The sequence below is a fragment of the Phaeobacter sp. HS011 genome (genome assembly GCF_018101215.1).
Taxonomy (GTDB): domain Bacteria; phylum Pseudomonadota; class Alphaproteobacteria; order Rhodobacterales; family Rhodobacteraceae; genus Phaeobacter; species Phaeobacter inhibens.
The window spans coordinates 227,740-343,082 of record NZ_JAGEUF010000002.1 but is presented as its reverse complement, the minus strand read 5'-3'; the positions used below and the strand labels follow the sequence as shown (position 1 = coordinate 343,082).

General features: G+C 60.5%; 106 protein-coding genes (2 of these 106 only partly in view). 56 read left to right on the top strand and 50 right to left on the bottom strand.

Annotation, left to right across the window (positions count from 1 at the left end; genetic code table 11):
• From J4721_RS05125 to J4721_RS05115, 3 genes are all read left to right on the top strand, one after another.
• Positions 1-838, top strand: partial view of a PfkB family carbohydrate kinase gene (locus J4721_RS05125; RefSeq protein WP_014879962.1) — the 3' portion only. Its footprint begins 122 nt before the window's first position; the window shows 838 of its 960 coding nt (coding positions 123-960); the start codon falls outside the window, past its left edge; its stop codon occupies positions 836-838.
• Positions 835-1,749: a pseudouridine-5'-phosphate glycosidase gene (locus J4721_RS05120; RefSeq protein WP_102854589.1), complete on the top strand. Its 915-nt coding sequence runs from the start codon at positions 835-837 to the stop codon at positions 1,747-1,749. The genes J4721_RS05125 and J4721_RS05120 overlap by 4 nt, the downstream gene beginning before the upstream one ends.
• A gap of 83 nt (positions 1,750-1,832) precedes the next feature.
• Complete coding sequence (locus J4721_RS05115; RefSeq protein WP_014874617.1) at positions 1,833-2,525, top strand: DUF502 domain-containing protein; 693 nt, start codon at positions 1,833-1,835, stop codon at positions 2,523-2,525.
• 49 nt (positions 2,526-2,574) lie between these two features.
• On the opposite strand, the gene J4721_RS05110 is transcribed toward J4721_RS05115, so the two are convergent.
• Entirely contained in the window at positions 2,575-3,603 is a 1,029-nt protein-coding gene (locus J4721_RS05110; protein ID WP_211002219.1) for a patatin-like phospholipase family protein, read from the bottom strand.
• A gap of 133 nt (positions 3,604-3,736) precedes the next feature.
• The gene (locus J4721_RS05105) at positions 3,737-4,510 is read right to left on the bottom strand and encodes a 3-hydroxybutyrate dehydrogenase (RefSeq protein ID WP_044040917.1); all 774 of its coding nucleotides are present in this window, start codon (positions 4,508-4,510) and stop codon (positions 3,737-3,739) included.
• Positions 4,511-4,903: 393 nt separating this feature from the next.
• On the opposite strand from J4721_RS05105, the gene J4721_RS05100 reads away from it, so the two are divergent.
• From J4721_RS05100 to J4721_RS05080, 5 genes are all read left to right on the top strand, one after another.
• Complete coding sequence (locus J4721_RS05100; RefSeq protein ID WP_211002218.1) at positions 4,904-6,730, top strand: extracellular solute-binding protein; 1,827 nt, start codon at positions 4,904-4,906, stop codon at positions 6,728-6,730.
• Between the two features lie 111 nt (positions 6,731-6,841).
• On the top strand, positions 6,842-7,675 hold the full coding sequence (locus tag J4721_RS05095; protein WP_014879957.1) for a helix-turn-helix domain-containing protein: 834 nt from the start codon (positions 6,842-6,844) through the stop codon (positions 7,673-7,675).
• Between the two features lie 20 nt (positions 7,676-7,695).
• Positions 7,696-8,172, top strand: a complete 477-nt coding sequence (locus J4721_RS05090) for an arsenate reductase ArsC (protein WP_211002217.1) — start codon at positions 7,696-7,698, stop codon at positions 8,170-8,172.
• The gene (locus J4721_RS05085) at positions 8,169-8,825 is read left to right on the top strand and encodes an MIP/aquaporin family protein (RefSeq protein ID WP_014874611.1); all 657 of its coding nucleotides are present in this window, start codon (positions 8,169-8,171) and stop codon (positions 8,823-8,825) included. Before J4721_RS05090 ends, J4721_RS05085 begins: the two co-directional genes overlap by 4 nt.
• 135 nt (positions 8,826-8,960) lie before the next feature.
• A complete protein-coding gene (locus tag J4721_RS05080; protein ID WP_014874610.1) occupies positions 8,961-9,191 on the top strand; it encodes a hypothetical protein in 231 nt (76 codons plus the stop codon).
• Positions 9,192-9,343: 152 nt separating this feature from the next.
• Here J4721_RS05080 and J4721_RS05075 read toward each other — a convergent pair whose 3' ends face one another.
• Positions 9,344-9,967: a helix-turn-helix domain-containing protein gene (locus J4721_RS05075; protein ID WP_014874609.1), complete on the bottom strand. Its 624-nt coding sequence runs from the start codon at positions 9,965-9,967 to the stop codon at positions 9,344-9,346.
• 65 nt (positions 9,968-10,032) lie between these two features.
• Between J4721_RS05075 and J4721_RS05070 the strand changes: the two genes are divergently transcribed.
• The 3 genes from J4721_RS05070 (at position 10,033) to J4721_RS05060 (ending at position 13,746) form a co-directional block, all read left to right on the top strand.
• Positions 10,033-11,640, top strand: coding sequence for a class I adenylate-forming enzyme family protein (locus J4721_RS05070; RefSeq protein ID WP_211002216.1), 1,608 nt, complete (start codon positions 10,033-10,035; stop codon positions 11,638-11,640).
• Positions 11,637-12,308 carry a DsbA family oxidoreductase gene (locus J4721_RS05065; protein WP_211002215.1) on the top strand — a complete coding sequence of 224 codons (672 nt, stop codon included), beginning with the start codon at positions 11,637-11,639 and terminating at the stop codon, positions 12,306-12,308. The genes J4721_RS05070 and J4721_RS05065 overlap by 4 nt, the downstream gene beginning before the upstream one ends.
• A 214-nt stretch (positions 12,309-12,522) precedes the next feature.
• Positions 12,523-13,746 carry an MFS transporter gene (locus tag J4721_RS05060; RefSeq protein WP_211002214.1) on the top strand — a complete coding sequence of 408 codons (1,224 nt, stop codon included), beginning with the start codon at positions 12,523-12,525 and terminating at the stop codon, positions 13,744-13,746.
• A 79-nt stretch (positions 13,747-13,825) separates the two neighbouring features.
• Here J4721_RS05060 and mfd read toward each other — a convergent pair whose 3' ends face one another.
• Positions 13,826-17,293: a transcription-repair coupling factor gene (gene mfd / locus J4721_RS05055; RefSeq protein WP_102883420.1), complete on the bottom strand. Its 3,468-nt coding sequence runs from the start codon at positions 17,291-17,293 to the stop codon at positions 13,826-13,828.
• A 34-nt stretch (positions 17,294-17,327) separates the two neighbouring features.
• On the bottom strand, positions 17,328-17,852 hold the full coding sequence (locus tag J4721_RS05050) for a component of SufBCD complex (RefSeq protein WP_211002213.1): 525 nt from the start codon (positions 17,850-17,852) through the stop codon (positions 17,328-17,330).
• A 201-nt stretch (positions 17,853-18,053) separates the two neighbouring features.
• On the opposite strand from J4721_RS05050, the gene hemB reads away from it, so the two are divergent.
• Complete coding sequence (hemB, locus tag J4721_RS05045; protein ID WP_211002296.1) at positions 18,054-19,052, top strand: porphobilinogen synthase; 999 nt, start codon at positions 18,054-18,056, stop codon at positions 19,050-19,052.
• A gap of 210 nt (positions 19,053-19,262) precedes the next feature.
• Entirely contained in the window at positions 19,263-19,838 is a 576-nt protein-coding gene (locus tag J4721_RS05040) for a YSC84-related protein (RefSeq protein ID WP_014874602.1), read from the top strand.
• 102 nt (positions 19,839-19,940) lie between these two features.
• Here J4721_RS05040 and J4721_RS05035 read toward each other — a convergent pair whose 3' ends face one another.
• The gene (locus tag J4721_RS05035) at positions 19,941-20,813 is read right to left on the bottom strand and encodes an NAD(P)-dependent oxidoreductase (protein WP_211002212.1); all 873 of its coding nucleotides are present in this window, start codon (positions 20,811-20,813) and stop codon (positions 19,941-19,943) included.
• 136 nt (positions 20,814-20,949) lie between these two features.
• Between J4721_RS05035 and J4721_RS05030 the strand changes: the two genes are divergently transcribed.
• Entirely contained in the window at positions 20,950-23,439 is a 2,490-nt protein-coding gene (locus J4721_RS05030) for a penicillin acylase family protein (protein ID WP_211002211.1), read from the top strand.
• A 98-nt stretch (positions 23,440-23,537) separates the two neighbouring features.
• Here J4721_RS05030 and hflX read toward each other — a convergent pair whose 3' ends face one another.
• From hflX to trkA, 4 genes are all read right to left on the bottom strand, one after another.
• Positions 23,538-24,809 carry a GTPase HflX gene (gene hflX, locus J4721_RS05025; RefSeq protein ID WP_102874339.1) on the bottom strand — a complete coding sequence of 424 codons (1,272 nt, stop codon included), beginning with the start codon at positions 24,807-24,809 and terminating at the stop codon, positions 23,538-23,540.
• Positions 24,809-25,048 carry an RNA chaperone Hfq gene (gene hfq, locus J4721_RS05020; protein WP_008204623.1) on the bottom strand — a complete coding sequence of 80 codons (240 nt, stop codon included), beginning with the start codon at positions 25,046-25,048 and terminating at the stop codon, positions 24,809-24,811. Before hfq ends, hflX begins: the two co-directional genes overlap by 1 nt.
• Positions 25,049-25,176: 128 nt before the next feature.
• Positions 25,177-26,724 (bottom strand): TrkH family potassium uptake protein, encoded by a 1,548-nt coding sequence (locus J4721_RS05015; protein ID WP_014879945.1) that lies wholly within the window; start codon positions 26,722-26,724, stop codon positions 25,177-25,179.
• Between the two features lies 1 nt (position 26,725).
• Positions 26,726-28,102 (bottom strand): Trk system potassium transporter TrkA, encoded by a 1,377-nt coding sequence (gene trkA / locus J4721_RS05010; protein WP_014879944.1) that lies wholly within the window; start codon positions 28,100-28,102, stop codon positions 26,726-26,728.
• A 111-nt stretch (positions 28,103-28,213) separates the two neighbouring features.
• On the opposite strand from trkA, the gene J4721_RS05005 reads away from it, so the two are divergent.
• Positions 28,214-28,693 (top strand): hypothetical protein, encoded by a 480-nt coding sequence (locus tag J4721_RS05005; RefSeq protein ID WP_247655868.1) that lies wholly within the window; start codon positions 28,214-28,216, stop codon positions 28,691-28,693.
• A 69-nt stretch (positions 28,694-28,762) separates the two neighbouring features.
• Here the strand turns inward: J4721_RS05005 and J4721_RS05000 are convergent, their stop codons facing one another.
• From J4721_RS05000 to dusB, 5 genes are all read right to left on the bottom strand, one after another.
• Positions 28,763-30,178 (bottom strand): sigma-54 dependent transcriptional regulator, encoded by a 1,416-nt coding sequence (locus J4721_RS05000; protein WP_014874595.1) that lies wholly within the window; start codon positions 30,176-30,178, stop codon positions 28,763-28,765.
• Entirely contained in the window at positions 30,175-32,454 is a 2,280-nt protein-coding gene (locus J4721_RS04995; RefSeq protein ID WP_014874594.1) for a PAS domain-containing sensor histidine kinase, read from the bottom strand. Before J4721_RS04995 ends, J4721_RS05000 begins: the two co-directional genes overlap by 4 nt.
• A gap of 99 nt (positions 32,455-32,553) precedes the next feature.
• Positions 32,554-33,966, bottom strand: coding sequence for a response regulator (locus J4721_RS04990; RefSeq protein WP_014879941.1), 1,413 nt, complete (start codon positions 33,964-33,966; stop codon positions 32,554-32,556).
• A gap of 6 nt (positions 33,967-33,972) precedes the next feature.
• On the bottom strand, positions 33,973-35,115 hold the full coding sequence (locus tag J4721_RS04985) for a nitrogen regulation protein NR(II) (protein ID WP_247655866.1): 1,143 nt from the start codon (positions 35,113-35,115) through the stop codon (positions 33,973-33,975).
• Positions 35,112-36,125, bottom strand: coding sequence for a tRNA dihydrouridine synthase DusB (dusB, locus tag J4721_RS04980; RefSeq protein WP_211002209.1), 1,014 nt, complete (start codon positions 36,123-36,125; stop codon positions 35,112-35,114). Before dusB ends, J4721_RS04985 begins: the two co-directional genes overlap by 4 nt.
• Positions 36,126-36,316: 191 nt before the next feature.
• Between dusB and J4721_RS04975 the strand changes: the two genes are divergently transcribed.
• The 4 genes from J4721_RS04975 to J4721_RS04960 all read left to right on the top strand — a co-directional run bounded on the left by J4721_RS04975 (position 36,317) and on the right by J4721_RS04960 (position 39,912).
• Complete coding sequence (locus J4721_RS04975) at positions 36,317-37,537, top strand: bifunctional 2-C-methyl-D-erythritol 4-phosphate cytidylyltransferase/2-C-methyl-D-erythritol 2,4-cyclodiphosphate synthase (protein ID WP_211002208.1); 1,221 nt, start codon at positions 36,317-36,319, stop codon at positions 37,535-37,537.
• Complete coding sequence (locus tag J4721_RS04970; protein WP_014879937.1) at positions 37,534-38,040, top strand: phosphatidylglycerophosphatase A; 507 nt, start codon at positions 37,534-37,536, stop codon at positions 38,038-38,040. Before J4721_RS04975 ends, J4721_RS04970 begins: the two co-directional genes overlap by 4 nt.
• 2 nt (positions 38,041-38,042) lie before the next feature.
• Positions 38,043-38,525 (top strand): CinA family protein, encoded by a 483-nt coding sequence (locus J4721_RS04965; RefSeq protein ID WP_102869941.1) that lies wholly within the window; start codon positions 38,043-38,045, stop codon positions 38,523-38,525.
• Between the two features lie 205 nt (positions 38,526-38,730).
• Positions 38,731-39,912 carry an ammonium transporter gene (locus J4721_RS04960; RefSeq protein ID WP_211002207.1) on the top strand — a complete coding sequence of 394 codons (1,182 nt, stop codon included), beginning with the start codon at positions 38,731-38,733 and terminating at the stop codon, positions 39,910-39,912.
• Positions 39,913-39,994: 82 nt separating this feature from the next.
• Here J4721_RS04960 and J4721_RS04955 read toward each other — a convergent pair whose 3' ends face one another.
• On the bottom strand, positions 39,995-40,441 hold the full coding sequence (locus J4721_RS04955; RefSeq protein ID WP_014874586.1) for a type II toxin-antitoxin system RatA family toxin: 447 nt from the start codon (positions 40,439-40,441) through the stop codon (positions 39,995-39,997).
• 73 nt (positions 40,442-40,514) lie between these two features.
• Here J4721_RS04955 and hpt point away from each other — a divergent pair, with 73 nt between their 5' ends.
• Complete coding sequence (gene hpt / locus J4721_RS04950; protein ID WP_014874585.1) at positions 40,515-41,060, top strand: hypoxanthine phosphoribosyltransferase; 546 nt, start codon at positions 40,515-40,517, stop codon at positions 41,058-41,060.
• Positions 41,061-41,276: 216 nt separating this feature from the next.
• A complete protein-coding gene (locus J4721_RS04945; RefSeq protein WP_027247367.1) occupies positions 41,277-41,603 on the top strand; it encodes a hypothetical protein in 327 nt (108 codons plus the stop codon).
• Between the two features lie 51 nt (positions 41,604-41,654).
• Here the strand turns inward: J4721_RS04945 and J4721_RS04940 are convergent, their stop codons facing one another.
• Both J4721_RS04940 and lipA read right to left on the bottom strand, forming a co-directional pair.
• Positions 41,655-42,797 carry an amidohydrolase gene (locus tag J4721_RS04940; RefSeq protein WP_211002206.1) on the bottom strand — a complete coding sequence of 381 codons (1,143 nt, stop codon included), beginning with the start codon at positions 42,795-42,797 and terminating at the stop codon, positions 41,655-41,657.
• The gene (lipA, locus tag J4721_RS04935) at positions 42,794-43,747 is read right to left on the bottom strand and encodes a lipoyl synthase (protein ID WP_014874582.1); all 954 of its coding nucleotides are present in this window, start codon (positions 43,745-43,747) and stop codon (positions 42,794-42,796) included. Before lipA ends, J4721_RS04940 begins: the two co-directional genes overlap by 4 nt.
• Positions 43,748-44,141: 394 nt before the next feature.
• Between lipA and J4721_RS04930 the strand changes: the two genes are divergently transcribed.
• Positions 44,142-44,690, top strand: coding sequence for a peroxiredoxin (locus J4721_RS04930; RefSeq protein ID WP_014874581.1), 549 nt, complete (start codon positions 44,142-44,144; stop codon positions 44,688-44,690).
• Positions 44,691-44,805: 115 nt separating this feature from the next.
• Here the strand turns inward: J4721_RS04930 and J4721_RS04925 are convergent, their stop codons facing one another.
• The gene (locus tag J4721_RS04925; RefSeq protein ID WP_014874580.1) at positions 44,806-45,879 is read right to left on the bottom strand and encodes a DUF6456 domain-containing protein; all 1,074 of its coding nucleotides are present in this window, start codon (positions 45,877-45,879) and stop codon (positions 44,806-44,808) included.
• Positions 45,880-46,118: 239 nt separating this feature from the next.
• On the opposite strand from J4721_RS04925, the gene J4721_RS04920 reads away from it, so the two are divergent.
• Positions 46,119-46,415, top strand: a complete 297-nt coding sequence (locus tag J4721_RS04920; RefSeq protein WP_014879929.1) for a DUF6477 family protein — start codon at positions 46,119-46,121, stop codon at positions 46,413-46,415.
• Between the two features lie 100 nt (positions 46,416-46,515).
• On the opposite strand, the gene J4721_RS04915 is transcribed toward J4721_RS04920, so the two are convergent.
• Complete coding sequence (locus J4721_RS04915; RefSeq protein WP_014874579.1) at positions 46,516-48,069, bottom strand: trimethylamine methyltransferase family protein; 1,554 nt, start codon at positions 48,067-48,069, stop codon at positions 46,516-46,518.
• A 239-nt stretch (positions 48,070-48,308) separates the two neighbouring features.
• Here J4721_RS04915 and guaA point away from each other — a divergent pair, with 239 nt between their 5' ends.
• The 9 genes from guaA to J4721_RS04870 all read left to right on the top strand — a co-directional run bounded on the left by guaA (position 48,309) and on the right by J4721_RS04870 (position 58,477).
• Positions 48,309-49,877 carry a glutamine-hydrolyzing GMP synthase gene (guaA, locus tag J4721_RS04910; RefSeq protein ID WP_102883410.1) on the top strand — a complete coding sequence of 523 codons (1,569 nt, stop codon included), beginning with the start codon at positions 48,309-48,311 and terminating at the stop codon, positions 49,875-49,877.
• A gap of 143 nt (positions 49,878-50,020) precedes the next feature.
• Positions 50,021-51,601: a hypothetical protein gene (locus J4721_RS04905; protein WP_211002205.1), complete on the top strand. Its 1,581-nt coding sequence runs from the start codon at positions 50,021-50,023 to the stop codon at positions 51,599-51,601.
• Between the two features lie 108 nt (positions 51,602-51,709).
• A complete protein-coding gene (locus tag J4721_RS04900) occupies positions 51,710-52,612 on the top strand; it encodes a DMT family transporter (protein ID WP_027247372.1) in 903 nt (300 codons plus the stop codon).
• Positions 52,613-52,719: 107 nt separating this feature from the next.
• Positions 52,720-53,865, top strand: coding sequence for an OmpP1/FadL family transporter (locus J4721_RS04895; RefSeq protein WP_211002204.1), 1,146 nt, complete (start codon positions 52,720-52,722; stop codon positions 53,863-53,865).
• A gap of 200 nt (positions 53,866-54,065) precedes the next feature.
• Complete coding sequence (locus tag J4721_RS04890) at positions 54,066-54,929, top strand: ATPase (RefSeq protein ID WP_102849068.1); 864 nt, start codon at positions 54,066-54,068, stop codon at positions 54,927-54,929.
• A gap of 107 nt (positions 54,930-55,036) precedes the next feature.
• Positions 55,037-55,954, top strand: coding sequence for a homoserine O-succinyltransferase (gene metA / locus J4721_RS04885; protein WP_211002203.1), 918 nt, complete (start codon positions 55,037-55,039; stop codon positions 55,952-55,954).
• Complete coding sequence (locus J4721_RS04880; RefSeq protein WP_027247375.1) at positions 55,944-56,936, top strand: alpha/beta fold hydrolase; 993 nt, start codon at positions 55,944-55,946, stop codon at positions 56,934-56,936. The genes metA and J4721_RS04880 overlap by 11 nt, the downstream gene beginning before the upstream one ends.
• Before the next feature lie 61 nt (positions 56,937-56,997).
• Positions 56,998-57,867: a polyphosphate kinase 2 gene (gene ppk2 / locus J4721_RS04875; RefSeq protein WP_076615104.1), complete on the top strand. Its 870-nt coding sequence runs from the start codon at positions 56,998-57,000 to the stop codon at positions 57,865-57,867.
• Positions 57,860-58,477, top strand: a complete 618-nt coding sequence (locus J4721_RS04870) for a TetR/AcrR family transcriptional regulator (RefSeq protein WP_014879920.1) — start codon at positions 57,860-57,862, stop codon at positions 58,475-58,477. The genes ppk2 and J4721_RS04870 overlap by 8 nt, the downstream gene beginning before the upstream one ends.
• 111 nt (positions 58,478-58,588) lie before the next feature.
• Here J4721_RS04870 and rpsI read toward each other — a convergent pair whose 3' ends face one another.
• On the bottom strand, positions 58,589-59,074 hold the full coding sequence (rpsI, locus tag J4721_RS04865; RefSeq protein ID WP_014874570.1) for a 30S ribosomal protein S9: 486 nt from the start codon (positions 59,072-59,074) through the stop codon (positions 58,589-58,591).
• Between the two features lie 5 nt (positions 59,075-59,079).
• Complete coding sequence (gene rplM, locus J4721_RS04860; RefSeq protein ID WP_014874569.1) at positions 59,080-59,538, bottom strand: 50S ribosomal protein L13; 459 nt, start codon at positions 59,536-59,538, stop codon at positions 59,080-59,082.
• 296 nt (positions 59,539-59,834) lie between these two features.
• Between rplM and J4721_RS04855 the strand changes: the two genes are divergently transcribed.
• Together J4721_RS04855 and J4721_RS04850 are read left to right on the top strand one after the other, a co-directional pair.
• Entirely contained in the window at positions 59,835-60,359 is a 525-nt protein-coding gene (locus tag J4721_RS04855; RefSeq protein WP_211002202.1) for a hypothetical protein, read from the top strand.
• An 88-nt stretch (positions 60,360-60,447) separates the two neighbouring features.
• On the top strand, positions 60,448-60,927 hold the full coding sequence (locus J4721_RS04850) for a hypothetical protein (protein WP_211003472.1): 480 nt from the start codon (positions 60,448-60,450) through the stop codon (positions 60,925-60,927).
• A gap of 1,009 nt (positions 60,928-61,936) precedes the next feature.
• Here J4721_RS04850 and J4721_RS04845 read toward each other — a convergent pair.
• The 4 genes from J4721_RS04845 to J4721_RS04830 form a co-directional block, all read right to left on the bottom strand.
• Complete coding sequence (locus J4721_RS04845; RefSeq protein ID WP_211003471.1) at positions 61,937-62,464, bottom strand: hypothetical protein; 528 nt, start codon at positions 62,462-62,464, stop codon at positions 61,937-61,939.
• Between the two features lie 847 nt (positions 62,465-63,311).
• Positions 63,312-64,919 carry an SDR family oxidoreductase gene (locus J4721_RS04840; protein WP_211002199.1) on the bottom strand — a complete coding sequence of 536 codons (1,608 nt, stop codon included), beginning with the start codon at positions 64,917-64,919 and terminating at the stop codon, positions 63,312-63,314.
• Positions 64,916-65,365 (bottom strand): thiol-disulfide oxidoreductase DCC family protein, encoded by a 450-nt coding sequence (locus tag J4721_RS04835; RefSeq protein WP_044040651.1) that lies wholly within the window; start codon positions 65,363-65,365, stop codon positions 64,916-64,918. The genes J4721_RS04840 and J4721_RS04835 overlap by 4 nt, the downstream gene beginning before the upstream one ends.
• 461 nt (positions 65,366-65,826) lie before the next feature.
• A complete protein-coding gene (locus J4721_RS04830) occupies positions 65,827-67,242 on the bottom strand; it encodes a PLP-dependent aminotransferase family protein (protein ID WP_014879919.1) in 1,416 nt (471 codons plus the stop codon).
• Positions 67,243-67,333: 91 nt separating this feature from the next.
• Between J4721_RS04830 and J4721_RS04825 the strand changes: the two genes are divergently transcribed.
• The 4 genes from J4721_RS04825 (at position 67,334) to asd (ending at position 70,229) form a co-directional block, all read left to right on the top strand.
• Positions 67,334-67,567, top strand: coding sequence for a DUF1127 domain-containing protein (locus J4721_RS04825; protein WP_014874563.1), 234 nt, complete (start codon positions 67,334-67,336; stop codon positions 67,565-67,567).
• A gap of 212 nt (positions 67,568-67,779) precedes the next feature.
• Complete coding sequence (gene speD / locus J4721_RS04820; protein ID WP_014874562.1) at positions 67,780-68,301, top strand: adenosylmethionine decarboxylase; 522 nt, start codon at positions 67,780-67,782, stop codon at positions 68,299-68,301.
• Entirely contained in the window at positions 68,298-69,152 is an 855-nt protein-coding gene (gene speE / locus J4721_RS04815) for a polyamine aminopropyltransferase (RefSeq protein ID WP_076615082.1), read from the top strand. Before speD ends, speE begins: the two co-directional genes overlap by 4 nt.
• Before the next feature lie 186 nt (positions 69,153-69,338).
• Positions 69,339-70,229: an archaetidylserine decarboxylase gene (gene asd / locus J4721_RS04810; protein WP_211002198.1), complete on the top strand. Its 891-nt coding sequence runs from the start codon at positions 69,339-69,341 to the stop codon at positions 70,227-70,229.
• A 3-nt stretch (positions 70,230-70,232) separates the two neighbouring features.
• On the opposite strand, the gene J4721_RS04805 is transcribed toward asd, so the two are convergent.
• On the bottom strand, positions 70,233-70,655 hold the full coding sequence (locus J4721_RS04805; RefSeq protein ID WP_014874559.1) for a PaaI family thioesterase: 423 nt from the start codon (positions 70,653-70,655) through the stop codon (positions 70,233-70,235).
• A gap of 129 nt (positions 70,656-70,784) precedes the next feature.
• Between J4721_RS04805 and J4721_RS04800 the strand changes: the two genes are divergently transcribed.
• The 4 genes from J4721_RS04800 to gluQRS all read left to right on the top strand — a co-directional run bounded on the left by J4721_RS04800 (position 70,785) and on the right by gluQRS (position 74,803).
• Entirely contained in the window at positions 70,785-71,573 is a 789-nt protein-coding gene (locus tag J4721_RS04800; RefSeq protein WP_211002197.1) for an enoyl-CoA hydratase, read from the top strand.
• 366 nt (positions 71,574-71,939) lie between these two features.
• Positions 71,940-73,283: a methylenetetrahydrofolate--tRNA-(uracil(54)-C(5))-methyltransferase (FADH(2)-oxidizing) TrmFO gene (gene trmFO, locus J4721_RS04795; RefSeq protein WP_211002196.1), complete on the top strand. Its 1,344-nt coding sequence runs from the start codon at positions 71,940-71,942 to the stop codon at positions 73,281-73,283.
• Positions 73,284-73,316: 33 nt separating this feature from the next.
• Positions 73,317-73,931 (top strand): class I SAM-dependent methyltransferase, encoded by a 615-nt coding sequence (locus J4721_RS04790; RefSeq protein ID WP_102874362.1) that lies wholly within the window; start codon positions 73,317-73,319, stop codon positions 73,929-73,931.
• The gene (gene gluQRS / locus J4721_RS04785; protein WP_211002195.1) at positions 73,928-74,803 is read left to right on the top strand and encodes a tRNA glutamyl-Q(34) synthetase GluQRS; all 876 of its coding nucleotides are present in this window, start codon (positions 73,928-73,930) and stop codon (positions 74,801-74,803) included. Before J4721_RS04790 ends, gluQRS begins: the two co-directional genes overlap by 4 nt.
• Before the next feature lie 56 nt (positions 74,804-74,859).
• Here the strand turns inward: gluQRS and hisI are convergent, their stop codons facing one another.
• Positions 74,860-75,237 (bottom strand): phosphoribosyl-AMP cyclohydrolase, encoded by a 378-nt coding sequence (gene hisI, locus J4721_RS04780; protein WP_102854554.1) that lies wholly within the window; start codon positions 75,235-75,237, stop codon positions 74,860-74,862.
• A 59-nt stretch (positions 75,238-75,296) separates the two neighbouring features.
• Between hisI and J4721_RS04775 the strand changes: the two genes are divergently transcribed.
• Positions 75,297-75,749: an iron-sulfur cluster assembly scaffold protein gene (locus J4721_RS04775; RefSeq protein ID WP_027247390.1), complete on the top strand. Its 453-nt coding sequence runs from the start codon at positions 75,297-75,299 to the stop codon at positions 75,747-75,749.
• Positions 75,750-76,039: 290 nt separating this feature from the next.
• Here J4721_RS04775 and J4721_RS19835 read toward each other — a convergent pair whose 3' ends face one another.
• The 5 genes from J4721_RS19835 to J4721_RS04755 all read right to left on the bottom strand — a co-directional run bounded on the left by J4721_RS19835 (position 76,040) and on the right by J4721_RS04755 (position 81,961).
• Complete coding sequence (locus tag J4721_RS19835; protein ID WP_024097384.1) at positions 76,040-76,162, bottom strand: hypothetical protein; 123 nt, start codon at positions 76,160-76,162, stop codon at positions 76,040-76,042.
• 190 nt (positions 76,163-76,352) lie between these two features.
• On the bottom strand, positions 76,353-78,443 hold the full coding sequence (gene recG, locus J4721_RS04770) for an ATP-dependent DNA helicase RecG (protein WP_211002194.1): 2,091 nt from the start codon (positions 78,441-78,443) through the stop codon (positions 76,353-76,355).
• Positions 78,440-80,698, bottom strand: a complete 2,259-nt coding sequence (ligA, locus tag J4721_RS04765; RefSeq protein ID WP_371816057.1) for an NAD-dependent DNA ligase LigA — start codon at positions 80,696-80,698, stop codon at positions 78,440-78,442. The genes recG and ligA overlap by 4 nt, the downstream gene beginning before the upstream one ends.
• A gap of 139 nt (positions 80,699-80,837) precedes the next feature.
• Complete coding sequence (ctrA, locus tag J4721_RS04760; protein WP_102854551.1) at positions 80,838-81,557, bottom strand: response regulator transcription factor CtrA; 720 nt, start codon at positions 81,555-81,557, stop codon at positions 80,838-80,840.
• A 125-nt stretch (positions 81,558-81,682) separates the two neighbouring features.
• Positions 81,683-81,961, bottom strand: a complete 279-nt coding sequence (locus J4721_RS04755) for a DUF1153 domain-containing protein (RefSeq protein WP_014879908.1) — start codon at positions 81,959-81,961, stop codon at positions 81,683-81,685.
• A 148-nt stretch (positions 81,962-82,109) separates the two neighbouring features.
• Between J4721_RS04755 and mnmA the strand changes: the two genes are divergently transcribed.
• The gene (mnmA, locus tag J4721_RS04750) at positions 82,110-83,255 is read left to right on the top strand and encodes a tRNA 2-thiouridine(34) synthase MnmA (RefSeq protein ID WP_014874548.1); all 1,146 of its coding nucleotides are present in this window, start codon (positions 82,110-82,112) and stop codon (positions 83,253-83,255) included.
• 271 nt (positions 83,256-83,526) lie between these two features.
• Here mnmA and lpxB read toward each other — a convergent pair whose 3' ends face one another.
• The 13 genes from lpxB to pyrH all read right to left on the bottom strand — a co-directional run bounded on the left by lpxB (position 83,527) and on the right by pyrH (position 96,064).
• A complete protein-coding gene (gene lpxB, locus J4721_RS04745) occupies positions 83,527-84,708 on the bottom strand; it encodes a lipid-A-disaccharide synthase (protein WP_211002193.1) in 1,182 nt (393 codons plus the stop codon).
• Positions 84,705-85,493 carry an LpxI family protein gene (locus J4721_RS04740; RefSeq protein ID WP_014874546.1) on the bottom strand — a complete coding sequence of 263 codons (789 nt, stop codon included), beginning with the start codon at positions 85,491-85,493 and terminating at the stop codon, positions 84,705-84,707. Before J4721_RS04740 ends, lpxB begins: the two co-directional genes overlap by 4 nt.
• 4 nt (positions 85,494-85,497) lie before the next feature.
• Positions 85,498-86,283 (bottom strand): acyl-ACP--UDP-N-acetylglucosamine O-acyltransferase, encoded by a 786-nt coding sequence (gene lpxA, locus J4721_RS04735; protein ID WP_211002192.1) that lies wholly within the window; start codon positions 86,281-86,283, stop codon positions 85,498-85,500.
• A 5-nt stretch (positions 86,284-86,288) separates the two neighbouring features.
• A complete protein-coding gene (gene fabZ, locus J4721_RS04730) occupies positions 86,289-86,753 on the bottom strand; it encodes a 3-hydroxyacyl-ACP dehydratase FabZ (protein WP_014874544.1) in 465 nt (154 codons plus the stop codon).
• Positions 86,754-86,877: 124 nt separating this feature from the next.
• Complete coding sequence (locus J4721_RS04725) at positions 86,878-87,528, bottom strand: OmpH family outer membrane protein (protein ID WP_076615038.1); 651 nt, start codon at positions 87,526-87,528, stop codon at positions 86,878-86,880.
• Between the two features lie 5 nt (positions 87,529-87,533).
• Positions 87,534-89,930 carry an outer membrane protein assembly factor BamA gene (bamA, locus tag J4721_RS04720; protein WP_014874542.1) on the bottom strand — a complete coding sequence of 799 codons (2,397 nt, stop codon included), beginning with the start codon at positions 89,928-89,930 and terminating at the stop codon, positions 87,534-87,536.
• Between the two features lie 125 nt (positions 89,931-90,055).
• On the bottom strand, positions 90,056-90,181 hold the full coding sequence (locus J4721_RS19830; protein ID WP_024097395.1) for a hypothetical protein: 126 nt from the start codon (positions 90,179-90,181) through the stop codon (positions 90,056-90,058).
• Between the two features lie 195 nt (positions 90,182-90,376).
• Positions 90,377-91,726, bottom strand: a complete 1,350-nt coding sequence (gene rseP, locus J4721_RS04715) for an RIP metalloprotease RseP (RefSeq protein ID WP_102869925.1) — start codon at positions 91,724-91,726, stop codon at positions 90,377-90,379.
• Between the two features lie 4 nt (positions 91,727-91,730).
• Positions 91,731-92,903, bottom strand: a complete 1,173-nt coding sequence (gene dxr, locus J4721_RS04710) for a 1-deoxy-D-xylulose-5-phosphate reductoisomerase (protein ID WP_211002191.1) — start codon at positions 92,901-92,903, stop codon at positions 91,731-91,733.
• A complete protein-coding gene (locus J4721_RS04705) occupies positions 92,903-93,694 on the bottom strand; it encodes a phosphatidate cytidylyltransferase (protein ID WP_027247396.1) in 792 nt (263 codons plus the stop codon). The genes dxr and J4721_RS04705 overlap by 1 nt, the downstream gene beginning before the upstream one ends.
• The gene (locus J4721_RS04700) at positions 93,691-94,449 is read right to left on the bottom strand and encodes an isoprenyl transferase (RefSeq protein WP_014874538.1); all 759 of its coding nucleotides are present in this window, start codon (positions 94,447-94,449) and stop codon (positions 93,691-93,693) included. Before J4721_RS04700 ends, J4721_RS04705 begins: the two co-directional genes overlap by 4 nt.
• 9 nt (positions 94,450-94,458) lie before the next feature.
• Positions 94,459-95,022, bottom strand: coding sequence for a ribosome recycling factor (gene frr, locus J4721_RS04695; protein ID WP_014874537.1), 564 nt, complete (start codon positions 95,020-95,022; stop codon positions 94,459-94,461).
• A gap of 292 nt (positions 95,023-95,314) precedes the next feature.
• The gene (gene pyrH / locus J4721_RS04690) at positions 95,315-96,064 is read right to left on the bottom strand and encodes a UMP kinase (RefSeq protein ID WP_014874536.1); all 750 of its coding nucleotides are present in this window, start codon (positions 96,062-96,064) and stop codon (positions 95,315-95,317) included.
• 147 nt (positions 96,065-96,211) lie between these two features.
• On the opposite strand from pyrH, the gene miaA reads away from it, so the two are divergent.
• The 6 genes from miaA to J4721_RS04660 all read left to right on the top strand — a co-directional run bounded on the left by miaA (position 96,212) and on the right by J4721_RS04660 (position 105,049).
• Complete coding sequence (gene miaA, locus J4721_RS04685; protein WP_027247398.1) at positions 96,212-97,084, top strand: tRNA (adenosine(37)-N6)-dimethylallyltransferase MiaA; 873 nt, start codon at positions 96,212-96,214, stop codon at positions 97,082-97,084.
• Between the two features lie 227 nt (positions 97,085-97,311).
• Complete coding sequence (locus J4721_RS04680) at positions 97,312-98,136, top strand: helix-turn-helix domain-containing protein (RefSeq protein ID WP_102915123.1); 825 nt, start codon at positions 97,312-97,314, stop codon at positions 98,134-98,136.
• A 410-nt stretch (positions 98,137-98,546) separates the two neighbouring features.
• Entirely contained in the window at positions 98,547-100,217 is a 1,671-nt protein-coding gene (locus tag J4721_RS04675) for an ABC transporter substrate-binding protein (protein ID WP_211002190.1), read from the top strand.
• Between the two features lie 139 nt (positions 100,218-100,356).
• Complete coding sequence (locus tag J4721_RS04670) at positions 100,357-101,409, top strand: ABC transporter permease (protein WP_102854540.1); 1,053 nt, start codon at positions 100,357-100,359, stop codon at positions 101,407-101,409.
• Positions 101,410-101,423: 14 nt separating this feature from the next.
• On the top strand, positions 101,424-102,866 hold the full coding sequence (locus tag J4721_RS04665; RefSeq protein WP_102883389.1) for an ABC transporter permease: 1,443 nt from the start codon (positions 101,424-101,426) through the stop codon (positions 102,864-102,866).
• A 95-nt stretch (positions 102,867-102,961) separates the two neighbouring features.
• Positions 102,962-105,049: an ABC transporter ATP-binding protein gene (locus J4721_RS04660; RefSeq protein ID WP_211002189.1), complete on the top strand. Its 2,088-nt coding sequence runs from the start codon at positions 102,962-102,964 to the stop codon at positions 105,047-105,049.
• 47 nt (positions 105,050-105,096) lie between these two features.
• Here the strand turns inward: J4721_RS04660 and J4721_RS04655 are convergent, their stop codons facing one another.
• Both J4721_RS04655 and J4721_RS04650 read right to left on the bottom strand, forming a co-directional pair.
• The gene (locus J4721_RS04655) at positions 105,097-105,471 is read right to left on the bottom strand and encodes a hypothetical protein (protein WP_211002188.1); all 375 of its coding nucleotides are present in this window, start codon (positions 105,469-105,471) and stop codon (positions 105,097-105,099) included.
• A gap of 296 nt (positions 105,472-105,767) precedes the next feature.
• Positions 105,768-106,352 (bottom strand): lytic transglycosylase domain-containing protein, encoded by a 585-nt coding sequence (locus tag J4721_RS04650; RefSeq protein ID WP_027247403.1) that lies wholly within the window; start codon positions 106,350-106,352, stop codon positions 105,768-105,770.
• Between the two features lie 344 nt (positions 106,353-106,696).
• Here J4721_RS04650 and ssb point away from each other — a divergent pair, with 344 nt between their 5' ends.
• Together ssb and J4721_RS04640 are read left to right on the top strand one after the other, a co-directional pair.
• A complete protein-coding gene (gene ssb / locus J4721_RS04645; protein WP_102849048.1) occupies positions 106,697-107,230 on the top strand; it encodes a single-stranded DNA-binding protein in 534 nt (177 codons plus the stop codon).
• A gap of 271 nt (positions 107,231-107,501) precedes the next feature.
• Entirely contained in the window at positions 107,502-109,709 is a 2,208-nt protein-coding gene (locus tag J4721_RS04640) for a methyl-accepting chemotaxis protein (RefSeq protein WP_211002187.1), read from the top strand.
• A 462-nt stretch (positions 109,710-110,171) separates the two neighbouring features.
• Here J4721_RS04640 and aroB read toward each other — a convergent pair whose 3' ends face one another.
• Together aroB and J4721_RS04630 are read right to left on the bottom strand one after the other, a co-directional pair.
• On the bottom strand, positions 110,172-111,287 hold the full coding sequence (gene aroB, locus J4721_RS04635) for a 3-dehydroquinate synthase (protein WP_371816056.1): 1,116 nt from the start codon (positions 111,285-111,287) through the stop codon (positions 110,172-110,174).
• Positions 111,288-111,312: 25 nt separating this feature from the next.
• Positions 111,313-111,903, bottom strand: coding sequence for a shikimate kinase (locus tag J4721_RS04630; protein WP_014879889.1), 591 nt, complete (start codon positions 111,901-111,903; stop codon positions 111,313-111,315).
• An 81-nt stretch (positions 111,904-111,984) separates the two neighbouring features.
• Here J4721_RS04630 and J4721_RS04625 point away from each other — a divergent pair, with 81 nt between their 5' ends.
• From J4721_RS04625 to J4721_RS04610, 4 genes are all read left to right on the top strand, one after another.
• Complete coding sequence (locus tag J4721_RS04625) at positions 111,985-112,134, top strand: hypothetical protein (protein WP_211003470.1); 150 nt, start codon at positions 111,985-111,987, stop codon at positions 112,132-112,134.
• Positions 112,124-113,845 (top strand): hypothetical protein, encoded by a 1,722-nt coding sequence (locus J4721_RS04620; protein WP_211002186.1) that lies wholly within the window; start codon positions 112,124-112,126, stop codon positions 113,843-113,845. Before J4721_RS04625 ends, J4721_RS04620 begins: the two co-directional genes overlap by 11 nt.
• A gap of 28 nt (positions 113,846-113,873) precedes the next feature.
• Positions 113,874-114,887 carry a site-specific tyrosine recombinase XerD gene (locus tag J4721_RS04615; protein ID WP_211002185.1) on the top strand — a complete coding sequence of 338 codons (1,014 nt, stop codon included), beginning with the start codon at positions 113,874-113,876 and terminating at the stop codon, positions 114,885-114,887.
• A gap of 110 nt (positions 114,888-114,997) precedes the next feature.
• Positions 114,998-115,343: the 5' end (the start) of an HlyC/CorC family transporter gene (locus J4721_RS04610; RefSeq protein ID WP_014874520.1), read on the top strand. 965 nt of this gene lie beyond the right edge of the window; the window shows 346 of its 1,311 coding nt (coding positions 1-346); its start codon is at positions 114,998-115,000; the stop codon falls past the right edge of the window.

Here is a 115,343-nt window from a genome sequence, read left to right as displayed (position 1 = left end):
CCGCTGCACTGCGGAAATGCAGCGTGGATCGGATATGCCGGGGCGGATCACCCGCCTGCCCGGCGGTGTGGCGATGAACATTGCGATGACCTTGGCCCGTTTTGGCCTGCGCCCGGCCCTCCTGAGCGCCATCGGTCGTGATGCCGAAGGGGATGAGCTGGTCCATGCCTGCGCCCATCTTGGCCTGATCACCGATCACCTCTACCGCTCTGAGGATCTGCCCACCGACCGCTACATGGCGGTCGAGGGCGCCAATGGTCTGATAGCGGCCATTGCAGACGCCCATTCTCTTGAGGCCGCAGGTGCGAAAATCCTGCGTCCGCTGATCGATGGCGCTCTTGGCAGCAAGGATGCACCATATAGCGGCCCGGTGGCGCTGGACGGCAATCTGACCTTGTCTCTGCTGGATGACATCACCGCCAACCCCGCCTTTGCGAAGGCGGATCTGCGCGTCGCCCCCGCCTCACCCGGCAAGGCTGAGCGTCTGCGACCGTTCCTGCTGCGCAGCTGTGGCACACTTTATGTGAACCTTGAGGAAGCAGGCCTGCTCTGTCAGGACGAATTCACCGACAGCCCCACCGCCGCCCGCGCCATGCTGGATCGCGGCGCCGCACGGGTATTGGTCACCGATGGCGGCAGCACCGCTACCGAAGCGGACCATAACGGGCTGATCACCCAGGCCCCGCCACGCGTGACCGTCGCGCGCGTGACAGGCGCTGGCGATACCTTCATGGCTGCACATATCGCAGCCGAGGCCCGCGGCGAAGACCGCGAAACCTCTCTTGCATCGGCACTGAAGGCCGCTGCAACCTATGTTTCAGGAGAACCACCCCTTTGATTAACATGACATTTTCCGCCGAAGTCGCTGCAGCCCGTGCCTCCGGCCAGGCCATCGTCGCGCTTGAAAGCACCATCATCACCCACGGGATGCCCTATCCGCAGAACGTCGAAGTTGCCGCACAGGTTGAGGCCGATATTCGCGCCGCCGGCGCCGTACCCGCCACCATGGCCGTGATCGACGGCGTGCTGCACATCGGGCTTGAAGCGGAGCAACTGCAAGCGCTCGGCCAGGCCAAGGACGTCGCGAAGATTTCGCGCGCGGATATGCCCGCCTGTATCGCCACCGGCGGCACTGGTGCCACCACCGTTGCGGCGACCATGATCGCAGCACGGCTGGCCGGGATCAGCGTTTTTGCCACCGGCGGCATCGGCGGGGTCCATAAAGGCGCAGAAACCAGCTTTGATATTTCCGCCGACCTTATGGAGCTGGCGCAGACCCCGGTCACCGTGGTGGCTGCGGGCGCAAAGGCGATCCTCGACATCCCCAAAACGCTTGAGGTGCTGGAAACCCAGGGTGTGCCTGTGATCGCCTACGGGCAGGACAGCTTCCCCGCGTTCTGGTCGGCAACCTCTGACCTGACTGCCCCCCTGCGCATGGACAGCGCTGCAGAGATCGCCCGCGCCCATGCCACCCGTCAGGCCATGGATCTGCCCGGCGGCCAGCTGATCGCCAACCCGATCCCCGCAGACGATCAGATCGCAGCTGAGGATCTGGCTCCGGTTCTGGCACAGGCCCAGTCCGAAGCGGATGCGCAAGGCGTCGTCGGCAAGGCGGTAACCCCCTTCCTGCTGCAACGCATCTTCGAGCTGACCGAAGGCCGTTCGCTGACCGCCAATATTGCGCTTGTGCGCAACAATGCCCGTCTGGCCGCTGAAATCGCCAAGGAATTGGTCAACTTGAAGCAATAAAGGCCCTTTCTGCGCAGCTGCCCATTGCGGTTGCGCAGATCCCTGCCTAGCTTCCTTACGTTCCTCACCGGTGAAACGCACAGATGACCACACCCTTTGACGACGAAACCACGCCCCGCCGCCCTGGCCTTTTTGCCCGACTGCGGTCGTCCTTCTTTACCGGCATCGTGGTCATTGCCCCGGTCGGGCTGACCATCTGGCTATTGTGGACTGTGATGGGCTGGATCGACGGTGTGGTGTTGCCGCTTGTGCCGCATACCGTGCGGCCCGAGCAATATATCGGGATCAACCTGCGTGGCGTCGGCTTGATTATCTTCCTGCTGTTCACCATCGTTGTAGGCTGGATCGCTAAGGGCATCATCGGCCGTTCGCTCATCGGCTTTGCCGAAAGCCTCGTGGACCGTATGCCAGTGGTGCGCTCGATCTATTCCGGGATCAAACAGATCTCGGAAACCGTGTTTGCCCAGACGGAACGCAGCTTTGACACGGCCTGCCTGATCCAGTACCCGCGCCGCGGAATCTGGGCGATTGGTTTTGTTTCGACCACAGCGAAGGGAGAGGTGGCAGCACGGGCCGAGACCGGTGGAAACCTCCTGTCGATTTTTGTGCCGACCACGCCGAACCCGACATCCGGCTTTCTGCTGTTCTTTCCTGAGGAAGATGTGATCCCGCTGGATATGACTGTAGAAGAAGCCGCTAAACTGGTGATCTCTGCCGGGCTGGTTTACCCAAACGCCAAAGATCCGACGAAACCTGCCGAACTTGTTTCAGACTGAAAATCACTGTCCCCTTCAGGCCGTATCTCCGTAAGGCTGAGCGCCTCGCTCAGCCAAACATCTCCGCCAGATCCACCGTGGAGCGGATGCCGATGGCGCCGCTGTCCCGCTCCAGAAACTGCTCCGCTGCTGCCCGTCCGGCGGCTTTCAGCTTTGCCAGAATCTGCGGGATCGGGATCAGCTTGGTATTGACAGAGAGGTCCCGCATCAGATCGTCATCAGCGATCATATGCACCAGAACACGCTTCATCTCTCCTGCCGCCAGCTGTCCCTCCTCCAACAGCCGCTGAACAAAGGAAATGGCCCGCAGCTCGCGCAGAAGCGACGAGTTGAAGCTGATCTCATTCACCCGGTTCTGAATCTGCTGCGGCGTGCGCGGCAGCTCATCGCGTTCCAGCGGGTTAATGCTGACGATCACCACATCCGAGGGCAATTCAGACCGGTAAAGCGGGAACAACGCTGGATTGCCGGTATAGCCGCCATCCCAATAGGGCTCCAACCGGCCGGTCTTCGGGTCCTCAATTTCGATGGCCTGAAACAGGTTCGGCAGACAGGCCGAGGCCAGGATCGCGTCAGTCGTCACCTCCTCGCCGGAAAACACTCGCACCTTGCCACTGCGTACAGAAGTGGCGCAGATGAACAGCTGCGGACCCTGATTGGCGCAGACCTCGGCAAAGTTGAACCCCTCCACCACCGGTCTGAGAGGATTGCGATAGAACGGCCCATAGCTATAGGGCGACAGGATCTGGCCCATTGCCTCACGCGGTGAAAACGGCGCGATCCAATCCAATACGCCCAGCAACGGTGCCGCATCAAGCCCAGCCAGCCAATGGGCAAAACGCATGTCGCCCACAGCCCCCATCCGCTGCCAGAGATGATCAAGACAGGCCCGCGCGCCTGCGCGTCCCCCCCGAACCAGACCGGATTTCAACGCCGCCCCGTTCAACGCCCCGGCAGAGGTGCCGGTGATGGCGGCGATCTCCAGATCCTCACACTCCAATAGCCGGTCCAGAACACCCCAGGTAAACGCCCCATGCGCACCGCCGCCCTGCAGGGCCAGATTTATCCGCTTTGTCACACTTTATCTCCTGACCGGCGACGCAGGTCCGGACCTGCGCATTTCGCTTTTCACCTTTCCCAAAATACTCCGGGGGTGAATTGCCCCAGGTGGGCAAGAGGGGGCTGGCCCCCTCTCCACATCCGCGTCGCGACTACAGCGCGGTCCAGCCACCATCGACGCTCAGGGTGGTGCCTGTCATCTGTGCCGCCGCATCGGAACACAGAAACACCGCCGTGCCGCCCAGCTGTTCAACCGTTGCAAACTCGCGCGAGGGCTGGCGTTCCAGCATCACCTTCTTGATCACTTCTTCCCGGCCCATATTATATTTTTCCATCGTATCGGGGATCTGCGCCTCCACCAGCGGGGTCAGCACATAGCCCGGGCAGATCGCATTGGCGGTGATCGGCTCCTCTGCGGTTTCCAGGGCCAGCGTCTTGGTCAGACCGACAACGCCATGTTTGGCCGCAACATATGCCGATTTATAGGGAGAGGCTGTCAGCCCATGCGCCGAGGCGATATTGATCACCCGGCCCCAGCCTGCGCTGCGCATCATCGGCAGGGCCGCAGCGGCGGTGTGAAAGGCTGACGACAGGTTGATAGCAAGGATTGCGTTCCACTTGTCGACCGGAAACTCATCCACTGGCGCCACATGCTGGATCCCTGCATTATTGATCAGGATGTCGCAGCGACCGGATGTGGTGATCAGGGCGCGACAGGCCTCTGCATCGGACATATCTGCCTGAATATAACGCGCCTCAACGCCGAACTCGGCAGCGATCTCGGCGGCCAGCGCATGGTCCTCGTCACGGTCGGTAAAGGAGTTCAGAACCACATCCGCCCCGGCACGCGCCATCTCCCGCGCAACCCCAAGACCAATACCGGAATTCGACCCGGTAATCACCGCACATTTGCCGCTCAACGTCATCTTGCTCTTCCCTTCCTGTGCAAAACCTGATTGGTGCAACTGTGGCATGCTGCACCTGCAAAGGAAACGGCAATCACCGCGTGAAAGTTGCAAGAAACCGGTCAAAAAAGAGCCTGCCCGCAGACAGCTGACTCCGGTCAGGTGACATCCGGATTGAGGCTCTGCGGGTCAACACACCGTAGGAATTGGGAATCGCAAGGTCAAAAAAAACGCCCGCACGAAGCGGGCGTTAAGTTATTGAGGCAGGTTTCATACAGGCAAGAAACCTATCGAGCAGTGGGACCTTTATAAGCAATTTCCCCCGCTCATCCAAGCTAAAAGTTTGAATTGACCCGACAGCGCCATTAGCGTTGGTGTTCATGAAAATAAGGCCAGAGCGGGATTGTTGCAAAAGTGCGTCCAGATTTTTTCTTTAGAGTTCGACCGGCCTTGGCCGGAATCATCCTCAGCGCAAGCGTTAATTTTGCACAAGCAGAATCAGCGCATGGCATAGCTATGTATGGGGACCCGGCCCTACCACCGGATTTTGTGTCTTTACCCTATGCAAACGCCGAGGCGCCCAAGGGTGGCAAGGTGGTCTTCGGCAACACCGGTGGCTTTGATACGCTGAACCCTTTTGCCCCAAAAGGCACGCCGCCCTGGCAGATGCGCTTCTGGGGATATGAGAGTCTGATGGGGCGGTCTGCGGACGAGGCATTCACGCTCTATGGGCTGCTCGCCGAATCGATTGAGGTGCCGGATGATCGCGCATGGGTTGAATTTACGCTACGTCCGGAGGCCCGATTCTCCGATGGTTCACCAGTCACGGTCGCAGATGTCATCTGGTCCTATGAAACCCTCGGACAGGAGGGACATATCCGCTATCGGCGGTTCTCGAACCAGATCGACAGCATCGAACAAACGGGCGAGCGCAGCCTGCGCATAACCTTTAATGAGGACAACCGTGAACTGGCGCTCATCGCGGGCCTGCGTCCGATCCTGAAAAAGGGACAGTGGGACGGCAAGGATTTTGCCGCCTCCGGCCTGGATGAAGCCCCAATCGGCTCCGGACCTTATACCGTTGCTGCATTCGAACCCGGCCGCTTCATCCGCTTTTCCCGCAATCCCGACTACTGGGGGCGCGATCTACCCTTGCGACGCGGCACCAATAACTTTGATGAGATCCGGCTGGATTTTTATGGCGACCAAACCGTATTGCTGGAAGCCTTCAAAGCGGGCGAGATTTCTGCGATCCGGGAGTTCAACGCCGCAAAATGGGACAAGGCGTATGATTTTCCGGCGATCGCCAATGGCGACGTCGTCAAGACCGTCATCCCCAATGGCAAACCCTCCGGCATGACGGGCATCGCGATGAACACCCGCCGCGCGCCCTTCGACGACTGGCGCGTGCGCGAAGCGCTGATCCGGGCCTTCAACTTCGAATATATGAACGAGACGCTGACAGGCGGAACCCAGCCGCGAATTTCGTCTTATTTTTCCAATTCCTATCTGGCCCTGCAACCCGGCCCCGCCGAGGGCAAGGTGCGCGCGCTCCTGGCCCCATTTGAGGAAAGCCTGCTCCCCGGTGTGCTGGAAGGCTATAGCCTGCCTGTTAGCGATGGCACTGAGCGCAATCGCAAGAACCTGCGCGCGGCGACAAAGCTTCTCGCGGAGGCAGGTTGGACCGTTCAAGACGGCGTTATGCGCAATGCCGAGGGTGAGGCGCTGGAGTTGCGGGTCCTGCTGACCCCCGGCAATCTCGGCGAAGGCGAAATGCGCTCCGTTGTGGAAATCTACGCCCGCGCTTTGGAACGTCTTGGTATCTCTCTGTCATCTGACATTGTCGACAGCGCCCAGTTTGTTCAGCGCCAGCAGGCGTTTGACTATGACATGACCTTCTTCCGCCGGGCGATGTCACTGAGTCCCGGCAATGAACAATATCTCTATTGGGGCAGTGCTGCGGCGCAACAGCAAGGGTCGCGTAATCTGATCGGGATTGAGGACCCGGCAGTGGATGCCATGATAGACGCGATGCTGGTCTCAACCAGCAAGGAGGATTTCACCGCTGCCGCCCGCGCATTGGATCGCCTGTTGACGGCCGGCCGCTATGTGATCCCGGTCTGGCAATATGCCGAGGGGCGCATCGCTCATGTGAAGGAGCTGAAGTTCCCGGACCGGCGACCGGTCAGCGGCGATGGGATCACCTACATGCCCGAGGTCTGGTGGTATCAGGCCGACTGACCTCACCAACCATCCAGATGACCCTGGCCCGCTCCGATATCTCGGGGCGGGCCTTTTCGTGGTCCGAGCTGGCTCTTGACCCGAAACCATTAATTCTGTATTTCGTGAAATATGGAAATAGAAATCACATCGCAACTTTCTGCATTGGCGCACCCAAATCGGCTGGCACTGTTCCGCCTGCTGATGCGACGCTATCCCGATGCTGTTCCCGCTGGTGAGATCGCCGCCGCCCTGGCGCAGAAGGCCAACACCGTTTCCAGCTACCTCTCGACCCTCAGCGCCGTCGGCTTGATCCGTGCTGAGCGGCAAGGCACCTCGTTGCTCTACCGGGCACAATTGGATGGGTTGCGAAATCTGTTCGACGATCTGCTATCGGACTGCTGTCACAATCGTCCGGATATTTGCCCGCCTACCGTGGCGCAGACCCCCTTGCTGCCCGGCAGCGACCGACCCCTAAATGTTCTGTTCATCTGCACCGGAAACTCCGCCCGCTCCATCATGGCAGAGGCGATCCTGCAGCAGCATAGCGATGGACGGTTTCACGCCTATTCCGCAGGTAGCCGCCCATCCCCCGCGCCGCGCCCCGAGGTCCTGAGTCTGTTGCGCGCAAACGGACATGAGACCGGCGGGCTTCGCTCAAAAGATCTCAGCGAATTCTCTGGAGATGATGCCCCACCAATGGATTTCATCTTCACCGTCTGCGATCACGCCGCAAATGAAGACTGCCCGGCCTGGCCCGGCCAGCCCATGAGCGCCCATTGGGGTCTCCCTGATCCCGTCAAAGCCAAAGGGCGAGAGGCAGAAAGACGTCTGGCATATCAGCAAACCTATGACGCGCTGCGCAACCGCATCCGCAGCTTCGCCGCGCTCCCCTATGAAACACTTGACCGCATATCATTGCAGCACCGGCTGGATGACATCGGCCGTCATACACCCTCTGAATAACCATCAAACGAGTTCATCATATGAATATTCTCGTCCTCTGCACGGGCAACTCTGCACGCTCCATCCTGCTGGAAACCCTCTTGAACAGCCATGGAACAGGCCGGGTCAAAGCCTATTCCGCGGGCTCCAAGCCGGCTGGATCAATCCACCCACAGTCGCTGGCACTTCTGGCGGAGAAAGGCCACGACACCAGCGCTGCAAGGTCGAAGAGCTGGGATGAGTTTGCGTCTGAGGGGGCACCTCAGATGGATCTGGTGATCACCGTCTGTGCCTCCGCTGCGGGCGAGACCTGCCCGATCTGGCCCGGCACCCCGCTGCGCGCCCATTGGGGCGTCGAAGATCCCGCTGCGGCTGCCAGCCCCGATTGGGACGCCGCCTTTCGCATTGCCTATGACCGGCTGGAGCGACGCGCCCAGGCATTTCTAAACCTGCCACTGGAGCACATCAACACCGACGACCTGCGCCAAGACCTGATCCGGATCGGAGAGCTGCCATGACCACGCAAAAACTAATCGCCGAAGCGCTCGGTACCGGTTTTCTGCTGATCGGCGTTGTGGGGTCGGGCATCATGGCCGAAACCCTGTCGGGTGGAAACATCGGGTTGGCGCTGCTGGCCAATGCGGTGGCAACGGGCGCGATGCTCTATGTGATCATCACGACGCTGGGGCCGATTTCTGGCGCACATTTCAACCCGGCGGTCACGCTTGCCTTTGCGCTGCGCGGCGATCACAGCTGGGCTGCGGTGCCGCCGTATGTGGCTGCGCAGATCATTGGCGGCATCCTCGGCGTCTGGGCCAGCCATGTGATGTTTGATCTGACCATCCTGCAGACCTCCACCACCATGCACCGGACCGGGGGCGCTCAATGGTTTTCGGAAATTCTTGCGACATTTGGTCTGCTGTTCGTGATTTTTGGCGGGTTACGCTCCCGTCCAGAGGCTGTTCCTGCCCTTGTCGCCTTCTATATCACGGGTGCCTATTGGTTTACCGCCTCCACCAGTTTTGCCAATCCAGCGGTGACGATTGCGCGCGGGTTCAGTGATACATTTGCGGGCATCTACCCCGGCCATATTCTGATGTTCATCGTCATGCAGTTCATCGGTGTTGGTCTGGCGCATCTGATCCTGCCACGCCTGTTTCGACCCAGTTGACCGCCAGCCAACCCAGAGCAAATCTCAGGCGAAACCCGACACCGGGGGCACCCAGCATGACGCGGACTTTCTTTTTTTGCAAAAAATGCTAGCATCAATACCCACGCGCAATTTTGACCCGGAGGGAGCCCCCCCATGCCTGTTCAAACAGCCCGCGCCAGCTGGTTCGACAGGATGCCCCGTCTCAAGCAACGGTTTCCGCATCTGCAGACCCGCTCGGCCCCATCCCTGTTCGACGACAAGGATAAGTTTGTCGCCTATTTGGCCCGTACCCATCACCTGACGCTGACGGAGGCCCGGGAGGAAGTGGATGATTTCCTCTATACCGAGAGCCTGCATCGGGAATTGGAACATCAGCTGAACTGATCCGACCTGTCCGCACAGCGGCCATTCCCTCGCTCGGGGGGATCTACTGTGGGGACTTCAGAGAGGTGATCAATAGAAAACAGCCCCGCAGCGGGCTGTGATGTCTCGGCCGATTTTGGGCCATATGGGGCTGTCTCGCAGAGCGACAGCCCCTATGACAGGGACGTCACCCAGAGAATGGTCGCATCTTCATCGCTGAGAGAGATCACGTTATGCCCCATGGCAGCGTCATAATAGGCGCTGTCGCCACGCCGCATTTCAATCGGTTCGTAGAACTCAGTATAAAGCCGCACGACTCCTGTCAGCACGTATAGGAATTCCTCGCCGTCGTGGCGCACCCAGCCCTCAAATTCATCCATCGACCTGGCCCGAACGCGAGCGCGATAAGGCAACATCTGTTTGCGCGTCAGGCTATCGGCCAGCAGTTCATGCTCATATGTCGTGGTGGCATGGGCAGAGCCCTGACCGGTCTTGGTCACCGTCAGACGGCCATTGACCTGATCCCGTTGCGGCTGGGTAAACAGCTGTGGGACCGAGATCTGAAGCCCCACCGCCAGCTTCTTCAACGCCTCGTAAGTCGGTGACATCTGGCCATTTTCGATCTTCGACAGGGTCGAACGCGCAAGGCCTGCCTGATTGGCGGCATGTTCCAGCGTCCAGTCCCGCGCCTTGCGCAGCTCGCGCACCCGAGCCCCCAGATCCAGTGGCTCGGTTTCGGCGGCCTCACCCGATGCGCGGGCAATAGTGATGAGCGATTTGGGATCACGAGAGGTCATGCTTTTTCCTATAGGGCGGGGCGCGCCATCTTGCAACGCGTGGTTTGCCAAGTTAGCCAATCGACATGCAATCTGTGTTTGACAGCGGGCCCTTCGCGCCCTGCCCCGCGCCGTTCAATCTGGCCGACCACGTGCTCTACCAGCGCGCGGCGGCGCGTCCCGCAGCAGCGGATGCGGTGGCGCTGTGCGTGCTGGCGCCGCAGTCTCCATCCAGCGCTGCCACATCAGATCTGCCGCAAGAGCCGTCGCCACAGATCTACACCTACGGGGCCCTGCGCGCTGCGGTGCGTGGACTTGGCGCCGGACTGCTGGCCGAAGGGCTATCTCCCGGCGACCGGGTGCTGCTGCGACTGGGCAATACGCCGATCTTTCCGATTGCCTATCTGGCCGCGATTGCTGTTGGTCTGGTGCCGGTTCCCACCTCCACACAGCTGACCGAGCCTGAGGTGGCGCGCATCATCGATGACCTGTCGCCTGCTGCGATCCTGCGCGATCCGGGGATCGCCTCGGCACCGCACCCCTGCGAAATCGACCGCGACTCACTTGAGGCCATGCAGCGCGCCGCACCACCGGAAAACGAGTTTCACATGCAGCTCGGCGACCCTAATCGACCGGCCTATGTCGTCTATACCTCCGGGACCGGCGGAAATCCGCGCGCGGTTGTGCATGCCCACCGGGCGATCTGGGCGCGCCAAATGATGATCCGTCATTGGTATGATCTGCGCCCCACCGATCGCCTCCTTCATGCCGGTGCATTCAACTGGACCTTCACCTTGGGCACCGGGCTGATGGACCCGTGGAGCCTTGGCGCAACCGCACTGATCCCCGAAGATGGCACCTCGATCACCGCGCTGCCTGACCTCTTGCGCCAACATGATGCCAGCCTCTTTGCCGCTGCGCCCGGCGTTTATCGCAAACTACTGCAAAAAGACCGGACGCTACAGCTGCCCGCCCTGCGCCACGGTCTCTGCGCCGGTGAGAAACTCTCCAGCCAAGTCGCGCAGGATTGGCGGGCAGCCACCGGCACCGCGCTCTATGAGGCGTTTGGCATGTCGGAATGTTCGACCTTCATCTCGGCGGATCCGGCGCGCCACCGTGATCCTGAGCAAGCAGGCGACACGCTGGGCTGGCCGCAACCGGGACGCCGGATTGCCATTCTTGATCCAACCGGTCGGCCTTCTCCTCGCAACTCCCCCGGCGTCATCGCCATTGATCGCCGCGACCCAGGGTTGATGCTGGGCTACCACAACGCCCCAGACGCCACCCAGGACCGTTATCAGGGGGAGTGGTTCCTGACCGGCGATCTGGGCGAAATGACGGACACCGGGCAGATCCGCTATCTTGGGCGCAACGATGACATGATGAACGCAGGCGGCTATCGCGTCTCTCCCCTAGAGGTGGAAGCGGCGTTGACGAGCCATCCCGATCTTGAACAGGTGGCGGTCGCCTCTGTCGAGGTGAAACCCGACACCCGTATCATCGTTGCGTTCTATACCAGTGCCAAAGACGTGACCGCTGAGGCGCTTTCGGCTTTTGCCAAGGACCGGCTGGCGCGCTACAAACAGCCGCGCGCTTATCTGCGTCTCGACGCGCTGCCCAGCGGAGCCAATGGCAAACTGCTGCGCCGCGCCCTGCCCGATTGCTACATCCGATACCAAAGGACCCCGTCATGAGCCTTGTGAAGCTTGATATTCTGTCAGATCCGATCTGCCCCTGGTGCTATATCGGCAAGACCCATCTGGACAAGGCGCTGGCCGAGATTGGCGATCATCCGTTTGTCATTGAATGGCACCCGTTCCAGCTCAACCCCGACATGCCACGTGAAGGCATGGATCGGCGCAGCTATCTTGAGGCGAAATTCGGCGGCAAGGAGGGCGCGGTGAAAACCTATGCCCCGGTTGTGGAACACGCCAGTGCCGCCGGGCTTGAGATCAATTTCGAGGCGATGGAACGCACGCCGAACACACTGGACGCCCACCGCCTGATCCACTGGGCCGGGATCGAGGGAAAGCAGAGCGCCGTGGTCGATGCACTCTTTGATGCCTATTTCGTAAAGGCCAAGGATATTGGCGACGCTGAGATCCTCGCCGATATTGCCGAGGTCGCGGGAATGGACCGCGCAGTCACCCTGCGGCTCTTATCCGGGGACACCGACGCCGAGGAAATCCGCAACCGCGACGCCCATTCGCGAGAGATGGGGGTCACATCGGTGCCGACATTTGTTGTCGCGAACCAACACGCCGTGCCGGGCGCGCAGCAACCCGAACTGTGGAAACAGGTGATCGCCGACATTCAGAAACAGCTGCAAGAAGGTGATGCGGCTCAAACCGACAAAGCCTAACAGCGCGCTTTGATACGCCTGAATTGATATCAAGGGTCTGGGCCTGCGGGACAGAGCAGTCCAGCCCCTTGCCGCGCGATCAGATACAAAGATGCACAGGAAGCTGTGCGTCTTGGCTGCTGGCCCAATCCCGAGAGATATGTTAGCGCGGACAGAGCGCCGCCCAGACAGTGCCCGATTACCGGGGCTCCTGATGTGTCGCCCGAGGTTTCAAATGACAAAAGATATACAGATCAGCATGTCCAAAGCTGAGTTCATTGCCCTGATTGCGATGATGTTCGCAACTGTTGCATTTTCTATCGACGCCATGCTGCCTGCGCTGCCCGAAATCGGTCAGACGCTCAGCGCCGATAACCCCAACCGCGCGCAGCTGGTCATTGCGACCTTTGCGCTTGGCATGGGGATCGGAACCTTCTTTACTGGGCCTCTCTCCGATGCCTTTGGCCGCCGGAGCGTTATTTTTGCCGCCGCTGGCCTTTATATTGCAGCCGCTTTGCTGGCCTATGCCAGTTCTTCCATCGAAATGCTGCTGTTGAGCCGTGTGGTGATGGGGCTTGGTGCCGCCGGTCCGCGCGTCGTAGCGCTGGCAATTGTGCGCGACCTCTATTCTGGTCGTGAAATGGCCCGGATGATGTCCATCGCCATGCTGATCTTCACCCTCGTGCCAGCCGTTGCCCCGATGATGGGTGCAGGCATTATCCTGCTGACCAGCTGGCGGGCGATCTTTCTGGCGTTTGCGCTGTTTGCCGTCGTTATCGTTCTCTGGATGGGGCTGCGCTTGCCTGAACCCCTGCCGGTCGAGAACCGCCGCCCGTTCCGCCTGCCCAGCCTTCTTGCTGCTGTGGTTGAGATGTTTCGGCATCCCACCGTACGGCTGTCGATGATGGTGCAATGCCTGTGTCTGGCGATGCTGTTTTGCATGATCACGCTGGTGCAGCCGATTTATGATGTTGTGTTTGATCGCGCCGCCAGCTTTCCGTTCTGGTTCGGTTTCATCGCCATAATGTCCGGCACCGGCAGCCTGATCAACGCCTCCCTTGTGGTCCGTTTGGGTATGCGACGCATGGTGACCTGGGCGCTGGCCGGGCAGATCATCTTCTCCGTGCTGATGCTGGGCCTGGAGGTGCTGCCGCTGTCCGGTGATCTTATGTTTGCGCTGTTTGTAGCCTGGCAGACCAGTGTGTTTTTCATGGCCGGCCTCACACTTGGCAACCTCAACGCCATGGCGATGGAGCCGATGGGCCATATCGCAGGCATGGCCGCATCCATCGTGGGCGGTGTGTCCACCGTGTTTGCCGCCGCTGCCGCTGCGACGGTGGGGCTGCTGTTTGATGGCTCCATTGCGCCACTCACTGGTGCGATCCTGCTGATGGTGATCGCAGGCTACGCCATCATGTTGCATATGGCACGGGTGGAAAACCGGGTGGCGGCGGAATAGACGCCACATCATAACACGATACAAACAAAGCCCCTCCAGACAGCTGGAGGGGCTTTTTCATATCCGACCTTTGGGTCATTCAGCCGGATTTTGCCTTTGCCTTAGCCTTCTTCTTTTCGGCGACAACCTTCTCAGCCAGATCACGCGCGATGGCAAAGGCACCTTTGATCTTGTCGCTGTCCTTCTTCCAGTCCCGGCGCACGACAATCTTGTTGTCCTTCACCTTGGCAAGACCGTCTTGCGCCTGAATGAACTCCACCAGGCCCTGAGGCGAGGCGAATTTATCATTGTGGAACTGGATCGTTGCCCCCTTCGGCCCGCCGTCCAACTTGGCAATCCCGGCGCGTTTGCACATCGCCTTGATCCGCACAACCAGCATCAGCGTGTTGACCTCTTTTGGCAGTGCCCCGAAACGGTCGATCAGCTCTGCGGCAAAGCCTTCCAGCTCCACCTTGGTGCTCAGATCCGAGAGCCGTCGATAGAGGCCGAGACGCACATCCAGATCCGGCACGTAGTTTTCCGGGATCAATACTGGTACGCTGAGGTTGATCTGCGGCGCCCATTGGTCATCGCTGCCGGACAGACCTTCCAGCTCGCCGGATTTGATCTTGGCAATCGCCTCCTCCAGCATGGACTGATAAAGCTCATAGCCCACGTCACGCATCTGCCCTGACTGTTCTTCGCCCAGAAGATTGCCCGCCCCGCGAATATCCAGATCCTGTGATGCCAGCGAGAAACCAGCCCCCAGCGTATCCAGCGAGCCCAGCACGCGCAGGCGTTTTTCCGCCCCGGGCGTCAGCCGCACACGGGGTTTGGTGGTGAGATAGGCATAGGCACGTGTCTTGGACCGACCCACACGCCCCCGGATCTGATAGAGCTGCGCCAGACCGAACATATCCGCGCGATGGACCACCATTGTGTTCGCCGTGGGAATATCCAGCCCGGACTCCACGATGGTTGTGGCCAGCAGAACGTCGAATTTGCCATCGTAAAAGGCATTCATGCGATCATCCAGATCGCCGGCCGCCAATTGACCATGGGCCACGACATAAGACAGCTCCGGCAGCTGCTCCTGCAAGAAGGCTTCAACATCGGGGAGATCGGTGATGCGTGGCACCACATAGAAACTCTGCCCGCCGCGATAATGCTCCCGCAGCAGGGCCTCACGGATGGTGACCGCATCAAACTCGCTCACATAGGTGCGAATGGCCAGACGATCCACCGGCGGCGTGCCGATGATGGACAGATCGCGCACGCCAGTCAGGCTCAGTTGCAGGGTTCGCGGGATTGGCGTTGCGGTCAGCGTCAGAACGTGAATATCGCTGCGCATCTGCTTGAGCCGTTCCTTGTGCGCGACCCCGAAATGCTGTTCCTCGTCGATGATCAGCAGGCCGAGGTTCTGAAAGCGCACGGATTTTGCCAGCAAGGCATGGGTCCCGACGACAATATCAATCGTCCCTTTGGCCATACCTTCGCGGGTTTTGGCAGCTTCTTTTGCTGTAACAAAGCGCGACAACTGCCTGACTTCCAAAGGAAACCCGCGAAACCGCTGAGTAAAGGCCGCCGCATGCTGCCGCGCCAGCAACGTCGTGGGTGCAACAATCGCCACCTGCACACCTGACATGGCGGCGATAAAGGCCGCGCGCATCGCAACCTCTGTCTTGCCAAAGCCGACGTCGCCGCAAATCAGCCGGTCCATGGGCGACCCGGACTGCAGATCCTCCATCACCTCGCTGATCGCGCGCAACTGGTCGTCGGTTTCCTGATAGGGGAAGCGGGCTGAGAATTCTTCCCAGGCATGCGGCGGCGGGTCCATCATCGGCGCCTTGCGCAACGCCCGCTCGGCGGCCACCCGGATCAAGCGATCCGCCATCTCCCGGATACGCTCCTTCAGCTTGGCCTTTTTGGCCTGCCAGGCACCGCCGCCCAATCGATCCAGAAGGCCCTCGTCATGGCCGTATTTGGACAGCAGTTCGATGTTCTCAACCGGCAGGTACAGCTTTGAGTGTTCTGCATATTCCAGCAGGATACATTCATGCGCCGCACCTGCGGCTGTAACCACTTCCAGACCCTTGTAGCGGCCAATCCCGTGGTCCACATGCACCACCAGATCGCCAGGGCTGAGGGATTGTGTCTCGGTCAGGAAATTCTCGGCCTTACGCCGCTTCTTGGGCGCGCGGATCAACCGATCCCCCAGGACATCCTGTTCGGAAATCACCGTCAGATCATCGGTCTCGAACCCGTGTTCCAGCGCCCAGACCGCCAGATGCAGACCAGATTTTCCAATCCGCGTGCCATCGTTGATCGCGATGACCTCCGCCAGTCCCTCGTCCTCAATCAGACCGGTCAAACGCTCCCGCGCGCCCTCAGAATAGGAGGCGACCACAACCGGCCCTACCTGCATCCGCGCTTTAATGTGATCAGCCAGTGATTTGAAAAGGCTTACACTTTCCAACTGTCGCTCGGGAGAGAAATTGCGGCCGATTCTACCGCCCGCATCTATCACGCCCGGTCCGCTGGCCTGCGGTAGCGGATGGAACTGGATAACCCGGTGATCGCCAATCGCGGCCTCCCAGGCATCATCATCCAGATACAGCAGCCCCGGCGGCACCGGTTTGTAAACCGTGTCCATCCGCCCCTTCTGCGCCATAGCGATCTTCCGGGTCTCATACTGGTCCACGATGCTGTCCCAGCGCGCCAACCGAGCAGGTGTTACCTGATCGTCCAGCGTCACCGTGGCCTGCGGCAGGTAGTCAAACAGGGTCTCCAGCCGCTCATGGAAAAACGGCAACCAGTGTTCGATCCCCTGATATTTACGCCCTGCAGACACCGCCTCGTAAAGCGGATCATCGGTCCCGGCCGCGCCAAACTCAATCCGGTAGTTCTGCCGAAACCGGGTCACGGCGGCCTCATCCAGGATCACCTCGGAAACGGGCGCCAGTTCAACCACGCTCAGCTTCTCGGTGGTCCGCTGCGTCGCCGGATCAAACCGCCGCGCCCCATCCAACACATCGCCAAAAAGATCCAGCCGGACCGGGCCGCTCTGTCCCGGCGGATAGATGTCGATAATCCCGCCCCGCACCGCAAAATCCCCGGGCTCCATCACCGTCGGGCTCTTGGTGAATCCCATCCGCGTGAGATACCCGCGCAAGGCCTCCTCGTCGATGCGCCGGTCCACCTCCGCAACAAAGGCGGCATCTTTCAGAACCTGACGTGCCGGGACACGCTGCGTGGCCGCATTCAGCGTTGTCAGCAGCACAAACTGGCCCGGCATCTGATGCACCAGCGCTGCCAGTGTCGCCATCCGCGCGGCGGCGATATCGGCATTTGGTGACACCCGGTCATAGGGCAGGCAATCCCAGCCCGGAAAACTGATCACAGGCATATCCGGCGCAAAGAAAGCAAGTGCCGCCCGCGTCGCCTCCATCCGCTTGTCATCCCGCGCGACATGCACCACAGGCGCATCGCTGCTGGCGGCTTCCTTCAGGATCAGCCGCGCATCAAAGCCCTCTGGTGCGCCGCCTGCGGTGATTGCCCGTTGCGCCATCTCTGTCTCTCTTTCGTCATCTGCCCGCAGGCAATTAGCCGAGGAACCCGATCTGCAGGTTCTGATACATGCCCCAGAGCGCGGTCACAAAGATCGCGACCATGCCGACCAGCTGGATGAACAACCGGGTAATGATCAATTGCCGGGCCAGGGTTTCCCCCGCCAGTCCCTCGCGATTGATGCGGCGCGCCGAGCTCCAGTTAATTAGACCAACGATCGCCATGGGAAAGGCCAGAAGAAATACCGCCTGAGCAAATTCTACTCCGTAGTAAAACCCCAGCATCCCCAGCATCGCCAGCACAAAGCAGGTCATCCCCAGAACCCAATGGCCTGACACCTCGGTGATATACATCATCCGGTTCACATTGACGCGGGTGATGGCCTCCAGATCCAGTGCGGCCTGCCCGCCTTGCTTGCGGGCGCGGTAGACCATGTCAAACGGCACCCCCATCACCCAATGGCTGGCGGAAGACCAAACCACGGCCAGCGCGATCCAGTACCACAGGTTGGAAAAGGACCGCAGATCAATCAGCTCGGTCAAGGTATGAAACAGATCCACTGCGCGGCCCTTCTCTCGTCCAGTCTTTGCGCCCCTATATCCCCCGCGGCGCGCGCCGGCACAAGGGGTGGCCCCGTCCGGCCAGAGGATGGGGGGGCATGGCGCGGCGAATCTGTCACTTGTCGCCGCCGCCATTCCATGTCACGGAAAGAGGAAACCGCGACCGGTTCCCGGATCGCATCCCTGATCTGCGAGGACCCGATGAAGCCGACCGTCGCCCCTTTTCCAGCTGCCCGCCCCCGCCGTTTGCGCAGCGCCCCTGCCCTGCGCAATCTGGTGCGCGAGACCACGTTGACCAGCGACGATCTGATCTGGCCAGTGTTTGTGCGGGATGGCGAAGCGATTGAGGAGCCAATCCCCGCCATGCCCGGCGTCACCCGGCGCAGTATCGACAAAGTGGTGGAAGCCGCGATTGAGGCTCAGGCGCTTGGCATCCCGGCGATCTGTCTGTTTCCCTATACCGATCCCGCACTCAAAACCGAGGATTGCGCCGAGGCCTGGAGCCCAGACAATCTGATCAACCGCGCCATCCGCGCCATCAAATCCGCCGCACCTGATATAGCGGTGATGACCGATGTGGCGCTGGATCCCTATAACATCAACGGTCACGACGGCTATGTGGTGGACGGCGAGATCGTCAATGACGAGACGGTCGAGGCGCTGGTCAAAATGACCGTGGCCCAAGCCGATGCAGGTGCGGATATCATCGGTCCCTCCGATATGATGGATGGCCGGATCGGAGCCATGCGACGCGCGCTGGAGGCCGCAGGCCACCGCAATGTCACGATCCTGTCCTATGCCGCCAAATATGCCTCCGCTTACTATGGTCCGTTCCGCGACGCGGTTGGCGCCTCCGGCGCGCTGAAGGGCGACAAGAAAACCTATCAAATGGACCCCGGCAACACCGATGAGGCCCTGCGCATGATCGAACGCGATCTGAGCGAAGGCGCCGATATGGTGATGATCAAACCCGGTCTTGCCTATCTCGACATCTGCCAGCGGGTGAAATCCACTTTCGGCGCGCCGACCTTCGCCTATCAGGTCTCCGGCGAGTATGCGATGATCGAGGCCGCGGCCCAGAATGGCTGGATCGATGGCGAGCGTATCATGATGGAGAGCCTGATAGCCTTCAAACGCGCAGGCTGTGATGGGGTGTTGACCTATTATGCACCAGCAGCCGCACGACTGCTGAATGGCTAGGTAACATGGGCGCACCACCGAACCCGTGGCGCGACAGATCACGCGAAACTGCCGGCAGGAAGCCGCTGATTGCGCCTGTCTCAGTGATGACAGGCGGCAGCTTTCCGCGTATACCTTGCCGCAGAGCCAGAAAACTGGCCGCAATTGAACAGTGACAGGCCGAGACGACAGCCCCGCGCGGCCCCGGCCCCAGATAACAGGCAACTCAAGATGAGCAGTTCTTATTCTTCCCGTTTGACCCGGCGTGGCTTTGCGCTTGGCGCCTTGGCTGGCGCTGGTGTCACCGCCGCATGTGGCAATGGTATCGGAAACAGCAACGCCTCCACCATCGACGCCCGCGTCGATGCAACCCTTAGCCAGATGTACAGCCAGTACCCCGGCGCCGTCACTCTCGCAGAGAAATCAACCGGCATGCTGGTCATGCCGCTGGTGACAGAAGCCGGCTTCTTTGTTGGCGGTGCCTTTGGTCGTGGCGCCCTGCGCATTGATGGTGTGACGGTTGACTACTATTCCACGGTGAAGGGCAATGCGGGCCTGCAGATCGGCGCCCAGCAATATGCCCATGTGCTGTTCTTCATGACGCAGGATGCGCTCTCGAACTTCCGCCGTTCCTCCGGCTGGGCCGCAGGCGCCGATCTGGAGTATGTGATCCGCGACGAGGGCGACTCGCTGGCCGCCGACACCAATACGCTGAACAGCCCGGTTCTCGCCGCAGTCTTCGGTCAGGCAGGCCTGCGCTTGGGGGCCACGCTGGAAGGCACCAAGTACACCCGGATCATCCCCTGATCCGGCCTGGCTGCGTGCCGTAATATCCGACTTATCTTCTGGCTGAAAATATCCCCGCCGGAGGCATGGCCTTTCCTTCAGGAAAGGCCATTTTCATATCGCTCATTCAAACGCCTTCAGTCTTTTGAACAGGCTCGAGGTATCCCAGCGCCCGCCGCCCAGTTTCTGCACGTCTTTGTAGAACTGATCGACCAGGGCGGTCACCGGCAGGCTGGCCCCGGTCTCCTCCGCCGCATCAAGGCAGATACCCAGATCCTTGCGCATCCAGTCAACCGCGAAGCCGTGATCAAAATGGTCATCCAGCATGGTCTCATGCCGGTTGGCCATCTGCCAGCTGCCTGCGGCCCCTTGGCTGATCACCTCGACAACTGCGCGACCATCCAGCCCAGCCTTTTCAGCAAAATGCAGCGCTTCGCTCAACCCTTGCACCAGTCCCGCAATCGCGATTTGGTTGCACATCTTGGTCATCTGACCGGCGCCACTGTCGCCGATCCGGCGACATATCCGGGCGTAAGACCCAATAACAGGCTCGGCTTTGTCATAGGCCGCCTGATCGCCACCACACATAACTGAGAGCACACCGTTCTCTGCCCCGGCCTGACCGCCCGAAATCGGCGCATCAATAAAGGACAGCCCCAGATCCGCAGCCGCCGCATTTAGCTCGCGGGTCACTTTTGCCGAAACCGTTGTATGATCTACAAAAATCGCGCCCGCGCCCATACCACCAAATGCACCGGTATCGCCGAGGCACACGCTGCGCAAATCATCGTCATTGCCGACGCAGGCCATCACGAACTCCGCACCCGCTGCCGCCTCGCGCGGTATCGCAGCCGCCGTGCTGCCATGCTCTTTTGCCCAGGCTTCCGCCTTCGCTGCGGTGCGGTTGTAGACTGTCACCTCGTGACCGGCGGCCGCCAGATGGCCCGCCATCGGATAGCCCATCACTCCCAAACCCAAGAATGCAACCTTCGCCATCTGCTTTCCCCCTGATGCGTCTTGTCCTATGTTGGCGCCACCCTAGCAGCCGCGCCGCCCGGTGCAATCTGCGAGGGCGAGAAACTGCGCCGTAACCGGGCCAATAACGTCAAAAACCTGAGGAAACGCACCACCGATGGGACTTCTCTTTCGCTGGCTCCTGCGCCTTGCCGCCGCTTTGATTCTGCTTCTAGTGATGGGACTGGGCTTGGTCTATTTCCTCGCGGCGCAATCGCTGCCGGATTACAACAAGGAGATCACCTTGCCCGGCCTCTTGGCGCCAGTGGAGATCGTGCGTGACAATGCCAATGTGCCGCATATCTTCGGCAGCTATGGCGCCAGCGACGAGGATGTCTATTTCGGTCTCGGCTATGCCCATGCGCAGGATCGCCTGTGGCAGATGACCACCCTGCGCCGCACCGCCATGGGCCGCCTGTCGGAAATCTTCGGCAGCCGCACGGTGCAGGTGGATACGCTGATCCGCCGCCTCGATATCTACCGTCTGGCACAACAATCGGTCGCCGCCCAGACCCCCGAAACAATGACCGCGCTGCGTGCCTATTCCGCCGGTGTTAATGCCCGCCTACAGGAAATCAACGAGGATGCATTGGGGCGCGGTGCGCCGGAGATGTTCCTCTTTAACGTCCCAATGGCGCCATGGCAGCCCGCCGACAGCATTGCGGTTATGAAGTTGATGGGGCTGAAACTTTCCGGACATATGCAGGAAGAAATCCTGCGCGCCCGCACCTCTCTGGCGTTGCCCGATCCCGAACGGTTGAAGGACATTCTGCCGGATGCGCCGGGCAACGGTGTTGCCGCGCTGCCCGAATATGCGGCGCTGTTTCCGGACCTCCAACGACATGCCAGTGCCAGCACAGACATCAGCCAGACCCTGCCCTTCATGCCGATTGCGCCACGCGGGCTGGCCGGTGCGTCCAATGCCTGGGCCGCCGCCCCCAGCCGGTCTGCGGCGGGTGGCACGCTGCTGGCCAATGATCCCCATCTGGAGCTGACCGCCCCCGGCGTGTGGTATCTGGCGCGGCTGGAACTGGGCACCGGCGGTGTCATCGGCGCCACGATTCCCGGTATCCCCGCAGTCATCTCAGGCCGCTCGGACCTGCTGGGCTGGGGCGTGACCTCCTCTTATATGGATGATCAGGATCTGTTCATTGAACAGTTGAACCCCGACAATGCCGAGGAATACAAGACCGCCGATGGCTTCAAGCGCTTCACCAGCCGCCCCTCTATCATCAATATCAAAGATGAAACCCCGGTTACCCTGACCCTGCGCTGGACCGACAATGGCCCGGTTCTGCCACGATCGCTGTTTAATCTCGCCGCAATCACCCCGCCCGGCCATGTTGTCAGCCTTGGCTGGACGGGCCTCAGCGGTGAGGATACCTCGATAAGCGCCGCACTTGAGCTGATGCGCGCGAACTCCGTCGCGCAGGCGATTGAGATCAGCGAAGGCTATATCGCCCCGTCGCAGAACCTGACCCTTGCCGACAGGACCACCGTTGCGCTGAAAACCGTTGGGGCCATCCCGCAGCGTGACGCCCGCCATCAAAGCCAGGGCCGGATGCCCAGCCAGGGCTGGCGCCGCGAAAACCAATGGCAGGGCCGCGCGCCTTATGCGGCAAACCCTGAGTTCGTCTCCCCCATTGGTGGCATCCTCGGCAATACCAACAACAAGCTGCTTCAGCGCCCGTTCCCCAACCACGTCTCTTACACCTGGGGTGATACCCAGCGTATCAATCGCTGGAAGAAGCTGATGCAAGATCGTCAGGTCCACACACGTGACAGCTTTATCGAGGCACAGCTTGACACCGTGTCCTATACCGCCCGCACCATGTTGCCGCTGATTGGCGCGGATCTGTGGTTCACGGGAGAGGCCGCGCCCGAGGGCACCCGCGAGCGCCAGCGCCAGATCGCCCTGTCTCTGCTGTCGGAATGGAACGGCGAGATGAACGAACATCTGCCGGAACCGCTGATCTATGCCGCCTGGGTGCGCGCTTTGCAAAAACGTCTGATCACCGACGACCTTGGCCCACTGGCCGCTGAATTCACGCAAGTGGACCCGCTGTTCCTTGAACGGGTGTTCCGCAATGTGGAGGGGGCATCGGTCTGGTGCGACATCCGCCAAAGCGCGCCCACCGAAACCTGCAGCGAGCTGGCTCGTCTGGCGCTGGACGATGCGCTAATCTGGATCGAAGAAACCTATGGTAACGCATTGGAATCGCTGCGGTGGGGCGATGCGCATCAGGCAACCCAAAACCATGAGGTACTGGGAGATGTGCCGCTGCTACGGGTCTTTGTGAACATCCGCCAATCCACCAGCGGTGGCGACAATACGTTGCAACGGGGGCGCACCTCCGGTGCGGGAGAGCACCCGTTCCGCAATGTGCATGCCGCAGGCTATCGCGGGGTCTATGATTTTGCCGATCCCGATAGTTCGGTCTTCATTACTGCCACCGGTCAATCCGGGCATTTTCTGTCACGCTATTATGACGACATGTCCCAACTCTGGCGGCGCGGCGAATACATCCCGATGTCACTGGATGAGGATCTGGCCCGCGCGGCCTCCGTAGGTGTCACCCGTCTGGTCCCGGCCACTGCCACCGAGTGACCGCAGCAGACACCACCCGTTAATCGACTGCAGTAAAACAAAAACCCCCGCTCCCAGATTGGACGCGGGGGTTTTTGATAACTCGTCAGAAACTCAGATCAAAGGGCGGCGAAACGGTTCTTCTGGGTCTCGGTCCACAGAACCGTCAGCTCAAACCCAGTCTCTGTCTGCGTTTCGCTTTGCACAACATCCTGTTCAAACAGCCAAGCACGTTGCTTGCCTTGCGCAAATGTCAGGGTGATCTCATCCTCATGACGGATAAGACGCAACTGCGACGTGATATCCGCCAGCAGATCCTCCAGCCCTTCACCACTGATCGCAGAGATGGCGTGAATGCCGTCCTCACGTTCCGCGCGCTGACGGCGGGCCTCGGCCTGTTCGTCGTCCAGAAGATCCAGCTTGTTCCAGACCTCCAGCCGCGCGCGGCTGTCATCAACCCCGAGGGAGGCCAAAATGCTCTCGACATCTGCGGCCTGGTTCTGGGTCTCGTCATGGCTGATGTCGCGCACATGCACGACCACATCTGCGGCCAGCACCTCTTCCAGCGTGGCGCGGAAGGCGGCAACCAGTTCCGTCGGCAGATCCGAGATAAATCCAACGGTATCCGACAGGATGATTTCCGGCCCATCCGGCAGCTGCACCCGGCGCATTGTCGGGTCCAAAGTGGCAAAGAGCATATCCTTCGCCATCACCTCAGCCCCGGTTAACCGGTTGAAAAGTGTCGATTTACCGGCGTTAGTATAGCCGACCAGCGCTACGATCGGATAGGGAATCTTGGCCCGCGCCGCGCGATGCAACGTCCGGGTCTTCACCACTTTGTCCAGCTGACGGCGCAGACGAACGAGTTGCTCGTCAATGGCGCGGCGGTCCGCCTCGATCTGGGTTTCGCCGGGACCACCGACAAAGCCAAGCCCGCCCCGTTGACGTTCCAGGTGGGTCCAGGCCCGCACCAACCGCGTCCGCTGATAGCTCAGTGCCGCCATTTCCACCTGCAACACACCTTCACGGGTGCGCGCGCGATCCGAAAAGATCTCAAGGATCAGCCCGGTCCGGTCAAGAATCTTGACCTTCCAGGCCTTCTCCAGATTGCGTTGCTGCACCGGCGAGACCGGGCCGTCAATCAACACCAGTTCCACCTCTTCATCGTGGAACTGCGCTTTCAACTCGTCGATTTTACCCGATCCAAACAGCATGCCCGCATGCGCCTTTGGAAGGCGCACAACAGCCGATCCGATCACCTCAATGTCGGGCAACGCCTCCGCCAGGGACACGCCCTCAGCAAGGGCGGACACCGGGTCGCGGCGGTCGCGGTCTGATTTGATATCGGGATGCACCACCCAGGCACGGGTGGGCGTCCTATCATGCTCCATCAAGAGGCGTCTTCACCTTCATACAGGCTGATCGGCTGGGCAGGCATGATCGTCGAGATGGCGTGTTTGTAAACCAGTTGCGACTGCCCGTCCCGACGCAGCAGGACACAGAAATTGTCAAACCATGTGATCACACCCTGCAACTTTACGCCGTTGATCAGAAAGATGGTGACCGGAACCTTGGTTTTACGAACGTGGTTCAGGAAGGCATCCTGAAGATTCTGTCTGTCCGAAGCCATTATTATTATCTCGCCTTTGTTCTTGTCGCGCTGCGGACCAGCGCCCTGTTAATGAATACTATGAACGCAGATAGTCGGAGTTTCCACCCGAAAATTACTCATATGACGTTCACGGTAACCATGATTGATCAACTGCGCCAGAGGTTTGGTGTCATCAGCGCAATGATCGCCAGAGTTTCCAGCCGCCCCAGTACCATGGCAAAGCACAGGATCAGCTTTGCTGTGGCCGTCAGATGAATAAGCGCGATGGGTTCGGACCCGGCTATTTCCGTCAGCGGTCCTGTGGTCGAGAGTGTCGCAATGGTCAGAATCAAAGCCTGCTCAAAATCCGACCCCACAGCGGCGAGGCTGATGCTGATCACCGCCAAAGACAAAGCAAACAGCATGAAGAACACCCAGGCCACAAAAGCACCATTGCTTTGCAGCCTCCGGTTGCCCTTGCCCTCATTGCTCACGGAGGACGGATGTACCAGCCGTTCCATCTCCCGCAAACCATTGAGATAGAGCGCATAGACCCGCAGCAATTTCACACCACCAGCGGTGGTTGCCACACCGCCACCAATCACTGCCAGCCCCAGAAGGATCATGCCGGGTGTATTCAACCCGGACCATTGCCGCGCGGTTTCCCAGTCGGCGCTTTCAAACCCGGTGGTCGACAGGAACGACAAAACAGTAAACGTTGCCCCCCACCAGGAGTGCAGACCCTGCATCAGATCGCTGGTGGTCGCGACATCAAAACTGGCAATCCAGTGACGCAGAAACAGCAGCAACGGCACGCCAAAGACGATCAGAAGGCCGATGCGGAACTCAGGATCCCGGTCCAGCCGACTATGACCACTGGTCACCGTATCGGTCGAGAACGTGAGCCGCGACAGGGCAAAGAACATGAACAGGAACATCACCATTTCGCCGGCAATGCCACTGGCGCCATTCTCCACCCCGCCAACCGCGGAAATACCAGAGGTGGCCAGAACCGACATCGCATGGCCGAGCGCCACCAAGGCCGTCTCACCGGTGATGATCAGCAAAATCCACAGCACCAGCGTCAGCCCGGCATAAAGCGGCGCGAGGGTTTTGGTCACCACCACCAGCTTGCGGCGCGGATCCGCGCGCTGCATATGCAGGGGTGTTTCGGTGCCCCGCCCCGGCTCGCCCCGTGCGGTGACCTCAAACCCGCCCAGCGACAGCGGTGCGAGAATGGCCGAGGCCGCAACCCACATCAGCAGCCCCCCCAACCAGCCGACCATGGCGCGCCACAGATGTACGCTGGGCGGCAGCCGGTTCGGGTCGGAAAATACATCCGCACCCGTCGTGGTAATGGCGCTGACCATATCGAAATAAGCATTGAGGTAGCTGGTATTCCCCAACGCGTCCTGCACCGGAACCGCCAGAAACGCAGGCAGCACTGCAAAACTGGCCAGCAGCGAGGTCAACTGCCCCGGCATACTGTAGCGCGGCACGCGATTGCCCATCGATAGCCCGACAAGCACAACCACCATCAGCCCCACAACGCCGGAGTAAAAAAAGCTGCGCGAGGTCTGATGATCATCCAGGATCAGCGCATGGATGGCCGGCACCCACATCGCCAGCGCCGCCACCAGCAGGATCAGCAGGAACAGTGGCAGGCGGAAGAGACCCCGTGTCCGTTCCTGCGACGGTTTGCGGTGCCGCGACATCCTAGAAGAAGTCAATCGAGACCTGCATCAGGCGCTCGACCTCGGGCACATCCGCAGCCATGGCAAAGAGCGCGATCACATCGCCCTCCTCGATCCGCATACCGCCGGTTGGGCGCATCACCACACCGTTTTTGCTGACGGCGCCAACCAGCACACCTTCGGGAAAATCGATATCGCGGATCATTTGTCCGGCCATTGGAGAGGTCGACATGACCTCGGCCTCAATCACCTCCGCTTCGGCGTCGCCGATCGAATAGACCTGCCGCACCCGGCCATAGCGAATGTGGCGCAGGATCGAGCTTACGGTAGTGGCACGTGGGTTGATATAGGCATCAATACCAAGCGGTGCCATCAGCGGCACCAGTGTCGGATCATTGATCAGCGCAATCGCCAGAGGGCAGCCTTCCGCCTTGGCCCGCACAGCTGCCAACATATTGACCTTGTCGTCATCAGTCACCGCCAACATGGCGTCAGCCCGGTCGATCCCCGCCTCAATCATCAGGCTGCGGTCCAGACCATCGCCGTTCAGAACAATCGTCCGTTCCAGCGTCTCTGCGGCACGCTCGGCGCATTTGCGGTTCCGCTCAATCATCTTGGCGCGCGTGCGTCCCGTACGGGATTCCAGTGCCTTCGCCACCTCAAGCCCGACGTTCCCCCCGCCGACAATGACCACACGATCCTGACGTTTCTGTTGTTTGCCAAAGACTTCGATTGTGCGGCTCACGTCCTCGACATGGGCAAACACATAGGCACTGTCGCCCACAAAGAGCTGGTCACCCGGCTCAGGTGCAAACAGACTGCCATCCCGGCGGATACCGACCACAATGGCGCGCAGGGTCGAAAACAGATCGGTCAGCTGGCGCAGCGGCGTGTTGACGACAGGGCAATCCTCATCGATCTGCACCCCAAGAAGCTGCGCACCGCCCTCCATGAACATCTCGGTATCAAAGGCAGCCGGCGCAGACAGGCGCTGCATCGCCGCGGCCGCCACCTCGCGCTCGGGACTGATCACCACATCGATTGGCAGATGGTCACGCCGGTATAAATCCGAATAGATCGCTTCCAGGTAGCTCTTGGAGCGCAGTCGCGCGATCTTTCGCTGGATGGAAAACACCGAATGCGCCACCTGACAGGTGACCATATTCACCTCGTCGGAATGGGTGGCCGCGATGATCATATCCGCGTCCCGCGCCCCGGCCCGGGTCAGCACATCCGGGTACGAGGCAAAGCCCGCAATCCCCTGAACATCCAGCGTATCCGTCGCACGGCGCACCAGATCGGGATTATTGTCCACCACTGTCACGTCGTTGTGCTCACCCGACAGGTGGCGGGCGATCTGCCAGCCGACCTGACCTGCGCCACAAATAATAACTTTCATGTGCTTGTCCCTCGGGGCGCTGATACGCGCAATCGCCGGTTTTGAATGACAGAAGCCGCTGTAACGGTCAATTCAATTGTCTTACTGCGAATTCTGCCGCACAATCACAGTATGCCCATCGGAAAACATACGTTTGCCGCGCTCTTGTTGGCCTCAGCGCTGGCGGCCTGCGGGCCGGTTCCAGTCTATTACCGCGCCGGTGCCGATGTCGCCCGACGCGACGCTGATCTGCTCAGCTGTGAGGTCAGCGCCCTGAGGGATGCGCCGGTGGCGACCCAGATCCGACAGCACCCGCCTATCTATCGCCCTGGCGGGGAAATCTGCCGCAATGGGCGCTGCTATCACCGTACCGGCTATTGGGAGGATGGTGGCATCTATACCGTCGACGTCAACGCAGATCTGCGCGAGCGAGTGGAACAGTCCTGCATGGCATCCAAAGGCTATCAAACCATCGCAGTAAAACGCTGTCCGCAATCGGTGGCGGATGCGGTCGGCACCCGCCGTGCATCGACACTTCCGGCGCTGACCCAGACATCCTGCGCGATTGCGCGACGCGGGCAATCGCCCCAGATCGTCGCAACGGCGCCCTGATCCGTCAGCACATCAGAGATCGCCGCCAAAGCCCTGAAATATAAATAATCTGCGTGGATACAGCCTGTCTCAGGCCATATCCTCCTCGGTTTCTTTCTCCACATGGGCGATCCGCGCGCCTGCCTTGTTGGAGGTCACCACCCCCAGCGATTTCAGTTTGCGGTGCAGGGCTGAACGTTCCATCCCAACAAAGGAGGCCGTGCGGCTGATATTGCCGCCGAAGCGGTTGATCTGAGTAAGCAGATATTCCCGCTCAAAGGCCTCACGCGCCTCCCGCAATGGCAGCGTTGCAAGTGCGCCGGACAGCACAACACGGCTCTGATCTTCCACCGCTTCCTCTTCACGCGGCAGATCTTTCGGCTCAATTGGACCGCTGTTTTCACCAAGGATCAGAACACGTTCCACCATGTTCTTCAACTGGCGCACATTGCCCGGCCACAGCATGGTCTGCATCAACGCAACGGCATCTTCGCTCAGCCTACGAAGCGGCAGACCCTGGCTCTGGTTGAACTGCTCGATGAAATGGTCCGCCAGCAGCGGGATATCCTCGCGACGGTCCGCCAGTGACGGAACCGGGATCGGCACCACATTCAGGCGATGATAAAGCTCCTGACGGAAGCGATCCGCCTCAATCTCACGCTCAAGGTCCTTATTGGTCGCTGAAATGACCCGCAGGTCCACCCGTACCTTGTCAGAGCCGCCAACCCGCTGGAACTGCTGATCAACCAGCACCCGCAGAATCTTTGACTGGGTGCCAAGCGGCATATCCGCAACCTCATCAAAGAAGACAACGCCGCCATGCGCCTGCTCCAGCAGGCCCGGTTCAACTCCGCGCTCGGCACTTTCGCGGCCGAACAGCACCTCTTCCATCCGGTCCGGCTCAATGCTGGCGCAGTTTACGGTCACAAAGGGCGCTGAGGCGCGGTTCGACTGGGTATGGATATAGCGCGCGGCGATTTCCTTGCCGCTGCCCGCAGGCCCGGTCAGCATCACCCGCCCGTTGGATTTGGTGACCTTATCCAGCTGGCTGACCAGGGCACGATAGGCGGCTGAGGCGCCGATCATTTCGCTGGCACCCGAGTCCTGACGTTTCAGATCAGTGTTCTCGCGGCGCAGCTTTGATGTCTCCATCGCGCGGCGAATAACGACCAGTAACTGGTCAATATTAAAAGGTTTTTCGATAAAGTCATAGGCGCCTTGCTTGATCGCAGCGACCGCGATCTCGATATTGCCATGACCTGAAATGATCACCACGGGGATCTCCGGATTGTCCCGTTTCACCACTTTCAGAATGTCGATGCCGTCCATCTGGCTATCCTTCAGCCAGATATCCAGCACCATGAGCGCAGGCGGCGCCTCATTCAGCGCGGCCATGCATTCCTCGGAACTGCCAGCCTTGCGCGTCGCGTAGCCTTCATCCTCAAGGATATCAGAAACCAGCTCACGGATGTCGCGTTCATCGTCAACAATCAGAATGTCACTCATGTCAGACCTGCTTTCACTGTACTCTTATGATGGTCTGCCGCCTCATGTGCAGCAGGCAGGCGGATCACAGCCATGGCCCCGTAGTGGGCCTGACCGTCGAAAACCGGCGCATCTTCCAGCACCAGTGTTCCGCCGTGTTCTTCGATAATTTTCTTGACGATCGGCAGGCCAAGACCTGTGCCTTCGTCGCGGGTGGTCACATAGGGTTCAAACAAACGGGCACGGTCTTCTGGCAGACCGATGCCATTGTCGGCGATGGTGACCTCATAGCCGGATTTCGTCGGACTTACAGCGATGCGGATTTCCGGATCAAGATCCGCAACCGTGCCTTTTTGTTTCAGTGTTTCAACGGCTTCGCCTGCATTCTTGATCAAATTGGTCAATGCCTGACCAATCATCGTCGCGTCCAGATCCGCAAGCATCGGTTCCGTCGGCAGATCCGCGACAATGCGCAGATCAGGCTGACCTGCCTTTTGCAGGGTCACCGCATCGCGCAGCAGCTTCACCAGATCTTCCTCACGCCGCTCGGGTTCCGGCATACGGGCAAATTTGGAGAATTCATCAACAATACGGCGCAAGTCGTTGGTTTGACGTACAATCACATCTGTCATGGATTGCAGGAGATCACTGTTTTCTTCGCCCAGCTTGGGTGCAAATTTGCGTTTGATGCGCTCGGCACTTAGCTGGATGGGTGTCAGCGGATTCTTGATCTCATGGGCAATCCGGCGCGCAACATCGCCCCAGGCCGCCATCCGCTGCGCGCTGACCAGGTCCGTAACATCGTCAAAGGCCACCACATAGCCCTCAAGCCGGTCTTCCTCGCTCCGTCGAGGGGACATCCGCACCAGAAGGTTCTCCAGCTGCCCTTGGCGAGTCACCTTGATCTCGCCCTGCACCACGTCGGCGCCAGTTTCGGTCAGTTCCTGAAACAACGGTCCGAACTCCGGCACAGCCACCGCCAAGGCCAACGACTGGCGATCACCACTCCACCCCAGCAGCCGCTCCGCAGACCGGTTCACAAAGGTGACGCGCCCCTCAGAATCCAGCCCCACCACGCCGGAGGTCACCGACATCAGCACGGAATCAAACAACCGGCGGCGGCGCTCAATCTGATGGGTGTTTTCCAGCAGCGTGTCGCGTTGTTCCCGCAGCTCAAGTGTCATCTGGTTAAAGTAGCGTCCCAGCTGCGAAATCTCATCATCGCCGTCGTCCTCCGGCACCTGCACATTCAGGTTGCCCGCCCCGACACGCCGCGCCGCAATGGTCAGCCGCCCGACCGGGCGCGACAGCCGTTCGGCAAACCACATGCCCAGCCACATCGCCGCCAGGATCAGGATCACAGCAAAGCCAAGGTACAGCAGGACAAAGTCAAACAGCACCCGCCCCCGCTCGCTCTCCAACTGTTGATAAAGATGCGCGGTTTCCTTGGTGTCATCCAAGAGACTCAGCAATTCACCGTCCACATCCCGGCTGACATAGAGAAACCGGTCGACAAACGCATCCAGCCGCACCAGCGCGCGCAACTCGCTGTTGTCCCAGTCCTGGATCAGGGTGACCCCTTCAAAAGAGGCCTGGCTGATATCCGCCGTGCGCGGCTCCTCAAAGTCGAACTCATACGACCGCTCGCCACGGGCCCGGATGGTTCCGGCGCCGTCCACCACATAGGCTTCCTGTAGGCCGCGCTGGATCTGCAATTGCCCCTGTGTCAGCACCTGACGCAACTGCCCGTCGCTGATGAAGAAATTGCGGTTTCGGCTGTTGTCGATATAGCGTGCCAGCGCCACCGCATCCTCGGAAAGGTCACGTTGCTGCTGATCCTGATAGGCCTCCGCCGCCGCCAGAGAGCTGCCCACAACCTGCCGCACTCGGTCAGAGAACCAGCCTTCAAGGCCGACATTGACCGTCAGCCCGGCAAAGAGCGCCACGATCACGGTGGGCGTCAGCGCCAGAAAGGCGAAGGCCCCGATCAGACGCAGGTGCAACCTGGAGCCTGCGGATTTGGCCCGCCGCGCGGCGATCAGACGTCCCACCTGCGTCAGCACCAGCGCCGCGACGGCCAACACATAGATCAGATCGGCAAGCAGGATCAGCCGCAGCGACAGCGACGCCACCCCTTGCGAAAACGGGCCAATGATCAAAAATGTCGAAAGCGCCAGCACCGGGCCCAGAACAACCAGCCCGAGCGCGCCAACATTGCGAGCCCTGCGCGTTCTGCGCCACCGGTCAAGGGCCGCAAATGGCCCATATGCCGAACGGAGATGTGACCTCTGCGCCACGTACTGCCCTCATCCTGATGTGCGACCCTTCTGGTCGACCGCCATATATCGTGATCATCACCAGCTCAAACGCCGATCTGCCACGGTTCTGTGGCGATATTACATCAGTTTGCGGCGGCGTGTCACCTCAATATCAAGATCTGTGATCTTCTTGCGCAGCGTATTGCGGTTAATGCCAAGTAAATCCGCACATTTTGCCTGATTTCCGCCCGTCATTGCGAGCGATATTTCAATCAACGGGGTCTCAACCTCGCGCATCAGACGGGCATATAGACCTGGAGGCGGCAGCATATCGCCGTGCAGATCGAAATAGCGCTGCAAATGTCGCGCCACTGATTCCGACAGTTTCTCACTGCTGAGTGTGCTGCCTGTCGCTGCCATCGGCTCACCACCCGATTGCGCGCCCAGCGCGGCATTGACTTCGTCGAGGCTGATCTCTTCGCTGCGCGCAGTCAGCGCCAAACGGCGCACCACGTTTTCCAGCTGGCGGACATTGCCCGGCCACGGGAACTGCCGCAGCGGCTCCCGCGCCGCCTCGCTCAGCCGACGGTGCGGCGCGCCCTCGTTCTCGGCCCGAGTGAGGAAATGCGCGCACAGCAGGGAGATATCATCAACGCGGGCACGCAGCGCAGGCACCGGCAGCTCGGTGCCGCTGATCCGGTAGTAGAGGTCCTGTCGCAAACCACCAGCCTCCATCGCTGCAGTGAGATCCTGCTGACTGGTGGCGATGAACCGGGGCTGATGATCCCCCGGTGCATCCATCATCCGCACGACACGGGCCTGGGCTTCCTCCGACAGATCCGCCAGCTCATCCAGCAGAAGCGTCCCTCCACGAACCTCAGCCAGCAACTGCGCCGGACCTTCAAGTGACGCCAGATCGGCCGCCTCCGCCCGGACAAACGGCAGGGTGCGGCGGTCCGACAGATCATGCATCGACCGGGCAATCAGTGATTTTCCTGTGCCGCTTTCACCCGTGATCAACAGGGGTATATCGGTGTTCATCACCCGCGCGATCAGCCGGTAGAGCGTTTGCATCACCTCGGTGCGCCCGACCAGCGGCAGATCCTCATGGCTCTCGCCTGCGGTCTCCGCCCCTCCCGCCGGGCCACCAGCCTGCGTAGCAGCGCGCAGCGCCCCCGGCCCGCTCCGCCTTTCGGTCAGCGCCTTGGCGGTGCGCTTCATCAGCTCCGGCAGATCAAACGGTTTGGGCAGGTAATCATAGGCTTCCGCCTCCGCCGCCTTAATCGCGGTCATAATGGTGTTCTGCGCCGAAATCACAATCACCGGTAGCCCCGGCCGGTCGTCCGCAATTTTGGGCAGCATCTCCAGCCCGTTGCCATCCGGCATCATCACATCGGAGATCACGACATCGCCCTTCCCCTCGCCCACCCAGCGCATCAGCGTCGTCAGAGAAGAGGTCGCATGGACCTTGCAGCCCGCGCGCGTCAAGGCCTGGGTCAAAACCGTGCGGATTGTGCGATCGTCATCTGCGACCAGAACAGTGCCGTCCATGATGTGCTACTCCTGCCCTAGGGCGTTTGGGATGGGTACAGGACGCGGTGCGGTGGGCACACGCGACAGTGACAGTCGAAAAACCGTCTGGCCGGGTTCGGAATTGACTGAGATCCAGCCCTGGTGATCGGCAATGATCTTGCTGACCAGTGCCAGCCCCAATCCGGTGCCATTCTCCCGGCCAGAGACAAAGGGATCAAAGATATCATCGCGGATTGCCTCAGGCAGTCCGGGGCCATCGTCCGAAATCTCGATTTGCAGCGGCAACAGCTTGCCGGATCCATCACTGCGGCGCAGTCGGAAGGAGTGCTCGTAGAACGTACGGATCCGTATGGTGCCGCCCCCCGGATCCGCAGCCTCTGCTGCGTTCCTCAGCAGGTTCAACACCACCTGCAAAAGCTGGTCCCCATCCCCCCAGGCCATGGGCAGGGAGGGATCGTAATCCTCAATGATGGTCATATGAGCGCCGAACCCCAACAGGGCCGACCGGCGCGCCCGATCCAATACATCGTGGATATTGACCTCCTGAAAGGCCGGGGTGGAGAGGTTTCCGAATTGTTCCACCTGCTCCAGCAGTTTCACGATGCGTCGGCTTTCGCTGACGATCAGGTCGGTCAATTCCAGATCATCGCCTGACAACCCCATCGACAACAGCTGCGCAGCACCTGTGATACCCGCCAGCGGGTTCTTGATCTCATGGGCCAGCATCTCGGCCATACCAATCGCGGATTGCGCGGCAGATTTGGCGGAATGGTTCTGCGTCAGGCGTCCGGCCAGCTCGCGCGGGGAGAGCAGGATCAGCATCCGCCCCTCAACACCCTGCACCCGTGCCACCTGTACATTGCATTGCAGCGGCGCCCGCCCTGGCGCCCCAACGTCGATGTCATTGACAAACAAAGGCGTACCATTGTCGCGGGCGCGCGCCACCGCCTCGTCGATGGCGGGAGCAATGATCACATGTTGCCAGATCGCCTTGCCCAGCAGCGCCTTGCGCGAGGTATTGAGAAACCCTTCACCGGCAGAGTTCACATCTTCGATCCGGGCCTCCGGATCAATCACAAAGGCCGGCACAGGCAGCGAGGCCCAAAGCGCGCTATCGGCACCGTTCCAATTCTGCGCAGTCCCTGATCCAGTCATATCCTGTGTCATGCCGCCTGCCCTGCCGCGAGGTCGGGGCTGCAATCCGGCCCAGCGCCACCGATCAGCGCATCAGGCAGCAGCTGCAGCACCGTTTTGGGCGCCTTAGCAGTCAGCACCTCGCGCCGCAGGGGAGACGCGGTAGCGGCCTCATCCATATACCAGCCCAGATGTTTGCGTGCGACCCGCAGACCAAGATCGGTACCGTAGAACGCAATCATTGCCTCATAGTGAGCACTGACCATCTGAACCAGATCCGACCCGGTCGGCACCTCGGGCGCAGCGCTGCCCCAGATGTCATGGGCCACCTCAGCCAGCAGCCAGGGTTTGCCCTGTACCCCACGCCCGATCATCACACCATCCGCGCCGGACTGTGCCAGCGCGGTTCGAGCGGTCGCCGTATCCACGATATCGCCATTGGCCAATAATGGCACGTTCAGCGCGCCTTTGACCGCTGCAATCGCCTTCCAGTCGGCAGACCCTTTGTAGAACTGACATCGGGTGCGCCCGTGAATGGTCACCATCTGCACGCCTGCGTCCTGCGCGCGGCGGGCCACATCGGCGGCATTCAGGCTATTGTCGTCCCAGCCAAGCCGCGTTTTCAGCGTAACCGGCACCGACACTGCGGCCACCACCGCCTCAATCAGAGACAGCGCATGATCCGGCGTCTTCAGCAGGGCCGAGCCTGAATAGCCATTGGTCACCTTCTTGGCGGGGCAGCCCATATTGATATCAATGACCTTGGCACCGTGGCTCTCCACCTGTCGTGCGGCCTCTGCCATCCAATAGGCATCGCGCCCGGCAATCTGCACTGCCGTATTCTCGACATCCGCACTCAGTTCGGCCCGTTCACGCACGCCGGGTTTGGCCTGTACCATTTCCTGACTGGCGACCATCTCGCTCACCATCAGACCGGCACCAAAGCTGCGCACCAGATCACGAAAGGGGCGATCCGTGATTCCAGCCATCGGCGCCAGCGCGATGGGAGGGGTCAGAGAAGTGGAACCGAGAGTGAAGGACAACTGCCTAATCCTTGTGCATATGAAGCGTTTCTAACCGAAGCAGCCTCTATGCGACAATGAAACCCCCGGCGGCAAGGCTGCATCTTTTGGCATATGCCTAATTTTTAGGCATATTACCCAGGGTGACCTCCTGCCATTGCCTCCCCTTGCATCACCTCCTAAACAATTGCGACCCAACAAAGAGGCGCCCTATGCCGTCTGATCCCTTCCCATCAGTGCCTGCAGCCGCCACCGCAGGCACACCCGAGGTGACCCACGCCCCGAAACACCAAACCGCCGCCCTGATTGTCGCCGCAGGCAAGGGTCTGCGCGCTGGCGGAGGTCTGGCAAAGCAATGGCGCCCGCTGGCGGGACGCCGGGTGATAGACTGGACGCTGGACGCGTTTCTTGGCGCAGGCGTGGACCGGATCGCGCTGGTCCTCTCTGCCGAAGATCACGACCACTGGCAGGAGTTCTCCTCCCGTGATGGAATCTTTCTGACCACCGGCGGATCCACACGGGCGCAATCGGTGGCAAACGGTCTGGATCTCTTGGCTGAACATGGTCTCGACCGGGTGCTGATCCATGATGCCGCCCGGCCTTGTGTCTCTGCCCGCGTGATCGGGGAGGTGATGGCCGTGCTCGATACCCATTTGGCCGCCGCCCCGGCGCTGGCCGTGACGGATGCGCTCTGGCGTGGGCGGGATGGCTATGTCACCGGCACCGAAGACCGCAGTGGCCTGTTTGCAGCGCAGACCCCGCAAGGCTTTCACCTGCCGCAAATCCGCGCCGCCCATCACCAACTTGCCGCAGAGGGGGGTGACGCCGCCGATGATGTGGAGGTCGCCCGCGCGGCAGGGATTGACGTTGCCATCATTCCGGGCGACCCAGACAATATGAAAATCACCTGTCCGGAAGATTTCGACCGGACCGCGCGCATATTAGGGGGCGACATGGATGTAAGGCTTGGCAATGGCTATGATGTTCACCGGTTCGGACCGGGGGACGAGGTCGTGCTCTGCGGTGTGCCCGTAGCCCATGATCGCGGCCTTCAGGGGCATTCTGATGCAGACGTCGGGCTGCACGCCATCACCGATGCCCTATACGGCGCGCTGGCGGAGGGCGACATTGGCCGCCACTTCCAGCCCTCGGATCCCCAATGGAAAGGTGCCGCCAGCGATATCTTCCTGCGCCACGCCGCCGATCTGACCCGCTCAAAGGGTTATCAGATCTCCAATGTGGATTGTACGCTGGTCTGTGAATTCCCGAAGATCACCCCCCATGCGCCCGCCATGCGCGCCGCAGTGGCTCAGATCCTCTCTATCGACATTTCCCGTGTCTCGATCAAGGCGACGACCTCCGAACGGCTCGGCTTTACCGGGCGGGGCGAAGGCATCGCCGCCATCGCCACAGCCTGCGTGGTGAAATCATGAAAAAATCGCGTCTTGCTTTCCTGATCGGCACCGTGGGCGGCGTTGGCTATCTGCGACCCGCTCCCGGCACATGGGGGTCGCTGGCAGCCCTTCCCATGGCGTTTGTCCTGCACCAGTTGGGCGGGTTTCTTCTGCTGGCGCTTGCGACCGTCATTTGCATGGTCGTCGGTGTCTGGGCTGCGGAGGCAATGACCCGCAACCGCGAAAACATGGATCCCTCCGAATTTGTACTGGATGAGGTCGCAGGCCAGTTCATCGCGCTCTGGGCAATCTCTTACCCTGCATGGGCGCATGACATCGCCATCACAGCACTCTGGCCCGGTTGGATCGCGGCCTTCGTGCTGTTTCGGCTGTTTGACATCTGGAAACCCGGCCCTGTCGGCTGGGCCGACCGCCAAAAGGGCGCAACTGGCGTGATGATGGATGACATCATCGCTGGTATCCTCGCGGCGATCGGCGTGGCCGCCCTTGCTGGCTTCTCACATGGCGTGTTGGGAATGTGATCATGGATGTCGCTGCCCTCATCCACGAGGCCCGTGCGAAAGGGGTCACCATTGCCACCGCCGAGAGCTGCACCGCAGGCATGATCGCAGCCGCCCTCACGGATATTCCGGGATCCTCTTCAGTGTTTGACCGGGGCTATGTCACCTACTCAAACCGCGCCAAGCAGGAGATGCTCGGCGTGCGCGAGAGTACCCTTGCCGCTGTCGGCGCCGTCAGCGAGGAGGTCGCTGTCGAAATGGCCGAAGGGGCGCTGACCCGCTCTGACGTCACCCTGAGCATCGCGGTCACTGGCATCGCAGGCCCCGGCGGCTCTGAGCATAAGCCCGAGGGGCGTGTGTGCTTTGCCCTGGCACAGCAAAAGCTGCCAACCCATGTCGAGACGGTTGATTTTGGCCCGCTTGGCCGCGAACAGGTGCGCGCAGCGACACGCGACCACGCGCTGTCGCTGATCTGGCAATCCCTTACGGCAAATCCGCAAGGCTGACGCAAACCACAGCCCATCTGCCGCTATTTCATAGAACGGGCGCGAATTGAGCATCGCGCGCGCAGGACCGCTCAATTTTTCAGCATTTTAACAAAAGCCCGCTTTTCTAGCGCAAATTTGAAACCTGCCGCTTTTTTCAACGCCCCAGTTCCGCTTTGTCAGGCCTCAGATCAAGAAACAGCCTGACACGCGGAAGGAACGGCGGATGAACGCAGCCGATACAGCTTGGATTATTGTGGCCACGGCCCTTGTCCTCTTCATGACTTTGCCGGGGCTTGCCCTGTTTTACGGCGGCCTTGTCCGCGCCCGAAATGTGCTCAGCGTGTTTATGCAATGCTACGCCATTGCCTGTTTGATGAGCGTTCTGTGGTTGGCCTTCGGCTATTCCATTGCCTTCGGAAGCGGCACCTCCGGCCTATGGGGAGGCTTGGACAAGATGTTCCTGTCCGGCGTCACCGCCGATAGCCTCTCCGGCACCCTGCCCGAGGTTCTGTTTTTTGCCTTCCAGATGACCTTCGCCATCATCACGCCCGCGCTGATCGTCGGCGCCTATGTCGAGCGCGTGGGGTTTGGCTTTGTGCTGGTGTTTTCCGGCCTCTGGATGCTTTTGTGCTACGCGCCAGTCGTACACTGGATCTGGGGCGGTGGTATGCTGGCCGATGGCGGCATCTTTGGCGCGGTCGGCGTGCGCGACTTTGCCGGTGGCATCGTGGTGCATGAAACTGCGGGTCTCGCTGCGCTGATCATCGCGATTTTCCTTGGCCCTCGCAAAAACCGCACCACACCGCCGCACAACCCCGGCTATGTCTTCATCGGCGCGGCCATGCTCTGGGTTGGTTGGTTTGGCTTCAACGGTGGCTCCCAGCTGGCTGCTGACGGTGGCGCGGCGATGGCGCTGACTGTCACCCATATCTCCGCCGCCACCGCCTCGCTGACCTGGGCGCTGTGGGAGAAGGTCAAATATGGCAAGGCGTCCATGGTGGGCCTCGTCACCGGCACCATCGCGGGCCTTGCCTCCATCACGCCTGCCTCCGGCTTTGTCGGCCCGGTCGAGGCGTTGGTGATCGGTGCTGTCGCGGGTATCCTCTGTCAGGAAGCCGTGAACGTCGTCAGAAACCTGCTGAAGATCGACGACACGCTTGATGTCTTTGCCGTGCATGGTGTCGGCGGCATCTTCGGCACCATCATGATCGCGATCTTCGGCGCGGGCAGCTGGTTCGCACAGCTTGGCGGTCTGGCTGTGGTTGGGGTCTTCACCGCCGTTGTGACAATTGTTCTGGTCAAAGTCACCGCCGCGATCACACCGCTGCGTGTGGATCTGGAGACCGAGACCAACGGGCTTGATATCACGGTTCACGGTGAACGCGCCTACGACATGACCAGCTGACATCAATCAACCAGCAGCACAAAGATAAACGGGCCTGCATCGCGGGCCCGTTTTTATTCAGCAGCTTAGCTGCCGTTGCTGATCATCCATAAAGCTCCGCCGCGCGACGTTCAAAGGCGCGCACAATCCGCTGCATCGCCTCATTGAACACCACGCCGATGATCCCCTGCAGCACCGCATTCTTGAACTCAAAATCAACAAAGAACGACACATCGCAACCACCGTCCGCGCGATCAGCAAACGCCCAGTTGGATTTCATGTAGCGGAACGGCCCGTCCAGATATTCCGTGTCGATTTTCTTGTCGTTCGGGAACAATGTCACCCGGCTGCCAAAACGCTCGCGGAACACTTTGAAGGAGATCACCAGATCCGCCTCCATCACCTCAGCCTCGCCCAAGGGCGTGCGGCTGCGGATACGGGCAGCGGAACACCATGGCAGAAACTTGGGGTAATCCCCGACATCAGCCACCAGATCATACATCTGCTGAGCCGTGTAAGGCATTGGCCGGGTTTCTGAATGGGTAGGCATAAGAGGCGCATTTCCTGCTATGATCGTCCCGCGTCATGTCATATGAACGCGCGGGAAATTCAAGGGGGCACCCATGACACAGCGGCCATATGTCATCGATGTGATGATCTCAGCCAAAGCCATTGCGGCGCGGATCGAAGAGCTTTGCGCCGAGATCCAGACAGAATTTGAAGGCACCGACAAACTGGTGGTGGTGGGGCTGCTGCGTGGCAGCTTTGTCTTCATCGCCGACCTGGTGCGGGAACTGGATCTGCCGATCGAGGTCGATTTTCTTGAGGCGTCCTCGTATGGCGACGCCATGGAAAGCAGCCGGGAAGTCCGCATTCTCAAGGACTTGCGCGGCGCAATTGAAGGCCGTGATGTGCTGGTTGTTGAGGATATTGTCGACACCGGCCATACATTGAACCACGTGACGCATCTGTTGCGCAGCCGCCAGCCAGCCCGGCTGAAATCTATCGCGCTGCTCGACAAACCCTCGCGTCGTGAGGTCGATTTTCGCTCTGATTGGATCGGCTTTGAGATCCCGGATGAATTTGTCGTCGGTTACGGAATCGACTACGCGCAGCGCAACCGCAATCTGCCCTTCATCGGCAAAGTCCGCTTCACAGAAGACGGCTGAACCTGCGCCCGGCTTCTCCCGGTCGCTATTATCCGCCGAGCAATCCGGCGTGGGGCGCAAACAACCGCGCCCTGCGCACTGAAGATTCCCCCAGACCGGCACCAGCCCGCCGATGGCCCGCTGTTGCGTCAGCGTCTTTCTGCACAGCCCGTTTGCCAAATACCCCGATCCCCTCCAAGGCTCACCCAAGCGTTGAGACCAAAAAGGAGATCGACAATGAGACTGGCCTATATCGCTGCGGCCTCGCTTGCCCTTACCCCTGTCGCAGGGATCGCCGCGCCCCCGAAATGGGCGCCCGGCCACAAGAACAGCGCAGCGCAGCATGCCCCCGGTCAGATCAAAAAACAGCACAAACCGCGCCACCAAGGCTTTCAACAGCTGCGCGGTGACTGGGACTATATCGACGATCATGCCCGTTGGGGGCTGGCGCCGCCTGCTCCGGGTCACCGCTATATCCGCAAGGATGACCGAATTTACGAAGTGGTGCGGGACACGCTGGCGATTGTGGGCGCCGTGGCTCTGGTGGATGCGCTGATCGATTGATCGCCGTTTTCCGACATCAACATGCGCACATAAGAAGCTGTTAAATATAACTTATCTCAGAAGATCATCAAGGATGGCAGTAAAAATGGACACGCCAACCGGGATCGCGTCATCGGGAAAATCATAGTCAGGATTATGAAGTTGCGGCTGCATTTCGCCTGAGCCGAGCCAGACCATCGCCGCCCTTGCCGTCTTCCCAAACTGACCGAAATCCTCGGACCAACGCTGCGGCAGATCGCGGATTTCAACCGGATGCCCGGCGGCGTGGCAGGCCGCCTGAAGGATGGTCACGGCCTCGGCGTCATTGGTGCAGGCGTCGAATATATCGTCAAAACTGATGTCACAGCCCACCCCACTGTCCGCGCAGATCCGACCTGTCAGATCTGTGGCCTCAGCGATCAACGCCTCCATTCGCGCATCACTGACTGTGCGCAGCGTGGCCCAGACTTCGCCCTCACCGGGCGCGATACCAAATGTCGCCTCGCCAAGGCGCGCATGGGTGAGTGTGACCAGCGCGTAATCCGGCCCCAAATCCTGACCTCCGGCAAGTGCCACCAGGGCCGGGAGCAGCTGCGCCATGGCACCCGCCGGTGAAATTCCGTCCTGCGGTGCCGCCGCATGGGAGGTCTTGCCCATCAGCCGGATGCGCATCCCGCGGGACGCACAATTGGCCGCCTCAGCACATAAGGCCACAGCCCCGACCGGCAGCCCCGGAAGATTGTGCAGGGCAAAGGCATACTCAGGAGCAATTTGCGGAAACGCAGGGTCGGCGATCACAGCGCGCGCCCCCTGCCCGGTCTCCTCCGCAGGCTGGAACAACAACACAACACGGCCCCGTGCCGGTCGCCTTGCGGCCAGATCCTGCGCCAGTGCAGCCACGATGGTCATGTGCCCATCATGACCACAAAGATGGCCGCGCCCCGGGTGTGTCGAGCGATAGGGCTGATCAGTAAGCTCTTCAATCGGCAGCCCGTCCAGCTCACAGCGGATCATCACGGTCGGTCCATCTGCCGCACCGTCATAAACCGCCGCAACGCCATGGCCACCCAGACCGGTCAGCAACTGGTCGGGATCATGGCCACGCAGAAAGTCAGCGATGAACGCCGCAGTCTTTCCCTCGGCCCCCGATATTTCCGGGATCTGGTGCAACGCATGGCGCAGCTCTGTCAGCTGCGCCAGACGGTCCGGCGTCATGCCAGGCCGAGTTTTTTGTTGCGTGCGGCGCGCAGCTGGGCGAAATCATCGCCCGCGTGGTAAGACGACCGCGTCAGCGGCGTTGCCGAAACCATAAGGAAGCCTTTGCCATAGGCGGCTTTCTCATAGCTTTCAAATTCTTCCGGCGTCACGAACCGGTCGACCGCATGGTGTTTCGGCGTCGGCTGGAGATACTGACCGATGGTCAGGAAGTCGATGTCCGCGGCGCGCATATCGTCCATCACCTGCTTTACAGCCTGCGCGTCCTCACCCAGGCCGACCATGATGCCGGATTTGGTAAACATGGACGGATCCAGTTCCTTGACCCGCTGCAGCAGCCGCAGCGAATGGAAATAACGCGCACCAGCGCGAACTTCGGGGTAGAGACCGGGCACCGTTTCCAGATTGTGGTTGAACACATCCGGGCGCGCTTCGACCACTTTTTCCAGCACCGACGGATCGCATTTCAGAAAATCAGGTGTGAGGATTTCAATCGTGGTTTTGGGCGAGCGATGACGCACCGCGCGGATTGTCTGGGCAAAATGCTCGGCGCCGCCATCTTCGATGTCATCACGATCCACAGAGGTAATAACGACGTGGTTCAGCCCAAGCTTTTGCACCGCATCTGCAACCCGGCCCGGTTCAAACACATCAAGCGCCTCTGGCGGTTTGCCGGTGGCAATGTTGCAGAAGGAACAGGCCCGCGTGCAAACCTCACCCATGATCATCATGGTGGCGTGGCCCTGGCTCCAGCATTCGCCAACATTGGGGCAACCCGCCTCTTCGCAGACGGTGACCAGCTTATGCTCTCGCATGATCTTATGCGTTTCCGCGTAGCCCTTGCCCCCTGGCGCCTTGACCCGGATCCAGCTTGGCTTCTTCGGCTGAGCATTGTCAGGACGATGCGCCTTTTCCGGGTGGCGTTGCTCGGGGATTTTCAGATCTCGCACGTCGATGTTCCCTTGCGGCAGTGGTCTTTTGGTCTTCGTAACATAGTTGCAATCGCTTGGCACGACCAGTTCTCCGCCCTGCCCACATCCTCCCTCCGGACAACATTACCCCCTAATACACTGTTTATATTAAAAATATGATGCAGAATGCGGATACTGCAACCCCGCCACCCGGTTTCGGGCAACCGGGCTGCCTGCCCCAGGATTCCCGCAGCCGAGTCGCTGCGGACACGTCGCATCGCTCTCGTTAAACGACGCGAATTGGCAGCCATCTCGACCGGATTCACATCCCATCAACCGCTGCGGCATTGCGCCCGTGAAAACCCCATTGCAGGTGATTTAGAACTCTTATAAATCACCGCGCGACGACGAATTGATCCTTAAGGAGCCGATGATGAAAGCTGGCGTAAAACTGCCCGACGTGACCTTCCGCACCCGTGTTCGCGACGAATCCGTGGGCGGCCCGAACCCGTTCCGCTGGGAAGACAAAACCACCGCCGACTATTTTGCCGGCAAGCGCGTTGTGCTGTTCTCCCTGCCCGGCGCCTTCACCCCCACCTGTTCGACCTATCAGCTGCCCGGTTTTGAAAAAGGCTTTGCCGATTTTCAGGCCGAAGGCATCGATGCGATCTACTGCATGTCGGTGAACGACAGCTTTGTGATGAACAAATGGGCCGAATCCCAGAACCTGAAAAACGTCGGTGTGATCCCCGATGGCTCCGGTGAATTCACCCGCCGTATCGGCATGTTGGTGGCCAAGGATAACCTGGGCTTTGGCAACCGTTCCTGGCGCTATGCGGCCATCGTCGACAATGGCGTGGTCGAAGCATGGTTCGAAGAGCCGGGCCTGTGCGACAACCATGGCGAAGACCCTTATGGTGTGTCCTCGCCGGAAACCGTTCTGGAGCACCTGAAGACCGCCAAGGCCGAGGTGGCCGCCTGATCCAGAGGGTCTGAGATACCGACCGATCCGCTGGATCCCGGTATCAGGCAAAGCGATGAAAAATCCAACCCGGTGCCCGATGGCGCCGGGTTTTTTTGTGAGAAATACAACGGCTTCAGCCGATCAGCTCATCCTGAGCCTGCTGCGCATCATAGTGTAGTTTCAACTGCTGCAGAGCGATACGCAGCACCACCTTGCCGGAGCGGGCCGACCAGCCCAGCTGGCGTTCAGCGGCTTCCAGACCTTCGAGATGGCAACAACAGCGCATCACGATATCACTCAGCCCCTCGCCGAGCGCATTCAGCGCGGCGGCAGCTCGCTTTTTCGCCGCCGATGCGGCCTGTCCCGGCCGTCGGCGGCGGGGCGTAGTGGGACCGCAGTCCCCCTCGCGGAACTGTGCCGAGGTCTGCGCCAGATGCTCCGCCACCTGTGCCAGTTCGAAATCCTCGCGCAGACGCTCTCCCGCGCGCACCAGATCGGTGGTCAGAAACGGGGAGCCATCACGATCTGTCAGCCGCGCCAGCATATGCAGCGGCGTCTCCCCTAGCCCGTAGCGGGCGCGCCGGGGGCGCCGCCGGTTGCGGTTGGTTTTACGCGTCGCCAGGCTGGCACTTTCCAGCCGCGACCGGGCGCGGTTTTCGCGGCTGGCCACAAACTGGCTGAGCGCGCTGCGCCCCTCCGGCGTGATATGATAGCGACTGAGCCGCCCCGGCGCAGGACAGGCGATCCAGTCGCGCAGCGCCAGTGCTTCTGCAAGGGTGCGATCCACAACGACCTTCTTGTCACCGCTTGCCGCCTCCCGCACAACCACCGCCTTCTCCATCCCGTCGGCCACAGCAAGGACCGCGCCCTGCGGGTTGAGACAGGTCAGAACCTCGACCGCCTCGCTCTCAAAGGCCTCGGCGCAGGCGGGCACGGTCCCCAACGCCAGCGCACGGGCTGACATCGGCCGGGGGCCGGGCATGTCTTCGGCATAGTGACTGGCCGCAAGCGACGCCAGCGCGCCATCAACCAGCGGATCATCGCGACGGGTTTCAACCCGTCGAACCTGTCGCAATACGGTAGACGGGTGGCAGCCCGCCTGTTTCGCAAGATTGCGGATCGAACGGCCCGCTTCAGTATGTTCAAGATATCGGCACGCCTCCTCAGGCACCCATTCCGGCAAGCCGGATACAGCCATAGTTTGCATTTTATCACCCCACATGTGATCATTCGAAACTATCCTCCCACGGGCCGCCTACGTGTTATCCACAGACACCACTCACCGTACTGGCCTGATTTTTCTGAATAGTCTCAGTCAGAACATCATTGGTTTCAAATTTTCATCAATCAATATCGAATAGACCGTTCGCCGAACCGCCCCCTTCGGCAACACCCGCAACAGTTGTGTTAAACAGCGCTATCAACGGAGCTGGAAAGGACATGACGATGCAGGATATCTTTGGTCATCTGGCCGCTTTGCGCCGCCCTCGGCTGTTGGTGCGGACAGCAAGGATCGGCGCCCGCGATTATAGTCGACGGCGTGATCTGAAACGGGTGCTTGGGTACGGCACCTTGCCAAAGCCCGCAGCAGCCGTGATGCGGCTTCTGGATCTGGAGCGCGATCACAACCGCAGGCGTGAAACGGGAGATGCCGGATATTCGCTAACCCGCCACGTCGATGTGTTGATCGCCCTGATGGGAGAAGCAGAGGGGCTGCGCCGCCCCAATCTGAAAGTCGCCTAACCGGCAGGCGCGATGAAAACGCAAAACGGCGGCCCCAAGGGACCGCCGTCTGCAGCCGGCCTATGCCGACCGGTATCTGTTCAGATAAGAACCGCCGCTGTTACATGAACGCGTCAGGCATGGAGGCTTTCTTCTCGGCGACATAGGCTTCCAGCTTGCCCAGGATCTCAGGATCCAGCGGCGGTGCCTCATAGGCGTTCAGCAATGTCTCCACCCGATTGCTGGCCAGAGCAACCGTATCGCGCGCGCCTTCCTCTTCCCAGGTCTCGAACGGTTTGTAGTCCAAGAGGTCGGATTTCCAGAACGCGGTTTTGAAGTTGGCCTGCGTGTGTTCGCAGCCCAGATAGTGGCCACCCGGACCAACTTCGCGGATCGCACCCATGGCCAGTGTGTCGTCGTCAACCGCGACCCCTTTGGCCAGACCATGAAGCGCGCCCAGCTGATCGGCATCCATCACGAATTTCTCAAAATCCGCGACCAGACCGCCCTCAAGCCAGCCACAAGAGTGCAGCTGGAAGTTCACGCCCGACAGCAGACCCATATTGAGCGAATTTGCGGTCTCGTAAGCGGCCTGTGCGTCGGGCAGTTTAGAGCCACAGAACGACCCGGAAGACCGGAACGGCAGCCCCAGACGTCGCGCCAACTGGCCAGCGCCATATGTGATATGCGACGCCTCTGGCGTGCCAAAGGTGGGCGCACCGGAATTCATGTCGATCGAGGTCACCATGGCACCAAAGATCACCGGCGCACCGGGGCGGATCAGCTGACTATAGGCGACACCGGCCAGAACTTCGGCCAGAACCTGAACCAGCGTCCCGGCGACAGACACCGGCGCCATCGCACCACCGACGATGAAGGGCGAGATGATGCAGGCCTGGTTATGGGCGGCATAGACTTCCAGCGCGCCCATCATCACATCGTCAAATGTCATTGGCGAGTTGATGTTGATCAGCGAGGTCATCACGGTGTTGTCGCGCACGAAATCCTTACCAAACAGGATTTCGCACATTTCGATGGAATCCTGCGCCCGGCTGGGTTCGGTGACCGATCCCATGAAGGGTTTGTCGCTCAGCGTCATATGCGCCATCAGCATATCGAGGTGACGTTTGTTCACCGGTACATCGGTCGGCTCACAAACGGTGCCACCGGAATGGTGCAGCCATTTGGACATATAGCCCAGCTTCACGAATTTCTGAAAATCATCCAGCGTCGCATAGCGGCGACCGCCTTTGGCATCGCGAACAAACGGCGGGCCGTAGACTGGCGCCAGCACCATGTTCTTACCACCGACAACCACGGATTTTTCCGGGTTCCGAGCGTGCTGGGTGAATTCGGATGGGGCGGTTTTGCACAGTTCGCGGGCCAGACCGCGGGGAATACGCACGCGCTCGCCATCAATGGTGGCGCCAGCCGCACGCCAGCGTTCCAGCGCGGCGGGGTTGTTCACGAAGTTGACGCCCACCTCTTCGAGGATGGTTTCGGCGTTGGCTTCGATGGCCTGCAGCGCTTCTTCGCCCAGCACCTCAAAGTTCGGGATATTGCGCTCAATGTATTTTGCGGTGTCGATCTTGACGCCGGTACGTTCTGCGCGACGGGCGGCACCACCGCCTCCACGTGCGCGACGGCGCGGTGCTGCTGGAGCTGCTTCTGTCATGGTTTTTCCTCACCACAGGCATTTCGTTGCGACTGTGATTATATCGCTCAGACAAAAGGCCGCCGCAGGATTACGGCCATTGAAGTTGAAAAGCGACATTCCCGACAGGTTTCTCGCGAAAACGGCCGGGATTTTGGCTCTGCCACCGGTGCGGTGGCAGCACGCGGCAGATAGCGCAAACGCGCTCTGCCGCGCGAAAATCCCTTGCGAATTCTGCGCCACTGCCCTATGGCGCGTGCATGACAGAGACATCCCACGACAGCCTTCTCATCATCGACTTTGGCAGCCAGGTGACGCAGCTGATCGCGCGCCGCCTTCGCGAGCTGAATGTCTATTGCGAAATTCATCCCTATCAGAATGTCACTATGGACTTTGTGCGCGAGATGGCGCCCAAGGCGGTGATTTTCTCCGGCGGACCCGACAGCGTGACCCGCGAGGGTAGCCCCCGTGCGCCACAGGAGATCTTTGATCTTGGCGTGCCGATCCTGGGCATCTGCTACGGCCAGCAGGTGATGATGCACCAGCTGGGTGGCAAGGTGCTGTCCGGCCATGGCACCGCCGAATTTGGTCGCGCCTATGTGACACCAACGGTCAGCAGCCTGCCCCTGCTGGATGGCTGGTTTGCCGATGACAGCGACCGCGAACAGGTCTGGATGAGCCACGGCGATCACGTCAGTGAGATTGCACCGGGGTTTGAGGTCTATGGCACCTCCCCCAATGCACCCTTCGCGATCACCGCAGATGTCAGCCGCAATTTCTACGCGGTGCAGTTCCACCCAGAGGTACACCACACCCCGAACGGTGCCAAACTCTACGAAAATTTCGTGAAGATCGCCGGCTTCACCGGTGACTGGACCATGGGCGCCTACCGCGAGCAGGCAATCCAGGCGATCCGCGATCAGGTCGGCGACAAGCAGGTGATCTGCGGATTGTCCGGCGGTGTGGATTCCTCAGTTGCGGCGATCCTGATCCACGAAGCGATCGGCGACCAGCTGACCTGTGTGTTTGTCGACCACGGGCTGTTGCGCAAGAACGAGGCGGAAGAAGTCGTCGCCATGTTCCGCGACAACTATAACATTCAGCTGATCCACGCGGATGAGCAGGAGCTGTTCCTGGGTGAGCTGGATGGGCAAAGCGACCCGGAAACCAAACGCAAGATCATCGGCAAGCTGTTCATCGACGTGTTCCAGAAACACGCCAACACGATTGAGGGCGCCGAGTTCCTGGCACAGGGCACCCTGTACCCGGATGTGATTGAATCGGTGTCCTTCTCGGGCGGCCCGTCAGTCACCATTAAATCGCACCACAACGTGGGCGGCCTGCCGGAAAAGATGGGGCTGAAACTGGTCGAACCCCTGCGCGAGCTGTTCAAGGACGAGGTCCGCGCCCTGGGCCGCGAACTGGGCCTGCCTGCAAGCTTTATTGGCCGTCACCCCTTCCCCGGACCGGGTCTTGCGATCCGCTGCCCAGGCGAGATCACCCGTGAAAAGCTGGAGATCCTGCGCGAGGCCGATGCGATCTATATCGACCAGATCCGCAAGCACGGTCTTTATGACGATATCTGGCAGGCTTTTGTGGCAATCCTGCCGGTCCGCACCGTGGGCGTGATGGGCGACGGTCGCACCTATGATTTTGCCTGCGCCCTGCGCGCGGTGACCTCTGTTGATGGCATGACGGCGGATTACTATCCGTTCAGCCACGACTTCCTCGGTGAAACCGCCACGCGGATCATCAATGAGGTGAAGGGGATCAACCGCTGCACCTATGACATCACCTCGAAGCCTCCGGGCACGATCGAGTGGGAATAAACCAACACCCAGAACCCCGGCTCATGAGCCGGGGTTCTCTTTATAGAAGGCCCCGATTTAATCTAATTTTCACTGATGTTTTAACGATTTGAAAAACTCTCTCTGCGAGGTTTCGGTGAACCTCTATTGGGAGCATTTCCGGAATGATCATCTGCCATCCGCTCAAGCTGATTTTCATCAAAACGAAGAAGGTTGGCGGAACCTCGTTTGAAATCGCACTGTCCAGCTATTGCGATGACGGCAGCATCATCACACCAATCAGCCCAAAGGATGAAGAGAGCCGGAGAGAGTTGGGTTATCCCGGGCCTCAGAACCATCAAACCCAGACCTGGCCGGATGGACATGAGGGCACGCAGGCTTTCTTCAATCACATGACCGCCGGGCAGATCCGCGCCGCTGTTCCACAGGATATCTGGGAGAGTTACACCAAGATCACGATCTGGCGTGACCCCTACGATGCGATTATCTCGCGCTACTACTGGGAGAGGATGGACAAACGCGATATTCCATTTGACCAGTTTGTCGGGTACTTCCGCAGCGTTTTGAGTGAGAACCGCCGCATCGCGCCACTGACTGGCCCGAACAGCCCCGACATCTTTCTGCGTTACGAGCATCTTGAGGAGGATGTCAACGCGCTGGGTATTGACGGCCTCTGGGCGCGGTTCTCCAGCCTGAGCGCCAAGGGCGAACTTCGTCCAAAACGCGGCGCCGATCCGGCGACCGTCTTCGCCCAACACCCCGATACCGCTGATCTGATTGAGCAGGAAGCCGCGGATGAAATTGCCCGCTTCGGCTACGCCCGTCCGGTTGCAACGCCAGATCCGGTGACCCCCAACCGCACATCTGCCGCGATGTCTGGTCACCCGCCCTCAGGAAGCGACGCCGCCCCCGGCCCGCGGCCTGATTTTATCTTCACCCTCTCTGCTGGGCGCACCGGCACGGCCTGGCTCGCACGTTTTCTCGGTGAGAATTTGGATATTCCATCGGTGCATGAGCCTTTTGGCCTAGATGACTATGGTACCCGCCTGCCCAGTATCGGCCATATGCGGCGCTTCAATACCTACGGCATGAACGGACCTATCTGCGATTTTTGGGAGGGCAAGCTTGGCGAGCTTCAAGCTCCCTACGCTGAAAGCAACCACACCTTGGGAAAATGCGGACTCATTGAGTCCCTTGTTGAGCATGGCCTTGCGCCTCGTAGCACCATCGTCGTTCTGCGCCGCGACTTAGCCAAACAGATCGCAAGTTACATCAACCGCAATGATTTCTTCAATATTACAGTCCCTTGGCAATGGTACCTGCATCCGACCTATCCCAACAAGATTGTGGATCCGACCTCTCTGAAGCATCTGGGAGATGTTGGCACCGCGATCTGGTATGCGTTGGAAATGGAGGCGCGATATGCTTACTATAAAGCTCTCTACGGTGATCAGCTCCACTTTGTAGAGACAACCTTGGAAGAGGCCACTACCCCAAATGGAGCGGCAAAATTGCTTCGGGCGCTGGGACACACACGGCACGCAAAACTACCGCCCAAGACGAATGCATCACCGCAAAATAATCATATAACTGATACGCTCATCGCTGAGGTGGAAACGCTGCTGTCACGAATAAATTTCAACGCAGAAGAGGCTGCCAAGGACTTTATTCAGCGCGGAAACCGGCTCGATGTACCGGTCCCGCCACGCCAGGGTGGGACGATCGGGAAGATTGCTGCCGAATAGCTGTCCCGGCATATCCGTGTCCCGGGACTGGACCGCGCGGCGAACATGGCTTGACCTAAGTTAAAAACTGCCCCCTTCTGCCCCGGAGAATGGCACGCGGGGGCGGTGATGGAACTGAACGACCGACCAATAGGCACGGCTGCGATCTGGATGATCGGAGCGATTGTCTCCTTCTCTGCCATGGCCATTGCCGGTCGAGAGGCAGGGTTGAGCCTCGACACGTTTGAGATCATGACCTATCGCAGCGCCGTTGGTCTGGTGATTGTGGTCGCGGTTCTGACCGCGACGGGCAGCTGGCGGCAGGTACGACGCGACCGGCTTGGCCTGCATCTCATCCGCAATGCCGCGCATTTCACCGGGCAGAACCTCTGGTTTTTTGCTGTGACCCTGATCCCGCTGGCACAGGTTTTTGCGCTGGAATTCACCTCCCCGCTCTGGGTGCTGATGCTATCACCACTGCTGCTGGGCGAAGCTCTGACAAAACCCCGCGTGCTGGCGGCGGCTCTTGGTTTTATCGGCATTCTGATTGTCGCGCGCCCCAGTCCGGAGTCCCTGAACCTCGGCGTGATTGCCGCGGCCAGCTCCGCTGTCTTCTTCGCGCTCACGATCATGTTCACCAAGCGACTGACCCGGCATGAGCCGATCAGCTCCATTCTGCTGTGGCTCACCCTGATGCAACTGGGAATGGGTCTGGCGATATCGGGCTGGGACGGGGTGATTGCAATCCCAAATGCCGCAACGGCACTTTGGCTGCTGGTGATTGGCTGCGCAGGGTTGACTGCACATTTTTGCATGACCAAGGCGCTCGCAATTGCTCCGGCCACCGTTGTGGTGCCCATTGATTTCGCCCGCCTACCGACCATCGCTGTGGCCGGAATGTTGATTTATGGTGAAGCGCTTAACCTCTGGATCCTGTTGGGAGCGGCGGTGATCTTCTGTGCGAACTACATCAATATTCTGGATGCGGCCGGGCGTCTGCGTGCGCATTCAGAACAACGAAGATCAGTCTGACTTTCTTGCCCTTGATTGCCTTTGCGTCAACATTGACCGAAAAATTCCCCCTTGCTAGCGTTTTCCAATGTTAAAACCAGACGCTCAAGTCTGGACAGGGAGGAACAATGAAACGCTATCTTGCAACGTCAGCGGCGCTGGCGCTGGCTTCCGGCTCCGCTATGGCCAGCGGTCTTGATCGGACCGGCCAGCCGATTGGCATCATCTTCGAAAAAGGCAGTTACGCCGAGTTTTCCGTGGCGACCTCATCCGTAGATCTGTCCGGCAATGACCGCGCGACCACCACCGTCGGCACCGCGGGTAACCCTTTTCAATCTGCGACCGGCGATGTCGGCGACCGCTTCAACATGTTCGGTGCCGGTTACAAGCGGGACATCAACGAGCAGCTGTCCTTCGCAGTGATCTTCGATCAGCCGTGGGGCGTCGACGTGAATTACCCGGTTGGAAGCTCGCTCCTTTTGGGCGGCACCACGGCAGTGGCGGATTCTAACGCAATCACTGCACTTGTTCGTTACAAGTTTAACGACAACTTCAGCGTTCATGGCGGCATTCGTTACCAAGAGATTGACGGCGCGATTAACCTGGCGGGCGGCGCCTATTCCTCTATCGGCAGCCAATATAACGTGAAGGTCAACAAGGACGGTGCATTTGGCTGGGTCGCGGGCGTTGCCTATGAGATCCCAGAAATCGCCCTGCGCGCGGCACTGACCTACAGCTCCGAAATCGAGCATGATTTCAACCTGAACGAAACCTTTGCCAATGGCGTCTCAGTAGGAACATCGACCAAGACCAAGACACCGCAGTCGGTCAACTTGGACCTTCAAACGGGCATTGCCGAAGACACGCTGCTGTTTGGCGGCATTCGCTGGGCAGAGCACAGCGTCACCAACCTGGTTGTGCCGGGCCTCAGCGGTCAGGCCGGTCGCACCGTAGACCTGATCGACCTTGATGACTCGGTCACCTACACCCTTGGCGTGGGTCGCAAATTCAACGAGAACTGGTCTGGTTCGCTTGCGGTAATCTATGCAGATGTTGATGGCGACAACCTTGTCTCACCGCTCGCACCCACGCACGGCTATGAGGCAATCCGCCTTGGCGTGCAGTACACTCAGGACAAGATGAAGATCTCTGCCGGTATCCGCTATACCAGACTGGGTGACGCAATTGCCGCGCCCGGTGGTGCTGTGGGCGTCGCGAACTTTCGCGACAACGATGCTGTCAGCTTTGGCCTGAAGGTCGGCTATAGCTTCTGATCCTGGCGTAAAACCTGCGTGCGCTTACAGGCCGCGCTGTAACAAAGACAGGGCCAGAACCAGCTTTGCCCCCGCACCCATGGTGCGGGGGTTTTTCATGTCACGACCTCGCCTCAACGCGCCATCTGCGGGCGCTGCCGATTGACCCACGCGACATTGCTCAGTAGCAAGGCAAGAAACCAACAGGGACCGGATTTCAAATGCTCTATTCGTCTGCCGAAGAGTGGCGTAAGGCGCCGCATAAGCGGGTTTTGTTCTTTGGCATGTCCGGTCTGGGCAAGACCTATATCAGCAACATCCTGCGCGGTGCGGGCAGCTGGTTTCACTACTCTATCGATTACCGCATCGGTACCCGCTACATGGGCGAATATATCGCCGACAATGCCAAGGCAGAGGCGATGAAGGTGCCGTTTCTGCGCGATCTTCTGTTGTCGGACTCGATCTACATCGGCTCCAATATCAGCTTTGAGAACCTGACACCGGTGGCGTCCTATCTAGGCAAGCCCGGCAATCCGGCCAAGGGCGGGCTGGCAATGCAGGAATATACCCGCCGTCAGGACCAGTTCCGCACCGCTGAGCTGAACGCGCTGCGCGATACTGGCTATTTCATCGACCGCGCTGCGCGGCTCTATGACTATCCGAACTTCATCTGCGACACCGGTGGCAGCATCTGCGAATGGGTCGATGCAAGCGACCCCAACGACCCTTTGCTGACAGAGCTGTCGCAGCACACGCTGATGGTCTGGATCAAGGGCGACGAAGCCCATACCCAAGAGCTGATCCGCCGGTTCGACCGCGCGCCGAAACCCATGGCCTATGAACCGGCCTTCCTCGCCCGGGTCTGGCAAGAGTATCTAAAGGAAAACACCCTATCAGAGGCCGATGTGGATCCTGATAGTTTCATTCGCTGGACCTATGCGCAGGCGCTGGCCCATCGCCAGCCCCGCTATGCTGCCATGGCCGCGCATTGGGGCGTCACGGTAACAGCAGATCAGATTTCGGGCATCCGCACCGAGGCTGATTTCACAGACGTGATCGCGGGCGCTCTTGAGGCGCGCGGCTAGGCCTTCTACATCACGAAGGCCGGATACCGGCCACCCCCCGGGGATTTGCTCCGGGTCAGAACGAGCCCGACCAGTATGGACGGGACAAACACACCAAAGGACACGATATGCCGATCAAGATCCCTTCAGACCTCCCCGCCTATGACGTTCTCACGAACGAAGGCGTGATGGTCATGTCGCCGGATCAGGCGGCCCGTCAGGACATTCGCCCGCTGCGCATCGGCCTGTTGAACCTGATGCCGAAAAAGATCCAGACCGAGAACCAGTTTGCCCGGCTGATCGGCGCGACGCCCTTGCAGATCGACCTATCGCTGATCCGCATGACGGAGCATCAGACCCGTAATACCGCGGCGGAGCATATGGCCGAATTCTACCGTCCCTTTCAGGAAATCAAGGATCAGCGCTTTGACGGGTTGATCGTAACCGGCGCGCCGATTGAACATCTTGAGTTCGAGGACGTCACCTATTGGGATGAGCTGTGCGAGGTCTTTGACTGGACCCAGACCAATGTGCATTCCACCTTTGGCGTCTGCTGGGGCGGCATGGCGATGATCAACTACTTCCACGGGGTGAAGAAACACCTCTTGGATCACAAGGTCTTTGGCTGTTTCCGGCACCAGAACCTCGACCCTGCCTCGCCCTATCTGCGGGGATTTTCGGATGATTGCGTTATTCCGGTGTCGCGCTGGACCGAAATTCGCCAATCCGAGATCGACGCGCGGCCCGGCCTGCGCAGCCTTCTGGGCAGTCAGGATGCCGGTCCCTGCCTGATCGAGGATCCGAGTCACCGCGCGCTCTATATCTTCAATCACTTTGAATATGATAGTGATACGCTGAAACAGGAATATGACCGCGACGTGGCCAGCGGGACGCCGATCAACGTGCCGATGAATTACTATCCGGATGATGATCCCAGCCGCAAACCGCAAAACAGATGGCGCAGCCATGCGCATCTTCTTTATGGCAACTGGATCAATGATATCTATCAATCCACCCCCTTCGACATGGCTGAGATTGGGCGTTAAGGGCGTGGTGACCGCCGGGCTGGTTCTGGCGCTTGGCGTTGGTGTGACACTGTGGCGGGCCACTACGCGTGAGGCTGAGGCGGTGTCGGCCTACCCGCCGCAGGGCACATTTGTGACCGTTGAAGGGCAGCAGGTGCACCTGCTGGATCTGGGACAGCCCGCCGCCCTGCCCGCAGGCGCACGCGCGCCGGATCTGGTGCTGATACATGGCGCCAGCGGTCATATCCGTGATATGACCTTTCGCCTCGCGCCAACCCTCAGCGACCGCTACCGGGTGATCATCGTCGACCGGCCCGGTCTGGGCTACAGTGACCGCACCCGCGGCGCGCAAGCCTCGCTGAGCAGGCAAGCCGCCCTGATCCGTGGCGCGGTTGCCGAATTAGGGGCGAAGCGCCCAATCGTACTGGGGCAAAGCTACGGCGGCGGTGTTGCACTGGCCTGGGCGCTGGATGCGCCGGAGAGCCTCTCTGCCCTCGTCACCGTCGGGGCGGTCTCGCATCCCTGGCCAACCCCGCTCAGCACATTTTACAAAATTACCTCCTCACCGCTGGGTCAACGGCTGGCCGTCCCCGTGCTGACCGCCTATGTGCCGGAGACCACCATTCGCGATACGCTGACTGAGGTCTTTGCCCCGCAGCCTGTCCCGGCGGGGTATTTTGAGCATTTCGGCCCGGGTTTGACCCTGCGCCGCTCCGCCCTGCGGGCCAATGCCCGCCAGCGCGCTGACCTTCTGGCGGAAATCAAGATGATGGCGCCGCGCTACAGCGCCCTTCGCCTGCCCATTGAGGCGGTACATGGCAGTGCGGATACCACTGTCGGGCTGGATCTCCACGCGCGCCAGCTGGAACGCGATGTGCCCACGCTCAATCTCACGGTGCTGGAGGGGATCGGCCATATGCCGCATCAGGTCGCCACCGATGCGGTTGCTGCGGCGGTGGACCGGGCGGCAGCGCGGGCGGCAACGGCAGAGAATTTACGTTAAAACGATTCACATTTCGCTGCAAAGCCCCATATAAGGGACAGAAGACAGAAGGAATTTTCGAATGCCCCTGCCCTTTGACGGTGCCATCAGCGCGTTTTACGAGACCGAAGCCCCGGATGAGATCCGCACCGCCCTCAAAGGCGCGGACAAGGACGATGTGCTGGATCCGGGCTTTCCCTATGACACGCGGATGAGCCGCAAGCACTATGACAAAGAAATGAAGCGCCTGCAGATCGAACTGGTGAAAATGCAGTCCTGGGTGCGCGCAACCGGCGCGCGGATTGCCATCATTTTCGAAGGACGCGATGCGGCTGGCAAGGGCGGCACCATCAAGCGGTTCCGGGAGAACCTGAACCCACGCGGCGCCCGCATTGTGGCCCTGTCCAAACCCAGCGAACGCGAACAGACGCAGTGGTATTTCCAGCGCTATATCACCCATCTGCCGTCGGCGGGTGAAATCGTCTTTTTTGATCGCAGCTGGTACAATCGCGGCGTGGTGGAGCCGGTCTTCGGCTTTTGCAGCGACGGCCAGCGCGAACGGTTTTTCGATCAGGTCAACGGGTTTGAGGAGGCGCTGGTTGAGGACGGCATTCAGGTCTTCAAGATCTGGCTCAACGTCGGGCGCGCCGAGCAGCTGCGCCGGTTCCTGTCGCGCGAAACCGACCCGCTGAAACAATGGAAGCTCAGCCCGATCGACGTGAAGGGGCTGAGCCTCTGGCAGGAATACTCCACCGCCATCGCCGACACGCTGACGCGCAGTCATTCTGAACATGCGCCCTGGACCATCGTCCGCTCGGATGACAAGCGGCGCGCACGGCTGGCCGCCATCCGTCGGGTGCTGCACGCTATCGATTATGCCAACAAAGACGCCAAAGCACTTGGCGATCTGGATGGTGCGATCTGTGGCGGACCGGATCTTTGGGATGCCTAAACGCGGATATCACCACGGCAACCTGCGGCAGGCGCTGGTCGAGGCCGCATTGCACCTGATCGAGGCGAAAGGCCCGACCGGTTTCACCCTATCGGAGGCGGCCAAACAGGCAGGCGTCACCCCGGCTGCGGTGTATCGTCATTTCAAGGGGCGCGAGGATCTGATCGCCGAGGCAGGCAGGCAGGGCTACATCATGTTTGCCGATCTGATGCAGCACGCCTATGACAAATATCAGCCTTCAGCGCTGGCCGCGTTTGAGGCCACAGGCCGGGCCTATCTTGCCTTTGCCCGCAAACATCCGGGCCATTACATCGCCATGTTTGAGAGCGGCATTTCCGTGAACCGCACGCCCGAACTGGCCGAGGCCGCCAATCGCGCCCGCGCCATTCTGGAACGCGCTGCGGCAGACCTAAGCAAGCATATCCCGGTTGAAAAACGCCCCCCTGCCTCGATGTTCTCGGCCCATATTCTGGCGATGAGCCATGGGGTGGTTGAGCTTTACGCGCGGAACTCACCCGGCGCGGCCTCGCCCTTCCCGCCCGAGGACCTGCTGGAAAGCGGCATCGGCATCTACTTGCGTGGGCTGGGCCTGATCGAACCGGATAGCTGACGCTGGCGACAGGTGACACCTGCGCCGGCTGATGCAGTCCCCAAATGGTTCAGACATAGAAAAAGGCCGCAGATTGCTCTGCGGCCTTTTCCAATCCATGTGATCCAGCGATTAACGCTTGGAGAACTGGAACGAACGACGCGCTTTGCGGCGACCGAATTTCTTACGCTCAACGACACGGCTGTCGCGGGTCAGGAAGCCAGCAGCTTTCAACGCGCCACGCAGGGACGGGTTGTAGAGCTGCAGCGCCTTGGAGATGCCGTGCTTGACCGCACCGGCCTGACCGGAGAGGCCACCGCCCTTGACGGTTGCGTAGACGTCGAATTCGCCTTCGACACCGGCAACCTGGAACGGCTGGCGCAGGATCATCTGCAGCACAGGGCGTGCAAAATATGTGTTCAGCTCTTTACCGTTGACGGAGACCTTGCCGGAACCCGGCTTGATCCAGACGCGGGCAACCGCATCTTTCCGCTTGCCCGTTGCATAGGCACGACCCAGCTCGTCACGAACGGGTTCGCGCGAAATGGTTTCTTCGGCTACGGTTTCTACGCCTGCAACGGCGCCGAGCTCTTCGAGAGTGTTGATCTGATCAGCCATCGGTCTCAGCTCCGGGTGTTTTTCTTGTTCATGGATTTAACATCCAGAACCTCGGGGGACTGGGCTTCATGCGGGTGCTCGGCACTTGCATAGATGCGCAGGTTGGTCATCTGCTGGCGCGACAGGCGGTTGCCGGGCAGCATGCGCTTCACAGCCTGGTAGACCACGCGCTCAGGGTGCGCGCCTTCCAGAATTTGCTGCTTGGTGCGGGATTTGATGCCACCGGGGTGGCCGGTGTGCCAGTAGAAGTGCTCTTCGCGCTTCTTGCCGGTCATCTGGATTTTGTCAGCGTTGATCACGATGACATTGTCGCCCATATCCATGTGAGGAGTGAAGGACGGCTTGTGCTTACCACGCAGGCGCATGGCGACGATCGATGCAAGACGGCCCAGCACCACGCCTTCGGCGTCGATGATGATCCACTTCTTCTCGATGTCTGCCGGAGTAGCAGAGAAGGTTTTCATATCAGGTCAATCCTGTTTGACGTGAAGGGCACACCAAAGCAGTGCGCCCGAATTCGATGGACGGGGTTTACGGCAGGCCCGCGCATAGGTCAACACCTGCAAACCGGATTTAATTGTTTGAAAACAATGTCTTGAAAAATAGGTATAATAATACCCCAAATTTGGATGCCGCCCGATGCGCTGCAGCCCGACCAAAAAACCGCAGCTGTCGACGCGGAACGGGCCGACGCGCCTTTTCAGCCATTGTCTCACACGTTAAAGCTGCATCAGAAAGACAAATTATAGGATCTCATTACATGTTTCGAAAACTTGCTCTGGCTGGCGCCCTGCCGCTGGCCCTTGGTGCCTGTATGCAAAACGCCGAAGTTACCACTCCCCCGGTGACGGTGGCGCTCAAGAATCAAAGCACGACAGCGCCGCGCATTCAGGGCTACAAAGAGCTAACCTTCCGCACGCATGTCGTGCTGGACAAGGAAAAGATGAAGGCGACAGGCGGTCAGCCCAGCAGCGCCAACATGCGCGAGGTTGTTGGCGCCAGGTGCACAATCGAAAGCACCGAATTCAAGGCGACATTCATCACCCCGGCAAAAGTTAACGTGCCGGTGCTCAAACGCCGTCCGACCCCGGCTTATGTACAGTGCAACGCAGGCGAACAGTCCGGCCGGACCACGCTTAAGCCTGAGCTGAATGGCACAGTGGTTGGCGGTGCCTCGGCTGCAGGTCTTCTGGCGGCTGCCATTACTGCAGGTATCGCTGCAGGTCACGACAACTGGTCGTTTATCGGTAACCACACCTCGGGCGTGTCGATCCTGGTCGAGTAACCGACCCCGTTGATCATGGTGTCATATATTAAAGGGGCTGGAATGTTCAGCCAGCCCTTTGCAATAAATGAGAAAATTAGAATTTCGGTTGGCCAGTTTCTGGCCAATCTACTCCCACAATAATAATAAGAAAAACCGGAACAACTGGGAGAACACCAGTGGGAAAAATCGCGCCAAGGTCAAACCAAACTTTCCACGCGGCAAGGTCAGCGGTTCTGGAGACGAGAAGACATACTTTGCCCTGCGCCCTCGGCGGGATGCATGCACAAATGGCGAATGCACGAACCATGGCAGGTCAGCGGCTGAACATCCGAAGCTCCACCGTAAATCTGGCTGGACCGCCAAAGGAGCACAGCGATGGAAGTGCAAAGCCTGCCTGACTTCGTTTTCGGTCGGATCACGCATACGCCGCCAGAAGCTAGGCAGTGCGAACAATGCTGTTCTGTGGATGATCACGAACCGGACGCCAATCTCAAAGATCTGTAATTTCACAGGGCTGTCTGCGCGCGACGTCTATGCGAAGATTGATTTCATCTATGATCGGGTGATCGACATCACCGCCCGCTGAGAACGCCTGTTCGAGCAGGTCGATTGGATTACGGTCGGTCGGCGGTTTGCCACGGGTTCCCAGACGCTCCAACTCAATTGGCCAAACAAGAAGACGCGGGCGCAAATCCCAGTGCATCACCTATGCACCGCGCATGCCAATACTGGCTACATCATGGCTGCCCATGTTGGGCTGGATCCGGTGATGGAGCTTCCTGATATCGAAGCCTAGATGGTGGCCGCCGGTGATTTCGGCCTTCCTCGCGCCTATCGGCAGCGGGCACGAGTCTGATCAGAGACCGAATTTAAGGCCTATCTGGACAGGATAACCCGGAAAATGGCTTCATCCACTGGAAGCACCAGAGGTGGATCTCGGGCTGCAGTTTCCTCACAGAGAGACACTCGTGCGGCAAGACATCATGCACTTGGCACACGCCTTCATGCTGAGGAAGTTACTCGGGACGGGCGATGAGTGGTCCGTTTCGACAAAAACAAATCAAACGACCAGCGAAACAGCCGCGTCGCAGAAGGCAAGGCGGCACTTGAGTCGGCCTCAGGCATCAAGGCCAGCGCCTGCGCAGCAATGACGGGCGCAGAACAAACTGATCTGGTGGTTGAGGGGCTGCTGGAAACACATCCGGTTGGAATGCCATTTGATTGGCCCTTCCACACCAGATCTGAGCCTGGAAGGGAGATCCGGACTCTCACGGGTCGTCCGAGTATGCCAAATGACCGCAGCGCTCGCCTGATGCACCTGGCCACGCTACGAAGCGTCGATTACTATTCGCCACGAGGTGAGATCAAGCCTTCGCTTCGCCGCACGACCGGGGCACACGCCAAGCGGCAACGGTCAAACCTGGGAGCGCCATTACCTACATAATCCCGAGACGATGGCAAAAATCGTCGAGATCTACCGCTTCATGCACAACTGGATCGGAAGCAGCTCAACGAAAACAATCCCAGCAATGAAGCTGGGGCTGGCGAAGGGTAAAATCTATCCGAAGGATTTATTCGGAGGGTGAGTCCGTACTCTACCCAAACTGGTGCTGTTCGTCTTCGGAGAAGAATTCCCAATAATTCGTTTTTTTAATGAGATATTCCTTCATGCTCCCCGATACATGATGGCCTTCGATGTCTTCACAATCAAAAATCGAGTAGAAATTTGAAGTTCCTTCGACTCGAACTTCAATGGCACATGCGGCCTCGCGAAACTCGAGGCTCTCTGCCTTCCAGAGTTTAATCATCTCGCTATCAGGTTTGCCAAGAAAGCAAAAAACATCGAGGGTGTCGGCTAACCGTGTTGGTTCGCTTCGTCTTAACCTTAAAGAGCCTATATTCCTCCGCTTTTCAGCGAAGGATGCTCTTGCGACACCACGACTTTCGCGGTTTTCTCGATGCCCTCGGCAAGTTGAACCCGGCCCGGATCGAGGGGCCCAGACGAAGATCCCGAATCTTCGGCGGAAGTCGGAGGCGATCTCGGATAATCGAAGCACGGACAAACCGGCAATACACGCGCCCATTCCGCGGCGATCCACGACGTCAGAAGTAGGGCCGAACACGAACCAAGGTCCAGCGCTACCAATGCTGTGGCTGCCATAAGACCTATTCAGGACGAACCGGGAGCGCCATCGGCCGCATCCATCGCCCCGACCTGTTCATGGAGGCGCTGAGGGATATGCTGGACAGCCCGGCACGGCAATCGGCGCGTAGGCACGCGAAGCAGCTCGACCTCAACAAATACACGGTCTGGCGCTGGCGAATGCTCGTGTTCTGGATCATCGAGGAGGATGAGACATACCAACGAGAGTCCCGGAAGGGATCGCGCGAATGGGTCCGGCACTTCGCCGATCTGAAGAATATTCCAATGCCACCACGACCACGGTGGGAGGGTTTCACGACGCAAGGGCTGAAGATGATGCGCGGTCTTTCGCGGTGGCAGCCCCCCATTCTCACCGTCGCTGATCGCGGCGGGCCTCGCCTCTTCCGGCGACTGCCGAACCGCAAGAGCGCCACCGTGGAGCGCGCCATGAACCCCATCCGTGCCAGGCGACGCCGTGCTGTGCTCGGATGGAGGCAATGGCTACAAGGATCTTGCGGCTGCGCGCGACCTGGAGCACTTCGTGGTCGGGAGCAGGCCGGGCACGCCTGTCGCGGCAGGCTGCTATCATATCCAGAATGTGAACTCGCTCCACGCTCGCTACGGCAAGTTCATCGAGCCATTCTGTCAGCCGACGACGAAGAACCTCAACGACTACATCTGGTGGCTTGAGGCTCGGATTGGCGGGGTGCAACCGGCTGACGTGATACGGGCTCCTGAAGTCAGAGCCCGGCGGAGCAGGATATTCGGCGTGTCTGTGCCGAACGCACAGGGTCGGCGACGACGCGAGTCGTCGTTGCTGACCTGCGCTATGGACGCCTCGGATCTCCTGGCGCCTCGGCTGCCAGGTATCCCCGGTATCGAACCAGCAGTTGCTTCGTGACCGGCGCCAGTATCTTGACGTCGAAATGGAACTTGCCTTCGGCGACGAACTCACGCGCGATTGACACAGGGAGCAGCCGATGCGGCAGGTGTATCGGCCCCACCCGCCCTGCCGTGACCGGATAGTGAAGCTCGCCGTCCCGAACCTCGAGACCGATCGAGAACATGAACGGGCCGAACTTCTCACGCATCCCTTCGGGACCGACGGACAGGTGGGAGCGGAACGTGCTCGAGCCAAAGCGCCGGAGCCAGGTTTCGCCGCGGGAGGTGACCGTCTTGATCACGTCGACCTCAATGTCCGGCGTCGCGGTAGGGAACCGGAAGATCGCGCAGAGCAAGTGGGGCCAGACGCCCGCGCCTCGCTGGACCTCGCATCGCCCGGCCCACCGCGAGGTGCCGAGCGTCAGGTGGGTCTCCTTCACTGCCTCAGGCAGCGCATCGAAATCCGGCCCCAGCACGCGGGGGAAGATGGGTGAGGTTGGCGCAACGCTGCGCTCGGTGACCACGCGGAGATCCGTCATCGCGGCCTCAGCCTCGGCCAGCGTGATCGCCTCGATCGCGGGGCCGGCCCCCACCGGCAGATCGCTGCGGCGCAGCAAGGCGCGCGCCGCCACGGCTGGAATAAAGGGGCCGTCGCCATCCTCGGCCAGAAGGCTCCAGCTTCGGTGTTCGTGGCGCGTGGTGACAGATACGGACATGCCTCCGCGGCCGCTGCCGAAGGGCGCCAGGAGATCGGCCAGCACCTTGAACACCTGCACGACCGGCCGGTTCACCGGGATTGGCACGACCCGGCGCAGTCCGGCGAAGAGCGCAAGCCCATATCGCATGACGGCCAACTCCAGCCCCGCGCGGAAGCGAACCGTTTGTGCGCCAAAATGTGCGGGAAACAGGCGCTGGTCCGGCACCTCGATCTGCCACGCCTGCCGGACCAGGCCACCCGGCAGGGTGAATCGCGCCGGCTTCGACCAACCCAAAGCCCGTTCCCACCGGTTGCCACTCCAGACCGGCATTGGGCGCCCCGCCTGGGACAGGATCGACTGCATGACCGACAGGCCTCGAGGTGCGCGGTTCCCCGGGAGGATCGCGGTGTCGATCACCACCGGCACCGCATCGCCAGCAAGGTCATGCACGGCGGCAGAGGACAGGGCCGGAACGGAAGAGAGGCCGGACAGCACGCAAACTCCGGCATCCTGCGCTTCGGCGTCCAGGGCCGAAATGCCTGCGCAGAAGTCCGCATTGTCCGAGAGATCGAGGTAGTGGACGCCGGCCGCGATTGCCGCGTGTGCGAGGCGGTAAGGATCATCTCCATAGGCGTGGAACGGCCCGGCCGCGTCGACGACGACCTCGTATGCCGCCAGCGCGTCGAGGCTGCCAGCTCGATCAAGCCGGATCGCCCGGCAGCCCAGGTCCGCCGCGCAGGACCAGGCCGCTTCCAGGTTCCGACCGGCAACGCAGACCTCGTGCCCGTCGGCCACCAGAAGCCTCGCGAGACGTGCGCCGAAAACACCGTATCCTCCCAGCACCAAAATTTTCAACGGAGCAGCCTCCTTTGGAAGGCAGGGTCCGGGATCGCGCACAGGTCCGCCCGTCCGAATATGGCGTATCTGTTCCGTGCAAGACGCTGGTAGAGCCAGTCCCGAGCCGGTCGCGGCACGATCAGCAGGACCGCGGCCAGTCGTCCCCATCCGCCGAACCGTCGGGCGGCATGCACGACCGCCTCGAAGTCCTGATGTGCGATACCCTCGTCGATGAACAGCCAACTGGAGGGATCGGTCGGCTGGAGCCCGTAATGACGCAGCAAGGCGGCTCCGAGCGGGGTCTGGATCGGGCAGATGCGCACCGCTCCGCTCCGGTCGAGGCGATGGATCAAGCGCGCACCCCAACTGCATAGGGCACATTCCGCATCCATCACGGCAAGCGGTGCATCATCGGGGAACTGCGGAACTTGGGGATCTTGCCGAAAGGAGAACGGTGCGAACATCTTACCTTACTATCTGGAGGCAACGCGGCCCGCCCAAGAATATCTCCGGTAACAGCCTAAGGCGTGCTCCGTGCCCCTTACCGCCAGACTGATGTGCCGAAGTATGCTGACCTCGGATAAGTAGCGGGCTTTCACGGGCCATTCAAGGGATGGCAACTTGGTCGGACGCAAAACTGAGCGATAGGTTCTGACTTGAGGGTGTCGCCAACACGGTTTGTGGAACCCCCCAAACATAAGCGATGTGGTTTTCTGAGGCAGATTTGATTTGGGTTGTGATGTGCTGAAAAGGAGGCATTGTCACGCCGAAGTATTGTGTGGAGAACGTTGGTTCTCTGCGCGATCACGGAAACATAAAAACCCGGCACTAAGGCATGCCGGGATTATATCATTTACTGTAAAGGGCTGGACTGTTCAGGCCCTTTTTCCTTTTCCGGACAGCCCGCCCCGAGCCGGGCAACAATTCAGACGCTGATTTGCTCCGGCGGGTTGTCGAGCAGCGCACGCAGGCGCAGCATCGCCTCCTCAAACCGTTTGGGCGAGACATGGCCATTCACCGCGATCCGCACCGCGTTGGGCGCGCGACCATCGCGCAGGGCAAATTCATCTGCGGATCGGATCTGTACGCCCTCAGCCTCGGCGGCGCGGGTGAAGGCGGCGGCGCGCCAGCCTGAGGGCAGCTTCAGCCATAGAAACGGAACGCTGCCCGACCAGACCAGATCAAACCCGCCCAGAGTGTTGACTGCGATCCGTATATAGCTGTCCATTTCCCGGCGCACATCGGCGACCAGTTTCCTGGTACGCGGATCAGACAGCAGAATACGCGTCAGCTCGGCAACCGGCTGGGCAATCCCGAAATAACTGTATTCCGCCATCCGCCGCAGGTCCCGGCCACGCCCCTTGGGGGCCAGCGCAAACCCAACTCGCAGCGATGGTGTCAGGGTCTTGGAAATCGACGAAACATGCCAGGAGAGATCCGGCGCCAGCGCGCGGTAGCTTGGCGCGCGGGCTTCGCCCATGCGATAACAGTCATCCTCGATGATCTGCACCTCATGGCGACGTAGCACTTCAAGGATCTGCTTGCGACGTTCCAGCGGCGTGTAAAGCCCGGTTGGATTATGCACCTCGGGACTGGTGCAGAGCACCATTGCGCCGGTTTTGCGGATCGCCAGCTCCAGAGAGTCCGGCAGAATGCCATGCTCATCCATCGCAACGCCCACAACCCGGGCGCGCACCAGTTCAGCGGCGCGCCGGAACCCGGCGTATGAGAGATCTTCAACAAGCACCGTCGGCTGTGGTCCCTTCAGGATAGCCTGCATCACCGTCAGGATGCCATTCTGCCCGCCGTGGGTCAGCACCACATCGCGCTCATCCAGCGGACCCAGCGGGTCCTGCGACAGCCAGTCGACCACAGCCTCACGCAAGGGGCGGTAGGCATCCCTCGTCGGGTAATTCAGAAATTGTAGCGGATCCCCTTGAGAGACCTTGACCAGCGCCTCACGGATCGCAGCCACCTGCCCCACATCCACCAGCCGTGGGCTAAACAGGCTGACATGACCCGGATCTTTGACTTCCTTCAGGTGCAGCTGACGCGACCAGACGTCATCCTGAACCTTGGTTTCCGGTTCCGCCACGAAGGTGCCGCGCCCCACCTCTGCCTGCAACAGCCCTGCATCCGTCAGCAGAGAATACGCCCGCGCCACGGTGCCTGGGGTGATTTTCAGCTGGTAAGCAAGCTCCCGCACCGGCGGCAACTTTGTACCAACACAAAGCGTACCATCCTCAACCGCGTTTCGGATTGTATCGGCGACCCTCTGATATTTGGGACCGGATCGGCCAGAAAGGTCGGTTGGCAGCTCATCCGGCCAAATTGTACCCATTACAATCCTTCCTTGGACATGATGTCCCACAAATTGTACCCAAGCATTGTGATATTAACACAGGATTGTATCAATACAATAGGAAAATGCCATGACACAGAACGCAACAACACCCTCGCCGGATATGCTCTATCTCTCCAGCCGCCCCGCCCTGCCGGTGCTGGCGGAGGTTGCAGTCTCCTTTGCGGTTCTGGTCACCAAATGGACAGTGCGCCAGCGCACCCGCCAGGCATTGCGCCAATTGCCTCCGGAACTGCTCAAAGATGTTGGGCTGACCCGTGAAGAGGCACGGCATCAAGGGACTCTTCCGTTCTGGCGCCCATGATCCCCGGGCAACGGAACCACCTTACGGCCGGGGCTTGCCCCGGCCTTTTTTATGGGCTGATCCCGTTCATTTTACAAAAAACCTCTTGATCGAATCCCGCCCCCACCATAGATGCCGCTTCACTTTCGGTACCGATCCCAACCCCGGACTCTTATCCGGGGGGGCGCTAAGGGCCGGCTGGATTGTCATCTACTGGAACGAAGGGGAGTGTCATGACGGACGCCAACCTCTTCCAACTGGGGATCGGTCTGGAGACAGGCGCCCAAGAGGAAGATACCGCCCGCAGTGCAACCACTGCGATCGTAAACTCACTTGTGGATTCGGATCGCGAAGACCATTTCATCCGTCGGGATGGAAAGGTGTTTGCCGGAACCCATCTCATTATCGAGGTCATGAACGGCAGCGGTCTGGATTGCGAAACCCGCATTCAGAACGCCTTCCGCAAATGCGTCGAGGTCTGTGGCGCAACGCTGCTGCACATCCACACCCATAAGTTCTCGCCGCAAGGCGTGTCTGGCGTAGCCGTACTGGCCGAAAGCCATATCTCCGTCCATACTTGGCCCGAGATCGGCTATGGCGCCTTTGACGTCTTCATGTGCGGTGATGCCGAACCGTGGAAAGCGGTTGATGTGCTGAAAGAAGCCTTTGATACGCCCACCGTTGAGGTACGCGAACTGCTGCGCGGCGAGGAATTCCTCGCCAAGGGGATCCCATCCAAGGAGGTCGCAGCATGAGCGATCAGACCTGGAACACCGAACGCCTGCACGCGCATTACGCGCAATCCCTGCGCGTCGATGAGATGCTCTATGACAGCAACACCGAGCATCAGCGCCTGAAGGTGTTTCAGAACGGCCAGTTCGGCCGCATCCTGACGCTGGATGACGTGGTACAGACCACCGAAGGCGACAACTTCATCTACCATGAGATGCTGACCCATGTGCCGATTCTGGCCCATGGCAACGCAAAACGCGTGCTGATCATTGGCGGCGGCGACGGCGGCATGGCCCGTGAGGCGCTGCGCCACACCTCGGTCGAGCATGTGACCATGGTGGAAATTGACGCCGGTGTGGTGGATTTCTCCAAAGAATACCTGCCCATGCTGAGCGATGGCGCCTTTGATGATCCGCGCCTCAATCTGGTGATCAACGACGGTGCACTCTTCATGAAAGAGAACACCGAGACGTTTGATGTGATCATCGTCGATTCCACCGATCCCATCGGCCCCGGCGAAGTGCTGTTCACCGACACCTTCTATGGCCACGCAGCCCGTTCGCTGTCTGAGGATGGCATCATCGTCACGCAAAACGGTGTGCCCTTCATGCAGGGCGATGAGCTGACCGGCACCTTGCGCGCGTTCCAAGCGCTGTTTGCCGATGCCTCCTGCTATCTGGCCACCGTGCCAACCTATGCCGGCGGCCCCATGGCGTTCGGCTGGGGCAGCCATTCGGACAAGGCGCGCAACGTGAACCTGGCGGATGTCGAGGCGCGTTATACAGCGGCTGGAATCGATACCGGATATTACAACCCGGAGGTTCACAAGGCCGCCTTTGCCTTGCCGAACTATGTGAAAAAGCTGTTCCCGTAAGGGACAGGCATCAGGGGGCTTCGGCCCCCTTTTTCTTTGCTCTGCTGACAAATGATCACATCGCACGGACATCAGGCGTTCGGGCCGTGGCGGCCCACCCCTCGCCTTGCACTCCAAATCCCCCTTGGCCCGAGCCTCGCTTCTTGCTAGGCGCGATGGGAGCGAAACAAAATCTGGCAGGCCCCCATGCAGCGCGACCCGATCCTCGTTGTTGACCGCGACACCGGAGAAACCTTTGAGGAGGTGGTGCTGGGTGAAAAATGGATCCGCTGGGCCTATCAGAGCGCCAGTGCCAAGCCCGTGGAAAAGCTGCTGTTCCGCTCCGCCCTGATCAGCCGACTGATGGGCGCTTGGTTCGACTCGCGGTTTTCCAAGGGGAAGATCAAAGCCGTGGTCGAGGACCTTGCCATCGACATGAGCGAGGCGACGGAACCAACGGAAAGCTATGCAACTTTCAACAGCTTCTTCGCCCGCGATCTAAAGCCTGAGGCGCGCCCCTTTCGCGACGACCCCCGCGAAATCGTTAGTCCCGCAGATGGCCGGGTGCTGGTGTTTCCTGAACTGGCCGAGGATGTGTTTGTCCCCGTAAAGGGCCATCCGATGTCCGTTCGCACCATGCTGCCCGGGATCGCGGACCGCTTCGTCGGTGGCGCGCTGGCCATCGTCCGGCTCTGTCCTGCGGATTACCACCGCTACCACTTCCCCGCCGCCGGTCGCATTGCGGGCGCGCAGGACCTAGCAGGCGCGCTGCATTCGGTGAACCCCATCGCGCTTGGCGCCGGGCCGGATGTCTTTGGCGAGAACAAGCGCAGCTGGACCCTGATCGACACAGACACCATTGGCAGCTACGCCTTTGTCGAGGTGGGGGCCTTCGGCGTTGGCTCCATCATCAACACCCGCACCTCAGGCGCCGTGCAGAAGATGGATGAAAAGGGCTATTTCAAATTCGGCGGCTCCACCGTTGTGGTGGTGTTTGAACCGGGCCGCGTGCAGTTCAGTGACGATCTGGTCGCCAACAGCGCCAAGGGCCGCGAAACCCTTGTGAAAGTCGGCCAACCGCTGGCCACCGCGCTCTGACGCCTAGCGCTCTGGCGGGATTGCATAGGTCATGGTGGAGCGCGCCACCGGTCGCGGATCCCCTTCCGAGAACAAGAGCACATCGCCCACCGCCAGCTGGCGTCCCAGTTTCAGCAGCTTGCCCTCTGCCACCAGAGGCGTGCCGCCGACCGGCTTGCGCATGAAATCGAAGGAGGCATTGGTCGTCACCGCCAGCGCCTTGCGGCCCAGTCGCGACAGAACCAGCGCGTAGACCGTAACATCCGCCAGCCCGAACATTGACGGTCCAGAGATCGTCCCGCCCGGGCGCAAGTGGCGCTCATCCACCAGCAGCCGCATCGTGATGCCGTCCTCGTCCAATCTGTCGATTACAAAATCATTGGCCACCTCTGCAAATACCTCATGCAAATAGGCGCCCAATCCTTCGGCATCAAAAGCCAAGCCCATGCTGTTCTCTCTCCCTCAAATTTAGCGGTTCCCTGCGAGCGGATGTCGCATGGGGCGGCGGCGCAATACCGGTTCCCCCCTCGGCGCCACATGGTCTAACGTTGGCCTCAATCCGGGGAGGGACACAAGATGACAATTTTGGAACGTCACGACAGCAACGGCATCGCCACACTTCATCTGAACGCGCCAGACCGGCTGAATGCGCTCTCTGACGCCATGCTGGCGGCCTTGCAGGCAGAAATCGACAGTCTGCGCGACGACCGCGAAACCCGCGTGGTGATCCTTGCCGGACGGGGCAAAGCCTTCTGCGCCGGCCATGATCTGCGTGAAATGACGGCAGAGCGTAAGGCCGAGGATGGCGGACAGACCTATTTCGCCGATCTCTTTGCCCGCTGCACCGAGGTAATGTTGGGCCTGCAACAGATCCCTCAGCCGGTAATCGCGCAGGTCCACGGCATTGCCACCGCAGCCGGCTGCCAGTTGGTCGCCTCCTGCGACATGGCTGTCGCTGCCGAGGGCACGCGGTTCGGTGTCAACGGCGTCAATATCGGCCTGTTCTGCTCCACCCCCATGGTGGCGCTCACCCGTAATATCTCGCGCAAACATGCGTTTGAGATGCTAACCACCGGTGAATTCATCAACGCCGCCCGGGCCGAAGAACTGGGCCTGATCAACCGCATCGCCGCAGCTGAGGATCTGGCCGAGACCACAAATGCCCTCGCCCAAACCGTGGCAAGCAAACTCGGCGCCGCCGTCAAGATCGGCAAACGCGCGTTTTATGACCAGCTTCAGCTGCCCACAGCCGATGCCTATGCCCATACCGGCGCCGTGATGGTCGAAAACCTGATGTTGCGCGACACGGTCGAAGGCATTGATGCCTTTCTGGAAAAACGCGATCCGGACTGGAAAAATCGCTGATCCGCTCAAAAAATCTAAAAGACGTCGAAAATTTTAGTCTTTGTTTACGATTGGCGATTTATTGTTTCCATGTCGGGTCTTTCAAACAAGGCAAGATCATGGCAAAGATTGGGCAGGGCTTGTGAGACACGGTCACAAACCCCGGCACAATTAGGGTCGCTGATGCGGACCGTCCCTCCACCGGGTCTCTCCCCCGGCCAGACAGTTCCCCAGCGACCCCAATACCCCTCCCGGTCAGACCAATCGAGACTGCCACTGATGGCGATGGGATTGCACAGCCCCCAAAACCCCAGTTTTTCGCACCGATCAGCACAAGCAGCACCGCGCAATATTGCGTGACGGCCCCAGCTGCCCTATGTGGCGGGCATGACAAAAACATTGCATATCGTGGGCGGCGGCATGGCCGGCTCAGAGGCCGCATGGCAGGCCGCACATATGGGCGTAGACGTGGTGCTGCATGAAATGCGCCCCAAGGTGGAAACCTTTGCCCATCAAACCGGCAATCTGGGTGAGATGGTCTGCTCCAACTCCTTCCGCTCGGACGATGATGAACAGAACGCTGTCGGCCTGCTGCATTGGGAAATGCGCGCTGCCAATGGCCTGATCATGTCCACTGCTGAACAGCATCGCCTGCCCGCCGGTGGCGCATTGGCCGTGGACCGCGAGCCCTTTGCCGAAACCGTCACCGCGCGGCTGAAAGCGCTGCCAAATGTCACTGTCTCCTATGAAGAGATCACCGACCTGCCAACCGATGGCCACTGGATCTTTGCCACCGGCCCGCTGACCTCTGCCAGCCTGGGTCAGGCCATTCAACAGGAGACCGGAGCCGAGGCGCTGGCCTTCTTCGACGCCATCGCCCCGATCATCTACGCCGACAGCATCGACATGTCGAAGGCCTGGATGCAGTCCCGGTATGACAAGGGCGAGACCGAGGAAGAGCGCACCGCCTACCTCAACTGTCCGATGGACAAGGACCAGTACGAGGCCTTCATCGACGCGCTGCTCGCCGCCGACAAGACCGAATTCCACGAGGGCGAAACCGCTGGCTATTTCGACGGCTGCCTGCCGATCGAAGTGATGGCCGAACGCGGCCGCGAAACCCTGCGCCATGGTCCTATGAAACCCGTAGGCCTCACCAATCCGCACCAGCCCGACATTAAGGCGCACGCCGTGGTGCAGTTGCGCCGTGATAATGCGCTGGGGACGCTGTTCAACATCGTCGGCTTCCAGACCAAGATGAAATACGGCGCCCAGACAGAAGTGCTGCGGATGATCCCGGGGCTGGAAAACGCCAGCTTCGCCCGTCTTGGCGGCATTCATCGCAACACTTTCCTGAACTCGCCGACGCTGCTGGACAATCAGATGCGCCTGAAGTCCAGGTCCAACATCCGCTTTGCTGGTCAGATCACCGGGGTTGAGGGCTATGTCGAAAGTGCTGCGATGGGTCTGCTGGCCGGCCGGATGGCCGCTGCCGAAATCCTCGGTCTGGAGCTGCCCGAGGTGCCACAGGACAGCGCCATGGGCGCCCTGATCCACCACATCACCGGTGGCGCCGAGGCCAAGACCTTCCAGCCGATGAATGTAAACTTCGGCCTGTTCCGCCCGGTCGATGGCCTCAAGGGCGGCCGCCGTGGCCGCAAGGACCGCTACAAAGCCTATACCGACCGGGCAAAGGCCGCCTGGCAGGAGTGGCTGGCAAACTTTTCCTAGACGCCTCATGCGGGCAGCGCCTAAGCTGTCCCTATGAGCGAAAAGTTTCTGGACAAGGCCTATGACCTTGACACACCGGAAGCGACCCAGAAACATTACGATGACTGGGCCGCCTCCTATGACGCCGAGATCGCCGAGAATGGATATGCCACACCGGGACGCATTGCCGAGGCTTTGGCACGCGCCCATGCTGATGTGACCGAACCGGTTCTGGATTTTGGCTGCGGCACCGGCCTGTCGGGCCTCGCCCTGCGACGCCAGGGATTTCAGACCATCGACGGGATGGAACCTTCCGGGGAAATGCTGGAACAGGCACGTGGCAAAGGCGCCTATCGGCGACTGACGCAGATCGAGGTCACGGACCCCCAACCAATCGCCAAAGGTGCCTATCGTCTGATCACCGGCTGCGGCGTATTGGGCACCGGTGCCGCCCCTCCAGAAGTATTTGATATGATTATGCACGCCCTGCCACGAGGTGGGTTATTTGTGTTTTCCTACAATGAACACGCGTTGGAAGACCCGGCCTACACCGGGAAACTCAATGAATGGCTGGACTGTTCCGCCGCGCGACTGCTATCTCGGGAGCACGGCGATCACCTCCCCGGTATTGACCTTAAGTCCACAGTCTACGTAATTGAGAAGTCTTGATATTCACCACCCGCTTTGCCCCGTCGCCAACTGGACCACTGCATCTGGGCCACGCCTATTCCGCACTTCTGGCGCATGATATGGCACAGGCCAACGGTGGCCGTTTTCTACTGCGGATTGAGGACATCGACACGGCCCGGTCCCGCCCACACTGGGAACAGCAGATCTATGAGGATCTCACCTGGCTGGGCCTTAACTGGCCGCAGCCGGTGATGCGGCAATCACAGCGGCTGCCCCGCTACCGGGCCGCGCTTGATCAGCTGAGCGCTATGGGACTCACCTATCCCTGCCGCTGCAATCGCCGTGATATCGAGGCCGCCGCAGGTGCGCCGCAAGAAGGTGTCCCACAATTCGGCCCCGATGGGCGCATTTACCCCGGCACCTGCCGGAACCGCCCGATGGCGGAGGCTGGCGCCGAGGATGTGATCCGCCTCAACATGGAGAGCGCTGTAAACGCTGCTCGGCTGCGGCCCTTCACCGAGACCGGAGAGACATATAACGGCCAATACCCGCTTGATCCTGAGCGACTGATAACAACGGTCGGCGATATCATCCTCGTGCGGCGCGGCATGGGCAGCGCCTATCATCTCTCGGTGGTGGTGGATGACGCCGACCAGCATATCACCCATGTGGTGCGGGGCGCAGATCTGTTTGAGGCCACGCAGATCCACGTGCTGCTGCAAGCGCTGCTTGGCCTGCCAACACTGACCTACCACCATCACAATCTGATCCGCGACGAGCAGGGCAAGCGCCTCGCCAAACGCGACGATGCCCGCGCTATCGCCAAATACCGCGCCGAAGGCGCTACCCCGCAGGATATCCGCGCCCTGGTTGGCCTCATTGAGGCCCGCCCCGCCCCATCTTCTGGCTAAAAATATCCCCGCCGGAGGCACGGCCCCTCCGGGCCGTCTCCAGCTGGCAGCACGCCTTAGGCCATCGGCTGCATCAACTCCACCTCTTCGCCATCGCGAATGGCGGTGTAGAAACAGCTGCGGCGGTTGGTGTGACAGGCAGGACCGCTCTGACGCACCACCGCCAGAAGGCAATCGCGGTCGCAATCCACCCGCAGATCCACCAGCGCCTGCACATGGCCGGAGCTTTCCCCCTTGACCCAGAATGCCTGACGGGACCGTGACCAATAGGTGACTCTGCCGCTCTCCAGTGTTTTCATCACCGCATCAGCATTCATCCAGGCCATCATCAGGACCTCACCGCTGTCTTCCTCCTGCGCAATGCAGGGGATCAGACCGGCCTCATTATACTTTAGGCTAAGAGGATCAAAGGACATGGCAAAAACCTTTTGCATCTGGGAACTGGCCCCCTATGTATTGGGAACAGCGCATAAGGGAAAGCCCGAGGTACCCCATGTCCGGCGAGACCGATCTGATAAAACTCTACTCCTCACGGATCCTGGCGCTGGCCGCCGATATTCCCCATCTGGACCGGCTCGACACCCCGGATGTGACGGTGAAAAAACGCTCTCCCCTCTGTGGCTCGACGGTGACGGTGGATCTGCAGATCAAGGAGGGCGCAATCGCCGCCTTTGGTCAGGACGTGAAAGCCTGCGCGCTGGGTCAGGCCTCCGCCGCTGTTGTCGGTGAGGTCATCCTTGGCCGCACCCTGCCTGAGATCGCGCAGGCCCGCCAGCAGCTGAAGGCAATGCTGACCGAGGACGGGCCAGTTCCCGATGCCCCCTTTGACGGGTTCGAAGTGCTGATCCCGGCGCGGGAATTCAAGAACCGCCACGCCTCGATCCTGTTGGCATTGGATGCCACCTACGAGGCGATGCAGACCCATCAGGAACAGACCTGCGCCTGACAAGGCAGCACCTGCACCCGCCGCCGATCCGCAGGGCGCGCGCCTGCACTGCGATCTGCTCGCCGGTATCTCACCCCGGTTTCTGTACACTCACCGAAAAAACCGCCGCACACCCAAGGGGTGGCGGCGGCAGTATGCTCTCTTATGCGGGACCCGAACGGGACCTGTTGACCTGAGGCAGGTCGGCCAGACCGGCAGGCAAACCGGGCAGGCTTGGGACAGGCGGCCCCGTCCGGCATAAAGAGTGCGATCAGGAAATCTGAAATCTTACGGCTGGCAGCGTCGCGGCCCTACAGCAGCCCGGGCAGGTGCAATCCCGCCACCAGCATCACAACCAGAGCCGCCGCGCCGATGGCGTCTTGCAGCAGTGTCGATTGGGCATTCTGAACAGTCGTCTTGATTTGGGTCATCATGGTACGTCCTCCTGTCTGTCTTGCTATCGCTCTCTGGCGTCTTGTTGCCTATTTGTTCTCATATTCAGCGGAACCTGTAAAGAACTTTATGAGAACATTTGCGAACACCGGGGAGCATGGAACGGAACAGCAATAGAAACGCCGACAACGGATGCCGCGTTTTCTGTGCCGCCTCTAAGCTGAGTTGAGATTAACCCACGGAAATCAAACGAATTGCCTGGTCCTGCTTCATCAGCCACAGAAGAACCCGCGCCGCCTGCCCCCGAGGGCTGGACAGATCGGGATCAGAGGCCAGCAACGCCCGCGCATCACTTTGCGCCACTGCCATCAGACCTGCCTGACGGTCCAGATCGGCGATACGGAATCGCGGCAGGCCCGATTGCGCGGTGCCGATAACATCACCCGCACCACGCATCTCCAGATCGGTCTCGGCAATGCGAAAACCGTCCTCGGTTTCGCGCAGGATCTCCAGACGTTTCTGCCCACCCTTGCTAAGCGGCGCCTGATAGAGCAGCAGACAGGTTGAGGCCGCCTCTCCCCGTCCGACACGCCCCCGCAGCTGGTGCAGCTGCGCTAGGCCAAAGATCTCTGCCCGTTCAATCACCATGATCGACGCATTGGGCACGTTGACCCCCACCTCAATCACTGTGGTGGCGACCAGAACCTTGGTCTCACCGGCCTGAAACGCCGCCATGGCGGCGTCTTTCTCTACCGCTGGCATCTGCCCGTGAACCAGTCCGACCACCCCCTCTCCCAGCACCGCGCGCAGCTGCTTGAATCGCTCCTCGGCGGCGGTGAGGTCCATCACCTCGGATTCTTCGACAAGAGGGCAAACCCAATAGCATTGCCGCCCTTCGTCGATGGCCCCCCGCAGGTGGCTGACAACCTCCTGCATCCGATCTGTACTGATGACGGCGGTTTTCACCGGTTTGCGCCCCGGTGGCTTTTCATCCAGCACCGAGACATCCATATCGCCATATTGCGTCAACGCGAGAGACCGTGGGATCGGCGTTGCGGTCATCACCAGAACATCCGCGCCCTTGCCCTTTTCAGCCAGCTCCATCCGCTGGCGCACACCAAACCTGTGCTGCTCATCGACAATCGCCAGACGCAGATCCTGAAACGCCACATCCGCCTGAAACACCGCATGGGTGCCCACCAGAATCTGGATATCCCCCCGCGCCAGCGCCGCGCATTTCGCAGCCCGTTCGCGGCCTTTGTCGCGGCCGGTCAAAATCTCCAACACCACGCCAGCAGTTTCCGCAAGCGGGCGCAGCGCCTCCAGATGCTGACGCGCCAGAATTTCAGTCGGAGCCATCATCACGCCCTGCCCACCCGCTTCAACTGCGACCAGCAAAGCCATGAAAGCAACCAGAGTTTTCCCGGCACCAACATCACCTTGCAGCAAGCGGTTCATACGCGCGTCCCGCGCCATATCAGCGGTGATCTCATCAATGGCGCGGGCCTGCGCGCCAGTCGGACGATACGGTAAGGCCCCCAGCACCCGCGATTGCAAGGTCCCATTGGCGAGGCTGCTGCGCCCAGGCAGTGCGCGATCCCTTAGCCGCGCCAACGCCAACGTCAACTGATGGGCAAACAGCTCATCATAGGCCAGTCGCGTCCGCCCCGGCGCCTCTGCCGCCAGCGCATCCATCCCATCCGGGGTATGGGCGGCAACCAGGGCCTCTTGCCAGGTCGGCCAGTCCTCCTTGCGAATCTGCGAGGGATCGGCCCATTCCTGAAGCTCCGGCAGCCGGGACAGCGCGCTTTGCGCTGCTTTGAACATCGTCTTTTGCGAGACCCCATGAGTCAGATGATAGATCGGCTCAAACTCCGGAATATCACCGGCCTCCGCCACCGGCACCATATGGTCGGGATGCACCATCTGCGCCATGCCATCAAACAGCTCCAGCTTGCCCGACACCACCCGGCGCGCGCCCTCCGGCAGTTGTGCCTCCAGATAGCGGCTGCGCCCGTGGAAGAACACCAGCTGGAACTCTTCCTCAGCATCGCTCACATGAATGCGGTAGGCACCGCCCTTGTTGCGGGCAGGTCGATGGGCACCGATGGTGACCTCCACCGTGGCAACCGTGGGGTAATCAAGCCCGCGAATACTGTCGCGACGACGGCGATCCACAATCGAATAAGGCAGCGAATACAACAGGTCACGCGGCGTCTCTATATCAATCTGCGCGAAATGTTGCGCCGTCTTCGGGCCGATCCCCTGAAGTGTTTCCAACCCGGCGAACAGCGGAAACAGGATCTCTGGTCTGCCGCTCATGCGCCTGCAATCAGCTCCAGCCAGCCGTCCTCATCCAGAATCCGCACCCCTAGATCACGGGCTTTCTGCTCCTTTGAACCGGCACCGGGGCCTGCGACCAGAATATCGGTTTTCTTCGATACCGAGCCGGCCACTTTGGCACCCAGACCTTCGGCGCGGGCCTTGGCCTCTGCTCGGGTCATCTTCTCCAATGTGCCGGTAAACACCACCGTCAGCCCGGTCACCGGACTGTCATTCTGGGGCGCCTCCGGTGGGATAATGTCCAGATGGCCGCGCAAGGCATCAAAGGCGGCCCGTTCTTCGGTATTGGCAAAGGCATCGGACAGCGACACCCCAAGCGTGGCGCCAATTCCGTCAATCCCCGTCAGGTCGTCCCACGCCGCGCGGGCCTCTGACGGCACATTCAGCGTCGCAACGGCACGGTCGCGCGCCTCCTTGATCCGGGCGCGGCGGTTCTCCTGCGCGGCCGCGACCCGTTCGCGGTCCTCCGCCTCATCCGCGGCCCGTTGCGCAAGCGCCGCCGGACGGGCCGTATCCACCGCCGCAGCCATCGCGTCCCAATCAGCATAATGCAGCGCCAGATCGCGCGCGCCGACCTCGCCCACATGACGAATCCCTAGGCCGAAGATCAGCCGAGCCAGCTCAATCCGGCGCTTTTCCTCAATCGCGGCAAACAGATTCGCAGCCGAGGTCTCGCCCCAGCCGTCGCGGTTTTTCAACTTGGCGAGGGTCTTTGCATCACGCGCCTGAAGGGTGAAGATATCAGCAGGCGTTTTGATCGCCAGCACCGCGTCACCATAGAAGGCTTCGATCTGCTTCGCACCCAGACCGTCAATATCAAAGGCTTTGCGCGAGACGAAATGCTTCAGTTTTTCAACCGCTTGTGCAGGGCAGATCAGACCACCCGTACATCGACGCACCGCATCCCCCTCCTCGCGGACCGCATCACTTCCGCACTCAGGACACGCCGCTGGGAAGGCAAAAGGCACCGCGTCCTCGGGGCGTTTGGACAGATCCACATCGGCAATCTTGGGGATCACATCCCCCGCACGATAGACCTGCACCCAGTCGCCGATCCGGATATCCTTGCCGTCGCGGATCTCTTCACCCTTGGAATCCAGCCCGGCAATATAGTCCTCATTGTGCAATGTCGCGTTGGAGACAACGACGCCGCCCACGGTGACCGGCTGCAACCGGGCCACCGGGCTGAGTGCGCCGGTACGTCCCACCTGAATGTCGATGCCCTCCAGCCGCGTCCAGGCCAGTTCCGCAGGGAATTTATGCGCGATCGCCCATCGCGGCGTGGTTGAGCGGAAGCCGAGACGCGCCTGCAACGCCAGCGCATCGACCTTGTAGACCACGCCGTCAATATCATAGCCCAGCGTCGCGCGCTGCGCCTCGATCAGGCGGTACTGCGCGATCAGCGCGTCTGTCGTGCTGCAATATTTGGTCAGCGGGTTGGTCTGAAATCCCATCTCCCGTAGCCGCGTGAGCGCCTCAAACTGTGTCTCTGCCAAAGGTTCCGACAGCTCGCCCCAGCTATAGGCAAAAAAGCGCAGCGGCCGCGACCGGGTGATCTCCGCATTCAGCTGGCGCAACGATCCCGCCGCCGCATTGCGCGGATTGGCAAATGTCTTGCCCCCCTGCGCAGCGTGACGATCGTTCAGCGCCGCGAAATCCTCATGGCTCATATAGACTTCGCCCCGCACCTCCAGCACCGCCGGTGCAGCAGCGATCTCTTGCGGGATATCAGCAATTGTGCGGGCATTTTCAGTGACATTCTCCCCCACCGCGCCATCCCCGCGGGTGGCGGCATGGATCAGCTTGCCATTCTCATAGCGCAGCGACAGCGACAACCCGTCGATTTTCGGCTCTGCCGTATAGGCGAGCGGATCTGATGCGCCGAGGCCCAGGTATTTGCGTAGCCCCTTGTCAAAGTCGCGCACATCCTCATCGTCAAACGCGTTGCCCAGTGACATCATCCGCTGCGCATGGGTGATCTTGCCAAAGCCGGAGGCCACCGGCGCACCGACCGTCTCAAGTGCGGTTGCCCCATCGGCCAGTTCCGGAAAATGCTCGGCAAGCGCGCGATATTCACGTTTTTTGGCATCATAGTCGGCGTCGCTGATCTCCGGATCATCCGCCTGATGATAGGCAAGATCGGCGGCGCGCAGCTCGTCCTGCAGTAACAGGAAACGGGCGCGGGCTTCGTCGCTGGTCAAACTCTTAAGATCGTTATTGCCTGACTGTGTCACGGTTCTCGCCTCGCTTTGTCTTAGCTAGGTGATAGGACGGTGACGCCATCGCGTCCAGCCGCAGCACGGCTTGCAGATGTGAAAAATCCCGCCGGGGCGGGATCGTTCGGGTGTCAATTTAGGGTGGTAGAGTGCCGTCTCAGGCCCCTACAGCCATCCGATGGCCACCGGACAACTGATCGTCCTGCGGATCGCGCAGCACATAGCCCCGCCCCCAGACCGTTTCGATGTAGTTGTCACCACCTGTCGCCGTGCTCAGCTTCTTGCGCAGCTTGCAGATGAAGACGTCGATGATCTTCAGCTCAGGTTCATCCATACCGCCATAGAGATGGTTGAGGAACATTTCCTTTGTCAGGGTAGTTCCCTTCCGCAGGCTCAGCAGCTCCAGCATCTGATATTCCTTGCCGGTCAGATGTACGGCTTTGCCGCCCACCTCAACCGTCTTGGCGTCCAGATTAACGGAAATCTTGCCGGTGTTGATGATTGATTGCGAATGCCCCTTGGAGCGGCGGATGATGGCGTGAATACGGGCCACCAGTTCCTCGCGATGGAAGGGTTTCGTCAGATAGTCATCGGCCCCGAAGCCAAAGCCCTTGATCTTGTTCTCGGTGTCATCGGCACCGGACAGGATCAGGATCGGCGTCTCGATACGAGCCATCCGCAGCTGCCGCAGCACCTCGTGGCCGTTCATATCGGGCAGGTTAAGATCCAGCAGGATCAGATCGTAATCATATAGTTTGGCAAGATCGATCCCCTCTTCGCCGAGATCGGTCGAATAAACGTTGAGGTTCGCATGAGTCAGCATCAACTCAATGCTCTTCGCCGTTGTTGGATCATCCTCAACAAGAAGAATGCGCATATTATTTTCTCCGCCTGTACACTGTTTCCCTCAGGTCGAATTAACCTTGCTGGAAAAAAGTTAATGGCCCGTTACCATGATGGTTAATTTGCGCGATCACCTCAAGTGTGAATGATTTTTTTGCGTCAGGATTTACGATAGTCTTTAAGACGGGTGGCTTTCAGGGCGTCCTCACCAAAGTCGGCAACAGCAGAAACCCAGCTGCGAAACTCCTCCTCGCTCAGGCCGTAGCGGCGCAATGCCTCGCTCTGCGGGATCAAGCCGTAGAGTACACCGCGCACAACAGCCGCCTTGCGCGATGCCACCCAACGCCGTGTGGTCTTTGGCGGCAGGTCCGCGCGTGTCATCACCGTGCCATCCGGCAGGGTCACAGCGCGGGGGCCATCGACTTTCTTCAAGAACATCTTCTCTTCCTTCGTGTGGATCATCGAAATTGGTCCGTCCCCACATTTCGCGCAAACGCCTTAAGGAGGGATGAACCTGCCCCTTGAGGATCATTAGGATTTTCCTATATTCTGCGGTGTCTTTCCTACATATCCGAGGAGTCGCCTGATGGCGCAGGATGCACATCCCCAACTGAATTCGCTTGGCTTTGCCAAACCACCTGCCGAAACTCGGGTGGTCGTGGCCATGTCCGGCGGCGTCGACAGCTCTGTTGTTGCTGCACATTTAGCCGATGAGGGCTATGATGTGGTGGGTGTGACCCTGCAGCTCTACGATCACGGTGCGGCACTTGCGAAGAAAGGTGCCTGCTGTGCCGGCATCGATATCCACGATGCGCGCCGAGTCGCCGAGGAGCGCGGCTTCCCGCATTACGTGCTGGATTATGAGAACATTTTTAAGGATGCGGTCATTGATGAGTTCGCCGACAGCTATCTGGCTGGCGCAACCCCGGTGCCCTGTATCCGCTGTAATGAACGGGTGAAGTTCAAGGATCTGCTGGAAACGGCCCGCGATCTGGAGGCCGATTGCATGGCCACCGGCCACTATATCCAGCGCAAGGATGGGCCAAACGGGCCAGAGCTGCATTCCGCCGAGGACGCCAATCGCGACCAGAGCTACTTTCTGTTCTCCACAACGCCGGAGCAGCTGGATTACCTGCGCTTTCCGCTTGGTCATTTGCCGTCCAAGGATGCCACCCGCGAGATGGCGTCTCAGTACGGTCTGGCCGTCGCGGATAAGCCCGACAGCCAGGATATCTGCTTCGTGCCGAATGGCGATTACGCCAGCGTGATCGAAAAACTGCGCCCCGGTGCGGCAGAGCCGGGCGAGATTGTGCATTCCGATGGCCGGGTGCTGGGCACCCATGATGGCGTCATCCACTATACCATCGGACAGCGCCGTGGCCTTGGCATCGGCGGGCTGAGCGAGCCGCTTTACGTGGTGAAGCTGGATGTGGACACCAAACAGGTGGTGGTCGGCCCCAAGGAGCTGCTGGCCACCCGCACCATCCCAGTGCGGGAAATCAACTGGCTCGGCGATGAGCCTTTCACCAGCCGCGACGAATGGCATCTGAAGGTCAAGGTCCGCTCCACCCGGCCCCCACGTGACGCCATCATCCGCCCGATTTCGGAGACCGAAGCCGAGGTCGAACTGCTGACCCCGGAGGAAGGTATCTCCCCCGGTCAGGCCTGTGTGTTCTACGCCGGAGAGGGCAGTCGTATCTTCGGCGGCGGCTGGATCTGGCGCGGTTACTGACCCGGCCACTAACACGGTGCGTCTGTCAGGGAAGGCGCAGCCTCCGCGCGGAACGCGCGGCTTGTCCTTGACAGACCCTCCATAAAACCAAAATCGAAATTGCGCCTGAGGGCAGACCTGCCCTTAGGCGCATCTCAGCATAACAAAATCCATCACAACACCACGCCCAACGGAAAATGCTCTACCACCCGCATTGCGGCGCGCACCGCGCGGGTGCATAGCACCCGCGCTACGAGAGGCCACCTGCCGGAGGCTCTGCATCCGGCAGGCTTCAGGAGGCGGCGGAGGTCTGCGCAGACAGACGATCCAACACGGCGCGGGCCGCGCGCAGACCGGGGTCTTCGCCCCCCTCACCCAGACGCTCCATCGTGGTGGCCATGGCAGAGGATTGCGCGGTAGGCGCCGCCTTGACCTTGATCAGCGCCTTGGCGATAGCCTCCGGCGTACACTCAGGACCAAGGCATTCCGGCACCACACGGGTATCGCTGACCAGATTGACCAGCGTGACGGTGTCAATCAACGCCATGCGCCGCATAATATGCCAGGTGAGCCACTGAAACTTATAGGCGATCACCATTGGGGTGCGCGCCGCCGCCAGCTCCAGCGAGACCGTACCAGAAGCCGCAAGCGCCAGATCCGCCGCCGCAAAAGCCGCGCGTTTATGCGCCTTGGCCACCTCACCGTCCAACGTATTGGGGTCGATCACCACCGCGGTATCCGACCATTCCGCAAGATGGCTGCGCACCAGATCGGCAACCGGACCCGCAGCAGGCACCACGATTCGGTATTCGGGATGGCTGTCCTGAAACTGTTTCAGCGCCGCGCCGAATACCGGCGCCAGACGTGTCACCTCAGAGCGACGCGATCCCGGCAGCGCCAGAACAGTTGGCGTATCGTCAAGCTGATAGGCCTGGCGAAACGCGGCGATCTCCTCCGCCGTGGCCTGTGGCTCCCCCACAACGGGGTGGCCAACGAAATCACACTCCATGCCAGCCGCCTGCATATAGGGCGGCTCAAACGGCAGCAGTGCCAGCACATGATCGATGACCTTGGCCATCTTCTCCGCCCGCTTGGGGCGCCAGGCCCAGACCGAGGGCGCCACATAATGTACCGTGCGAATACTTCTGGCTTCTTTCACCAATGCGGCGACCCGTAGGGAGAAATCCGGGCTGTCGATGGTGATCATCACATCCGGCTTCATGTCCAGAACCGCCTCTGCGGTTTCGCGAATGCGGCGCTTCAGCTGGCGGTATTTCGGCAGCACCTCTGCCAGCCCCATGACCGACAGTTCCGACATATCGAAGCGCGAGACCAGCCCCTGTTCAGCCATCAGCGCGCCGCCGACCCCCTCAAAGCTAACATCCGGGCGCAGCTGCCGCAGACCTGCCATCAACGCGCCGCCAAGGCGATCCCCAGACGGCTCGCCTGCGAGGATGAACACCCGTAGGCTCATGCGCTGCGCAGCCAGAGAAACAGGCCCAACCGGTTGCAAGTGGCGACCACGTCCTCCTGGTTCAGGACGATAACGCCGCCGGCTTCCAACACAATTCCGGCAAGGCCTGCCTTGGCAGCCAGCTCAACCGTCTGTACACCAATGGTGGGCAGATCCGCGCGGCGGTCCTGCCCCGGTTTGGGCGCTTTGAATAGCAGCCCCCCGGTGCCATCGGGGCGGCTTTGCAGCGCGTTCAACATCCAGTCTGTGCCAAAGAGGTTTTCCACCGCAATCGCCTGCCCCCGACGCACGGCACAGGACTGCCCCACATCGGCGCGGCTCATGGCCTCAACAACCTCAGCGCCGCGCTCTGCATCCGGCTTGTCCAGCTCGCCCGGTTTGACCTCGGTCGGAATGCCCTCGGCCATCAACAGATCCGGTGCCACCTCATGGGCGGCACGTACGTTCATACCTGCCTGTTCAAAAATGCCGATGATTGCGCGCAGTGCACCATCATCACCAGCGGCCAAGGCTCCCTGCAAAACCGGCACCAACGGCAGGGTCTCGGCGTCGATTTCTGCCGGCTCAATTGCCGGACGACGCACAGCCCCTGCAAGGCAAATTTCAGTCACACCTGAGGCTGCCAACCGTGCGATAAAGCTGCCGAGTTGTTCCAGGCGGAAGGTCAGTTCCGCCTCAATGTGATCCGGCTCCGAACCACGCATGGCGCAGATCAGCGGCCGATCAGACAGGCGCGCGGCCAGTTCGGCGGGCAATGCGCCCTGCCCTGCAATCAATGCCAGCATGTGATCAGCCTCCCGGCGTCAGGAAAGAGCGGTCGCTCTCGCCGGTGATGAATTCGACAATTTCCTGCACGTATTCGCTGTCGCTTTCGGCACCCAAACGGCGCGCGCGCTCCTGAAAGGTGCCTTCGCCCTGCGCCAGCATCTGAAACGCGGCCCGCAGCGCGGTGATATCAGAGCGTTGCACGCCCCGGCGTTTCAACCCGACAAGGTTCAGCCCGTCCAGCTCCCCGCGCGGGGCCTGCACCAACCCATAAGGAATCACATCATTGGTGACCATTGTGACCGCGCCAACGATGGCACCATGACCGATCCGCACCCATTGGTGGATCCCCGAAAGCCCGCCGATAATCACGTCATCTTCCAGCACGCAATGGCCCGCGACCGCAGCAGAGTTCACAACAATCACCCGATCGCCGACCTGCGCGTCATGGGCAATGTGACAACCAGCCATAAACAAACCATCATCACCGATCCGGGTCACGCCGCCGCCGCCTTCGGTCCCGGCGTTCACCGTCACATGTTCGCGGATGCGGTTGCGCTTGCCGATCACGGTCTTGCAGTGCTCGCCCTTGAACTTCAGATCCTGCGGGATCTCCCCCAGAACAGCGAAGGAAAACACCACCGTCTCCTCGCCGATCTCGGTATCACCGGTCACCACAACGTGGGATTTCAGCTCCACCCGATCGCCAAGCACGACGTCAGAGCCAATCAGGCAGAACGGGCCGATGACGCAATCCGCGCCAATCTTGGCCCCTTCTTCAATCACCGCGCTGGGATGGATCCGGGTCATCTGGGTCAATCCTTTTGCACGTCGACCATGGCGGAGAATTCAGCCTCTGCCGCCGTTTCACCATCAACAGTCGCCACGCCCTTGAACTTGAAGATCTTGCCACCGGGCTTGCCACGGGTGGTTTCGACACGCATTTTCAGCACATCACCGGGGATCACCTTGCGGCGGAATTTGCATTTGTCGATGTTCATGAAATAGATCAGCAGCTCGGTGTCGATCATATCCATGCCAACGCCCAGCATCACCCCGGCGGTCTGCGCCATCGCCTCAACGATGGTGACGCCCGGCATGATCGGTGTGCCGGGAAAATGCCCCTGGAAATGCGGTTCGTTCATCGTGACGTTCTTGATACCACAGGCCGAGGAATAGCCATCAATCTCGACAACTTTGTCGACCAGCAGAAACGGGTAACGATGCGGCAGAATCCGCTGGATCAGGTGAATGTCGGCGCTTTTCAGCTCGGTTGTCATTGCGGTTTTCCCGTTTTCTGAATGTTAGGTATGTCCTAGCAACTGCCCACAGCTTCGGCAAGCCGGTGGGCTGATCCGGACTGATCTGGTCCGATGCGGACTATGTCAGACTCACGTCTTCAGATCACTCGCTGTCGGCCTCAGCCTGACTGTCGCGGCCATCGCCCAGAACTTCATTAACCCGCGCAATCGCGAGGTCCGTCACGTCTGCAGCATCTGCACTCAGGAACACGCTGGCGTGCTCCAGAATGGCACCGGCGCCCGCTTCCAACATGATTTGCTGTAGCACCGGCAATGACGCGGTGAAGAAATCGCGCCGTGCGTCTTCGCCCATCTGGTTGATTCCGCGCAGTTTCTGGTCCTGATTGCGGCGGGTTTCCTGCACCTTCTTGTCAAAGGCGTCTGCCAACGCGCGAAAGGCCTCGGGATCCATGCTGCTGCGCCGCTCCGTCAGATCCAGCTCCTCCGCGCGCAGTTCCGCCTCGATCCTGCGGTTCTCCGCCGTCAGCACCGCCCCCTCGGCGTCCAACTCCTGCGTGACCCGCTGGCCAAACGCACTCTCGGCATAGAGCCGCTCGGAATGGATGGTCAACAGCCCCGTTTGTGGCGCCCCCAGCTGTAGTGTTTCCCCAATGGGAAATCCCGCTGCAGGCACCGTCGCCTCCTGCGCAGCACCGGGCTGGATCATCAGCGGCAATACCGCAAGAGCGCACAGAAAAGGCGCCAGCCAACCAGCCAGCGCCCCCCTGTGCCGTGTATCCACAGCTTGTGTCATTGCGATCAGAACCGCGCCTGCAACGTCAAGTCGAAGCTCTGCTCCTGGTCGAAGTCTTCTTTCTTCAGCGCCTTGGAGAAGTTGAACCGCAGGGGGCCAAAACCGGTCGTCCACAGCAGTGAGAAGCCAACAACATGACGATAGGAGCCACCGCGCCCGACGATATTGCCACCAGCCGCGCCAGTATCAGCGTTGTTCAGCCCCCAAAGGTTGCCGACATCGTAGAACAAACCACCGCGCAGACCGATTTCTTCAGGCAGACCCAGCGGGAATTCCGCATCAAAGCGCGCGGCCGCATAGTAGTTCCCGCCGAGGAAATCATTGTAATTCCCGCCGCTTCCGTTCGGCGACTGATCCCGCGGGCCAATCCCGCCAGGTTCAAAGCCACGCAGAATGCTGGGAGACAGAACAAACCGGTCGATGGAGCGGCTGAACCCGTCCCCCTGCCAGCTGAATGCACCAGCCTCGATTGTCGCTCTGAGCGTCACCTCTTCGTTGAAGACGCGCCGCTGGGCGATAAACTTCGCGGTGCTGCGCAGATATTCGGAGTCCCCCCCTAGCCCTGCATAGTCAGCGCCGACCTGGATCAGGTAGCCCGAATTCGGATCCAGACCGTTCAGGCGACTGTCCACCGTGTAGGTAAAGCCGATGGTACTGGCGTTGATGGCGCCCTGATTGATCTCGCTTCGGACAAGAGGGCCGGCCAGCGGGAAGCCAGAAGAATCGTCGCCCCGGCTGATCATCTCATCCTCATCCCAAGTATAGCGCACCTGAAGATTGCTGTTCTCAGAGGTCTGGAAGGTCAGTGCAGGTGAGAAGAATGCCCGCTTGGTATCATACAGCGCAAAGCTGGAATCGGTCTCCGCATAGCCCAGATCCAGATCAAACCGCAGATCGCGGCCCAGCAGATAGGGCTCGGTGAAGCCGAGGGTGTATTCTTCGGCATCCTGTGCTGTCGAGATGTTGAACGACAGACGCTGGCCACGGCCCAGGAAATTGTTCTCCGACAGGCCCAGGCTGATGCCGAAACCATCGTTGACCGAGTAAGCCCCGCCAAGGCTCAGCGCGCCTGTTGGTTTCTCTTCGACGTCCACATCGACAACCACCTCACCGGCGCTGCCACCCTCACGGACGTCCACTTCTGCGGTTTCAAAGAACCCAAGCGCTCGGATACGTTCTGCACTTTCACGGATTTCGCGCGGGTTGAACGGGTCACCTTCCACAGTGCGGAACTGCTGGCGGATCACCCGGTCCAGCGTGGTTGTGTTGCCTTCGATATCGATCCGCTCAACAAACACGCGCGGTCCGCGCGTCAGAACGAAATCGACATCCAGGGTCAGATCCCGATCGTTGCGGCTGATGCGTGGCTCCACCCGAAGGAAATCGATGCCCTTGCGGATCGCAAATGTTTCCAGACGCCGGATCGCGTTCTCGATCACGCTTGGCGAATAAGTCACGCCGGGGCGGACCTTCAGCACCTTGCGGAACTCATCGGCGTCGGCTTCCGACATCTCGCTGGTGACAGAAATCTCGCCGAACTCAAATTGCTGACCTTCGGTGATATCCACCACCAGGAAGGCTGCATCGCGTTCTTCGGTCACCTCGGCATTGGTGCTGTTGATGCGCACATCCACATAACCGCGCGACAGGTAGAAATCGCGCAATACCTGCTTGTCGAACTCCAGACGGTCCTCGATCAGCGTATCGGCCCGGATGAAGGTCCGCAGCAGACCTGCCTGTTTGGTTTCCAGAACCCGGCGCAGGCGACGGTCGGAATAGACCCGGTTGCCCACGAAAGACACGCGTTCAACCTCGATGGTGTCGCCTTCAGAAATTTCGAACACCAGATCGACGCGATTGTCGCTGCGGCGAATAATGCGCGGTGTCACGGTCGAGGCCAGTCGCCCCTGCGCGCCGTAAGCTTCGGCGAGATTGGACGCATCCCGTTCGGCAACGGTTGGATTGAACACCCGGCGCGGCGCCGATTCGATCAGCGCCAGCATCGCGTCATCCTTGATGCGGCGGTTGCCTTCAAAGCTGATTTTGTTGATGGTCGGGAACTCGGTGACCTTGATCACCAGCGTATTGCCCTGCGGCACGATCTCAACACTCTCAAAGACGCCGCTGTCCAGAATACGCTGGTAGGCATCGTTGAGCTGACCAGCACTGACGGATTTCCCCCGTTCAATGCCCGTATAGGCCACAATTGTTGAGGTCTGGATGCGTTGATTGCCCTCGACCTGAACGTTTGTGAAACTGTAGCTCTGCGCCACTGCGATCTCTGGCGTCAGGACAAATCCCAAAGCAATTGCCAGCGCCGCGGCAGATACGTTTCTATACAAAATATGGGCACCCAATTTGCGCCCCCCACAGGATGTACCCGTGTGCTTCCCCCGAACCATCAGTCAAAACCCGATTTTTTTACAGCTTAATCCGTGCGTATCGGGTTTATCCGCGCTTGTCAAAAACAACAAAAAGGCGCGCGGGATGCCCCCACGCGCCAGATCGCTTGCAACAGCTTGAAAACTCAGAGACTGCCGATCCAGGCACCGGCAGCGAGCGCGCCCAAAATCGTCGCCACAGACATGGCGCGATCCCAGTTGAGGCGCATAAATAGACCAAATCCAGTATTGGTAATCTGCAGGGTGCTCATGGCTCCACTCTCCCACTATCAATAATGATCCCACATCCGCCGCAACCGCGCCGCGATTTGCGACGCCGCTGCCCACCGGCGGCTTACCAAAGGATTAACAAGGGAATGTGGCGACAGTTGGGCGCGCGTCCCGTTGCAGGATCCGCGCCCAGACCGTAGCACCGACCGGGTCAGCCCCGGTCGGCGAAAAAGCGCTTAGCAGAAAATGTCGTTGAAGAGCGCAAACATCATCAGGCTAAGGATCGCCGCAATGCCCACGCTCATCAGGATCCGCATCACCGCATCATTGGGCGGCCTGCCGGTGACCGCCTCATAGGCGTAGAACACCAGATGCCCGCCATCCAGCGCCGGGATCGGGAACAGGTTCAGCAGCCCGACAGCCGTGGACAGCACCGCGATAAACCGGATGAAGCTTTCGGCGCCTTGGCTCGCCATTGCGCCGGAAGTCTCAGCAATGCCAATCGGACCGGAAAGGTTGCAGGTGCTGATCGCGCCGGTGATCATATGCCCCAGACCAGAAAGCGACATTTCGACCACGCCCCAGACCTGCGCCGCACCGCCGCCGAGGGCCTCGCCAATACCAACCGCCTCAGTTGCCGGGTCAAAGGCGAGACCACCGGCAATCCCCATACGCCAGCGGGTTGCAAACCCGCCCTCTGGCTGTGGCTCATCCACGCGCCGTGGTGCCAGAGCCATCTCAAACTCTTCGCCCGCGCGCCAGACATCCAGCAGCAGGACCTTGCCTTCCGCGCTTTCAACGGCGCGTTTCAGCTGGTCGAAGGCAAAGATCGGAGCGCCATCAACGGCGGTGATCACATCCCCCGGCTGCAGATCGATATCCGCAGCGGCACTGCGCGGCGCCACACCGCGCACATGCGGTGGCCAGGGATAGGGGCCTTCAACCTCGACCTCACGTTCATCCCGCAGCACGGTGTAGGTGAGTGGCTGCTGCTCCGGCACCGCATCACGGAAGGCTGTAAAGGCCACGCCGTCCTCCAGCGAAGGCACATCGACCCCTTCGATCTGCAACAGTGCATCGCCTTCGCGCAAACCCGTTTGCAGCCCCGGCAGCGGCACCAGCCGCTCTACGGTCAGCGGATCGCGCATGGTGCCTTGCAGCATGAACACGCCAGCAAAGATCAGCGCCGACATGATGAAATTGAACACCGGCCCCGCCGCAACCGTTGCCGACCGCGCCCAAAGCGGCGCGCCATGCATAGTGCGCCGCAGCGCCACCGGATCGGCGGCGGCATCTGCCATCGCATCCGCATCCTTGCCCGAGGCCGCATCGGCATCCCCAAGGAACTTCACGTAGCCGCCAAATGGCAGCAGCGCCACCTGCCAGCGGGTGCCGCGTTTGTCGACACGGGAGAACAGCACCGGTCCAAACCCCAGCGAGAACACCTCGGCATGGATACCGGACCAGCGCCCGACGATGTAGTGGCCATACTCATGCACCGCCACAATCACCGACAGCGCCACCACAAAGCTGGCAATCACATAGAGATACCCGCCAAGCTGCGGAAGAAAGGAGACGAAATCCAAGGGCTTACCTTACATAGTCTAAAATTGCGTTGTCGGCTTCCATACGGGCGAGATGGTCGGTCCGGCTCACCGTATCAAGGGTCATTGCCTCATCTAGCCCGCGATCCGCGCTGTCAAACTGCGCCAGCACCCGCGCGACCACCGCCGCCATATCCAGAAACCCGATGCGCCCGGCGATGAAATGATCCAGCGCCCGCTCCTTGGCGGCGTTGAACACCGCCCCCATAAGGCCGCCTCGGTCCATCACGTCATAGGCCAGCCGCAATGCGGGATAGCGTGCGGGATCGGGCGCGCGGAATGTCAGCTGCGCCAGCCGTGCCAGATCCAGCCGCTCGACCGGCAGCTCCCGCCGCTCAGGCCAATGGAGGGCATAGCCAATGGCGTGGCGCATATCCGGCGCGCCAAGATGTGCCATCAGCGCCCCATCGCGAAATCCGACCAGCGCATGCACGATAGATTCAGGGTGAACGACAACCTCAATCTGTTCTGGCGCAACGCCAAAGAATTCACGGGTTTCAATAACTTCCAGCGCCTTGTTGAACATGGATGCGCTGTCGATAGTGATCCGTTGCCCCATGTCCCAATTGGGATGAGAGGAGGCCTGCGCCACCGTGGCAGTCTTCAGCTGCTCCTGCGGCCAGTCCCGGAATGCCCCGCCAGAGGCGGTGATCACCACCCGCTCCACAGCGGAAATATCTTCCCCCACCAGCCCCTGAAAAACTGCGGAATGTTCGCTATCGACCGGCAGCAGGCGCGCATTATGGCGCCGCGCCGTATCCAGCAGCAGCGCCCCCGCGCAGACCAGCGATTCCTTATTGGCCAGCGCCAGCGTTGCGCCCTGTTTCAGCGCCTCCAGCCCCGGTGCCAGCCCAGCCGCGCCGACAATGGCAGACATCACCCAATCCGCAGGCCGCGCCGCCGCCTCAGCCAGGGCCGCCTGCCCTGCGGCCGCGGTGACACCTGACCCGGCCAATGCGACCCTTAATGCAGGCAGCTGGTCATCATAGGCAGTGACGGCAACATCCGCATTCAGCGCAATCGCATCCTGCGCCAGCTGGGCGATATTGGCCCCACCACTCAACGCCACCACGTCATAGTCGTCGGGAGCCCGCCGGATCAGGTCAATCGTGTTCTGACCAATGGATCCGGTGGCCCCGAAAATCGAGATCTTCCGCATTACATTGTCCCGCCGGGCAGACCCCAAAGGCTGAGCACCAGAAGCACCATCGCGGCTGCGCCCAGCATCCCGTCAAACCGGTCGAACAACCCACCGTGGCCGGGGATCAACGCGCTGGAATCCTTCACGCTCATCTTGCGCTTCAACGCGCTCTCCGCCACATCGCCTGCCTGGCTCGCCATGGAGACCAGAACCGACAGCACCACCACCCCAAGGCCAAGCCCGGCCTGTGCTGCAAAAATCGCGCCGACAATCGCCGCTGCGATCCAGCCGGCAGAGGTGCCGGACCAGGTCTTTTTGGGGCTGACACGGGGCCAGAATTTCGGCCCGCCAAAGGTTTTACCGGCAAAGTAGCCCGCAACATCCGTGGCCACCACAACCGAGATCAGCCAGACCATCCAGTCCAGGCCCAATGTGCTGCGCATCCAGATGAACGCATAGGCGGCAAACACCACCCAGAGCGCAAAGCCAAGGTAAATTCCTCGGCGAATATCCAGCGCAACCGCGCCAAGGATCGCCGGGATCAGCAACAGACCCACGGCCCAGTTGCCCGCCATCAAGGCCGCCGCCAGAACCGCGCCCATCGACAGGACACCAAGCGGCAGCGCCACCCCCTGACGATGCGGCGCAACCATGCGCAGCAACTCCCAGATCATGCCACCACCGGCCGCCGCAATCAGCAGGTCGAAAACCACACCACCACGCCAGACCGCCCAGCCACCGACAAGGATCATCACCACGGCGGAGATCAGCCGCGGCATCAGGTCGGCCCAGCGTCCTGCCCCGCTCATGTTTTCACCGCGCCAAACCGGCGATCCCGCTGCCCGTAGCTGCGGCACAGCCGGTCCATCTCATCCGCGGTGAAATCCGGCCAGAGCGTGTCGATGAATTCATATTCGGCATAGGCCGACTGCCACAGCAGAAAGTTGGAGATCCGCGCTTCACCACTGGTGCGGATCACCAGATCGGGGTCCGGCAGCACATGGGTATCGAGATAACGCGGCAGGGTTTCTTCATCCACATCCGCTGGATCCAGCCGCCCGGCCGCCACATCTTCGGCCAGCCGTTTGGTGGCGCGCGCCACCTCATCACGGCTGCCATAGTTCAGCGCGATGGTCAGATGGGTGCCGTCATTGCACGCCGTCTCCTGCTCCAACTGGTCCATCAGGGTCACCAGCTTCTTGTCCAGACGCACCCGGTCACCGATAAAACGGACCCGCACATTGCGCTGCGACAGCGCCTTCATCTCCTTGGAGATATAGCGGCGGAACAGGCTCATGAGGCCTGCGACCTCAACCTGCGTACGCTTCCAGTTCTCCGTCGAGAAGGCAAAGATGGTGAGGTATTTCACCCCCAGCGCCGGGCAGCATTCCACCACCTCGCGGACGCGTTTGGCGCCCGCATGGTGGCCGAACAGCCGCGGACGGCCCCGCGCCTGTGCCCAGCGGCCATTGCCATCCATGATAATGGCCACATGTTTGGGACCGCGTTGTGGGGCAGGCTCGCCCTCACTCGGCGCCAAGGCGGTGTCTGTGCTCTGTGACATTTGCAGGTGTCAGACCTGCATGATTTCGGCTTGTTTCGTTTCCAGCGCCGCATCGACAACCTTGATCATCTTGTCGGTCAGCTCCTGAACTTCGCCTTCCCACAGCTTCTGGTCGTCCTCGGACATGCCGTCAGCCTTGGCCTTCTTGATCTGGTCCATACCATCGCGACGCACATTGCGGATCGACACGCGGGCATGTTCGGCATATTGGCCGGCCACTTTGGTCAGATCGCGGCGGCGTTCCTCGTTCAGCTCTGGGATCGGCAGCATGATGATGGTGCCATTGAGCTGCGGATTGATGCCCAGACCGGACTCGCGGATCGCTTTTTCGACCTTGCCGACCAGACCTTTGTCCCAGACATTGATGGTGACCATACGCGGCTCGGGCACATTGACGGTGCCAACCTGATTGATCGGTGTCATCGACCCATAGGCATCCACCATCACGGGCTCCAGCATCGACGCGGAGGCGCGACCGGTCCGCAGAGACGCAAATTCGGTCTTGAGGTTGGCCATGGCGCCATCCATGCGGCGCTGTAGATCATCGGTATCGAGAATAAAATCGTCAGACATTCTGCTCTCCCCTGACTTGAGGCGGTGTTTGTATTGCTCATAAGACATTGACGGAAGGTTGTATAGCGATCTTGCCGCAGTTTTGAAGCGCCAAGCGGCAGGCTTCTGCGGCCCCCGCGCCTGAGGACAGGGCTGGATTGCCGGCCCGGAGTGGGCCACTGCCGCCGCCGACACGCTGCCCCAGGATCAAAAAAGTCGCGCGCCGGAACCAGTCCGGGCGCGCGGCCACTTAATGTGTCGCCAGCGGTGTGGCGGGAAAGCCCGCCCACATGTGCCAGCAGGGGATCAGCGGTCAGCCATGTACCTTGGTATAGGTGCCCTTCCCGGCCAGAATCCCCCGGAACCCGCCCGGTTCATCCAAGGGGAACACCATCAGCGGCAGGTTGTTGTCCCGCGCCAGAGCAATGGCAGAGGCATCCATCACCTTCAGACGTTTGGCCAGCACCTCATCGTAGGTAATGTCCTCATAGCGCACGGCATCATCATGCTGCGCCGGATCCTTGTCATAGACGCCATCGACGCCGTTCTTGCCCATGAAGATCGCCTCACAGGCCATCTCATTGGCGCGCAGGGTCGCCGCGGTGTCGGTGGTGAAATAGGGATTACCGGTGCCGGCGGCGAAAATGCAGACCCGTTTTTTCTCAAGGTGACGCACCGCGCGGCGGCGGATGTAAGGCTCGGCCACCTCATCCATGCGGATGGCGGAAATCACGCGGGTGAACACACCCAGACCTTCCAGCGCCGACTGCATCGCCAGCGCGTTCATTACCGTGGCCAGCATCCCCATGTAATCCGCCGTAGTCCGCTCCATCCCCTGAGCTGAGCCGGACAGACCGCGGAAGATATTACCGCCACCGATCACCATACAGATTTCGACACCCATATCGCGCACGGATTTCACTTCATGGGCAATGCGCTGGACGGTAGGCGGGTGCAGACCATACCCTTGGTCCCCCATCAGCGCTTCGCCTGAAATTTTCAGCATGACACGTTTATAGGTTGCAGCCGGCGTGGCCTCCGGCTGATCGTTGGTAAGGGGCATGTTGCGCTCCGGAATATGACGGGGTTACTTTGCGCGCAAAATGAAGCAAATCGGCGGCAGGATCAATGCGGCCTGACATGTTTTTCGGCGCCGCCTTGCTGCTCTGCCCTGCGCGCCGGGGAACATCCGAAGAACAGGACGCCCTGCATGACCGACTTGACCGCGCTGCCAGAGATCCCGCCCCACCAGCCGGTGCTGATTGCCGGACCGACCGCCTCCGGCAAATCCGCACTGGCCCTGCGGATCGCCCAAACTCAGGGCGGGGTGATCGTCAATGCCGATGCCAGTCAGGTCTATGACTGCTGGCGGGTGATCACCGCCCGTCCCTCCGCCGAGGAAGAGGCGATGGCGCCGCATCTGCTCTATGGTCATCAGCCCTATGATGCCGACTATTCTGTTGGCCACTGGCTGCGCGAGGTGCTGCCGCTTCTCAGCGAAGGCCCACGCCCGATTATTGTCGGTGGCACCGGGCTTTACTTTGCTGCGCTGACGCAGGGGCTTGCCGACATCCCTGCCACACCTGCGGCCGTCCGTCAGCAGGCTGACGCGCTGTCGCTTGAGGACATGCGCGCGGCGCTGGATGCAACAACCGCCGCCCGGATCGACCTGCTAAACCGCGCCCGGGTACAGCGCGCCTATGAGGTGCTGACCGCAACCGGGCGCGGCCTGGCCGACTGGCAGGCGGAGACGCCGCCCCCGCCGCTGCCGCTGGATCACTGCACCGCGATTGTCTTTGACACCGACAAGGACTGGCTCGAAGCGCGCATCCGCCGCCGCTTTGATGCAATGATGGATATGGGAGCAATGGCCGAGATCACCGCCATGCAGGATCGCTATGATCCTGCCCTGCCCTCCTGCCGTGCCATCGGGGTGCCGGAACTGATGGCCCATCACCTTGGCGACCTGACCGAAGAAGAGGCCCGAGAGCGTGCCGCGGTCGCCACCCGACAATTTGCCAAACGCCAGCGCACCTGGTTCCGCGCCCGCATGAAGGGCTGGCACTGCCACCGCCCCGGCTAGGTTCCGCAGGCGGCCAAATTGACAACACGGACGCAGATCACGGCATTGAGCCTGGACAATCCGCCCCGCTGACCGTGCGGTATGCGCGCATTGTTGCTCAAAACCCATGCACCACCTGCAATTCGACTAAATACTTACGCATTTTTCGGCAAAAACTTGCCAGAATCAGTTTTTCATGGCCATTTGCGCGCACGGAAAATAAGAGCAACACATACCATATCCATCCTATGCCTTTTGACCCCACCCATATCGGCGAGATCACTGTCGCACCGCTGTCGCAGCTGACTCCCGATGGATCCTGGCAGGTCGAACTGGCGCATGATCTCACAGAAAGCCTGCTGATCTGGATCACCCGTGGTCAGGGGCGGGTCTTCCTGAATGGTCAGCAGCGGGGATTTGGTCCCAACAGCGCGATCTTCGTACCTGCCGGCACATTGTGGTCGTTGGAATTGGGCCGTCAGTGTATCGGGCAGGTGATGACAATCCCCGCCTCAACGCCGATGGATTTCCCTGAGAGTGCCGACACGCTGCGCATTCCGGATGCGCAGGATCAGGCGGTGATCAACAGCATGTTTCAGGCCATGCAGGCCGAACAGCAGGATCGCCCGGCGCTTTGGTACCGCGCGATGCAGGCCCATGGTACGCTAATCGCAATCCATGTGCGGCGCCTGATGGCGGCACGGAACAGCACCGTCAGCAAACCCACCGCCGCACAGAGACTGGCGCAGGGGTACTGCGGTCGGATTGTTGAATGCTACGCCCAGCACGCCAGCATGGCTGATCACGCAGCAGCGTTGAATGTGACGCCAACCCATCTGACCCGTGTCTGCAAATCCGAGACTGGCAAGACCGCAGGCGCCCTGCTCACCGAGCGTCAGCTCCATGCGGCCCGCAGCCTGCTGATCACGTCAGAGCTGCCGATGCGCGATATCGCAGCAACCCTTGGCTTTGGCAGCGCGGCCTATTTTACGCGGTTCATCACCCAGCACACCGGTGAAACCCCGAGTCGGCTGCGCAAACAGGCCCGTGACAAGCTGAAACGCAGCGCCTGATCCGGTTTTCCTTCCGCAAATAATCTCTTCCGCACCTGCCACATCTCATCAGCCGCTGCCACTCAGGTCATCGCAGACCTGCATTTAAGTAATGCCCGCGACCTCCGCCGAGGCAGACAGCGAGTCACCCTGACAAACGAGTCATGGCGCCACGCCAGACTGGGCACTTATGCCCAGTACTAATCCCTTCAGACCGGGCGTTCCGCAGTCAAAATACAAAAACGACACCAGAAATGTCGCAAAATACCTACGAAAGGTCGATAACCTACATTGACCTACCCCTCGTTCTGGGGCCGAATGGCCAAACGGGGAAACAATCGTTGAACACAGCACCACAAACGGCATCCGCCAGATCCGACTGGCCCGCCGTCCCAGAAGAAAAGATCTTGCGGTGCAACAGGGAGAGCCACATGACAAAAGACACCATCACCGGGACCGATATCCACCCGGCGGCAAAGATGTATGCGACAGAAACCCTTGCTGGGAAGATGGACCGACGCGAATTCATGGCCCGCGCCACCGCGCTTGGCCTCAGCTCGGTCGCAGCCTATGGCATGCTTGGCCTAGACGCGCCGGTGCAGGCTGCTGAAGACAAGCAACAGGGCGGCACCCTGCGCATGCAGATGGAAGTGCGCGCCCTGAAGGATCCGCGCACCTATGACTGGACGCAAATCGCTACCTTTACGTCCGGTTGGCTGGAATTCCTGGTGGAATACAACAGCGATGGTTCCTTTGAGCCTCTGCTGCTGGAAAGCTGGGACGTCAATGACAACGCGACCGAATTCACCCTGCATGTCCGCAAAGGGGTGAAGTGGAACAATGGCGATGATTTCACCGCAGAAGACGTGGCTCGCAACATCACCGGCTGGTGTGACAAGAGTGTCGAGGGCAACTCAATGGCAGGCCGTATGGCATCGCTGATCGACGCGGAGACCGGCCAAGCGGCCGAAGGCGCCATCACAGTTGTCGACAGCCATACCGTGCTGCTGAAAACCAACACCCCGGACATCACCATCATTCCGGGGATGGCCGACTATCCCGCGCAAATCACCCACGCCAGCCATAGCGGCGACACCATGCTGGAGAACCCCATCGGCACCGGCTACATGCTGCCTGAATCGATGGAAGTCGGCGTGAAGGGCGTTCTCGTACGCAACGAAGATCACGAATGGTGGGGCACCGCAGCGGGCAAAGGCGGTTATCTGGACCGGATCGAATTCATCGATTACGGCACCGATCCGGCCTCTTTCCTGGCGGCCTATGAAGCCGAAGAAATCGATATGAACTGGGAGTCCGTAGGGGAATATGTCGATATCTTTGACGGCATCGGCCTGAACCGTTCGGAAATCGCCTCTGGCTTCACCATCGTTATCCGCCCCAACCAGCTGGCCGAAGTCAACGGCACCAAGCCCTACGCCGACAAGCGCGTGCGCCAGGCGATTGCGATGGCAGTGGACAACACCGTCTGCCTTGAGCTGGGCATGTCCGGTTATGGAATTCCGGCAGACAACTGCCATGTCGGTCCGATGCACCCCGAGCACGACCCAACTGTGACGCGGCTCCCGTTCGACCCGGCCAAAGCCAAGGCATTGATGGAAGAAGCGGGCATGCTCGATTATGAGCACGAATTGCACTCCATCGACGATGACTGGCGCCGGAACTCGACCGATGCGGTCGCAGCGCAGCTTCGTGACGCGGGCTTTAAGGTCAAACGGACCATTCTGCCCGGCTCGACCTTCTGGAACGACTGGGCGAAATACCCGTTCAGCTCCACCAACTGGAACCACCGCCCGCTCGGCACACAGGTTCTGGGACTGGCTTACCGCTCCGGTGAAGCCTGGAACGAAGCCGGCTTTGCAAATGCGGAATTCGACAGCTTGCTGGCCGAAGCCAACGCACTTGCAGATGTTGAAAAACGCCGCGAAGTCATGGCTAAGCTGCAGGCCATCATGATTGACGAAGGTGTTACCATCCAGCCCTTCTGGCGGACCGCCATCCGCCACCACACCGACAGTGTGGCCGGCGTAGACAAGCACATCGCAGATCTGCCGCAGATCTACAAATGGGCTTTCAAGGCTTGATCTGACAAAGCGGGCCGCGCCACAGGGGGCGGCCCAAAGCTTCTGGACGCAAGAAAACGCTCACAAGCCTGGCAGGCGGCCGACTGCGGCCTGCCCATTGGCCTAACACAAGGCGTACAGCCACCAACGGGAGCATTCCATGGGACTGTTCATCCTCAGGCGCGTCGGGATCATGATCCTGACGGCACTCTGCCTGACTTTCATCGTGTTCATTCTGACCAATCTCTATCCGAACCTTGAAAAACTTGCCAAGAACGAGGGCAACTTCCGCATGTCGGATGAGGCCGTCGCCAGCTGGCTGGAAAAGGGAGGTTATATGCAACCGATGCCGGTGAAGTACGGCCAATGGTTAGGGGTACTGCCGGGCTGGACCAAGGTCACGGATGAGGGGACCACAGGGCGCTGCATCACCGGGGTCAAATCCGCCGAAGAGGCCGAAGCCGCGCCACGTTTCTGCGGTATTCTTCAGGGCGACTGGGGGTATTCGAGCGTTTTCAAGGATGAGGTCAGTTCTATCATTGCAACGCGCCTTGCCAATACCGGCTTTCTGATGATGTGGGTGCTGATCCTGATGGTGCCCTCGGCGCTGCTGATCGGGATCCTGGCCGGGATGCGCGAAGGCTCAGTCACGGACCGTACACTGTCAACCGCCTCTATCCTGACCACGGCAACCCCGGAATATGTCTCCGGCGTGATTTTCATGGCGGTTTTCACCTCCTCTGCCGTTGGGTTGAAATGGTTCAAGGGCTCGGCGACGTCTGCGATGAAGGACGCCAATTTCGAGAATTTCTTCCTGCCGGTGCTGACCATCGCCCTTTATGGGATTGGCTACATCGCCCGGATGACCCGCGCCTCCATGACGGAGGTCATGACCGCGCAATATATCCGCACGGCCCGGCTCAAGGGCGTGAGCTTTCCCAAAATCGTCATGCGTCACGCCCTACGCAACGCATTGATTGCCCCCTTCACCGTGATCATGCTGCAGTTCCCATGGCTGCTGAATGGTGTGGTGATTGTAGAGACGCTGTTCAACTACAAAGGCTTCGGCTGGGCACTGGTTCAGGCGGCAGGCAACAATGACATCGAACTTCTCTTGGGGATTTCAGTGGTCTCTGTAGTCGTCGTGCTGCTCACGCAGCTGATCTCCGATATCGGCTATGTCTACCTCAACCCCCGCATCCGGATTTCCTGAAGGAGGAACGCACTATGGACCCTCTCAGCTGGACCGGGAGTCTCTCTTTTCTCACCCCTGTGTTGTTACTTGCCTTAGGCGCGCTTGCAGCCTCGGTGATGACCTGGCTTGTGCTCAGCATTGTGACCACAAGCCCTACCATGGCGGTGAACGCCCACCACAGCGCCAGCCTCGCCGCAACGCCGGATGCGCTGGCCGGTATCGCCGTGCGCTACAGTTTTCTCGCGGTGATCGGACTGATCCTTATCTACATTGTGTTTGGCATCGTGTTCGGCGCCTCTGGCGGCATCGTCGGCGCCATGGCGCAGTTGCTCTTGCCTGTGTGGAGTGCATTGGTGGTGCTTTTCGCCGTCTCGATCACCTTCAAGCGGCGGCTTGGTCTCTATGGGAAACTGTTTGACAGCCCCATCGGTATGATCGGCTTTGCGCTGGTGATGTTCTGGGTCTTTACCGGGGTGCTTGGCGCAATGGATCTCATTGCACCGCATGACCCGCTGGCCCAGATTTCCGGCCTTAAAAACAAACTGCCAGGCACCCCCCTGCCGGGTGCCGAGGCCGATGCAGGCATTGCGGCCTGGTATCTGCTTGGCGGTGACAACCTGGCGCGTGATGTGTTCAGCCGTCTGATTGATGGCGCCTGGGTGGTGGTGCAGATCGCGCCGCTGGCGACACTCTTTGCCTTTATGGTCGGGATCACGCTGGGACTGCCTGCGGGATATTATGGCGGTCTGTGGGATACAGTACTGTCCTTTATGGCCAACCTGATCCTGGCCTTCCCGGTGATCCTGCTGTTCTATCTGCTGGTTACACCCGAAATCGTCGAAACCGGGCTGCCGCAATATATCGCCGTGGTGCTCTTTGCCTTCCCGCTGATCTTTATTGCCGTGCTGATCCATTCACGCTTTCGCACACGGCCTCAGCACAATGCAATGTGGCTGGCGCTGGTGTTGATCCCGGGCGCCATCCTCTATCTGTCGCTGATCAATGAGAGCGGCTCCAAGATCGATTTCTCGCCCATCGATCTCTTTAACGTGCCCGGCGGTATTCTGGTGGTCTTTGTCTCCGTGGTCTTTGTGAATTCACCCACTGTGTTCCGCATCGTGCGCGGCCTCACCATGGACATCAAAACCCGCGACTATGTCGCCGCCGCCCAGACCCGGGGGGAGCGCCCCTGGTACATCATGCTGTGGGAGATCCTGCCAAACGCCCGTGGTCCGCTGATCGTCGATTTCTGCCTGCGCATCGGCTACACCACCATCCTCCTTGGAACCTTGGGCTTCTTCGGGCTGGGCCTGCCGCCAGAAAGCCCGGACTGGGGCAGCACGATCAACGATGGCCGCAAGCTGTTGTCGATCTATCTGCACCCACCGCTGCCACCGGCGCTGGCGCTGCTAAGCCTTGTGCTCGGGCTGAACCTGCTGGCGGATGGCCTGCGCGAAGAAAGCCTGCGCGACTGATATGATCCTCTCCGGGGGCTCTGCCCCCGGACCCCGAGATATTTGGAGCCAGAAGATGCCTCTAAGGCGTCAACCAGCCCTCCAGGGAGACCAAGATGAACAAACTCGCAGAGTACGACGGCCCGATCCTGGAAATTGACAAACTGTCGATCTCCTTCTTTACCCGGCTGCGGGAAATTCCTGCGGTGATGGATTTCTCCGTCTCGGTGATGCCCGGTGAAGCGGTGGGGCTGGTTGGCGAAAGCGGCTGCGGCAAATCCACCGTGGCGCTCGGCGTGATGCAGGATCTGGGCAAGAATGGCCGCATTGTTGGCGGCTCGATCAAGTTCAAGGGCCGCGATCTGGCGGAGATGTCTGCGGAAGAGCTGCGCGACGTGCGCGGCAATGAAATCGCGATGATCTATCAGGAGCCGATGGCCTCGCTCAACCCGGCAATGAAGATCGGCAAACAGCTGATGGAAGTGCCGATGATCCATGAGGGCGTCAGCAAGGAAGAGGCCTACAGGCGCGCCCTTGAGGTGGTGACCGATGTGCGCCTGCCCGATCCCGAACGGATGCTCAATTCCTTCCCGCATCAGCTGTCCGGCGGCCAGCAGCAGCGCATCGTGATCGCCATGGCGCTGATGTCAAAACCCGCCCTCCTCATCCTGGATGAGCCGACCACCGCGCTGGATGTGACGGTGGAGGCCGCCGTGGTCGAGCTGGTGAAGGATCTGGGCAAGAAATACGGCACCTCGATGCTGTTCATCTCCCACAACCTCGGTCTGGTGCTGGAAACCTGCGACCGCCTCTGCGTGATGTATTCCGGTGAAGCGGTGGAGCGCGGCTCCATCCATGATGTGTTTGACGAGATGCAGCACCCCTATACGCAGGCGCTGTTCCGCTCCATCCCGCTGCCGGGCGCGGATAAGAATGCGCGCCCGCTGGTGGCGATCCCCGGCAACTTCCCGCTGCCGCATGAGCGCCCGTCCGGCTGTAACTTCGGCCCGCGCTGCGATTATTTCGAGGCCGGGCGCTGCGATGCCCAGGACATCCCGATGGTGCCGGTGCAGGGCAATGACCGCCATCACACCCGCTGCCTGCGCCACGATGAAATCGACTGGGCCGCACCCATCACCGTCGGTGAGCAGAAGGAGAAACCCGAGGTTGGCGAGGTGGTGCTGAAGATCGACGAGCTGCGCAAATATTATGAGGTCTCGGCCAATGCGCTGTTTGACAGCGGCGCGCGCAAGGTGGTGAAGGCCAATGAAACCCTGAGTTTTGAGGCCCGGGAGAGCGAGACCCTCGCCATCGTCGGCGAGAGCGGCTGTGGCAAATCCACCTTTGCCAAGGTGCTGATGGGGCTGGAGACCGCAACCGCAGGCGCCATTCAGCTGGATGGCAGGAACATCGAAGCCACCCCCATCGAACAGCGCGACACCCGCACCGTCTCCGACGTGCAGATGGTGTTTCAGAACCCGTTTGATACGCTGAACCCGTCGATGACGGTAGGCCGCCAGATCATGCGGGCGCTGGAGATCTTTGGCATCGGCGACAGCACCGCTGCGCGTAAGGCGCGCATGTTGGAGCTGTTGGATCTGGTGAAACTCCCCCGCGCCTTTGCCGACCGCATGCCGCGGCAGCTGTCAGGCGGGCAGAAACAGCGCGTCGGCATTGCCCGCGCCTTTGCCGGTGGCGCCCGCATCGTGGTTGCGGATGAGCCGGTCTCGGCGCTGGATGTGTCGGTGCAGGCAGCGGTCACCGATCTGCTGATGGAAATCCAGCGCAAAGAGAAGACAACGCTCCTGTTCATCTCCCATGACCTCAGCATCGTGCGCTATCTCAGCGACCGGGTGATGGTGATGTACCTCGGCCATGTGGTTGAGCTGGGCACCACAGATCAGGTCTTTGCCCCCCCCTATCACCCCTATACCGAGGCGCTGCTGAGCGCGGTGCCGATTGCCGATACATCGGTTGAGAAGCGCCACATCGTGCTGGAAGGCGATATCCCGTCGGCGATGAACCCGCCGCCCGGATGCCCGTTCCAGACCCGCTGTCGCTGGAAATCCAAGGTCGCAGACGGCCTCTGCGAGAGAGAGGTTCCACCGGTGCGCACTCTGGACGGCGGTCATCAGGTGAAATGCCACCTCAGCGATGCCGATCTGACAGAAATGGAACCGGTCATAAAAATCGCCGCCGAGTGATCGGCGGCGCTGCTTGACCTGTCATGGCCTAGGGATTTCTGGCGGGGTTACCCCAGCAGCAGCATCACGATGATCAGCAGGTTCATCGACGCAAACTGCATCAGGCGCGGCATGTCATGGCGGCGCAGAATGGCATAGGCTGCCAGCGCCAGTGACAAGCCCGCTCCAGCAAGAAACGCGCCACCAATCAGCAGGCCGGTCAGGCCGGTATTCGGCCCCCAGGGCGCACCGGGCGTGTAGATCCCCTTGAGACCAACACCGATCAGAATCCCCAAAATGGCGCCCGCCAGGGTGAATTCCACCCCACGCACCGCCAGCGGAGGACGGTCGGCCATCACACTGTCAACGATCTGTGGCGACGGCCCGGACTGGGGCTGCCACTGCATCTGGGTAAGACGTTCGTCAAAGCGTTTGAAAGACACCGGGATATTCCTCTTCTGAAGCTTCAGAATAGTTGCCAAGAGATTAAGGCAACTTTCTGGCAGACAGACGGAGTTAACGCGGCATTAAGGAAGATTATCAGCAGATTAACGCCGATCCCCGGCCCAATCGGCAATGCGCTGCCGAAACAACGGCAAAAGATCAGGGGTAATCAGAAAAAACGCCCGCCTCATCAGGACCGTTTTCAACTCAGATCGCTTCGCAAGGGTCATATTCCACGCGCCACTCCCACCCGACACCGATGGGCGTGTTTCCGCGGCCGTCTGGCAGGCAGGTATCAGCTGCCCCAGATCTTCTTCACGTAATTCTGGGTTTCGCGGTAGGGCGGCACGCCGCCATGTTTGCGCACCGCCTCAGGGCCTGCGTTATACGCCGCCAGTGCCAGACGCCAGGAGCCGAACTTGCGGTATTGTCGCGCCAGATAGCGCGCACCACCGTCCAGATTCTGCTTCGGATCGCTGGCATCCACCCCCAGAGCCTTCGCTGTGGCGGGCATCAGCTGCGCCAGCCCCAACGCCCCCTTGTGGGATTTTGCAGTCGGGTTCCAGCCGCTTTCCTGCTGCACCAGTCGCAGGAACAGATCCTCGGGTACGCCATGTTTCTGCGCCGCTGCCCGCGCAACGTTCAGATATTTACCACGGTATTTGCCACTATACGGGAGGCTGCCGTATTTCGACGGCGTGTGAATGGTCGGCGGCTGCAGGCGGATCGAATTCTTGTACTGCCCAGACGCACGTTCATCCAGCACCCGCGCCTGCGAGGCAAACAGCTTGCGCTGGCTCTTTGTGCTGAACATATCTGCCGTTGCAATCTGACCCGACAGAACCCCGGTCACCGCAACCCCCACCAACAGTTTACGCATTAAAAACGCCTTGCCCCGTCCCCGGTTTCCCTGTCCTTGATTGCGCGAAACTATAGCCGGATTGACTAAAAAGAAAAGCACCTTCGCACATTCCCGTCAGCCAGCGCCCTGCCCCCGCTGCGCGCCTGCGCAAAATCTGTGGATGACCCCAGATATCGGGGCCAGCCGACTTTCATGTGGCGACCTTGGGCGGTACTGTGGCCGCCAACCCGGCGCGACCAGATTCGGACCGGACAGATTTCATACCCCGACGGGGCCGCTGAAACCGCTGAGCTGGAGGGGTAGACCACCCGGCTTTTGCGGATTTTCGCGCCTCCGAACGACCAGACCAAGAGGACAGACCCATGGCAGGCTCAGTCAACAAAGTAATCCTGATCGGCAACCTCGGCCGTGATCCCGAAGTGCGCAGTTTCCAGAACGGCGGCAAGGTCTGCAACCTGCGGATCGCCACCTCCGAGACCTGGAAAGACCGCAACACCGGCGAGCGGCGCGAAAAAACCGAATGGCATTCGGTCGCGATCTTCTCCGAAGGTCTGGTGCGCGTGGCAGAACAATATCTGCGCAAAGGCTCCAAGGTCTATATTGAGGGCCAGTTGCAAACTCGTAAATGGCAGGACCAGAGCGGCCAGGACCGCTATTCAACCGAAGTCGTGCTACAGGGCATCGGCGGGACGCTGACCATGCTCGATGGCCGCAATGAAGGTGGTCAGGGCGGCGGCCAGGGCGGTGGCGGCAGCTACGGCGGTGGCGGCGGCGGCTATGGCGGCGGCGGCGGTTACGACAGCGGTCAGGGCGGTGGCAATCAGGGCGGTGGCTTTGGCGGCGGCAGCCAGGGCGGCGCCTCGCACAACATCGACGATGACGAAATTCCGTTCTAAAGACGAATCACACATCCGCCAGGGCGAAGGCCCCTTGGCGAATACACGTATAATGTGCAGATCCAGACCGGATCTGCACATTTTTTACAATTACTCTGAGTTCTCATAGGGATAGCCCCAGAGATTTCAACAAGGTCACCCGCCTTTAAAATATGGGTCTTTTGAATGCATCTTCTATTTGAATCGCTCACGCGCGCTGCAAATACACATTCTATTAGCATCTCAAACTTAGCGTTTTGTGGAGTAATAACGTTACGCCGGAGCGCCGAGTATGATCACCCGCCTGTTACAGCATATGTCCATCCGGACCAAAATCCTGACTCTTGTCGGAATTCCCCTTCTGATTATCATCGGGATGTCCGGAGCGGTGTTATATACGCTGAACAAACGCGCCAGCTTTGACACCACGCTGACGCGGGACATTATGATCACTGCAGAAGAACTCATCCACAATCTGCAGCTCGAACGTGGCATGTCCTCGGCGTTTCTGACCGGTGATGCGTCTGCCATCCCGCAGGCCCTGACCGATCAGCGACAAAAAGCACAGGATCTGCGCATCCATATGCTTGAGGTGATGGAAACCGCAGATCTGTCACAACTGCATGAAAACACCCGAATCTTCGTCGAACTGGCCCATGATGAGCTGGAAGCCTTGGATGACATCCGCATTCAGGTAAAAAACCGTAGTATCAGCGCACCCGAAATGATCGATTTCTACACCGATCTGAACATCCATCTGCTGGAAACCGCACTGGCGTTCGAAGTGCTCGTCCCCAATACTGAGCTGGCAGAACGCGCGATGGCCTTCACCTATTTTCAGATGGCCAAGGATGCCTACGGTATTCAACGCACAATCGGCGCCGAAGGGTTTGCAAAAGGTTGGAGCGACAGCCTGCGCACCCGCATGACCATATCGTATTTGCAGTCAAAAGAGAGAATGCGCGTGTTCCACGAGCTCTCGGACAGCAAGAGCGTACATCTCTTCGATGAACGCGCCGAGGGTGAGATCTATCAGGCCTTTGCCAAAATTCGCGCGGATGTCTTCGCCAATGTCCCGCCTGAGAACGTAACTTCGGAGCAGTGGCTCAAGATTGCCACCGGCGCGATCACCGTCGTCAAAGACGTCGAGACCCAGATCCGCGATGAGCTCATAGCCGATTTCCAGGCCTTCGACGCTTTTAACAAAAACGCCTTCTACCAGACGCTGACCGGCCTATCCGTGGTTCTCGTAATGATCAGCCTTGCCGCGTTGCTCATTGCCCGCGACATTGCAGGCGGTGTACGGATGGTGACCACCGGCCTGGAGCAGATCACCTCCGGCGATCTGGATGTCACCATCTCGGGAAAATCCCGCAAGGATGAGATCGGCAATATCGCGCGGCAGGCGGAAACCCTGCGCGGGCACGCCGTGGAAAAACGCGCAGCCGACGATCAGCTTGATCGCGCCATGGAGGAGCAGAAACAGGTCTCAAACGCGATTGCAGAGGCGCTGCGTCAGCTCAGCCACAAAGTGCTGGTCTACCGGCTGGACGATGAGTTCCCCGAGGATTTCAAAGGCCTGCGGATGGATTTCAACGATCTGGCTCAATCGCTGCAGGACGCTATGGACACCGTGCGCAGCGCTGCCTTGTCGGTCGGAGATGACAGCCAGACGATTGCCGCCAATATGGATGACCTGTCCCGCCGGACGGAATCGCAGGCCGCCGCGCTGGAACGCTCCACCCATGCGATGAACGAGATCACCACCAGCGTCGGTGAATCCGCCCGCAACGCCAAGGACGCCGAAACCATCGCAGGCACCACTCAGGACAAGGTCAACGATTGCGAAGAGATCGTGCAGAAAACAGTGACCGCGATGGAGGAAATCCGCACCTCCTCGGATGAGATTTCCCAGATCACCAAGGTGATTGAGGATATCGCCTTCCAGACCAACCTCCTGGCCCTCAACGCCGGGGTCGAGGCCGCCCGCGCGGGGGAGGCCGGCCGTGGCTTCGCCGTTGTCGCCAGCGAAGTGCAGCGACTGGCGCAGCGCTGCTCCGATGCGGTATCGCAAATCGACGAAATCACCGCCCGCAGCTCGTCTCAGGTCAATACCGGCTCCACCCTCGTCGGCTCTGCCGGAACGGCAATGGCTGATGTCAGCACGCAAGTAAGCGCGATTTCAGAGCTGATCGTCTCCATTGCCAAGGGGCTGGATGCGCAGTCCTCACAGTTGAACGAGGTCAATCACGCCGTCGGCGAGATGGAGCAGATGACCCAGACGAACGCTGCCATGACCGAAGAAACCACCGCCTCCGCCACGCAGCTGTTCCAGCAGGCGCGCGAGCTGAACACCATGATCGGTGCCTTCCAGCTGGACGGTCCCGCCACCTCCTCGACACCGGAAGAGCTGGCCAGCGATGCTGAAATGGCCGCACAGATGGCTGGCACCCACGAGGGCACCTTCGATGATCAGGATGATGAATCCTGGGTGGCGTAAAGGGCCGTAGCTCTAGCCAAGAGCAGCCCCGCTTTGTGGCAGGGGCTGCTGTTTCTCGACAAATCTCTCGTCAATTCAAGCAATTTGGGTTTAGGCTGTTTCAATCACGCGCCCTAGAGCGCATGTCAGCATCGTAATGAGAGGGAATGAGATGAACAGCGATGAAATGCGCTCAGAAATTTCGAATTTGATGAGCGAGACTACAAGGATTAGCAGCGGATCAGCTGTCTACCCTATGATCCTTGGCGCCATCTTCACACTCGTCATGCTGGCCACGGTCAAGGCCGTTCTGCTCTAATTTTCCTGTCCTTTTGAGATCATGTGGAACAACGCGCCAGACCCCGGCCTAGGATTCGAGGTCACGAGTTCCTTAACCCAATGGGAAAATTCGCCAAACCCTTGCGACCAAACAGCGAGAGCTTGAGAAAGCGATCACCACATACATTAGTGCACTCAGATGTGTTATTTCGCAGCCAAAGCGTCCCGCAGCACATCCAGCACCGCCGCCTGCGGCACATCCCCGGTAACGAAGGCCTGACCGATCCCCCGCGCGAGGATAAAGCGCAGCTGACCGTCGACCACTTTCTTGTCCTGCCCCATCAGCGCCAGCAGCGCCTCGGCATCCGGCAGTTCGCCCGGGATATCGGCGAGGTCGGTCTTCATGCCCATCGCCTTCAGATGCGCCCGCACCCGGCTCGGATCTTCCTGGCTGCACAGACCCAGCCGCGCCGACAACTCAAACGCCAGCGCACAGCCGATCGCAACCCCCTCGCCATGCAGCAGCCGGTCGCCATAGCCCGTTGCCGCCTCCAGCGCATGACAGAAGGTATGACCAAGGTTCAGGAGAGCGCGATCCCCCTGCTCGGTCTCATCGCGCACGACGATATCGGCCTTCATCTGCACCGAGCGTGTTACCGCCTCGACCCGTGCGGCCATATCGCCCGCTGCAAGCGCCGGGCCCTGCGCCTCCAGCCATTCAAAGAACTCCGCATCACCAAGAAGCCCGTATTTCACCACCTCACCGTAGCCAGCCAGAAAATCGCGCGGGGTCAGCGTGCCCAGCAGCGCGGTGTCCGCCAGCACCAGCGAAGGCTGGTGAAAGGCGCCGATCAGGTTCTTGCCCTGCGGCGCGTTGATACCGGTTTTGCCGCCGACCGAACTGTCCACCTGCGCCAGAAGCGAGGTCGGGATCTGCACAAACCGCACCCCGCGCCGCAACACCGCCGCCGCAAAGCCTGCAAGATCGCCAATCACACCACCGCCAAAGGCGATGACAATGTCGCCGCGCTCCACTTTCTGCTCCAGCAGCCATTCCACCGCACGGCTGAACTGTGGCCAGGCCTTGGTGCTTTCTCCCGGCGGCAGCGCCAGTGCATCCATCTCGATCCCGGCACTCGCCAGACCTGCGCGCAACCCCTCAAGGTGATGCGCCGCCACGGTTTCATCTGTCAGCACCGCCACCTTCGGACGGCGCAGCATCGGCGCCAGACGCGCCCCCGCATCCGCCAGCAGATCCGGCCCGATCACCACATCATATGCGCGCTCTCCCAGCGCCACATGCACGCTGCGTTCCAGCATTGCCTGCTCCATCACACCCACTCCGTCACACCCACTCAAGCACATCCGGGCGGGCGCGCAGCGCCTCGACAACCCGGTTCACCATTTCGTCAATCGACGCCTGCCCGTCCGACACCACCGTCAGATCCGCCTGCGCGTAATACGGCACCCGGTCATGATAGAGCGCCGACAGCGTCGCATGGGGGTCCTCGGTGCGCAGCAGCGGCCGGGTGTCGCGATGTTTCACCCGGTTCCACAGCACCTCAAGGTCGGCATTCAGCCAGATCGCCACCCCGCGCTCCGAGATGATCTGACGGTTTTCCTCCGCCAGGAATGCGCCGCCACCAGTGGACAGCACGCCGCGTTCCTCATCCAGCAGCCGCCGGATCACCTGACGTTCCTTCTTTCGAAAGAACGGCTCACCATCGCGGGCAAAGATTTCGGGGATCGTGCGGTTGGCCGCGGCCTCGATTTCATGGTCACTGTCCAGAAACGGGGCCTGCAGACGGGCCGCCAGGGCACGGCCCACCGCCGTCTTCCCTGCCCCCATCATGCCCACCATCACGATGGTTTTTTTCAGCGCACCGGGCACCCGGCGGTCACCCGCGCCACTGAGTGTTTGCTCTTTTTCGCTCATTCTTCAGTGAATGACGTGATATTGCTAAAAAGGCCATATATAACTTGCACAAAAGCCAAAGAAGCAGTGAGCGGGACACCCATGGGGCGATTGATCAAATACTTCCTTTATTTAGTTGTTCTGGCAACGATCGGTTTGGTGATCTATGCCTATGTGGGACCGTGGTTCGGGGCCGATTTCGACGCTCCCACTGCGGAGGTCCGCAAACCGGTGGTTCTGAATGCCGACTAGACAGCGGCGTGGTGAGTCGGCTGGGGCGGCTCCGCTGATGCGCAGCCCCTCTGCCGGTGCAGCCTTCCGGCCAAATCGCCTGCTGAAACAGATTGTGGTGCTGGGCCTTGGTGTCGCGACATCCGGCTTTGCAGCTGCGGCCACCGCCCAGACGCCCGCCGCTCCTGCGGCCTCACCCGTGGCGCAATCCGGACCGCCCAGCCCAGCGACCCCCCGCGAAACACCCCGCAGCGGCGCTGCCAAACCCGGCGACCCGCTCGCCGCCATCGACTGGCTGGCCACGCCTGCGCCCGATGCAGGGCTGCCGGGCACCGTCCTTCTGGAACCGCCCGTCGCAGGCTCCGCCCGACGCCCGGAGGTGACCGTCACCCCGCTGGCCAGCCTTGTGGCGCCGATTGGTCTGGTCAAACCAGCCTCCACCGGCCTGCCCGTCGATCTCTGGCGCGGCAGCAACGCCGAGGCGCTCGCCACGCTGCTGGCCTCGGTCCCTGTGCGCAAATCCCCTGCGATGCAGTCGCTGATGTTCACCTTGCTGCTGTCAGAGACCCGTCCCCCGGTCGAGGGCGGCGAGCGGCTGTTGCTGGCACGGCTGGACCGGCTGATGGATCTGGGCGCACCAGACCCCGCACAGGCGCTGGCCGAGCAGGCCGGCCCCACCCGCAGCAAGGCACGTTTCAAGCGCTGGTTTGACGCCACCCTGCTAACCGGCGATGAACAGCAGGCCTGCAGCGCACTGCAGGATCGACCGCATCTGGCGCCGGACTATGCCTCCCGGATCTTCTGTGCCGCCCGGCTTGGTGATTGGCCCACCGCCGCGCTGCTGCTGGAGGCCGCCCATGCGCTGGAACTGGTGGACAGTCGCCAGCTCGACCTCCTCGACCGGTTCCTGAACCCCGATGTGTTTGAGGACGCACCACCGCTGCGCGCGCCAAAATCCCCAGATCCCCTGACGTTCCGCCTCTATGAAACCATCGGAGAGCGCCGCCCGACCAGCAACCTGCCGCGCGCCTTTGCAGCGGCGGATCTGCGCGACATTGCCGGCTGGAAGGCCCAACTCGAAGCGGCGGAGCGGCTGACCCGGATCGGTGCGCTGAACCCCAATCACCTGCTGGGGCTCTACACCGAACGCAGCCCCGCGGCCTCCGGCGGCATCTGGGACCGGGTCGCGGCGTTGCAACGCTTTGAAACCGCGCTGGAAACAGGCAGCGCCGAGGCGGTCAGCAAAACCCTGCCCAAGGTCTGGCGTGCCATGCAGACGGCGCAGATCGAAACCGCCTTTGCCGATCTCTTTGCCGATCAATTGGCGCGCATCCCGCTGGACGGTCAGGCCGCCAATCTGGCCTGGCGCATCCGCCTGCTCGCCCCAACTTATGAAACCGCCTCTCACAGCCCGCCCCCCTCGCAGGGACGCAGCGCCTTTGTAGCTGCCGTGGCACAGGGGGTGCCCACGCAGGAGCTGGCCCGAAACGGTGTCGAACAGGCCATCGCCGCCGCCTTTGCTGCCGACAGTGCCGCACCGCGCAAACTGCAACGTCTGCTCGACAACGGCCAGCTGGGCGAGTCGATCCTGCGTGCGATGCAGCTCTTTGCGCAGGGCGCGGACGGCAATCTTGGCGATCTGACAGATGCGCTGGCCACCTTCCGCGCTGTCGGGCTGGAAGACACCGCCCGCCGCGCCGCCCTTCAGCTGTTGCTGTTGGACCACCGTTGATGGTCCCCGGCATGAAACGCGCTCACCCATGACCCCACCCGCCGCCCAATCACCCAACGCCCCGAAGGACGATCTGCAGTGGATCGCCACCTTTCTGGATGCGCAGGCTGCCGATCTGGGTGCCGCGCGCAATACGCTGCTCGCCTATGGTCGCGACCTGAAAGATGTGGCCAGTTGGCTTGGACATAAAAACCGCGCCTTTGGCAGTGCGACCCGCGATGATATCGAAGCCTATCTGATCGCCTGCGATGCCGAAGGGCTGGCCCGCGCCACCCGCGCCCGGCGTCTCTCCGCGATCAAACAGATCTACCGTTTCGCCTTTGACGAAGGCTGGCGCAGTGACAATCCCGCCATCCAGATCAAAGGACCGGGACGCCAGAAGGCCCTGCCCAAGACGCTGGAGGTGATCGAGGTGGATCGCCTTCTGGACGCCGCGCGACAATCCGGCCGCAACCTTTCGGACCGGCTGCGCAACACCTGCATGATGGAGCTGCTCTATGCCACCGGCATGCGAGTGAGTGAGCTGGTCGGCCTGCCTGTCGCTGCCGCACGGGGCGATCCGCGCATGTTGCTGGTGCTGGGCAAGGGGGGCAAGGAACGGATGGTGCCCCTGTCGCCCCCTGCCCGCGACGCGCTGGCGGCCTGGCTCACCACGCGCGATGCCGCTGAGGAGGCCGCCGTGGCCAAAGGGGCCGCGCCCTCCCGCTTCCTGTTTCCCTCGCGCGGCAAATCCGGCCACCTGACCCGACATCGGTTTTATCTGCTGATCAAGGAGTTCGCCGTCGCCGGCGGCCTCCCGCCCGAGGCCGTGTCCCCCCATACTCTGCGCCACGCCTTTGCCACGCATCTTCTGACCAACGGGGCCGATCTGCGCGCCATTCAGGCGCTGCTGGGCCATGCCGATATTGCCACAACCGAGATTTACACCCATGTGCTGGACGCCCGGCTGAGTGAACTTGTGCTTGAACACCACCCGCTGGCCCGCAGGGACACCGGATCAGACCAGCCCCTGCAGCAGGACGACGACGGGCCGACAGAATAATTGGCCCCAGATAATCGCCCCAAGGTGCGACAGCTCCGCACCTCCCTCTTGCGACAGCGCGACAGGCACCCCATAACCATGGGGATCTCAACATTTCTTTCGGGACTCTGATGGACAGCACCACGACCTTTGTCGATTCCACCTTCTGGACCACCGCCGGCGCGATTGTCTTCCTGCTGGTGCTCTCCGGTTGCTTCTCCGGCTCTGAAACCGCCCTGACCGCCGCCTCGCGCGGCAAACTGCGCACCCAGGCCGACAAGGGCTCCAACGGCGCCAAACGCGCCCTTGCCATCACCGAAGACAGCGAACGGCTGATCGGCTCAATCCTCCTGGGCAACAACCTGGTGAATATCCTTGCCACCTCGCTCGCGACCGCGCTGTTCACCCGCGCCCTCGGCGAAAGCGGTGTGGCGCTGGCGACGCTGGTCATGACCCTTCTGGTCCTAATCTTTGCCG

Excerpts from the sequence above, each read along its gene's own strand:
- J4721_RS05115 (WP_014874617.1), top strand. The coding sequence starts at position 1,833 with ATGACCACACCCTTTGACGACGAAACCACGCCCCGCCGCCCTGGCCTT.
- J4721_RS05105 (WP_044040917.1), bottom strand. The coding sequence starts at position 4,510 with ATGACGTTGAGCGGCAAATGTGCGGTGATTACCGGGTCGAATTCCGGT.
- J4721_RS05095 (WP_014879957.1), top strand. The coding sequence starts at position 6,842 with ATGGAAATAGAAATCACATCGCAACTTTCTGCATTGGCGCACCCAAAT.
- J4721_RS05090 (WP_211002217.1), top strand. The coding sequence starts at position 7,696 with ATGAATATTCTCGTCCTCTGCACGGGCAACTCTGCACGCTCCATCCTG.
- J4721_RS05085 (WP_014874611.1), top strand. The coding sequence starts at position 8,169 with ATGACCACGCAAAAACTAATCGCCGAAGCGCTCGGTACCGGTTTTCTG.
- J4721_RS05080 (WP_014874610.1), top strand. The coding sequence starts at position 8,961 with ATGCCTGTTCAAACAGCCCGCGCCAGCTGGTTCGACAGGATGCCCCGT.
- J4721_RS05075 (WP_014874609.1), bottom strand. The coding sequence starts at position 9,967 with ATGACCTCTCGTGATCCCAAATCGCTCATCACTATTGCCCGCGCATCG.
- J4721_RS05070 (WP_211002216.1), top strand. The coding sequence starts at position 10,033 with ATGCAATCTGTGTTTGACAGCGGGCCCTTCGCGCCCTGCCCCGCGCCG.
- J4721_RS05065 (WP_211002215.1), top strand. The coding sequence starts at position 11,637 with ATGAGCCTTGTGAAGCTTGATATTCTGTCAGATCCGATCTGCCCCTGG.
- J4721_RS05060 (WP_211002214.1), top strand. The coding sequence starts at position 12,523 with ATGACAAAAGATATACAGATCAGCATGTCCAAAGCTGAGTTCATTGCC.
- mfd (WP_102883420.1), bottom strand. The coding sequence starts at position 17,293 with ATGGCGCAACGGGCAATCACCGCAGGCGGCGCACCAGAGGGCTTTGAT.
- hemB (WP_211002296.1), top strand. The coding sequence starts at position 18,054 with ATGAAGCCGACCGTCGCCCCTTTTCCAGCTGCCCGCCCCCGCCGTTTG.
- J4721_RS05040 (WP_014874602.1), top strand. The coding sequence starts at position 19,263 with ATGAGCAGTTCTTATTCTTCCCGTTTGACCCGGCGTGGCTTTGCGCTT.
- J4721_RS05035 (WP_211002212.1), bottom strand. The coding sequence starts at position 20,813 with ATGGCGAAGGTTGCATTCTTGGGTTTGGGAGTGATGGGCTATCCGATG.
- J4721_RS05030 (WP_211002211.1), top strand. The coding sequence starts at position 20,950 with ATGGGACTTCTCTTTCGCTGGCTCCTGCGCCTTGCCGCCGCTTTGATT.
- hflX (WP_102874339.1), bottom strand. The coding sequence starts at position 24,809 with ATGGAGCATGATAGGACGCCCACCCGTGCCTGGGTGGTGCATCCCGAT.
- hfq (WP_008204623.1), bottom strand. The coding sequence starts at position 25,048 with ATGGCTTCGGACAGACAGAATCTTCAGGATGCCTTCCTGAACCACGTT.
- J4721_RS05015 (WP_014879945.1), bottom strand. The coding sequence starts at position 26,724 with ATGTCGCGGCACCGCAAACCGTCGCAGGAACGGACACGGGGTCTCTTC.
- trkA (WP_014879944.1), bottom strand. The coding sequence starts at position 28,102 with ATGAAAGTTATTATTTGTGGCGCAGGTCAGGTCGGCTGGCAGATCGCC.
- J4721_RS05005 (WP_247655868.1), top strand. The coding sequence starts at position 28,214 with ATGCCCATCGGAAAACATACGTTTGCCGCGCTCTTGTTGGCCTCAGCG.
- J4721_RS05000 (WP_014874595.1), bottom strand. The coding sequence starts at position 30,178 with ATGAGTGACATTCTGATTGTTGACGATGAACGCGACATCCGTGAGCTG.
- J4721_RS04990 (WP_014879941.1), bottom strand. The coding sequence starts at position 33,966 with ATGGACGGCACTGTTCTGGTCGCAGATGACGATCGCACAATCCGCACG.
- J4721_RS04985 (WP_247655866.1), bottom strand. The coding sequence starts at position 35,115 with ATGACACAGGATATGACTGGATCAGGGACTGCGCAGAATTGGAACGGT.
- J4721_RS04975 (WP_211002208.1), top strand. The coding sequence starts at position 36,317 with ATGCCGTCTGATCCCTTCCCATCAGTGCCTGCAGCCGCCACCGCAGGC.
- J4721_RS04970 (WP_014879937.1), top strand. The coding sequence starts at position 37,534 with ATGAAAAAATCGCGTCTTGCTTTCCTGATCGGCACCGTGGGCGGCGTT.
- J4721_RS04965 (WP_102869941.1), top strand. The coding sequence starts at position 38,043 with ATGGATGTCGCTGCCCTCATCCACGAGGCCCGTGCGAAAGGGGTCACC.
- J4721_RS04960 (WP_211002207.1), top strand. The coding sequence starts at position 38,731 with ATGAACGCAGCCGATACAGCTTGGATTATTGTGGCCACGGCCCTTGTC.
- J4721_RS04955 (WP_014874586.1), bottom strand. The coding sequence starts at position 40,441 with ATGCCTACCCATTCAGAAACCCGGCCAATGCCTTACACGGCTCAGCAG.
- hpt (WP_014874585.1), top strand. The coding sequence starts at position 40,515 with ATGACACAGCGGCCATATGTCATCGATGTGATGATCTCAGCCAAAGCC.
- J4721_RS04945 (WP_027247367.1), top strand. The coding sequence starts at position 41,277 with ATGAGACTGGCCTATATCGCTGCGGCCTCGCTTGCCCTTACCCCTGTC.
- J4721_RS04940 (WP_211002206.1), bottom strand. The coding sequence starts at position 42,797 with ATGACGCCGGACCGTCTGGCGCAGCTGACAGAGCTGCGCCATGCGTTG.
- J4721_RS04930 (WP_014874581.1), top strand. The coding sequence starts at position 44,142 with ATGAAAGCTGGCGTAAAACTGCCCGACGTGACCTTCCGCACCCGTGTT.
- J4721_RS04925 (WP_014874580.1), bottom strand. The coding sequence starts at position 45,879 with ATGCAAACTATGGCTGTATCCGGCTTGCCGGAATGGGTGCCTGAGGAG.
- J4721_RS04920 (WP_014879929.1), top strand. The coding sequence starts at position 46,119 with ATGCAGGATATCTTTGGTCATCTGGCCGCTTTGCGCCGCCCTCGGCTG.
- J4721_RS04915 (WP_014874579.1), bottom strand. The coding sequence starts at position 48,069 with ATGACAGAAGCAGCTCCAGCAGCACCGCGCCGTCGCGCACGTGGAGGC.
- guaA (WP_102883410.1), top strand. The coding sequence starts at position 48,309 with ATGACAGAGACATCCCACGACAGCCTTCTCATCATCGACTTTGGCAGC.
- J4721_RS04905 (WP_211002205.1), top strand. The coding sequence starts at position 50,021 with ATGATCATCTGCCATCCGCTCAAGCTGATTTTCATCAAAACGAAGAAG.
- J4721_RS04900 (WP_027247372.1), top strand. The coding sequence starts at position 51,710 with ATGGAACTGAACGACCGACCAATAGGCACGGCTGCGATCTGGATGATC.
- J4721_RS04895 (WP_211002204.1), top strand. The coding sequence starts at position 52,720 with ATGAAACGCTATCTTGCAACGTCAGCGGCGCTGGCGCTGGCTTCCGGC.
- J4721_RS04890 (WP_102849068.1), top strand. The coding sequence starts at position 54,066 with ATGCTCTATTCGTCTGCCGAAGAGTGGCGTAAGGCGCCGCATAAGCGG.
- metA (WP_211002203.1), top strand. The coding sequence starts at position 55,037 with ATGCCGATCAAGATCCCTTCAGACCTCCCCGCCTATGACGTTCTCACG.
- ppk2 (WP_076615104.1), top strand. The coding sequence starts at position 56,998 with ATGCCCCTGCCCTTTGACGGTGCCATCAGCGCGTTTTACGAGACCGAA.
- J4721_RS04870 (WP_014879920.1), top strand. The coding sequence starts at position 57,860 with ATGCCTAAACGCGGATATCACCACGGCAACCTGCGGCAGGCGCTGGTC.
- rpsI (WP_014874570.1), bottom strand. The coding sequence starts at position 59,074 with ATGGCTGATCAGATCAACACTCTCGAAGAGCTCGGCGCCGTTGCAGGC.
- rplM (WP_014874569.1), bottom strand. The coding sequence starts at position 59,538 with ATGAAAACCTTCTCTGCTACTCCGGCAGACATCGAGAAGAAGTGGATC.
- J4721_RS04855 (WP_211002202.1), top strand. The coding sequence starts at position 59,835 with ATGTTTCGAAAACTTGCTCTGGCTGGCGCCCTGCCGCTGGCCCTTGGT.
- J4721_RS04835 (WP_044040651.1), bottom strand. The coding sequence starts at position 65,365 with ATGTTCGCACCGTTCTCCTTTCGGCAAGATCCCCAAGTTCCGCAGTTC.
- J4721_RS04830 (WP_014879919.1), bottom strand. The coding sequence starts at position 67,242 with ATGGGTACAATTTGGCCGGATGAGCTGCCAACCGACCTTTCTGGCCGA.
- J4721_RS04825 (WP_014874563.1), top strand. The coding sequence starts at position 67,334 with ATGACACAGAACGCAACAACACCCTCGCCGGATATGCTCTATCTCTCC.
- speD (WP_014874562.1), top strand. The coding sequence starts at position 67,780 with ATGACGGACGCCAACCTCTTCCAACTGGGGATCGGTCTGGAGACAGGC.
- speE (WP_076615082.1), top strand. The coding sequence starts at position 68,298 with ATGAGCGATCAGACCTGGAACACCGAACGCCTGCACGCGCATTACGCG.
- asd (WP_211002198.1), top strand. The coding sequence starts at position 69,339 with ATGCAGCGCGACCCGATCCTCGTTGTTGACCGCGACACCGGAGAAACC.
- J4721_RS04805 (WP_014874559.1), bottom strand. The coding sequence starts at position 70,655 with ATGGGCTTGGCTTTTGATGCCGAAGGATTGGGCGCCTATTTGCATGAG.
- J4721_RS04800 (WP_211002197.1), top strand. The coding sequence starts at position 70,785 with ATGACAATTTTGGAACGTCACGACAGCAACGGCATCGCCACACTTCAT.
- trmFO (WP_211002196.1), top strand. The coding sequence starts at position 71,940 with ATGACAAAAACATTGCATATCGTGGGCGGCGGCATGGCCGGCTCAGAG.
- J4721_RS04790 (WP_102874362.1), top strand. The coding sequence starts at position 73,317 with ATGAGCGAAAAGTTTCTGGACAAGGCCTATGACCTTGACACACCGGAA.
- hisI (WP_102854554.1), bottom strand. The coding sequence starts at position 75,237 with ATGCAAAAGGTTTTTGCCATGTCCTTTGATCCTCTTAGCCTAAAGTAT.
- J4721_RS04775 (WP_027247390.1), top strand. The coding sequence starts at position 75,297 with ATGTCCGGCGAGACCGATCTGATAAAACTCTACTCCTCACGGATCCTG.
- J4721_RS19835 (WP_024097384.1), bottom strand. The coding sequence starts at position 76,162 with ATGATGACCCAAATCAAGACGACTGTTCAGAATGCCCAATCGACACTG.
- recG (WP_211002194.1), bottom strand. The coding sequence starts at position 78,443 with ATGAGCGGCAGACCAGAGATCCTGTTTCCGCTGTTCGCCGGGTTGGAA.
- ctrA (WP_102854551.1), bottom strand. The coding sequence starts at position 81,557 with ATGCGCATTCTTCTTGTTGAGGATGATCCAACAACGGCGAAGAGCATT.
- J4721_RS04755 (WP_014879908.1), bottom strand. The coding sequence starts at position 81,961 with ATGTTCTTGAAGAAAGTCGATGGCCCCCGCGCTGTGACCCTGCCGGAT.
- mnmA (WP_014874548.1), top strand. The coding sequence starts at position 82,110 with ATGGCGCAGGATGCACATCCCCAACTGAATTCGCTTGGCTTTGCCAAA.
- lpxB (WP_211002193.1), bottom strand. The coding sequence starts at position 84,708 with ATGAGCCTACGGGTGTTCATCCTCGCAGGCGAGCCGTCTGGGGATCGC.
- J4721_RS04740 (WP_014874546.1), bottom strand. The coding sequence starts at position 85,493 with ATGCTGGCATTGATTGCAGGGCAGGGCGCATTGCCCGCCGAACTGGCC.
- lpxA (WP_211002192.1), bottom strand. The coding sequence starts at position 86,283 with ATGACCCGGATCCATCCCAGCGCGGTGATTGAAGAAGGGGCCAAGATT.
- fabZ (WP_014874544.1), bottom strand. The coding sequence starts at position 86,753 with ATGACAACCGAGCTGAAAAGCGCCGACATTCACCTGATCCAGCGGATT.
- J4721_RS04725 (WP_076615038.1), bottom strand. The coding sequence starts at position 87,528 with ATGACACAAGCTGTGGATACACGGCACAGGGGGGCGCTGGCTGGTTGG.
- bamA (WP_014874542.1), bottom strand. The coding sequence starts at position 89,930 with ATGGTTCGGGGGAAGCACACGGGTACATCCTGTGGGGGGCGCAAATTG.
- J4721_RS19830 (WP_024097395.1), bottom strand. The coding sequence starts at position 90,181 with ATGAGCACCCTGCAGATTACCAATACTGGATTTGGTCTATTTATGCGC.
- dxr (WP_211002191.1), bottom strand. The coding sequence starts at position 92,903 with ATGCGGAAGATCTCGATTTTCGGGGCCACCGGATCCATTGGTCAGAAC.
- J4721_RS04705 (WP_027247396.1), bottom strand. The coding sequence starts at position 93,694 with ATGAGCGGGGCAGGACGCTGGGCCGACCTGATGCCGCGGCTGATCTCC.
- J4721_RS04700 (WP_014874538.1), bottom strand. The coding sequence starts at position 94,449 with ATGTCACAGAGCACAGACACCGCCTTGGCGCCGAGTGAGGGCGAGCCT.
- frr (WP_014874537.1), bottom strand. The coding sequence starts at position 95,022 with ATGTCTGACGATTTTATTCTCGATACCGATGATCTACAGCGCCGCATG.
- pyrH (WP_014874536.1), bottom strand. The coding sequence starts at position 96,064 with ATGCCCCTTACCAACGATCAGCCGGAGGCCACGCCGGCTGCAACCTAT.
- miaA (WP_027247398.1), top strand. The coding sequence starts at position 96,212 with ATGACCGACTTGACCGCGCTGCCAGAGATCCCGCCCCACCAGCCGGTG.
- J4721_RS04680 (WP_102915123.1), top strand. The coding sequence starts at position 97,312 with ATGCCTTTTGACCCCACCCATATCGGCGAGATCACTGTCGCACCGCTG.
- J4721_RS04675 (WP_211002190.1), top strand. The coding sequence starts at position 98,547 with ATGACAAAAGACACCATCACCGGGACCGATATCCACCCGGCGGCAAAG.
- J4721_RS04670 (WP_102854540.1), top strand. The coding sequence starts at position 100,357 with ATGGGACTGTTCATCCTCAGGCGCGTCGGGATCATGATCCTGACGGCA.
- J4721_RS04665 (WP_102883389.1), top strand. The coding sequence starts at position 101,424 with ATGGACCCTCTCAGCTGGACCGGGAGTCTCTCTTTTCTCACCCCTGTG.
- J4721_RS04660 (WP_211002189.1), top strand. The coding sequence starts at position 102,962 with ATGAACAAACTCGCAGAGTACGACGGCCCGATCCTGGAAATTGACAAA.
- J4721_RS04650 (WP_027247403.1), bottom strand. The coding sequence starts at position 106,352 with ATGCGTAAACTGTTGGTGGGGGTTGCGGTGACCGGGGTTCTGTCGGGT.
- ssb (WP_102849048.1), top strand. The coding sequence starts at position 106,697 with ATGGCAGGCTCAGTCAACAAAGTAATCCTGATCGGCAACCTCGGCCGT.
- J4721_RS04640 (WP_211002187.1), top strand. The coding sequence starts at position 107,502 with ATGATCACCCGCCTGTTACAGCATATGTCCATCCGGACCAAAATCCTG.
- aroB (WP_371816056.1), bottom strand. The coding sequence starts at position 111,287 with ATGCTGGAACGCAGCGTGCATGTGGCGCTGGGAGAGCGCGCATATGAT.
- J4721_RS04630 (WP_014879889.1), bottom strand. The coding sequence starts at position 111,903 with ATGAGCGAAAAAGAGCAAACACTCAGTGGCGCGGGTGACCGCCGGGTG.
- J4721_RS04625 (WP_211003470.1), top strand. The coding sequence starts at position 111,985 with ATGGGGCGATTGATCAAATACTTCCTTTATTTAGTTGTTCTGGCAACG.
- J4721_RS04620 (WP_211002186.1), top strand. The coding sequence starts at position 112,124 with ATGCCGACTAGACAGCGGCGTGGTGAGTCGGCTGGGGCGGCTCCGCTG.
- J4721_RS04615 (WP_211002185.1), top strand. The coding sequence starts at position 113,874 with ATGACCCCACCCGCCGCCCAATCACCCAACGCCCCGAAGGACGATCTG.